The 114,473-nt window shown below is 69.8% G+C and carries 101 protein-coding genes (1 of these 101 only partly in view); 43 read left to right on the top strand and 58 right to left on the bottom strand.

What is annotated here, in order from left to right; all coding sequences use genetic code 11:
* The 10 genes from ACIBX3_RS30305 to ACIBX3_RS30260 all read right to left on the bottom strand — a co-directional run.
* A protein-coding gene (locus tag ACIBX3_RS30305) for a serine/threonine-protein kinase (RefSeq protein WP_397122853.1) crosses the window boundary here: on the bottom strand, window positions 1-169 show its 5' portion. Its footprint begins 1,043 nt before the window's first position; the window shows 169 of its 1,212 coding nt (coding positions 1-169); it begins with the start codon at window positions 167-169; its stop codon lies off the left edge, out of view.
* Between the two features lie 35 nt (window positions 170-204).
* The gene (locus ACIBX3_RS30300) at window positions 205-1,998 is read right to left on the bottom strand and encodes a serine/threonine-protein kinase (protein ID WP_397122851.1); all 1,794 of its coding nucleotides are present in this window, start codon (window positions 1,996-1,998) and stop codon (window positions 205-207) included.
* A gap of 16 nt (window positions 1,999-2,014) precedes the next feature.
* Entirely contained in the window at window positions 2,015-4,057 is a 2,043-nt protein-coding gene (locus ACIBX3_RS30295; RefSeq protein ID WP_397122849.1) for a protein kinase, read from the bottom strand.
* A 121-nt stretch (window positions 4,058-4,178) separates the two neighbouring features.
* On the bottom strand, window positions 4,179-4,691 hold the full coding sequence (locus ACIBX3_RS30290) for a YbaK/EbsC family protein (RefSeq protein WP_397122847.1): 513 nt from the start codon (window positions 4,689-4,691) through the stop codon (window positions 4,179-4,181).
* 61 nt (window positions 4,692-4,752) lie between these two features.
* On the bottom strand, window positions 4,753-6,303 hold the full coding sequence (locus ACIBX3_RS30285) for a flavin monoamine oxidase family protein (RefSeq protein WP_397122845.1): 1,551 nt from the start codon (window positions 6,301-6,303) through the stop codon (window positions 4,753-4,755).
* Between the two features lie 113 nt (window positions 6,304-6,416).
* Window positions 6,417-7,259 carry a M55 family metallopeptidase gene (locus ACIBX3_RS30280; protein ID WP_397122843.1) on the bottom strand — a complete coding sequence of 281 codons (843 nt, stop codon included), beginning with the start codon at window positions 7,257-7,259 and terminating at the stop codon, window positions 6,417-6,419.
* A gap of 34 nt (window positions 7,260-7,293) precedes the next feature.
* A complete protein-coding gene (locus tag ACIBX3_RS30275) occupies window positions 7,294-8,499 on the bottom strand; it encodes a DUF6395 domain-containing protein (protein ID WP_397122841.1) in 1,206 nt (401 codons plus the stop codon).
* Entirely contained in the window at window positions 8,490-8,864 is a 375-nt protein-coding gene (locus tag ACIBX3_RS30270) for a hypothetical protein (protein ID WP_397122839.1), read from the bottom strand. Before ACIBX3_RS30270 ends, ACIBX3_RS30275 begins: the two co-directional genes overlap by 10 nt.
* A 226-nt stretch (window positions 8,865-9,090) precedes the next feature.
* Window positions 9,091-9,864, bottom strand: a complete 774-nt coding sequence (locus ACIBX3_RS30265; protein WP_397122837.1) for an enoyl-CoA hydratase/isomerase family protein — start codon at window positions 9,862-9,864, stop codon at window positions 9,091-9,093.
* A 20-nt stretch (window positions 9,865-9,884) separates the two neighbouring features.
* Window positions 9,885-10,538 (bottom strand): endonuclease, encoded by a 654-nt coding sequence (locus ACIBX3_RS30260; RefSeq protein WP_397122835.1) that lies wholly within the window; start codon window positions 10,536-10,538, stop codon window positions 9,885-9,887.
* 97 nt (window positions 10,539-10,635) lie between these two features.
* On the opposite strand from ACIBX3_RS30260, the gene ACIBX3_RS30255 reads away from it, so the two are divergent.
* A complete protein-coding gene (locus tag ACIBX3_RS30255; protein WP_397122833.1) occupies window positions 10,636-10,920 on the top strand; it encodes a HesB/IscA family protein in 285 nt (94 codons plus the stop codon).
* Here the strand turns inward: ACIBX3_RS30255 and ACIBX3_RS30250 are convergent.
* Window positions 10,917-11,603: a CBS domain-containing protein gene (locus ACIBX3_RS30250; RefSeq protein ID WP_397122831.1), complete on the bottom strand. Its 687-nt coding sequence runs from the start codon at window positions 11,601-11,603 to the stop codon at window positions 10,917-10,919. The two genes, ACIBX3_RS30255 and ACIBX3_RS30250, sit on opposite strands and share 4 nt — an antisense overlap.
* Window positions 11,604-11,687: 84 nt before the next feature.
* Between ACIBX3_RS30250 and ACIBX3_RS30245 the strand changes: the two genes are divergently transcribed.
* Window positions 11,688-13,706 (top strand): CehA/McbA family metallohydrolase, encoded by a 2,019-nt coding sequence (locus ACIBX3_RS30245; RefSeq protein WP_397122829.1) that lies wholly within the window; start codon window positions 11,688-11,690, stop codon window positions 13,704-13,706.
* Here ACIBX3_RS30245 and ACIBX3_RS30240 read toward each other — a convergent pair.
* Window positions 13,703-14,401 (bottom strand): helix-turn-helix transcriptional regulator, encoded by a 699-nt coding sequence (locus tag ACIBX3_RS30240; RefSeq protein WP_397122827.1) that lies wholly within the window; start codon window positions 14,399-14,401, stop codon window positions 13,703-13,705. The two genes, ACIBX3_RS30245 and ACIBX3_RS30240, sit on opposite strands and share 4 nt — an antisense overlap.
* Window positions 14,402-14,488: 87 nt before the next feature.
* Here ACIBX3_RS30240 and ACIBX3_RS30235 point away from each other — a divergent pair, with 87 nt between their 5' ends.
* On the top strand, window positions 14,489-14,896 hold the full coding sequence (locus ACIBX3_RS30235) for a hypothetical protein (protein ID WP_397122825.1): 408 nt from the start codon (window positions 14,489-14,491) through the stop codon (window positions 14,894-14,896).
* Between the two features lie 77 nt (window positions 14,897-14,973).
* On the opposite strand, the gene ACIBX3_RS30230 is transcribed toward ACIBX3_RS30235, so the two are convergent.
* A complete protein-coding gene (locus ACIBX3_RS30230; RefSeq protein ID WP_397122823.1) occupies window positions 14,974-16,116 on the bottom strand; it encodes an ImmA/IrrE family metallo-endopeptidase in 1,143 nt (380 codons plus the stop codon).
* Entirely contained in the window at window positions 16,109-16,837 is a 729-nt protein-coding gene (locus ACIBX3_RS30225; protein ID WP_397122821.1) for a hypothetical protein, read from the bottom strand. Before ACIBX3_RS30225 ends, ACIBX3_RS30230 begins: the two co-directional genes overlap by 8 nt.
* Before the next feature lie 271 nt (window positions 16,838-17,108).
* Between ACIBX3_RS30225 and ACIBX3_RS30220 the strand changes: the two genes are divergently transcribed.
* A complete protein-coding gene (locus ACIBX3_RS30220) occupies window positions 17,109-17,903 on the top strand; it encodes a hydroxypyruvate isomerase family protein (protein ID WP_397122819.1) in 795 nt (264 codons plus the stop codon).
* Window positions 17,894-18,778 (top strand): 2-hydroxy-3-oxopropionate reductase, encoded by an 885-nt coding sequence (locus ACIBX3_RS30215; protein ID WP_397123144.1) that lies wholly within the window; start codon window positions 17,894-17,896, stop codon window positions 18,776-18,778. Before ACIBX3_RS30220 ends, ACIBX3_RS30215 begins: the two co-directional genes overlap by 10 nt.
* 40 nt (window positions 18,779-18,818) lie before the next feature.
* Here ACIBX3_RS30215 and ACIBX3_RS30210 read toward each other — a convergent pair whose 3' ends face one another.
* Window positions 18,819-19,457, bottom strand: coding sequence for a TetR/AcrR family transcriptional regulator (locus ACIBX3_RS30210; protein WP_397122817.1), 639 nt, complete (start codon window positions 19,455-19,457; stop codon window positions 18,819-18,821).
* A 305-nt stretch (window positions 19,458-19,762) separates the two neighbouring features.
* Between ACIBX3_RS30210 and ACIBX3_RS30205 the strand changes: the two genes are divergently transcribed.
* Complete coding sequence (locus ACIBX3_RS30205) at window positions 19,763-21,676, top strand: N-acetylmuramoyl-L-alanine amidase (RefSeq protein ID WP_397122815.1); 1,914 nt, start codon at window positions 19,763-19,765, stop codon at window positions 21,674-21,676.
* Here ACIBX3_RS30205 and ACIBX3_RS30200 read toward each other — a convergent pair.
* Together ACIBX3_RS30200 and glgP are read right to left on the bottom strand one after the other, a co-directional pair.
* The gene (locus tag ACIBX3_RS30200; protein WP_397122813.1) at window positions 21,639-22,535 is read right to left on the bottom strand and encodes a MurR/RpiR family transcriptional regulator; all 897 of its coding nucleotides are present in this window, start codon (window positions 22,533-22,535) and stop codon (window positions 21,639-21,641) included. The genes ACIBX3_RS30205 and ACIBX3_RS30200 overlap by 38 nt on opposite strands.
* 86 nt (window positions 22,536-22,621) lie before the next feature.
* Window positions 22,622-25,204 (bottom strand): alpha-glucan family phosphorylase, encoded by a 2,583-nt coding sequence (glgP, locus tag ACIBX3_RS30195; protein ID WP_397122811.1) that lies wholly within the window; start codon window positions 25,202-25,204, stop codon window positions 22,622-22,624.
* Window positions 25,205-25,447: 243 nt separating this feature from the next.
* Here glgP and ACIBX3_RS30190 point away from each other — a divergent pair, with 243 nt between their 5' ends.
* From ACIBX3_RS30190 to ACIBX3_RS30180, 3 genes are all read left to right on the top strand, one after another.
* A complete protein-coding gene (locus ACIBX3_RS30190; protein ID WP_397122809.1) occupies window positions 25,448-27,535 on the top strand; it encodes an alpha-1,4-glucan--maltose-1-phosphate maltosyltransferase in 2,088 nt (695 codons plus the stop codon).
* A gap of 71 nt (window positions 27,536-27,606) precedes the next feature.
* Complete coding sequence (treS, locus tag ACIBX3_RS30185) at window positions 27,607-29,307, top strand: maltose alpha-D-glucosyltransferase (protein ID WP_397122807.1); 1,701 nt, start codon at window positions 27,607-27,609, stop codon at window positions 29,305-29,307.
* A 3-nt stretch (window positions 29,308-29,310) separates the two neighbouring features.
* A complete protein-coding gene (locus tag ACIBX3_RS30180) occupies window positions 29,311-30,642 on the top strand; it encodes an aminoglycoside phosphotransferase (RefSeq protein ID WP_397122805.1) in 1,332 nt (443 codons plus the stop codon).
* Window positions 30,643-30,676: 34 nt separating this feature from the next.
* On the opposite strand, the gene glgB is transcribed toward ACIBX3_RS30180, so the two are convergent.
* Window positions 30,677-32,845, bottom strand: a complete 2,169-nt coding sequence (glgB, locus tag ACIBX3_RS30175) for a 1,4-alpha-glucan branching protein GlgB (protein WP_397123142.1) — start codon at window positions 32,843-32,845, stop codon at window positions 30,677-30,679.
* Between the two features lie 308 nt (window positions 32,846-33,153).
* Between glgB and ACIBX3_RS30170 the strand changes: the two genes are divergently transcribed.
* The 4 genes from ACIBX3_RS30170 to sppA all read left to right on the top strand — a co-directional run bounded on the left by ACIBX3_RS30170 (window position 33,154) and on the right by sppA (window position 40,080).
* Window positions 33,154-35,043, top strand: a complete 1,890-nt coding sequence (locus ACIBX3_RS30170; RefSeq protein WP_397122803.1) for a S8 family peptidase — start codon at window positions 33,154-33,156, stop codon at window positions 35,041-35,043.
* 214 nt (window positions 35,044-35,257) lie between these two features.
* Window positions 35,258-36,709, top strand: coding sequence for a S8 family peptidase (locus tag ACIBX3_RS30165; RefSeq protein WP_397122801.1), 1,452 nt, complete (start codon window positions 35,258-35,260; stop codon window positions 36,707-36,709).
* A gap of 180 nt (window positions 36,710-36,889) precedes the next feature.
* Window positions 36,890-38,248 (top strand): S8 family peptidase, encoded by a 1,359-nt coding sequence (locus ACIBX3_RS30160; RefSeq protein ID WP_397122799.1) that lies wholly within the window; start codon window positions 36,890-36,892, stop codon window positions 38,246-38,248.
* Between the two features lie 134 nt (window positions 38,249-38,382).
* Window positions 38,383-40,080: a signal peptide peptidase SppA gene (sppA, locus tag ACIBX3_RS30155; RefSeq protein ID WP_397122797.1), complete on the top strand. Its 1,698-nt coding sequence runs from the start codon at window positions 38,383-38,385 to the stop codon at window positions 40,078-40,080.
* A 99-nt stretch (window positions 40,081-40,179) separates the two neighbouring features.
* Here sppA and ACIBX3_RS30150 read toward each other — a convergent pair whose 3' ends face one another.
* Window positions 40,180-41,403, bottom strand: a complete 1,224-nt coding sequence (locus tag ACIBX3_RS30150) for a 5'-nucleotidase C-terminal domain-containing protein (RefSeq protein WP_397122795.1) — start codon at window positions 41,401-41,403, stop codon at window positions 40,180-40,182.
* Between ACIBX3_RS30150 and ACIBX3_RS30145 the strand changes: the two genes are divergently transcribed.
* Window positions 41,396-41,686, top strand: a complete 291-nt coding sequence (locus ACIBX3_RS30145; RefSeq protein WP_397122793.1) for a hypothetical protein — start codon at window positions 41,396-41,398, stop codon at window positions 41,684-41,686. The genes ACIBX3_RS30150 and ACIBX3_RS30145 overlap by 8 nt on opposite strands.
* Before the next feature lie 109 nt (window positions 41,687-41,795).
* Here the strand turns inward: ACIBX3_RS30145 and ACIBX3_RS30140 are convergent, their stop codons facing one another.
* The 5 genes from ACIBX3_RS30140 to ACIBX3_RS30120 all read right to left on the bottom strand — a co-directional run bounded on the left by ACIBX3_RS30140 (window position 41,796) and on the right by ACIBX3_RS30120 (window position 45,769).
* A complete protein-coding gene (locus tag ACIBX3_RS30140; protein WP_397122791.1) occupies window positions 41,796-42,278 on the bottom strand; it encodes a flavin reductase family protein in 483 nt (160 codons plus the stop codon).
* 70 nt (window positions 42,279-42,348) lie between these two features.
* Complete coding sequence (locus tag ACIBX3_RS30135; protein WP_397122789.1) at window positions 42,349-43,278, bottom strand: ABC transporter substrate-binding protein; 930 nt, start codon at window positions 43,276-43,278, stop codon at window positions 42,349-42,351.
* A gap of 38 nt (window positions 43,279-43,316) precedes the next feature.
* Complete coding sequence (locus tag ACIBX3_RS30130) at window positions 43,317-44,009, bottom strand: ABC transporter permease (RefSeq protein WP_397122787.1); 693 nt, start codon at window positions 44,007-44,009, stop codon at window positions 43,317-43,319.
* Window positions 44,010-44,037: 28 nt separating this feature from the next.
* The gene (locus tag ACIBX3_RS30125) at window positions 44,038-44,718 is read right to left on the bottom strand and encodes an ABC transporter permease (protein WP_397122785.1); all 681 of its coding nucleotides are present in this window, start codon (window positions 44,716-44,718) and stop codon (window positions 44,038-44,040) included.
* Window positions 44,711-45,769, bottom strand: a complete 1,059-nt coding sequence (locus ACIBX3_RS30120; RefSeq protein ID WP_397122783.1) for an ABC transporter ATP-binding protein — start codon at window positions 45,767-45,769, stop codon at window positions 44,711-44,713. The genes ACIBX3_RS30125 and ACIBX3_RS30120 overlap by 8 nt, the downstream gene beginning before the upstream one ends.
* A gap of 266 nt (window positions 45,770-46,035) precedes the next feature.
* Here ACIBX3_RS30120 and ACIBX3_RS30115 point away from each other — a divergent pair, with 266 nt between their 5' ends.
* On the top strand, window positions 46,036-47,913 hold the full coding sequence (locus tag ACIBX3_RS30115) for a hypothetical protein (RefSeq protein WP_397122781.1): 1,878 nt from the start codon (window positions 46,036-46,038) through the stop codon (window positions 47,911-47,913).
* Window positions 47,914-48,032: 119 nt separating this feature from the next.
* On the opposite strand, the gene ACIBX3_RS30110 is transcribed toward ACIBX3_RS30115, so the two are convergent.
* From ACIBX3_RS30110 to ACIBX3_RS30085, 6 genes are read right to left on the bottom strand one after another with little or no spacing between them, the layout of a single operon-like run.
* A complete protein-coding gene (locus ACIBX3_RS30110; protein WP_397123140.1) occupies window positions 48,033-49,196 on the bottom strand; it encodes a lipid-transfer protein in 1,164 nt (387 codons plus the stop codon).
* Window positions 49,193-49,606: a MaoC family dehydratase gene (locus ACIBX3_RS30105; RefSeq protein ID WP_397122779.1), complete on the bottom strand. Its 414-nt coding sequence runs from the start codon at window positions 49,604-49,606 to the stop codon at window positions 49,193-49,195. The genes ACIBX3_RS30110 and ACIBX3_RS30105 overlap by 4 nt, the downstream gene beginning before the upstream one ends.
* Window positions 49,603-50,523 (bottom strand): bifunctional MaoC family dehydratase N-terminal/OB-fold nucleic acid binding domain-containing protein, encoded by a 921-nt coding sequence (locus ACIBX3_RS30100; protein ID WP_397122777.1) that lies wholly within the window; start codon window positions 50,521-50,523, stop codon window positions 49,603-49,605. The genes ACIBX3_RS30105 and ACIBX3_RS30100 overlap by 4 nt, the downstream gene beginning before the upstream one ends.
* Window positions 50,520-51,674: an acyl-CoA dehydrogenase family protein gene (locus ACIBX3_RS30095; RefSeq protein ID WP_397122775.1), complete on the bottom strand. Its 1,155-nt coding sequence runs from the start codon at window positions 51,672-51,674 to the stop codon at window positions 50,520-50,522. Before ACIBX3_RS30095 ends, ACIBX3_RS30100 begins: the two co-directional genes overlap by 4 nt.
* The gene (locus ACIBX3_RS30090; protein ID WP_397122773.1) at window positions 51,674-52,642 is read right to left on the bottom strand and encodes an acyl-CoA dehydrogenase family protein; all 969 of its coding nucleotides are present in this window, start codon (window positions 52,640-52,642) and stop codon (window positions 51,674-51,676) included. Before ACIBX3_RS30090 ends, ACIBX3_RS30095 begins: the two co-directional genes overlap by 1 nt.
* 10 nt (window positions 52,643-52,652) lie before the next feature.
* Complete coding sequence (locus tag ACIBX3_RS30085; protein WP_397122771.1) at window positions 52,653-54,254, bottom strand: AMP-binding protein; 1,602 nt, start codon at window positions 54,252-54,254, stop codon at window positions 52,653-52,655.
* 188 nt (window positions 54,255-54,442) lie between these two features.
* On the opposite strand from ACIBX3_RS30085, the gene ACIBX3_RS30080 reads away from it, so the two are divergent.
* The 6 genes from ACIBX3_RS30080 (at window position 54,443) to ACIBX3_RS30055 (ending at window position 60,262) form a co-directional block, all read left to right on the top strand.
* A complete protein-coding gene (locus ACIBX3_RS30080) occupies window positions 54,443-55,096 on the top strand; it encodes a TetR family transcriptional regulator (RefSeq protein WP_397122769.1) in 654 nt (217 codons plus the stop codon).
* Window positions 55,097-55,278: 182 nt separating this feature from the next.
* Window positions 55,279-56,214 (top strand): NADP-dependent oxidoreductase, encoded by a 936-nt coding sequence (locus ACIBX3_RS30075; RefSeq protein WP_397123138.1) that lies wholly within the window; start codon window positions 55,279-55,281, stop codon window positions 56,212-56,214.
* Between the two features lie 154 nt (window positions 56,215-56,368).
* Window positions 56,369-57,364: a sigma-70 family RNA polymerase sigma factor gene (locus tag ACIBX3_RS30070; RefSeq protein WP_397122767.1), complete on the top strand. Its 996-nt coding sequence runs from the start codon at window positions 56,369-56,371 to the stop codon at window positions 57,362-57,364.
* A gap of 42 nt (window positions 57,365-57,406) precedes the next feature.
* Window positions 57,407-58,522 carry a steroid 3-ketoacyl-CoA thiolase gene (locus ACIBX3_RS30065; protein ID WP_397122765.1) on the top strand — a complete coding sequence of 372 codons (1,116 nt, stop codon included), beginning with the start codon at window positions 57,407-57,409 and terminating at the stop codon, window positions 58,520-58,522.
* 14 nt (window positions 58,523-58,536) lie between these two features.
* Window positions 58,537-59,556 (top strand): MBL fold metallo-hydrolase, encoded by a 1,020-nt coding sequence (locus tag ACIBX3_RS30060; RefSeq protein ID WP_397122763.1) that lies wholly within the window; start codon window positions 58,537-58,539, stop codon window positions 59,554-59,556.
* A gap of 25 nt (window positions 59,557-59,581) precedes the next feature.
* Complete coding sequence (locus ACIBX3_RS30055; RefSeq protein WP_397122761.1) at window positions 59,582-60,262, top strand: FadR/GntR family transcriptional regulator; 681 nt, start codon at window positions 59,582-59,584, stop codon at window positions 60,260-60,262.
* Between the two features lie 23 nt (window positions 60,263-60,285).
* Here the strand turns inward: ACIBX3_RS30055 and ACIBX3_RS30050 are convergent, their stop codons facing one another.
* Window positions 60,286-61,821, bottom strand: a complete 1,536-nt coding sequence (locus tag ACIBX3_RS30050) for an alpha-N-arabinofuranosidase (protein WP_397122759.1) — start codon at window positions 61,819-61,821, stop codon at window positions 60,286-60,288.
* A gap of 88 nt (window positions 61,822-61,909) precedes the next feature.
* Between ACIBX3_RS30050 and ACIBX3_RS30045 the strand changes: the two genes are divergently transcribed.
* The 3 genes from ACIBX3_RS30045 to ACIBX3_RS30035 all read left to right on the top strand — a co-directional run bounded on the left by ACIBX3_RS30045 (window position 61,910) and on the right by ACIBX3_RS30035 (window position 64,469).
* A complete protein-coding gene (locus ACIBX3_RS30045) occupies window positions 61,910-62,926 on the top strand; it encodes a LacI family DNA-binding transcriptional regulator (protein WP_397122757.1) in 1,017 nt (338 codons plus the stop codon).
* Between the two features lie 10 nt (window positions 62,927-62,936).
* The gene (locus ACIBX3_RS30040) at window positions 62,937-63,884 is read left to right on the top strand and encodes a DNA polymerase ligase N-terminal domain-containing protein (RefSeq protein ID WP_397122755.1); all 948 of its coding nucleotides are present in this window, start codon (window positions 62,937-62,939) and stop codon (window positions 63,882-63,884) included.
* A 129-nt stretch (window positions 63,885-64,013) separates the two neighbouring features.
* Window positions 64,014-64,469, top strand: coding sequence for a GNAT family N-acetyltransferase (locus tag ACIBX3_RS30035; protein ID WP_397122753.1), 456 nt, complete (start codon window positions 64,014-64,016; stop codon window positions 64,467-64,469).
* Between the two features lie 99 nt (window positions 64,470-64,568).
* Here ACIBX3_RS30035 and ACIBX3_RS30030 read toward each other — a convergent pair whose 3' ends face one another.
* The 7 genes from ACIBX3_RS30030 to ACIBX3_RS30000 form a co-directional block, all read right to left on the bottom strand.
* Complete coding sequence (locus ACIBX3_RS30030) at window positions 64,569-65,501, bottom strand: aldo/keto reductase (protein WP_397122751.1); 933 nt, start codon at window positions 65,499-65,501, stop codon at window positions 64,569-64,571.
* Window positions 65,502-65,523: 22 nt separating this feature from the next.
* Window positions 65,524-66,444, bottom strand: a complete 921-nt coding sequence (locus ACIBX3_RS30025) for an ABC transporter permease (protein WP_397122749.1) — start codon at window positions 66,442-66,444, stop codon at window positions 65,524-65,526.
* Window positions 66,445-66,509: 65 nt separating this feature from the next.
* Complete coding sequence (locus tag ACIBX3_RS30020; RefSeq protein WP_397122747.1) at window positions 66,510-67,991, bottom strand: sugar ABC transporter ATP-binding protein; 1,482 nt, start codon at window positions 67,989-67,991, stop codon at window positions 66,510-66,512.
* Window positions 67,991-69,013 carry a sugar ABC transporter substrate-binding protein gene (locus ACIBX3_RS30015; RefSeq protein ID WP_397122745.1) on the bottom strand — a complete coding sequence of 341 codons (1,023 nt, stop codon included), beginning with the start codon at window positions 69,011-69,013 and terminating at the stop codon, window positions 67,991-67,993. Before ACIBX3_RS30015 ends, ACIBX3_RS30020 begins: the two co-directional genes overlap by 1 nt.
* A gap of 15 nt (window positions 69,014-69,028) precedes the next feature.
* On the bottom strand, window positions 69,029-69,763 hold the full coding sequence (locus ACIBX3_RS30010; protein ID WP_397122743.1) for an SDR family NAD(P)-dependent oxidoreductase: 735 nt from the start codon (window positions 69,761-69,763) through the stop codon (window positions 69,029-69,031).
* Window positions 69,760-71,061 carry an enolase C-terminal domain-like protein gene (locus ACIBX3_RS30005; RefSeq protein ID WP_397122741.1) on the bottom strand — a complete coding sequence of 434 codons (1,302 nt, stop codon included), beginning with the start codon at window positions 71,059-71,061 and terminating at the stop codon, window positions 69,760-69,762. The genes ACIBX3_RS30010 and ACIBX3_RS30005 overlap by 4 nt, the downstream gene beginning before the upstream one ends.
* Window positions 71,058-71,903 carry a fumarylacetoacetate hydrolase family protein gene (locus ACIBX3_RS30000; protein WP_397122739.1) on the bottom strand — a complete coding sequence of 282 codons (846 nt, stop codon included), beginning with the start codon at window positions 71,901-71,903 and terminating at the stop codon, window positions 71,058-71,060. The genes ACIBX3_RS30005 and ACIBX3_RS30000 overlap by 4 nt, the downstream gene beginning before the upstream one ends.
* Before the next feature lie 311 nt (window positions 71,904-72,214).
* Here ACIBX3_RS30000 and ACIBX3_RS29995 point away from each other — a divergent pair, with 311 nt between their 5' ends.
* A complete protein-coding gene (locus ACIBX3_RS29995) occupies window positions 72,215-73,399 on the top strand; it encodes a cytochrome P450 (RefSeq protein WP_397122737.1) in 1,185 nt (394 codons plus the stop codon).
* Between the two features lie 288 nt (window positions 73,400-73,687).
* On the opposite strand, the gene ACIBX3_RS29990 is transcribed toward ACIBX3_RS29995, so the two are convergent.
* The 3 genes from ACIBX3_RS29990 to ACIBX3_RS29980 form a co-directional block, all read right to left on the bottom strand.
* Window positions 73,688-74,563, bottom strand: a complete 876-nt coding sequence (locus ACIBX3_RS29990; RefSeq protein ID WP_397122735.1) for a DUF559 domain-containing protein — start codon at window positions 74,561-74,563, stop codon at window positions 73,688-73,690.
* Between the two features lie 137 nt (window positions 74,564-74,700).
* The gene (locus tag ACIBX3_RS29985; RefSeq protein WP_397122733.1) at window positions 74,701-75,276 is read right to left on the bottom strand and encodes a helix-turn-helix domain-containing protein; all 576 of its coding nucleotides are present in this window, start codon (window positions 75,274-75,276) and stop codon (window positions 74,701-74,703) included.
* Between the two features lie 238 nt (window positions 75,277-75,514).
* Entirely contained in the window at window positions 75,515-76,546 is a 1,032-nt protein-coding gene (locus tag ACIBX3_RS29980) for a GDP-mannose 4,6-dehydratase (protein ID WP_397122731.1), read from the bottom strand.
* Between the two features lie 231 nt (window positions 76,547-76,777).
* On the opposite strand from ACIBX3_RS29980, the gene ACIBX3_RS29975 reads away from it, so the two are divergent.
* The 4 genes from ACIBX3_RS29975 to ACIBX3_RS29960 all read left to right on the top strand — a co-directional run bounded on the left by ACIBX3_RS29975 (window position 76,778) and on the right by ACIBX3_RS29960 (window position 80,935).
* Window positions 76,778-78,031: a glycosyltransferase family 4 protein gene (locus tag ACIBX3_RS29975; protein WP_397122729.1), complete on the top strand. Its 1,254-nt coding sequence runs from the start codon at window positions 76,778-76,780 to the stop codon at window positions 78,029-78,031.
* Complete coding sequence (locus tag ACIBX3_RS29970; RefSeq protein ID WP_397122727.1) at window positions 78,031-78,741, top strand: class I SAM-dependent methyltransferase; 711 nt, start codon at window positions 78,031-78,033, stop codon at window positions 78,739-78,741. The genes ACIBX3_RS29975 and ACIBX3_RS29970 overlap by 1 nt, the downstream gene beginning before the upstream one ends.
* Window positions 78,738-79,814 carry a prenyltransferase gene (locus ACIBX3_RS29965; protein ID WP_397122725.1) on the top strand — a complete coding sequence of 359 codons (1,077 nt, stop codon included), beginning with the start codon at window positions 78,738-78,740 and terminating at the stop codon, window positions 79,812-79,814. Before ACIBX3_RS29970 ends, ACIBX3_RS29965 begins: the two co-directional genes overlap by 4 nt.
* A 125-nt stretch (window positions 79,815-79,939) precedes the next feature.
* Window positions 79,940-80,935 carry a DUF1702 family protein gene (locus tag ACIBX3_RS29960; protein ID WP_397122723.1) on the top strand — a complete coding sequence of 332 codons (996 nt, stop codon included), beginning with the start codon at window positions 79,940-79,942 and terminating at the stop codon, window positions 80,933-80,935.
* A gap of 14 nt (window positions 80,936-80,949) precedes the next feature.
* Here the strand turns inward: ACIBX3_RS29960 and ACIBX3_RS29955 are convergent, their stop codons facing one another.
* On the bottom strand, window positions 80,950-81,579 hold the full coding sequence (locus ACIBX3_RS29955) for a class I SAM-dependent methyltransferase (RefSeq protein ID WP_397123136.1): 630 nt from the start codon (window positions 81,577-81,579) through the stop codon (window positions 80,950-80,952).
* 85 nt (window positions 81,580-81,664) lie between these two features.
* On the opposite strand from ACIBX3_RS29955, the gene ACIBX3_RS29950 reads away from it, so the two are divergent.
* The 4 genes from ACIBX3_RS29950 to ACIBX3_RS29935 all read left to right on the top strand — a co-directional run bounded on the left by ACIBX3_RS29950 (window position 81,665) and on the right by ACIBX3_RS29935 (window position 84,987).
* Entirely contained in the window at window positions 81,665-82,117 is a 453-nt protein-coding gene (locus ACIBX3_RS29950) for a pyridoxamine 5'-phosphate oxidase family protein (protein WP_397122721.1), read from the top strand.
* Entirely contained in the window at window positions 82,114-82,305 is a 192-nt protein-coding gene (locus ACIBX3_RS29945) for a ferredoxin (RefSeq protein ID WP_397122719.1), read from the top strand. Before ACIBX3_RS29950 ends, ACIBX3_RS29945 begins: the two co-directional genes overlap by 4 nt.
* Window positions 82,306-82,344: 39 nt before the next feature.
* Window positions 82,345-83,433 (top strand): Zn-dependent alcohol dehydrogenase, encoded by a 1,089-nt coding sequence (locus ACIBX3_RS29940; protein ID WP_397122717.1) that lies wholly within the window; start codon window positions 82,345-82,347, stop codon window positions 83,431-83,433.
* 171 nt (window positions 83,434-83,604) lie between these two features.
* The gene (locus ACIBX3_RS29935; RefSeq protein ID WP_397122715.1) at window positions 83,605-84,987 is read left to right on the top strand and encodes an alpha/beta hydrolase; all 1,383 of its coding nucleotides are present in this window, start codon (window positions 83,605-83,607) and stop codon (window positions 84,985-84,987) included.
* Between the two features lie 134 nt (window positions 84,988-85,121).
* Here the strand turns inward: ACIBX3_RS29935 and ACIBX3_RS29930 are convergent, their stop codons facing one another.
* The 7 genes from ACIBX3_RS29930 to ACIBX3_RS29900 all read right to left on the bottom strand — a co-directional run bounded on the left by ACIBX3_RS29930 (window position 85,122) and on the right by ACIBX3_RS29900 (window position 93,190).
* Window positions 85,122-86,126, bottom strand: a complete 1,005-nt coding sequence (locus tag ACIBX3_RS29930) for a sugar phosphate isomerase/epimerase family protein (RefSeq protein WP_397122713.1) — start codon at window positions 86,124-86,126, stop codon at window positions 85,122-85,124.
* A gap of 3 nt (window positions 86,127-86,129) precedes the next feature.
* Window positions 86,130-87,281, bottom strand: a complete 1,152-nt coding sequence (locus tag ACIBX3_RS29925) for a Gfo/Idh/MocA family protein (protein WP_397122711.1) — start codon at window positions 87,279-87,281, stop codon at window positions 86,130-86,132.
* An 11-nt stretch (window positions 87,282-87,292) separates the two neighbouring features.
* A complete protein-coding gene (locus tag ACIBX3_RS29920) occupies window positions 87,293-88,342 on the bottom strand; it encodes an ABC transporter substrate-binding protein (RefSeq protein ID WP_397122709.1) in 1,050 nt (349 codons plus the stop codon).
* Complete coding sequence (locus ACIBX3_RS29915) at window positions 88,339-89,346, bottom strand: ABC transporter permease (protein ID WP_397122707.1); 1,008 nt, start codon at window positions 89,344-89,346, stop codon at window positions 88,339-88,341. The genes ACIBX3_RS29920 and ACIBX3_RS29915 overlap by 4 nt, the downstream gene beginning before the upstream one ends.
* A complete protein-coding gene (locus tag ACIBX3_RS29910; RefSeq protein ID WP_397122705.1) occupies window positions 89,346-90,830 on the bottom strand; it encodes a sugar ABC transporter ATP-binding protein in 1,485 nt (494 codons plus the stop codon). Before ACIBX3_RS29910 ends, ACIBX3_RS29915 begins: the two co-directional genes overlap by 1 nt.
* 41 nt (window positions 90,831-90,871) lie before the next feature.
* A complete protein-coding gene (locus ACIBX3_RS29905) occupies window positions 90,872-92,029 on the bottom strand; it encodes an ROK family protein (protein WP_397122703.1) in 1,158 nt (385 codons plus the stop codon).
* 288 nt (window positions 92,030-92,317) lie between these two features.
* Window positions 92,318-93,190, bottom strand: coding sequence for an SDR family oxidoreductase (locus ACIBX3_RS29900; protein ID WP_397122701.1), 873 nt, complete (start codon window positions 93,188-93,190; stop codon window positions 92,318-92,320).
* A gap of 158 nt (window positions 93,191-93,348) precedes the next feature.
* Between ACIBX3_RS29900 and ACIBX3_RS29895 the strand changes: the two genes are divergently transcribed.
* On the top strand, window positions 93,349-94,395 hold the full coding sequence (locus ACIBX3_RS29895; RefSeq protein ID WP_397122699.1) for a dihydrodipicolinate reductase: 1,047 nt from the start codon (window positions 93,349-93,351) through the stop codon (window positions 94,393-94,395).
* Here ACIBX3_RS29895 and ACIBX3_RS29890 read toward each other — a convergent pair.
* The gene (locus tag ACIBX3_RS29890; RefSeq protein ID WP_397122697.1) at window positions 94,388-95,449 is read right to left on the bottom strand and encodes an MBL fold metallo-hydrolase; all 1,062 of its coding nucleotides are present in this window, start codon (window positions 95,447-95,449) and stop codon (window positions 94,388-94,390) included. The genes ACIBX3_RS29895 and ACIBX3_RS29890 overlap by 8 nt on opposite strands.
* 55 nt (window positions 95,450-95,504) lie before the next feature.
* Between ACIBX3_RS29890 and ACIBX3_RS29885 the strand changes: the two genes are divergently transcribed.
* Window positions 95,505-96,350 carry a glutathione S-transferase family protein gene (locus ACIBX3_RS29885; RefSeq protein WP_397122695.1) on the top strand — a complete coding sequence of 282 codons (846 nt, stop codon included), beginning with the start codon at window positions 95,505-95,507 and terminating at the stop codon, window positions 96,348-96,350.
* On the opposite strand, the gene ACIBX3_RS29880 is transcribed toward ACIBX3_RS29885, so the two are convergent.
* The gene (locus tag ACIBX3_RS29880; RefSeq protein WP_397123134.1) at window positions 96,298-97,476 is read right to left on the bottom strand and encodes an MFS transporter; all 1,179 of its coding nucleotides are present in this window, start codon (window positions 97,474-97,476) and stop codon (window positions 96,298-96,300) included. The genes ACIBX3_RS29885 and ACIBX3_RS29880 overlap by 53 nt on opposite strands.
* A 183-nt stretch (window positions 97,477-97,659) precedes the next feature.
* Window positions 97,660-98,223 (bottom strand): helix-turn-helix domain-containing protein, encoded by a 564-nt coding sequence (locus ACIBX3_RS29875; RefSeq protein ID WP_397122693.1) that lies wholly within the window; start codon window positions 98,221-98,223, stop codon window positions 97,660-97,662.
* Between the two features lie 74 nt (window positions 98,224-98,297).
* Here ACIBX3_RS29875 and ACIBX3_RS29870 point away from each other — a divergent pair, with 74 nt between their 5' ends.
* The 5 genes from ACIBX3_RS29870 (at window position 98,298) to ACIBX3_RS29850 (ending at window position 104,868) form a co-directional block, all read left to right on the top strand.
* A complete protein-coding gene (locus ACIBX3_RS29870; RefSeq protein ID WP_397122691.1) occupies window positions 98,298-98,942 on the top strand; it encodes a B3/4 domain-containing protein in 645 nt (214 codons plus the stop codon).
* A 205-nt stretch (window positions 98,943-99,147) separates the two neighbouring features.
* Window positions 99,148-102,786, top strand: coding sequence for a multifunctional oxoglutarate decarboxylase/oxoglutarate dehydrogenase thiamine pyrophosphate-binding subunit/dihydrolipoyllysine-residue succinyltransferase subunit (locus ACIBX3_RS29865; RefSeq protein WP_397122689.1), 3,639 nt, complete (start codon window positions 99,148-99,150; stop codon window positions 102,784-102,786).
* Window positions 102,787-103,041: 255 nt separating this feature from the next.
* A complete protein-coding gene (locus tag ACIBX3_RS29860; RefSeq protein ID WP_357848834.1) occupies window positions 103,042-103,221 on the top strand; it encodes a DUF6104 family protein in 180 nt (59 codons plus the stop codon).
* A 106-nt stretch (window positions 103,222-103,327) separates the two neighbouring features.
* Window positions 103,328-104,131, top strand: coding sequence for a DUF4097 family beta strand repeat-containing protein (locus ACIBX3_RS29855; RefSeq protein ID WP_397122687.1), 804 nt, complete (start codon window positions 103,328-103,330; stop codon window positions 104,129-104,131).
* Window positions 104,128-104,868 carry a helix-turn-helix transcriptional regulator gene (locus tag ACIBX3_RS29850; RefSeq protein ID WP_397122685.1) on the top strand — a complete coding sequence of 247 codons (741 nt, stop codon included), beginning with the start codon at window positions 104,128-104,130 and terminating at the stop codon, window positions 104,866-104,868. The genes ACIBX3_RS29855 and ACIBX3_RS29850 overlap by 4 nt, the downstream gene beginning before the upstream one ends.
* A gap of 111 nt (window positions 104,869-104,979) precedes the next feature.
* Here ACIBX3_RS29850 and ACIBX3_RS29845 read toward each other — a convergent pair whose 3' ends face one another.
* The 6 genes from ACIBX3_RS29845 to ACIBX3_RS29820 form a co-directional block, all read right to left on the bottom strand.
* Window positions 104,980-105,831, bottom strand: a complete 852-nt coding sequence (locus ACIBX3_RS29845; protein ID WP_397122683.1) for an oxygenase MpaB family protein — start codon at window positions 105,829-105,831, stop codon at window positions 104,980-104,982.
* A 76-nt stretch (window positions 105,832-105,907) separates the two neighbouring features.
* The gene (locus tag ACIBX3_RS29840; RefSeq protein ID WP_397122682.1) at window positions 105,908-106,864 is read right to left on the bottom strand and encodes a zinc-binding dehydrogenase; all 957 of its coding nucleotides are present in this window, start codon (window positions 106,862-106,864) and stop codon (window positions 105,908-105,910) included.
* A gap of 111 nt (window positions 106,865-106,975) precedes the next feature.
* Window positions 106,976-107,854 carry a hypothetical protein gene (locus tag ACIBX3_RS29835; protein WP_397122680.1) on the bottom strand — a complete coding sequence of 293 codons (879 nt, stop codon included), beginning with the start codon at window positions 107,852-107,854 and terminating at the stop codon, window positions 106,976-106,978.
* A gap of 46 nt (window positions 107,855-107,900) precedes the next feature.
* Window positions 107,901-108,326 carry a type II toxin-antitoxin system VapC family toxin gene (locus ACIBX3_RS29830; protein ID WP_397122678.1) on the bottom strand — a complete coding sequence of 142 codons (426 nt, stop codon included), beginning with the start codon at window positions 108,324-108,326 and terminating at the stop codon, window positions 107,901-107,903.
* Window positions 108,313-108,567, bottom strand: coding sequence for a hypothetical protein (locus tag ACIBX3_RS29825; RefSeq protein WP_397122676.1), 255 nt, complete (start codon window positions 108,565-108,567; stop codon window positions 108,313-108,315). The genes ACIBX3_RS29830 and ACIBX3_RS29825 overlap by 14 nt, the downstream gene beginning before the upstream one ends.
* Before the next feature lie 96 nt (window positions 108,568-108,663).
* On the bottom strand, window positions 108,664-110,103 hold the full coding sequence (locus ACIBX3_RS29820; RefSeq protein WP_397122674.1) for an acetyl-CoA synthetase: 1,440 nt from the start codon (window positions 110,101-110,103) through the stop codon (window positions 108,664-108,666).
* Window positions 110,104-110,387: 284 nt separating this feature from the next.
* On the opposite strand from ACIBX3_RS29820, the gene ACIBX3_RS29815 reads away from it, so the two are divergent.
* The 3 genes from ACIBX3_RS29815 to ACIBX3_RS29805 all read left to right on the top strand — a co-directional run bounded on the left by ACIBX3_RS29815 (window position 110,388) and on the right by ACIBX3_RS29805 (window position 114,267).
* Window positions 110,388-111,509: a trypsin-like serine peptidase gene (locus ACIBX3_RS29815; RefSeq protein WP_397122672.1), complete on the top strand. Its 1,122-nt coding sequence runs from the start codon at window positions 110,388-110,390 to the stop codon at window positions 111,507-111,509.
* 292 nt (window positions 111,510-111,801) lie between these two features.
* Window positions 111,802-112,905, top strand: a complete 1,104-nt coding sequence (locus tag ACIBX3_RS29810) for a trypsin-like serine peptidase (protein WP_397122670.1) — start codon at window positions 111,802-111,804, stop codon at window positions 112,903-112,905.
* Window positions 112,906-113,103: 198 nt separating this feature from the next.
* Window positions 113,104-114,267, top strand: coding sequence for a trypsin-like serine peptidase (locus ACIBX3_RS29805; RefSeq protein WP_397122668.1), 1,164 nt, complete (start codon window positions 113,104-113,106; stop codon window positions 114,265-114,267).
* Window positions 114,268-114,473 lie beyond the last annotated feature (206 nt).

Genomic DNA, 114,473 nt, shown 5'->3' with positions numbered 1-114,473 from the left:
CCACCTCGCGCGCCAGCCGGACGAGGGCGCCCCCGTCGGCCGCGACGTGCGGGTGCAGCACCTTGACCGCCACCGTGCGTCCCTCGGGGTCGAGCGCGAGGTGCACCTCCCCGAACCCGCCCGCCCCGAGCCGGGAGAGGAGCTCATAGGAGCCGAGGTGCTCGCTCATATCTGTACTGTCCCCCTGGGAGCCGACGGGGACACTCAGAACCAGTTGGTCAGGAATCCCAGCCCGAGGTCCTCCAGCAGGCTGCCGATCAGCCCGCTGATCAGCCCGATCGTGCTCTGCCTGGCGTCGCTGGCCAGGTCGTTGATCACCGACTCCGGCGCCTGCCACGGTGACCACACCGTCTCCTGTCCCAGCGCGAACATCACCGCGAACAGCGCGGCCGTGCCCACCAGCACGACCGCGACCAGGGCCGCGCCCGGGCTGCGCAGCACGCCGGTGAGCGAACGGGTGACGGCCTTGCGCGGCGCGCCGCCGCCGGGCAGCACGAACAGGCCGGCCACGAACGCCCCGGCCCCGTAGGCGGCCGCATCGTTGACGCTGTAGCCCCCCCAGTAGAGGACGCCCCACACGCACACGCCGAACAGCAGCGCCAGCGGCACGTGCACCGCCGTGACGAGCGCGGACTTCACCAGCGCCCACGGCGTGCCGACCAGCGCGAGCAGCGGGTCGGCCGCGCTGCTCCCGCGCACCTGACGCCTCTTGACCAGGTCACCGAACAGGTATTCGCCCAGCCGGAGCACCAGCGCCAGCGCGACGGCCACCGCGCCCGCCATGACGGGCATCATGACGGTCAGCGCCACCAGCGTGACCAGCAGCAGCAACCCGGTGAACTGGGCGCCGAACAGGTATCTCTTGCGCTCGGCCGGCGGAGTGTACTGGCGCGGCGCGGGCGGCGGGGTGTACGGCCTGACCTGCGACGGCGCCGTGGACGGCGGCGCGGGGTAGCCGGCCACCCGCTGGTCGGGACGCGGCGGCCGGGCCGAGATCGGCGCGGGAACGTAAGGCGGCGGCTTCTCCGGGGGCTGCTTCTCCCGGGGCCGCTTCTCCCGCGGTCGCGGAGGCGGCGCCGCCGGCTTGGCGTACTCGACCGGCGGCAGCAGGTCGTTGTAGGAGTCCATGACCCGCGTGCCGCCACCCATGCGCTTGGTGCCGGTCGGGCCGTCGAACGACGTCTCGTTGAACGTGGTCACCGACGGGTCGAGCGCCCTGGCCATCCGCAGCAGCTCCTGCGCGCTGGGCCGGGCCGCCGGGTCCACCTGCAGCGCCCGGCCGAGCCAGCCGCGCAGCCATGCGGGCGCCTTGTCGAGCTGCGCCCGCCCTTCCATGATGTTGAAGCAGACCGCCTCGAACGTTCCCGTGCCGAACGGCGGCGCTCCCGTCGCGGCGAAGAACACCGTCGAGGCCAGCGCGTGCACGTCGGCCGCCTGGGTGATGTCAGAGTCGCGGATGATCTCCGGCGCCAGGTAGCCCGGCGTGCCGACGAACATGCCCGTCTGCGTCAGCCGGGTCGCGTTCACCAGGTGGGCGATGCCGAAGTCGATGACCAGCGGCTCGCCGTTCACCAGCATGACGTTGGACGGCTTGAAGTCGCGGTGGATCACGTCGGCCGCGTGGATCGCCACCAGCGCCTGGCACAGCCCCTGAGCCAGCTTGATGACCTCACGCGCCGGCAGAGCGCCGTCGGACAGGACGGTGTCCTCCAGCGTGCGGCCGGGCGCGAAGCGCGTCACGACGTACGGCTGGCCGCCGACGAGCTCCGCGTCGATCACCTCTGCCACGCGCTGGCTGCGTACCCGGCGCATGGTCTCGACCTCGCGGGTCAGCCGGTCGCGGGCCTTGAGGTCGGCTGCCACGTGCGGGTGGAGCACCTTGATGGCGACCTCTCGACCCTCCGTGTCCAGACCGAGGTGGACCACCCCCATGCCGCCTTCGCCGATCTTCCTGACCAGCCGGTACGGGCCGAGGCGTTCTGGTGCTTGGGTGCTCATCGCCGCCTTCCCCGCGTCATCCGCCGGTGTTCCCCCTCAGACCTTTGAGCTGCTTGACCACTGGATCGACGTTCAGCGGAGTCCATACGGCCTCCCCCTTCGGCTCGTCCACGAACGTGTTGTACGCGGGGATGAGCGAGAGCGCGGCCCCCGCCGCGAGGACTCCCGCCAAAACCATCGCCGCTGTTCTCGAGGGTACGAGCGATGAGAGCGTTCTGCGCATCTGTTTGCCAGGACCCTCCACTCCGGGACCTGCGCATACGGTCCACAGCGCGACCGCGGCACCCCAGGCCAGCGCGTAATACGCGTCCGTTCCTGCCACCACGGTGAGCAGCAACGTCACCGGGAGCCCCAGGATGAGCGCGTAGAGCGCCAGGGCCAGCGTGATGCCCACGGACTTGGCCAGAGCCGCCGGATAGGCGAACACCCTGATCACGTCGAGCGCCGCGGCCCCCACGGCCCGGCGGCCCGACAGCTGGGGCTGCGCCAGGTCGGCCGCGCGCAGCAGCACCGCGAACGGGATCGCCACGACCGCCACGATCACCGGCGCCAGCACGGTCGCCACGGTGATGATGACGAGCAGCATCGTGCTCGCCACTCCGTACGCCCTGGAACGCTGCAGCACCTTGCCAGGAGCCGAGGCCGGGATGTACGGCTCCCGCTTGGTCATCGGGTCCGGCTGGTATTGGGGCTGCGCCGGGATGTACGGCGGCGGCTGGACCGGGGTCGGGCTCGGCCTGCCGTAGTCGGGCATGTCGGGGCCGCGGCCCACCCTGCCGTAGTCCGAGCCGTGGACGGGACCGGGAGCGTGGCCGGGCCCGGGGCCGGGGCCGGGCATGCTCGGGACCGGTCGTCCCACGTCGGGGCTCGAGAGCCTGCCGTAGTCCGGCGAGTCGGGGCGTACGCGCCTGGTCGGCACGTCGGTCTCACCCGGCGGGGCCGGGCGGGCGTTGGCCTGCTGGTGCGGCCACGGCTGGCTGGGCGGGACCGCCGCGCCCTCGCGCTGGATCTGCCGCATCTCCTCGGGCGTCACCCTGCGGGTCGGCCACGGGTCGCCCTGGTTGGGCAGCAGCGAGACGTACGGCTGCTCCTGCTGCGGCGGCACGGCGGGCTGGGGCTCCTGGCCTTCGAGGAACCGCCTGGGCGTCACCGGAGGCGTCGAGATGTCGTACGACGGCTTGTCCGTCACGAGCGGCGGCGGCCGGCTCGGTGCCTGGGCGTCCGATCGCGGCATGGTGGAGATCTCGTCGGGCACGCTGCCCGGCGCCGGCTTGGGCAGCAGCCTGGCGGTCTGCTCAGCCAGCTCGGGCGCCTTGGGACGCTTGGCCGGGTTGCGCTGGAAGGCCGCCTTGAGCAGCGGCTGCAACGTCGCCGGAGCGGCGCTGACGTCGGCCTTGCCCGCGGTGATGTTGTAGAAGACCATCTCCAGCGTGCCCTTGCCGAAGGGCGGCTGGCCGGTCGCCGCGAACAGCAGCGTGCCCGCCCAGGCGTGGATGTCGACCTCCGGCCCCGCTTCCTGCCCCTCGATGATCTCGGGCGCCAGGTAGCCGGGGGTGCCGATGAACATGCCGGTCTGCGTCAGCCGCGTCGCGTCGACCGCCTGCGCGATGCCGAAGTCGATCAGAACGGGCTCGCCGTCCAGGATCATGACGTTGCCCGGCTTGAGATCGCGGTGGATGACCCCCACCGAGTGCACGGCGGCCAGCGCCGCCGCCACCCCGTGCGCGAGCCTGACCAGCGCGGGCAGGTCGAGGGGGCCGTCGTCCTTGACGATCTCGTCGAGCGGACGACCCGGTACGAAACGAGTGACGATGTACGGACGATGACCGGTTACGTCGGCGTCGACGACCTCGGCGATGTATTTGCTCCGGACCCGGCGCATGGTCTCGACCTCGCGCGAAAGCCGCCGCCTGGCGACCTCGTCGCCGGCGACCTCTCCGCGCAGGACCTTGACCGCCACCTGCCGCCCCTGCGGGTCGACAGCGAGGTGGACAACGCCCATCCCGCCTTCACCGAGCCGCCTGAGCAGCCGGTAAGGGCCTAGTCGGTCATCGTTCATGGCATGAAGCACCATACCGGCTTAATCCCCGCCCACGAGATGAACCATGAGGCCACATTCCCACTCGTACAACGTCCAAGATGGCCCCATCGGTTTCCCAATCAACGGTCTCGAATCGGCCTCAGTTTGCTAGAGCCAGGACTTCGGCGCGCTTCAGTCCGGCCAGCGCGGCACCGGAGACGGCGAGTTTCGACCTGCGTACGCCGCTTCCGATCACCACCCTCGGGTGCTCGGCGACGTGCGTGTCGACCAGGATCGGCCACTCGTCCGGCAGGCCGAGCGGCGTGATGCCGCCGTATTCCATCCCGGTCAGCTCCACCGCCTCGGCCATCGGCGCGAAGCTCGCCTTCCGGGCGTCGAGATGCCTGCGTACCACGCCGTTCACGTCGACTCGCATCGTCGCGAGCACCATGCAGGCGGCGTAACGCGTCTCGCCGCCCCGTTTGGCCGCCACGACCACGCAGTTGGCCGACTCGTCGAGCCGTACGCCGTACCGCTCGCAGAACGCCGCGGTGTCGGCGAGATCGGGGTCGATCTCGGCCACCTCGACGCCCTCCGCGCTCGCCAGGGCGAGCGCCACAGGATCGGCCAGCAGGTCGGTGCGTTCGGTCGCGGGGACCCAGTGCAACGTCATCCCATCTCCTCGATCGCCTTTCCCCCAAACCCTATGGTGGTCCCGGGAGCGGCGAGCGACGTCACGGAGACTGCAACACGCGCTGATGCAGCCGGGTGACGGCGCCGCGGGCGGACTCCATGGCCCCGGCCTGCCAAGCGATCAGGTGGGTGAGCCAGTCGCCCGCGAAGTACACCCTTCCGGCGGGGCGTTGCAGAAGAGTGAAGGACGAATCAAAGGCGGGCCAGCGTACCCACCCTCCTTGGATGTGCGGCTGGCGCTCCCAGGCGATGGAGACGCTGGACAGGAGGCTCTGGCGGTACTTCTCGCCGTGGATCTTCTTGCCCTGGGTGAGGGCGCGGCTTCTCCTGTCCTCGGGGGTGAGGGCGCCGTACAGCTCGGCGTCGCGCTCGGTGTTGTAGTAGCCGACGATGACGCCGCGTTCGGCGTGGTAGTCGTGGGACGGATACCAGATGTGGGTGATGTCCAGGTCCGTCTCGGTCACGCCGCCGTAGATGCGGTCGTCCAGCTCCCACCAGCGCTTGCCGTACTCCAGGCCGATCTTGCCGGCGGCGATCGGGACCGGGGTCTGGAGGGCGGCGGTGACCTCGGCGCCGAGGTTGTGCGGGATCTTGGCGAGGAGGTGGGGCGGAAGGGTGGCGACGCAGTAGTCGGCCTTGACGCCGCCACCGTCCCAGGCGACCTCGACGCCGTCGTCCAGCGTGGTGATCTTGGTGACCTTGGTGCCCGTCCTGATGCGGTCCCGGCCGACGGCCTCGGTGAGTTTGGCGACGATCGTGTCCATGCCGCCGACCGGCTGGAACATGGGGGTGGCCATGTCGTAGCCGAAGTCGTTGACGATCGCTCGGCCGGTGCCGGCGGCGAGGACCTGGCGGAGGGAGGCCGGGGGGTCGATGGGGGTGCCGGTATCTATTGCCGGATATTTCACGAAACCGCGGCGGAAGGAGCCTTCGTACTCCAGTTTGGGGCCCAGGTCGCCGAACCTCCTGAGGAACTCGAGGAGGCGGTCCTGGTCGTCCTTGGTGATGCTCTTGTCGAGGGCGCCGATGTTCGTGGCCTTGGCCAGGAGTTCGGCTACGTAGCCGTACATGTCGGCTCTCGCCGTCCGGGCCCGTACCGTCCGGCCGTTGGTGTGGATGTAGGCGGAGGCGTTGTGGTTGACGAACGTCTCGATGGGGACGCCCAGCTCGCGGCAGTAGTCCAGGGTCACCATCCACGGGGCGATCCGGCCCGGGCCCGCGTTGAAGTAGGCGCCCTCGCCGAACTTCGCCTCCTGGGTGGGGCCGTTCAGCTCGGGGAGCCGGTCGCCGCCGCGCAACGTCAGGTTCCTGCCGCCCGCCTTCTCCCTGGCCTCCAGGAGGGTGCAGTCGTAGCCCGCCTTGCCCAGTTCGTACGCGGCGGTCAGGCCCGCGACGCCCGCGCCCAGGATCACCACCTTGGCGGCCGCCTTCCCGCGCAGGCTGAAGTCGCCGGGCCTGGGGGCCGCGAACTGCTTGTCCTGCTCGGACGGCGCCAGGCCCAGGGCGCCCATGGCGGCGTACATGGCGCCCGCGCCACCCACCGCCCCGATCCCGACGAGCAACCCCCGCCGGGTCAGCACCGCCCTTTCCACGTCACCCGCTCCCTACACCCGATCCCACAGATCCACACCGATCCACCGCCCGACCGCCTGATATCGGGCGCATGCGCGCTCGCCCGCGACGTGACACGAACCGGCTCACGCCGTCAGCCATAAGGGCCGCTGCCGCAGGCGACCTGGCCGCCGATCGTGGCGAAGATGCCGAACAGCGCCATGATCTGGGTGAAGTCGTCGGTGGTGAACTCGATGTGGCGGGCGCCGACCGACTTCACGCCGGGGACCAGCGCCACGGCGGCGGCGATGGCGGTGGAGTTCCACTCCACCCCAAGCGTGTACGGCGCCGCCAGCCGGTACGGCGTGAAGTCGCTCAACCTGCTGAGGGCCCGAGCCGTGGCCTCACGGATGCGAGCCTGGGCGACGCTCGGCGGCAGCAACTCGGCCGAGAATTTGTCGATCCCCCTCTTCACCGCGACCGTCTCGACATCGCCGAGCACTTCACGCGCCTCTTCCCCCACGGCCTCGTCCCCGGTGACCAGCACCACCGGCACGCCGTGGAACCCGGCGCACGCCGCGACGAGCCGGGTCTCGCCGCACAGCTCGCCGTTGAGGTAGACGTTCTGGATCTCCTTGCCCATCCAGGTGTGGTTGAGGACGCCGTCCTGCACGCCGGCCCGGGCGTGATAGCCGACGAAACAGGCGGCCTGGAACGACCCGTCGAGCCCCTGCGCCATCCGCTGCGCCTTGCCGGGGCCCCGGATGAGGCTGGCCCGCGGGTCCAGCAGGTCGATCCTGAGGTTCTTGGTGGAGCCGTGGGCGTCGTTGACCAGCACGCCGGTCGCCCCAGCGGCGAACGCCCCTTCGACGGCGGCGTTGGCGTCGGCGGTCATCAGCTCGCACCCACGCTCGTAACCGCGCTTGCCCGCGTGCATCTCCTCGGGGTCGGTGAGCCCCGTCACGCCCTCCATGTCCACCGACAGATAAACCTTCACGCACCCAACTCCTCAGCTGGCTCGCACCCCGGGGTCAGGACCCCCATGTCTCCACCCGGCGGGCCTCGGCCTCGGTCATGAACCCGACCTCGGCCGTCATGAACGCGGCCGCCTGGTCCCGCCACGGCGCCGGGATCTCGTCGATCGCCGGCGGGTAACAATGATCGAGCCAGCTCGTGGACTCCTCGGTGGCCTCGAAGTAGTCCAGTGCCGGAGCGAAGAGCGTCTTCTCGATGCCCGGTACGCGCGCCAGCCCGTACTCGATCATCTCCTGTCCCCCGTACGGCGGCTTCCTGAGCCACTTGCGGGCGATCGGGCGGTCGGCGGTGATGGGGGTGTCGAGGGGGCGGCGCTCGACGGCGGCCTGGATGAGCTCCTTGTACAGGCACTTCCCGCACGTCCGGCAGGGCCCGTCCGTCCCGCGCAGGCACCAGCGGACGTGGCCTCTGAGCTCGGAGTCCAGGGCCACGCGCATGGTGATCGCCTCGCTGACGCCGCCGACGGGCAGCACGAGGTGCACGCCCACCGCGGCGAACAGCCTCCCCCACTTGCCGTGCGGCGCCCACATGGGGTTGTCCGCGGTGTACCGGTGCAGGTAGCGGCCGCCGCCCAGCCAGCGCGAGCCGAGCTCGTAGCCGAAGCCCAGCCCTCCGAGGTCCAGCCGGTCGGCCAGGAGCAGCGCACCTGCGGCCACCGCGTGGTGCTCCGGGTAGCCGGGGCGGGGCTCGGCGAGCGTGTACTCGAGATCGGACGTGACGGTGGTCACCTGCCGCCCGGTCGTCGCGGCCAGCTTGGCCAGCACGTCGGACCGATAGTGCGGCCACCGGTTGGGGATGCGGCGGTGCGGCACCCGCTGGAAGTGCAGGAAGGGCGCTTCGGGGTAGATCGTGGCCGCGGCCACGGAGTCGGCGCCGCCGCTGTACGAGATCGCGAGCGTACGCCCGGCCTGCCGCGCCTCCGCTCCCACGGGACCGGCCTCGACGCCCCAGCCGTCGTGGAGCGCCGCGGCGACCTCGGCGGAGACGGCCCGGTCGAAGGAGACGCGGCCGCGGGTCCACGGCGCGACGACCGTCCAGGCGGCGACGGCGAACAGGTCCGGGTGGGCGTCGTCCGGGACCCCGCCGATCGAGCAGGAGTTGGTGGCCAGCTTGACGGGGTGCTCGTCCGACGCCTTTCCGGTGATCTCGTCCTCGGGGTCGAGCCGGAAGGTCAGCTCCCCGCCGGTCCACGTCACGCGCACGGCCGCTCCCCCTGTTCGGGATCCGCGGCGGTGACGTGGCGCGCCCGCAGGTCGTCGATGGCCTGCCAGACGAGGACCTCGTTCTGCAGCACGCCGTCCAGGGCCTTCGCCGTCTCCTGGGCCAGCCGGTACGTGTCCTCGATCTTCGCCTTGTCGACCGTGACCGGGTCGGCCGTGACCGGCGGGCGGGTTTTCCTGAGGCGTTCCACCTCGGCCTGGAGCGTGGTGACCTCCCGCCGCAACGTCTGGACCTCCCAGAGCGCGTCCCTGATGTCCTGACGATGATCGGCGATGGAGATGTAACGGGAGTCGAACCAGGTACGCACGGCCTTTCGTAGCCGAGCAGGGATGGGGACGCGCATCATGAACTGTCACGATACTGGCAAAGTCATGACCAAATAGACGGGCTGTCGGAATGGGTCGGGCTTTGTATGAGCCCGTTCCTGACCACCGTGTTCCGTAACCAGCCGTGTTCCGTAACCAGCCGTGTTCCGTAACCAGCCGTGTTCCGTAACCAGCCGTGTTCCGTAACCACCAGGCGCGGGACGGCGACTCGGCGGGACCGCCGGCGAGCCGTTCGTGTGGCCGGGCCTATTGGCCGGTGAACTTGGGCTTGGCCTTCTCGGTGAACGCGCGCATGCCGATCTTCGCGTCGTCCGTGGCGAAGAGCCCGGAGAACTGCAGGCGCTCGATCTCCAGCCCCGTGTCCAGATCCACCTCCAGGCCCTGGTCGACGGCCTGCTTGGCGGCGCGCAGCGCGACCGTGGGACCGCCGGCGAACGTGGCGGCCCATTCGAGGGCGGCCGTGTAGACCTGCTCGTCCGGCACCACCCGGTCCACCAGCCCCATCTGCAGCGCCTCGGCGGCGGGGACGTGGCGGCCGGTGAAGATGAGGTCCTTGGCGCGGGCCGGGCCGATCAGGCGGGGCAGACGCTGGGTGCCTCCGGCGCCCGGGATGATGCCCAGCAGGATCTCCGGCTGTCCCAGCTTGGCCGACTCGCCGGCGACCCGGAAGTCGGCGCACAGGGCGAGCTCGCAGCCGCCCCCCAGGGCGTAGCCGGTGATGGCGGCGATGACCGGCTTGCCGATCCGGGCGACCGCCGTGAAGCACGCCTGGAGTGTGCGGGAATGAGTGGACATGTCCGCGTAGGACATGTCGGCCATCTCCTTGATGTCCGCGCCCGCGGCGAACACCTTCTCGCCGCCGTAGACGATGACCGCCTGCACCTGCGGATCCGCGTCCACGATGGTGGCCGCCTCGGCGATCTCCAGCTGGACCTGGCCGTTGAGCGCGTTCATCTTCGGACGGTCAAGACGGATCGTGGCGATCTGGTCGGCCACCTCGACGCTCACAAACTCACCCATGGTCCGAACTTAACAGGCCCCTAGTGGGCGGCGGACTTCACCTCGTCCACGGTCTTCTTGCTGCGCGACACCCGTACGAGGGCCGCCGACAGACGGGCCAGTTCGTCGTTGGAGTGGGCCAGCGCGGCGAGCGGGCGGGCCTGGCGCGGCAGGCCGAGCTTGCCCGCGCCGTCCAGCACCCGCTGGTCCAGGTGCGGCGCGACCTGGGGCCACACGGCCTGGACCTCGCGCAGGAAGATGTCCGCGCCGGTCGGCCCGATGCCCGGGAACTCCATCAGCAACGAGGCGATCCTGCGGTCCTCGCCCTTCGCCTCGTCGCGCAGCCGCCGCAGGTCGCCCTTCCAGCGGTCGGTGAGCAGCTCGGCGCCGTTGCCGAGCATGGTGGCGGTACGTTCGTCGTAGCGGCGGTAGTGGCCGCGGCCCAGCGCGTCCACCCGGTCCTGCCAGCTCGCCTCCAGCATGCCCTTGGGCGTCCCGTACCCGGCCTTGAACAGCTCCTTGGCGGCCGACACCGCGACGTCGGCGGAGATCCGCGCGCTGAGCAGGGTGGCCAGGACGAGCAGCTGGTACAGCGGCTTCGGCTGGTCGGACAGCTTGATGCCGGCCTCGCCCGCGAACGTGCGGCCGTAGCGGTCGAGCAGCACGTCAAGGATGGCTTTGTCGGTCTTGCCCATGCCGGTCCGCCTACCCGGCGGAGCTGTCCGCATGCCCGCGTTTGGGCACAGGGCTCGTGGGGAGGCGGAGGTTGCTTGAGGGGGAAGGAGCTCGCCTGTGCTGACATTGACCGACAAAGCCGTCGCCGCGATCCGCGACGTGATGGCCGGCGTGGACGTGCCCGCGGACGCCGGCCTGCGCATCTCCGCGAAGGCCGGCGAGGCCGGTGCGCTCGAACTCGCCCTGGCCAGCCAGCCGCAGGCCGGCGACCAGGTCATCGAGAAGGGGGACGTACGCGTTTTCGTCGCCGAGGACACGGTGGCGATCCTGGACGACAAGGCGCTCGACGCCCAGCCGGGCACGCCGGGGCAGCCGGCCTTCCGCCTGGACCGGCAGTCCTAGCCCAGGTCCGACTCCGACGCCTGCGGGCGGACGTCGCCGAGCCCGAACAGTCCCACCAGCGTGCCGTCCGCGTGCGTGACGACGACGTGGTCCACCTTGGCACGGTCCATGCGCTGGATCAGCGGTTCGAGCTGCTCGCTCGGGCGTACGGTGGTCACCCCGACGCGCATGGCCTGCTCGGCGGTGCCGCTCATGTCGGCGCCCTTGAGCTCGCGCGACCCGACGACGCCCTGCACCACGTCGTCCTCGTCGACCACCACGGCGAGTCCCGCCGGGTCGCCGAGGATGCGCTCGGTCAGCTCGTCCAGCGGGTCGTCAAGACCGGCGGTCACGGGATCGCGGCGGACGTTCTGCGACACCAGGTGGGCCTCTCCCTCGTACGGGAGGTCCGCCGCCAGCCAGTCCATCTTGCCCGCCCCGTAGTCGTGCACGTCGCCGAAGCCGAGGCGTTCGAGCCGGTGGGCGGCGCGCGGGCTCAGGTCGCACAGCCAGTCGTGGCAGTAGACGACGACCGGCCGCGCCGGGTCCAGCGCCGAGGGGTCGCCGAGGGCGGCGAGGGGCAGGTTCACGGCCCTGGGCAGGTGCGCCCACGCGTACTCCTCCTCCGGCAGCACCTCGACCAGTTGGGCCTGCCGGGCGGCGACCAGGTCCTGTACGGCTTCGCGATCGATGATGTGCGTCATGCGATCCCCGTACCCGCAGAAGGCGCTCGCATGGCCGCGGCCCGCGTGTCACGATGACGGCGCGTCCATCTCAGGGGGTGTCCGATGTGTGACGATCCGCTGCTTCCCGGCCCGGTCGCCCGCGCGCTGGCCGACTACCGTTCCCTGCGCGACGCCCACGGGGTCCGCTGGGGCGAGCCGCCCCTGACGTACGTCGTCCAGGCCTGGGCCACGGTCTTCCTCGACCGCCGGTACGACTTCTGGACGACCGGCCTGCGCCAGGTCGCCGAGCGCTACCCGGACCTGCCCGCAGAAGAGCTGGAGGACCACCTGGGCGAGGTGGACGTCGACCGGGTGGTGCGCGACGCGCTCGCCGGCGACGTCGTGGACAACCTGCCCGCGCTGCGCCTCACCCCGGAGGGCTGCGCGGTGGCGGCCGACCCGCGGGTGCTGCTGGGCGACGGCCCCTTCCGCACGTCCCTGCTGCTGGACTCCAGCAGGGACGAGCCGGTGACGGTGGTCGTGGACGGCACGGCGTACGAGGTGCCGCCGCGCGGCGCCAAGATCGTCGAGGCGGCGGGAGAGGTCACCGTCGACGGCCGGCCGGTTGACCTGTCGCCGCTGGCCAGGCGGGCGGCCGCGGCGGCGATCAGGGTGCGGGCCGGGTTCCCCTGCCGGTGGAGCGTGACGGGCGCGAACGGCCAGGGCTGGTACCCCGAGGGCGCGCCGCCCAAGGTGGACTCCCTCCGCAGGCCGTACTTCCACGGCGACGACCTCGTGGTGCCCGTGCCCGCCGAGCCGGTCACGGTGACGGTGGCCAGGGGCATGGAGTACACATCGTCCGAGATCGTCGTCACTCCCGAGGCGGGCGCGGAGACGCTGGTCGAGCTGGCGCCCGAGCGGCTGTACGACGCCGCCGCCCGCGGCTGGTACGGCGGCGACCTGCACGTCCACCTCAACTGGATGGGCGAGGAGCCCGCCGCCCCCGCGCTGGCCGCGGCCGCGCAGCACGGCGAGGACCTGCACGTGCTCAACCTGGTGGCGGGCAACGTGGCGAGCGAGCGGGTCTACGACGTGGAGGCGCTGGCGCACTGGGCGGGCGAGGACCTGCCGTGGTCGGACGAGCGGCACCTGGCCAGGCTCGGCGTCGAATACCGCAGCGACCTCGTCGGGCACGTGACCGCGTTCGGCCTGCGCGGGCTGCCCGAGCGCTACCACACGGGGTTCCTCGGCTCTGTGGACTGGCCGCCCAACACGGCCGCCCTGGAGGAGCTGCGCGCGCTCGGCGGGCTCACCGGGTACGGGCATCCGTTCCACACGGCGTTCGGCGACGACGATCCGCCCGACGTGGTGCTCGACCGGGCGCGCGACTGCTCCGCCAGGGAGATCGTCGCCGACGCGGCGCTGGGCCTGATCGACACCCTGGACGTGCTCAACCACTCCTCGATCGCCGCCACCGCCGCCGTCTACCGGCGCTTGATCGGCGCGGGCAACCGGCTCGCGGTCACCGCGGGCACCGACGCCGTGCTGTCCTTCTGCCGCCGCGGCACCGCGTCGAGCCCGCCGGGCTGGGAACGGGTGTACGCGCACGTCGGCGGCCCGCTCACCGCCGAGTCCTACGCCGAGGCGATCATGCTCGGCCGCACGTTCGCCACCACGGGGCCGTGGCTGGAGTTCACCGTGAACGGGCACGGGCCCGGCGACACGCTGGAGCTGGCCCCCGGGCAGCGGGTGGAGATCGCGGTGTCCTCGATCGGGCCCGAGGTCGAGCGCCTGGAGATCCGCACCGCGGCGGGCGTGCTGGCGCAGGGGCCGCCCGGGCGGCTGGTCACGTCGCTGGTGGTGAGCGAGCCGACGTACGTGGTGGCCGTGGCCTCGGGCGGGCCGCACCCGCGCGCCTTCCACCGCAGCGGCGCCTACGCGCACACCAGCCCGGTGTACCTGGACGTCGCGGGTTCGCAGGTGGCCAGGGAGGCCGACGTGCGGTGGTGCCTGGCCTGGCTGGACCGGCTGGAGGTACTGCTGCGCGAGTTCGGCACGTTCGAGATCGAGGAGCAGCTGGGCGACCACCTGGAGTTGTACGAGCGGGCCAGGGCCGTCTACCGGGGGCGGCTGGCCACCTAGCCCTCCAGGGCGAGGCTCACGCAGCAGCGGTTGTCGCCGGGTTCGAGCCTGGCGGCCACCTTGGGCGGCGCGAGACGCTCCACCAGGCCCGTGATCAGGGCGTGGTTCATGTGGCAGACCAGCTCCCGCTGCGCCTCGGCGAGGGCGTGGAAGGGGCAGTTGGCCATGATGGTGCGCGCGCCCTCGTGCCGCGGCTCGTACCCGTGCTCGGCCAGCGCCGCGGCCGCGAGGTCCAGGGCCGCCTGCGGGGTGGCCGGGCGGCCCTCGGCGGCCAGCGCCGCGCCGCCCATCGAGGCGCCGTGCGCGGCGGCCACCCGGTGCAGCACCTCCATGACGGGCGCGCCGGTCCTGGCCGACTCGGCGATGGCGTCGGCCATGAGCCGCCCGGCGAGCAGGTATTCGCGGGTGGGCAGGGACACGGCGAACTCGCGGGCCGCGCGGCGGTACAGCTTCGAGCTGCGGCCCGCGCCCGGCCCGGTGCGACCGGTGAGCCGGGCGTAGACGGCCTCGAGCAGCCCCTCTGACTCCAGCCGGTCGAGGTGGAACTTGGCCTTGTGGTGGGCGATCCCGACCGCGGCGGCGGCCTGGTCGCGGCTCACGGGGCCGGGCTGCGCGCACACGAACAGGTACAGCTCCCGGCGTACGGGATCGGCGAGGGCGCCGATGCCCGTGATGTTCTGCTCGACTCCGCGCACCAGTCAGCCTTTCTAACGGAGAAAGCCATTGACGTTACAAGGATTGACTCTCTAACGTACAAAATAACATCCGTTAGGAGTAGACCCATGAGAACCGATCTATCCACTCGCCTGAAGAATCCCTCCTATCAGGCGTTCGCCCTGCTTCGCACTGGGTTCACGGTCGCGCCGATCCTGTTCGGGCTCGACAAGTTCACCAACATCCTGACCGAGTGGACGGCCTATCTGGCGCCGTGGATCGACAACCTCGTCCCCGGCGACGCCGCGATGGCCATGCGGATCGTCGGGGTGATCGAGATCCTGGCGGGCCTGCTGGTCGCGTTCGCGCCCCGGATCGGGGCGTACGTCGTCGCCCTCTGGCTCGCCGGCATCATCGTCAACCTGCTGACGCTGTCCGGGTTCTACGACATCGCGCTGCGCGACTTCGGCCTCATGATCGGGGCACTCGCGCTGGGCAGGCTCGCCCAGGCGTACACCCCTCACCGGGATGGCTAGACCTGGCACGGTCGCGCGGCTCGCGCGGGGGGAGCCCGTGCCGGGTGCGCGGGCACGCCCCATCGGACAGGTGTGCCCTACGGGACGAGCTTGAGCGAGGGGCGTTGGTCGGGCAGGCCGATGAGCTCGCGTACCCGGTCGATGGGCCAGGCCAGCTCCCTGGCCAGGGTGGCGGCGGTCAGATCGGCCTCCCGGGTGGCCAGGTCGAAGGCGTGGGCCAGCAGGACGGGCTGCTCACCCGGATAGCCGGAGACGGGCTCGTTGGTGAAGCCCGGCTGGTCGCGCAGCGCGGCCAGGCGCTGGTAGGCGCGGCTCGCCGCCGAGTCGGAGATCAGCCCCGTCTCGCGGCACCGGTAGAGCAGGGAGTCGACCGACACGCCCCAGGTCCGCCGCAGCTCGGCGAGCCTGCGCAGGTCGGCGCGGAGCGGCAGCTGGGGCAGGATGCTGTCGCGCGGCGTCAGGAACTCGGCGGCGAACGCGTCGGCCTCGCGCTCCTGATGGGTGTCGCCCGCGGCGGTGTCGCCATGGAGGACGAGGTGGCCCAGCTCGTGCGCGGCGGTGAAGCGGTGGCGGTAGATGTCGTCGAATCTGTTGGGGGTCAGCACGACGATGGGCCGCGGCAGGCTGGAGGTGGAGAAGGCGTCGACGGTGACCGCGTCGGGGTCGTGCCTCGGGAAGGCCACGACGATGCCGTGCGCCTCCATGCGGCGTACGAGGTGACTGATCGGGCCGGTGCCCAGTCCCCAGTGGGCGCGCAGCGCCCGGGCGGCGCCGGCCGGGTCGCGGGGCAGCGCGGAGTGCATCTCGCCGCCCGCGAACCCCGGCAGGTCCACGGCGGGCAGCTGGACCCGCCGCTCCAGGGCGTAGGTCAGCTCCCACACCTGCTCGACGAACGCCACGGCCTTGGCGCGCTGGTAGGCGCGGGTGGAGCGCAGACTGCGGAAATGCGCCATGGAGCCGTCGAGCTTGCCATGAGGCCGCCCCGGCAGGAAGAACGCCATGGGCACCTCGAGCACGTCGGCCAGCCGCGGCACCAGATCCGGGCGCGGCCGGGTGACCCCCGCCTCGTACTGGCCGACCGCGGCGGGGGAGACGCCGAGGTGCTCGGCCACCTCCTTCTTCGTCAGCGCGGCCAGGTGGCGGGCCTGGGTGAGACGGGTGGCGTCGAACGCGTCGGCGACCGCCTGCGGAGTCGGCGGACCTGCTCGGAACTTACTCACCGCTCGCGGCTTCTGCCCTGATATCGTGCATGGCCCGCGTGCGCGGATTGAGCGCCGGCGTGGGCATGGCGCCCTGGTCGAACGCGGCCGCGGGCAGCGACGTCTGCTCGGAGCCGGCCGGCGCGGCCAGCGGGATCTCCTCGCAGTGGTGCCAGCGCAGGCTGCCGGTGCGGTCCAGCAGCTCGGCCTCGCCCCACCAGGCGTCGAGCAGCCCGGCGTGGGCGTTGCAGGCGTACGCGATCAGCACCAGGCTGGTGTCGCCGGGCAGATCGCTCAGCGCCTCGGCCACCGGCACCGCGTGCGGCGCCACGTCGTGCAGCGCGAGCTGCCGCATGACGGGCTCGGGCCCGAACCGGTTGAACAGGGCCTGCACCAGCGCCGACGGGCGGCCCTCGCCGATGCGCGCGCTCATCACGCTCACGGAGCGGTCCCTGGCGTAGCGGAACGGGAACAGCAGCTTGCCGTCCAGCACCACCAGCTCGTGCGGCGACCCGGCCGGCTTGACGATCCGCACGTCCCCCATGTCCTCGAACGTCTCGGCCAGCGCCTCGAACTTGCGCGACATGAGCGTGAACCCGAACGGGTGCGTGTGGTCGGTCTGCGCCGCCGTCTGGGCGTCGCGGGCGTTGTCCAGGGCGACCGACAGCGCCTCGGCGATCCCCTGTCTGATCACCGGCGCACGCTGTCCGAACGTCTCCTGGGCCCACCGCGACACCAGCATGCGCACACCTCCGCAACGCTTTGCCCAGCAGCATCCGCGCACCGGAGCCGCTTTATTTTCCAGCATCATAGTGTCGTTCCCGCTTCACGAAGCCGCTTCCCTGGACGGCGTGTCGCCTCCGTCCCGTCGCTCGACTCGCCGGGGCGGCATAGTGCCCTGTCCCGTCCTTCGGCAGGACGGCCTCGATAGGATGTTTGGCGATCTGGGAGGAGCCCTCACGGCTCTCCCAGCCGCTGCGCCGGGAGCGGCCGGAGTCGGGGGGAATCCGCGCGTGATCAGGTGGACCGTCAACTGCTCGATCCTCTACACGGACCTGCCCCTGCTGGAACGCCCGGCCGCGGCGGCGGCCGACGGGTTCGCGGCGGTGGAGTTCTGGTGGCCGTGGCCGGTCGCGATCCCCGCCGACCGGGACGTGGACGCGTTCGTACGCGCCGTCGAGTCCGCCGGGGTCCGGCTGACCGGGCTCAATTTCTTCGCCGGCGACATGCCGGGCGGCGACCGCGGTCTGGTGTCGTGGCCGGGGCGCTCGCGTGAGCTGCTGGACAACATCCCCGTGGTGGCGGCCATCGGGCAGCGGCTCGGCTGCCGGGCGTTCAACGCCCTGTACGGCAACCGCGTCGACGGCGTCGAGGCGACGGAGCAGGACGAGCTGGCCCTGGAGATGCTGGCCGCCTGCGCGCGCGGCGTCGACGGCACCGTGCTGCTGGAGCCGGTCAGCGGCGCGCCACGTTACCCGCTGCTGACCGCCGCCGACGCCGTGGCCGTGCTCGACCGGCTCGGCGACGTGCCGAACGTGGGGCTGCTGGCCGACCTCTACCACCTGGCGACCAACGGCGACGACGTACCCGCGGCCATCGACCGGCACGCCGCGCGCGTCGCCCACGTGCAGATCGCCGACGCCCCGGGCAGGGGTGCGCCCGGGACGGGCGAGCTGCCGATCCGGCCGTGGATCGACCGGCTGTACGCCGCCGGATATGACGGATATATCGGGCTTGAATACCGCTCCGAGGGCCCCGGCGCCTTCGACTGGCTACCACGCGAGGAACGCGCGGGAGGATCACTGTGACCACGATCGCCTTCATCGGCCTCGGCATCATGGGCAGCCCCATGGCCGTGCACCTGGTCAAGGCCGGGCACAGCGTGGCCGGCTTCAACCGTTCGCCCGAGAAGACCAAGGCCCTGGCCGAGGCCGGCGGCCGGGTGGCCGCCTCGATCGCCGACGCCGTGACCGGCGCCGAGGTCGTGGCCCTCATGGTCCCCGACTCTCCCGACGTGCGGCACGTGCTGTCCGGCGACGGCGGCGTCTTCGCCCACGCCGGCCCCGGCACGCTGATCATCGACTTCTCCACGATCCGCCCCGACGTCACCCGCGAACTGGCGGAGGAGGCCGGCCGCCGCGGCCTGCGCTACCTCGACGCGCCTGTATCCGGTGGTGAGGCCGGCGCCCGCAACGCCGCCCTGTCGATCATGGTGGGCGGCGACGGCGACGCCTTCGAGGCCGCCAAGCCGATCTTCGACGTGGTGGGCAAGACGGTCGTGCACGTGGGACCGAGCGGCGCGGGCCAGACGGTCAAGGCCGCCAACCAGCTCGTCGTGGCGGCCAACCTGGAGGCGCTCGCCGAGGCTGTGGTGTTCCTGCGGGCGTACGGCGTGGACCTGGAGGCGGCGCTGGAGGTGCTGGGCGGCGGGCTGGCCGGCTCCGCCGTGCTGACGCAGAAGCGCGCGAACATGCTCGGCCGCTCCTTCGAGCCCGGCTTCCGCATCGCCCTGCACCACAAGGACATGGGCATCGTGACGTCCGCGGCCCGCGAGGCCGGCGTCGTGCTGCCTATGGGGGCGCTGGTGGCCCAGCTCGTGGCGGCGGCGAACGCGAACGGCGACGGCGGCCTCGACCACTCGGCCCTGCTCCGAGGCGTCGAACGCCTCTCGGGCACCTCGTAGGCGGGCTCGCCCTTCAGGAGAGGTGTCCGGCAGGAGACCCTCAGCGGGAGATGCGACGGCGCAGCTCCTCGGTGGTCATCGGCCCGCGGGGCGGTGAAGGGGCAGGGTGGGCGCGCATGCCCGACAGCGCCAGGTGCACCGCGCGTTCGCGCAGGTCGTCCGCCAGATCCTCAGGCAGCGTGGGCAGGCCCCTGACCATCAGGCCCACGACGCCCATGACGTCGCCGGTTCCCACGTCGTCGCGCAGCGCGCCTTCGTGGTGGGCGGCGTCCACGATGCGTTCGAGCGCGTCGAGAAGCCGGGCGCGCTCGTCGCCGGGCTCCGGCGCGCCGGCCACGCTTCCGAGGCGGGTGCCGGGGACCGCGACGAGCAGGTCGAGCCGCCGCTCGGCACACTCGTGCACGAAGCGGCTGAGCGCGTCGAACGCCCAGGTCTCCTCCTTCCACGCCGACTCCGCCAGGCCGGTCATCCGCTCCAGCTCGTCCGCCAGTACGGCCTTGACCAGGTCGTCGCGGTCGGGGAAGTGCCGGTGCAGGATGTCCATGCTCAACCCGGAGAGCCGCGCGACCTCGTCCATGCTCGCTTCCGGCCCCTGCTCGGCGAGGACGGTCCTGGCCGTGTTGACGATCAGCTCGTGATTGCGCCGGGCGTCCGCCCTGAGATGGCTCGTCGCGCTCATAGTCACTGGCCTCCACTTTGACGTCACCTGTTCATCGATCGCATACCCCATGACAGGGCTGTCCTATCGACGCAGCGAAACTGTCGGTGGCGTGGCGTTCGATCGCCGGCGTGGAGACGCAGGCACGCCAAGGGATCATCCGAAGCCCGATCTGATCTCGCGCCCGGCCCTCCTTCGGGAGGAAGGTCCGGCGGGCGGCCTGCGCCAAAGTCAAGGGCTGAAAAATATCTTCGCAAAGATCTCGCCTGCGAAGGAAAATGTTGAGACGCTGAACTGCACTACGCCCCCAGCCCGAGGAGTGGTTCATGCGCAGACTGCTGGCGATCAGCGTCGTCGCTTTAGTGCCCTTGACGAACGTAGCAGCCGCCCAGGCACAGGAGCCCGCCGACCGGCAGCAGGCCTTCGCCGCGGCTGCCGAGGAGTTCCAGGTGCCCGAGAGCGTGCTTCTCGGCGTCTCCTACCTCGAGTCCCGATGGGACGCCCACGCCGGCCAGCCCTCCAGCGACGCCGGGTTCGGGCCCATGCACCTGACCGACGCGGCCGCGTACACCGGGTCCAACCATCACGACGAGGGCGAGGAGGACGCCCGCGGCGACGACTCACGGCCCCTGCCCCCCGCCGATCACGAGCCGGAGCCCGCCGACATCCCCGCGTCGCTGCGCACCATGGAGCGGGCCGCCGAGCTGACCGGTGAGAGCCGCGAGCGGCTCCGCGCGGACGACGCCGCCAACATCCGGGGTGGCGCGGCGCTGCTGGCGGACTACCAGAAGTCGCTCGGCGCGCCGCTGAGCGACGACCCGGCGCAGTGGTACGGCGCCGTCGCGAAGTACTCCGGCGCCCAGGAGGCCGGGGCCGCCAAGTTCTTCGCCGACGAGGTGTTCTCAGTGATCAAGGAGGGCGCCGAGCGGACGACCGACGACGGGGAGCGGGTCCGGCTGCCGGCCGTACCGAACCTCCAGAAGATCGTGGAATGGCTGGAGAAGCTCGGCCTGCGCCCGCCACGTCCCGACGGCGTGGAATGCCCGGCCTCGATCTCCTGCGAGTGGATCCCGGCGGCGTACCAGGAGCTGCCCCCGGACGACTACGGCCACTATGACCTGGCGAACCGGCCGTTCAGCCAGAAGGTCGACTACATCATCATTCATGACATGGAGGGATATTTCCTGCCCTCCATCCGCCTCAACCAGGACCCGAAGTACCCCGCGAGCTGGCACTACTCCATCCGCTCGACCGACGGCCACATCGCCCAGCACATCAAGACCAAGGACGTCGGCTGGCAGGCCGGCAACTGGTACGTCAACGCCAAGTCCATCGGCCTCGAGCACGAGGGCTTCCTGGCCGAGGGCGGCACCTGGTACACCGAGGCGATGTACCGCTCGTCCGCCCGCCTGGTCCGTTACCTGGCGCTCAGGCACGGCGTGCCGCTGGACCGCGCCCACATCCTGGGCCACGACAACGTCCCCGGCACCCTGCCGACCACGGTCAGGAACATGCACGAGGACCCGGGGCCGTTCTGGGACTGGGCGCACTACTTCCAGCTGATGGGCGCGCCGCTGCACGCGTTCGGCGGGCCGCGCTCCGGCTCGGTCATGATCAAGCCCGACTTCGCCACGAACAAGCCCTACTTCTACGGCTGCGACCGCAAGAACCCGTCGGCCGCCTGCCCGCCGCTGCCCGCCGGCACGGTCTGGCTGCGCACCGAGCCGCGCCCGGACGCGCCGCTGGTCAAGGACATCGGCAAGCACCCCACCGGCGAGTCCCTCTACAGCGTGTACGACCACAGCGCCCGCGCCAGCACCGGCCAGCGCTACGCGGTGGCCGGCCGCCAGGGCGACTGGACGGCCATCTGGTACCTCGGCCAGAAGGCCTGGTTCCACAACCCGGCGAGCGCGCCGACCGCCGTCCCGTCCATGGGCCTGGTCGTCACCCCGAAGCCGGGCAAAGCCACCGTGCCGGTCTACGGCAGGGCGTACCCGGAGCAGGAGGCGTACCCGGAGGGCATCCCCTACCAGGCGGTGACCCCGCTGCAGTACACGTTCTCGGCAGGCGAGAAGTACACCCTCGCGGGGCCGGCGGCCACCGAGTACTACCGGGCGGTCACCTTCAACCTGGCGGACCACAAGGTCGTGCGTGGCAAGACCAAGTACCTGGAGATCCAGTTCGGCCACCGCGTGATGTTCGTCAAGACTGACGACGTGCAGGTGACGTTCTCCGGGTGAACTCCTTGACGGCGCGCCTGGTGCTCGCGAGCGCCTCCTGAGAGGAGTCGTACGTGCGCTGGGCGACGCCGACGAACACGCAGTCGACGACGAGGAGCTGGCTGATCCGGCTGGCCAGGGCGCCGGGACGGAACTCCGTCTCGCGCCCGGCCGAGATCAGCACGTGCTCGGCCAGCTCCGCGATCGACGAGCGCGGGTTGTTGGTGATCGCGACCGTGGTCGCGCCCGCCTCCTTCGCCCGCGACAGCGGCTCGATCACGTCGGGGGTCTCCCCCGAGGTGCTGATGCCGATCGCCACGTCGCCTTCCCTGAGCAGGACCGCGCTGGTCAGGGCGAGGTGCGCGTCCTGGAAGGCGTGGCTGGACAGGCCGATGCGCAGCAGCTTCTGCGCGACGTCCTCGGCCACGAGCCCGGAGGCGCCGACCCCGTACGCGTCGATACGCCGGGCCGCGACGATGGCGTCCACGACCAGGCCGAGCCGCTCGGAGGTCAGCTGGGCCACGGTGTCGTTGATCGCCTCGGACTCGGCCCGCGCCACCTTCTGGATGACCTCCGACAGCGGGTCGTCGGGCGCCAGGTCACCGGGCACGAGCCGGTCCGGCTGCGCGGCGGCCGCCGCAAGGGCCAGGCGCAGCTGCGGGTAGCCGGCGAAGCCGAGCAACCGCGCGGTGCGCACGATCGTGGCCTCGCTGGTGCCCGAGGCGGCGGAGAGCTCCGTGATGGTGCTCCTGGCCACCGTCGCCGGGTCCTCCAGGATGAGCCGGGCCACGGTCTGGGCGGCAGGCGTCAAGGACGGCAGCACACCCCGAACCGTGGCCACCAGAGTGTCGGCCCGCAGGCCGTTGCCGCTGTCGTCCACGTGACGATTATGCCGCCCCAATTGATCCGCAGCGCAGGGGGGACGTCAATCGAAGCCCGCGAGCATGGCTCGCCGATCAAACGCGGCTAGCGCAACGTGCCGTTCGTCATCCCCGCCGGTTCCTCCGGCACCGCGATCAACCCCAATTCGGCGGTGGTCGCGACAAGCGGGTGGTAAGGAACAACACGCACGGTGTACCCGAAGGCGCCCGTGCGGTCCAGCGGGACCATGCCCGTGAAGTGCGCGCGCCCGTCATCGTCCACCGACCCCACGGTCAACTTCGTGTACGACGGATGCCGCAGCTCGTCGTGCGGCCCGACCTTGCCATACGCCGCCTCCACCAGCACGTCGCCCGGCTCCAAGTCCCCGAGCGCGATCGTGGCGCGTAGCTCGATGGAGGCCCCGACCTCGGGCGTGTCCCCCACGCCGGACGCCTCGACGTGCTCCACCCGGACCCCGGGCCACGCCCTGGCGACCCGGACCCGCCAGGCGGCGAACCCCTTCGCGGGCGTGTACGAGTCCGCCGACAGCGCGCGGGCGGCCTTCGCGGCCGGGGTGTAGAGGTCCACGACGTAGTCCCGCAGCATCCGCCCGGCCAGCACCTTCGGCCCGAGCGAGGCCAGGGTGTGCTTGACCATCTCCATCCACCGCCGCGGCAGCCCGTCGGCGGGCCGGTCGTAGAACCGGTCGGACACCTCGTGCTCGATCAGGTCGTAGAGCGCGGCGGCCTCCAGCTCGTCACGCCGGTCGGGGTCGGTCACCCCATCGGCGGTGGGGATGGCCCAGCCGTTGGTGCCGTCGTACCACTCGTCCCACCAGCCGTCGCGGATCGACAGGTTGAGCCCGCCGTTGAGCGCGGACTTCATGCCTGACGTGCCGGACGCCTCCAGCGGGCGCAGCGGGTTGTTCAGCCAGACGTCGCAGCCCTGGGTCATGAGCTGACCGAGGGCCATGTCGTAGTCGGGCAGGAACACGATCCGGTGCCGGACGTGCTGCTGGTCGGCGAACTTGACGATCTGCTGGATGAGCTTCTTGCCGCCCTCGTCGGCGGGGTGCGCCTTGCCGGCGATCACGATCTGGACCGGCTTGTCCGGGTCGAGCAGCAGCTCGGTGAGCCGGTCGGGGTCGCGCAGCATGAGCGTGAGCCGCTTGTACGACGGCACGCGCCGGGCGAAGCCGATCGTCAGCACCTCGGGATCGAGCGCGTCGTCGATCCACCCCAGCTCGGCGTCGGAGGCGCCGCGCTCGCGCCAGGACCGGCGCAGGCGCACCCGGGCGCCCTCGACCAGGCGGCGGCGCAGCGTGCCCCTGATCTTCCAGATGTCGGCGTCGGAGATCTTCTGGATGCCCTCCCAGCCGCGGGCCCGCTCCAGCAGCGAGGGCAGCTCGCGCCCGGCCAGCTCCATGAGTTCCCGGCCGACCCAGGTGGGGGCGTGCACGCCGTTGGTGATGGACCCGATCGGCACCTCGTCCAGATCGAATCCCGGCCAAAGATCCTTGAACATGTCCCGGCTGACGTGGCCGTGCAACCGGGACACGCCGTTGACGCGCTGGGCCAGGCGCATGCCCATGGCGGCCATGTTGAACCGGCCGGGCTCGGTCTCGGCGCCCAGCGCCAGGATGCGTTCGACGGGCACGGTCGGCCAGGCGGCCGAGCCGCTGAAGTGGCGCTCGATCATGTCCCTGGGGAACCTGTCGATCCCGGCGGGCACGGGCGTGTGCGTGGTGAACACCGTGCCCGCGCGTACGGCCTCCAGCGCCTCGTCGAAGGAGAGCCGGGCCTCGGTCAGCTCGCGGATGCGCTCCAGGCCGAGGAAGCCGGCGTGGCCCTCGTTGGTGTGGAAGACCTCGGGCTCGGAGTGCCCGGTGACGCGGCAGAACGCCCGGATCGCGCGTACGCCGCCCACGCCCAGCAGGAGCTCCTGCATGAGCCGGTGGTCGGTGCCGCCGCCGTACAGGCGGTCGGTGATGTCACGGGCGGCGGTGTCGTTGTCGGCCACGTCGGAGTCGAGCAGCAGCAGCGGCACCCGGCCGACCTGCGCCACCCACACCTGCGCGTGCAGCACGCGCTCGTCCGGCAGGGCGAGCCGGATCTTGACGGCCTCGCCGTCGGCCTCCTTGAGCAGGCTCAGCGGCAGGCCGCCGGCGTCCAGGGAGGGGTAGTGCTCCAGCTGCCAGCCCTCGGGCGACAGCGACTGCGTGAAGTAGCCGTGCCGGTAGAGCAGGCCGACCGCGAGGATCGGCACGCCCAGGTCGCTGGCGGCCTTGAGGTGGTCGCCGGCCAGGATGCCGAGCCCGCCGGAGTATTGAGGCAGCGCGGCGGCGATGCCGAACTCGGGCGAGAAGTACGCGATGGCGCGCGCCCCGTCGGGGAGCGTCTGGTACCAGCGCGGCGAGGTCATGTATTCGCGCAGGTCGTCGGCGGCGTCGGCGAGGCGGCGCAGGAATCGGCGGTCGCCGGCCAGCTCGGTCAGCCGGGCCGGTGTGACGGCGCCGAGCAGGGCCACGGGATCGTGTCCGACCTGCTCCCACAGCTCCGCGTCGACCTCGGCGAAGAGGTCCATCGTCTCCGGGTGCCACGACCAACGGAGGTTGTGCACGAGCTCGCCGAGGGCGGCCAGCTCCGCGGGCAGAACAGTGCGGACGGTAAACCGGCGGATAGCTCTCACGTTGTGCACCCTACGGGCTAGGAGGGACCTCTCAGTCCTTCACCCCCAGGAACGGCCTTCAAACCCCTTCCGGGAACAAGCATGAAGAGGGAGCATTGGGGCAACTTTCCCTATTGTTGGGCTCTCCCGCAGACACTCTCGGGAGGTCTATCCACTGCTGTCCACAATTCACGTGCAAGGATCGATCCTGCAAGGAAAGCCTCCGGCGGCACCGGGTGCGCCGCCGCAAACCCTTGAAATGCGATGATCGGACGAATTCCCATCACGGACATCTCCCCCCTCGTCGACTGCGGGCAGTGGCCCGCCAAGGCCGTCGCCGGCGAGACCTTCCAGGTCTCGGCGACCGTCTTCAGAGAGGGCCACGACGCCGTGGCCGCGGGCGTGGTGCTGACCTCGCCCGACGGGCAGCGTGGTCGCCTGAGACCGATGCGCGAGCTCGCGCCTGGCACCGACCGCTGGAGCGTGGACGTCTGCCTGCCCGCCGAGGGCGACTGGCTGTTCCGTGTGGAGGCGTGGAGTGATCCGATCCACACGTGGCTGCACGACGCCGAGATCAAGATCCCGCGCGGCATGGACGTCGATCTCATGTGCGAAGAGGGCGCCCGGCTCTTCGAGCGTGCAGCCAAGGCCGTTCGCCCGGCGGACTGTCCCAACGGCACCGCGAAGAACGGGAAGAACGGCAAGAACGGGCAGCGAGGGCCGAACGGCGACGGCGAGAACGCCTGCGGGCATCGGGCCGCCCTGCTGTCGATCTCCGCCACGCTGCGTGACGAGGATCTGGACCCGAGGGCCCGGCTGTCGATCGCGCAACTGCCGGAGACCGTCGCGCTGCTGGAGGCGCACCCGTTCCGGGAGCTGGTGACCAGGTCGAAGTCTTACAAGATCAGGGTGGATCGGCGCAGGGCGCTCTACGGCTCGTGGTATGAGTTCTTCCCCCGCTCGGAGGGGGCGATCATCAACGAGATCGGCGTCTCCAAGTCCGGCACCTTCCAGACGGCCGCGAAACGGCTCCCGGCCATCGCCAAGATGGGCTTCGACGTCGTCTACCTGCCGCCCATCCACCCCATCGGCACGACGTTCCGCAAGGGCCGCAACAACACGCTGAGCCCGGAGCCGGATGATCCGGGGTCGCCGTGGGCGATCGGGTCGGAGGACGGCGGCCACGACGCGGTGCACCCCGACCTGGGCACGATCGCGGACTTCGACGAGTTCGTGGTGCGCACGCGTGAGCTGGGCATGGAGGTGGCACTGGACCTCGCGCTGCAGTGCTCGCCCGACCACCCGTGGGTCAAGGAGCATCCGGAGTGGTTCACGATCAGGGCCGACGGCTCGATCGCGTACGCCGAGAACCCGCCGAAGAAATATCAGGACATTTACCCGATCAACTTCGACAAGGATCCCGAGGGCATCTACGCCGAGGTCCGGCGGGTGGTGCGGCACTGGATGAAACACGGGGTCCGGATCTTCCGGGTGGACAACCCGCACACCAAGCCGGTGGCCTTCTGGGAGCGGCTGCTGGCCGACATCCACAAGACCGACCCCGATGTGATCTTCCTGTCGGAGGCGTTCACCCGGCCGGCGATGTTGCGGATGCTGGCCAAGACCGGCTTCCACCAGTCGTACACGTACTACACCTGGAAGAACTCCAAGAACGACGTGGAGACGTACCTCGCGGAGCTCGCCCACGAGACCTCCGCCTACCTGCGGCCGAACCTGTTCGTGAACACGCCGGACATCCTGCACGAGTTCCTGCAGCACAGCGGGGCCCCGGGGTTCAAGATCAGGGCGGTGCTGGCCGCGCTCGCGTCGCCGACGTGGGGCGTTTATTCCGGGTACGAACTCGGAGAAAACGTGCCGGTGCGGCCAGGAAGTGAGGAATATCTCGATAGCGAGAAATATCAGTACAAGCCCCGCGACTGGATTGCCGCCGAACGCGAAGGGCGAAGCCTGGCGCCCTTCATCACCCACCTGAATTTGTTCCGAAGAGCGCATCCAGCGCTGCAGGAATTGCGTAATCTACGGTTCCACAGGGTCGACCAACCGGACATCGTCTGCTTCTCGAAGCGGCTTCCGGGCGCCTATGACACGGCCACACGTCGGCACGGGTTGGGCGACGTCGTTCTGGCGGTCATCAACCTGGATCCGCACCACACCCACGAGGCAACTGTTGAACTTGACCTGCCCGCGCTCGGTCTCGACTGGAACGCCGAGTTCGTCGTCGACGACGAACTGTCCGGCGAGTCGTACCGGTGGAGGCAGAGCAACTATGTACGCCTCGACCCCCACATCCAGCCTGCCCACATTCTCACCGTACGAGCCGCACCACGGTAGAACTGAATTCAGCGGGGAGTCTTCAACGTGTGTGAAAGCGCCTCCCTCACGAGCACCCGGCGAGGGCGCTCATGAGCTCCACACCCATTCCCAACACCTTCGACGAGGAAAAGCCGCGCGATCCCTACTGGTACAAACATGCCGTCTTCTACGAAGTCCTGATCAGGGGCTTCGCCGACTCCAACGGCGACGGCACCGGGGACATCCGTGGTCTCATCAGCAAGCTCGACTACCTGCAGTGGCTCGGCGTCGACTGCCTCTGGCTGCTGCCGTTGTACGAGTCCCCGCTGCGGGACGGCGGCTACGACATCGCCGACTTCATGAAGATCCTCCCCGAGTTCGGGGATCTGGGTGACTTCGTGAAACTGGTCGACGAGGCACACAAACGCGGCATGCGTGTCATCGCCGACCTGGTCATGAACCACACCAGCGACGCACACCCGTGGTTCCAGGCTTCCCGGCACGATCCCGAAGGGCCCTTCGGCGACTTCTACGTGTGGTCCGACACCGACGAGAAGTACCAGGACGCCCGGATCATCTTCATCGACACCGAGACGTCGAACTGGACCTACGACCCGGTACGCGGCCAGTACTACTGGCACCGGTTCTTCCACCACCAGCCGGACCTCAACTACGAGAACCCGGATGTGCAGGACGCGATGCTGGAGGTCCTGCGGTTCTGGCTCGACCTGGGCATCGACGGGTTCCGGCTGGACGCGGTGCCGTACCTCTTCGAGGAGGAGGGCACCAACTGCGAGAACCTGCCGCGCACCCATGAATACCTCAAGCGCATCCGCAGCGAGGTGGACCGGATCTTCCCCGACCGGGTGCTGCTCGCCGAGGCCAACCAGTGGCCGTCGGACGTGGTGGAGTACTTCGGCGACCCGGTGGGCGGCGGGGACGAGTGCCACATGGCCTTCCACTTCCCGCTGATGCCGCGCATCTTCATGGCCGTACGCCGGGAGTCCCGCTACCCCATTTCCGAGATCATGGCCCAGACGCCGAAGATCCCGGAGCACTGCCAGTGGGGGATCTTCCTCCGCAACCACGACGAGCTGACGCTCGAGATGGTCACGGACGAGGAACGCGACTACATGTACACCGAGTACGCCAAGGACCCCCGCATGCGCGCCAACGTCGGCATCCGCCGCCGCCTGGCGCCCCTGCTGGAGAACGACCGCAACCAGATCGAGTTGTTCACCGCGCTGCTCCTGTCGCTGCCCGGCTCCCCCGTGCTCTACTACGGCGACGAGATCGGCATGGGCGACAACATCTGGCTCGGCGACCGCGACGGCGTGCGCACGCCCATGCAGTGGGATCCCGACCGCAACGCCGGCTTCTCCGACTGCGACCCCGGGCGGCTCTACCTACCGGTGATCATGGACCCGATCTACGGCTACCAGGCCATCAACGTCGAGGCCCAGCAGAAGAACGCCGGCTCGCTGCTGCACTGGACCAGGCGCATGATCGAGATCCGCAAGCGGCACCCCGTGTTCGGGCTGGGCGAGTACGCCGAGCTCAACTCCTCCAACCCCAGCGTGCTCGCCTTCGTCAGGGAACTGGGCGACGATCGGATGCTCTGCGTGAACAACCTGTCACGCTTCCCGCAGCCGGTCGAGCTTGACCTGCGCAGGTTCGTCGGCGTCTCCCCCGTGGAAACCATGGGAGGCGTGCCATTTCCGGCAATTGGCGAACTTCCGTATCTTTTGACGCTTCCTGGGCATGGGTTCTATTGGTTCACACTCCCGCCGGTAGTTCCCCAGGAGGAGTAGGACGTGCTTGCTGAGCTCCTTGCCGCATGGATCGGCCGCCAGCGTTGGTTCGGCGGCAAGGGGCGCCCGATCGACGAGCTGTCGATCGACTCCGACGTCGAACTGACACCCGGGCTGAGACACCTGATCGTCGCGGTCTGGCAGGACGGTTCGCGCGACCGGTACCAGATCCTGCTGGGCGAGCGTTCGCATCAGCTCCCCGACCGGCTGACCCACGCCCTGATCGCCACGATCGACGACACCTACCTCTACGACGCCGTCCACGACCCCGAGCGCGCCGCCTGGCTCCTCGACGGCATGGCCCACGACGAGACCCGCAGCGGCCTGCGCATGCGCCACGTCTCCGGCGCCGAGATCGACACCTCCCAGCGCAGCCTGGTGCTCGGGGCCGAGCAGTCCAACACCTCACTCGTGTACGGCGACGCCTACATCTGCAAGCTCTTCCGCCGCCTCATCCCCGGGGTCAACCCCGAGCTGGAGATCATCACCGCCCTGGCCGCCAGGAACGCCCCGCACATCGCGCAACCGTACGGGTGGATCGAGGCCGACCTCGACGGGACCGACACCACGCTGGCGATCATGCAGGAGTACCTGTCCACCGCCAACGACGGCTGGGACCTGGCGCTGACCAGCGTGCGCGACCTGTACGCCAGCCCGCCCGAGATCACGGCCGCCGAGGCGGGCGGCGACTTCGCGGGCGAGTCCCAGCGGCTGGGCATCGCCACCGCCCAGGTGCACCGGGAGCTGGCCGCGGCGTTCCCCATCGAGATCGTCGAACCCCACGAGATCAAGCGCATGGCCGAGACCTTCAGACGGCGGCTGGGACGGGCCGTGTCCGAGGTGCCCGAGCTGCGCGAGCACGCGAGGGTGATCGATGACGTCTACCACCAGATGGAGCTGCTCACCGGCGAGGTGCCCGTGCAACGGGTTCACGGCGACTACCACCTGGGGCAGGTCATGCGCACGCCGACCGACTGGGTGGTGCTGGACTTCGAGGGCGAGCCGGGGCAGCCGCTGGCCGAGCGCAGGGCGCTGTCGTCGCCGCTGCGGGACGTGGCGGGGATGCTGCGTTCGTTCGACTACGCGGCCAGGCACCTGCTGGCCGGCCGTCCGGAGGCCGGGGAACTGGAGCCCAGGGCCCAGGAGTGGGCGGACCACAACCGGGCCGCCTTCCTCGACGGGTATGTGGAAGGCGGCGGTGTGATCAACCAGGCGGACGCGGCGCTGCTGCGGGCGTTCGAGCTGTCGAAGGCGGTGTACGAGGTGGTCTACGAGGCCAGGAACCGGCCCACGTGGGTGTCCATCCCGCTGGCCGCCTTCCGCCCTCGGTCTTAGCGGCCTTCGCGGACGGCCCTCGTCTCAGCTCTGGTCAGCTCTGGTCCGTCGGGTGTGAGCCCTCGTGCGTGAGCCACACCGCGCCGAGCGGCGGGACCCTCAGCGTGGTCGAGTACGGCAGCCCGTGGCATCCCTCGACGACCGCCTCGACGGCCCCCATGTTGCCCACGCCGCTGCCCCAATAGTCGTAGGCGTCGGTGTTGACGATTTCCGTCCACTGCCCGGCGTACGGCAGCCCGAGCCGGTAGTTCTCGTGCGGCGCGCCGCTGTAGTTGACCACGCACGCCACCGCGGACCCGTCGTTCGCGTACCGCACGAACGAGAACGTGTTGCCCGCCGAGTCGTCGGCGTCGATCCACCGGAACCCGTCGGGCTTGGTGTCCTGCTCCCACAGCGCCGGGGTCTCCTTGTAGACCCTGTTCAGGTCCCGGACCAGCCGCTGCACGCCCTGGTGCCCGTCGAACTCCAGCACCCACCAGTCCAGCCCGCGCTCCTCCGACCACTCCGAGCCCTGGCCGAACTCGCCGCCCATGAACAACAGCTGCTTGCCGGGATGCGCCCACATGAACGCCAGCAGCGCCCGCAACTGCGCGAACCGCTGCCATTCGTCCCCTGGCATCTTGCCGAGCAGCGACCCCTTGCCGTGCACGACCTCGTCGTGCGACAGCGGCAGCACGTAGTTCTCGGAGTACGCGTACAGCAGCGAGAACGTCATCTGGTGATGGTGGTACTGGCGGAAGACCGGCTCATGGCGCAGGTATTCGAGCGTGTCGTGCATCCACCCCATGTTCCACTTGAACCCGAAGCCGAGCCCGCCCAGGTGCACCGGCCGTGACACCCCCGGCCACGCCGTCGACTCCTCCGCCACGGTGGTGATGCCGGGCGCCTCGCGGTAGACGACGGCGTTCATCTCCTTGAGGAACTCGACCGCGTCGAGGTTCTCCCGGCCGCCGTAGACGTTCGGAGTCCACTCCCCCTCACGCCGCGAGTAGTCCAGGTAGAGCATCGACGCCACCGCGTCCACCCGCAGCCCGTCGATGTGGAACTCCTTCAGCCAGTAGAGCGCGTTGGCGACCAGGAAGTTGCGCACCTCCCTGCGGCCGAAGTCGAAGACGTACGTGCCCCAGTCCGGGTGCTCGCCCCTGGCCGGGTCGGCGTGCTCGTACAGCGGCGTGCCGTCGAAGCGGGCCAGCGCCCAGTCGTCCATCGGGAAGTGCGCCGGCACCCAGTCCAGCAGCACGCCGATGCCGTGATGGTGCATCCGGTCCACGAAGTGGCGGAACTCGTCGGGAGTGCCGAACCTGGCCGTCGGCGCGTAGTACGACGTCACCTGGTAGCCCCACGACCCGCCGAACGGGTGCTCGGCCACCGGCAGCAGCTCCACGTGCGTGAACCCCATGTCGGCGACGTACTCGGAGAGCTGGTCGGCCAGCTCCACGTACGTCAGCCCCGGCCGCCACGAGCCCAGGTGAACCTCGTAGACGCTCATCGGCTCGGCCAGCGGGCGCTGGTCCCGCCGGGTCTCCATCCAGGCGTCGTCCTCCCACGAGTACGCGGACTTGTCGATCACGGACGCGGTCAACGGCGGCACCTCGGTGCGCCTGGCCATCGGGTCGGCCTTGTCCCGCCACACGCCGTCGGCGCCGAGGATCTGGTACTTGTACCGCTCACCCGGCCCCAGCCCGGGGACGAACAGCTCCCACACTCCCGAGCGGCCCAGCGACCGCATCGGGTAGGCGGTGCCGTCCCAGTGGTTGAAGTCGCCGACGACCCTGATGCCGCGCGCGTTCGGCGCCCAGACGGCGAACGCGGTGCCCTGGACGTCCTCGTGCTCCATCACGCGCGCGCCGAGCGCCTCCCACAGCCGCTCGTGCCGCCCCTCCCCGATGAGATGCAGGTCCACCTCCCCCAGCGTGGGCCAGTGCCGGTAGGGGTCGCGGACGGTGTAGGGATCGGCGCCGGCGTACTTGACGCTGAACGTGTAGGAGGGCACCTTGTCCAGGCCGGGGACCGTGGCCTCGAACACCCCGTGGGACTGGTGTTTCATGTCATGGGCCGTACCGTCGTCCAGCACCACGCTGACCCGCTCGGCGAGCGGGCGCAGCGTGCGGAAGACCATCCCGCCCGCGGCGGGGTGGGCTCCCAGCACAGAGTGCGGATCGTGGTGTGCCCCGCCCGCGAGTCGGTCGAGCTCTGTCCTCATCGGCATGCTCCCAACCTTGCCCTACGATGACCGTCCATCCCAGGCACTGCCCGCTTTCACCGAGACAATCACAGAAAGTGCAAAATCCCGGCTTCATCACAAGAGGAAGCCGGGATGGATGACTGATCCTTTCCATGTTCTTGGCTCGGCATGCTGGTGGGCCGCTCGTCGCGATCTTCGTTGTCCGGCGGACAGGCTGAACGATCGGGGTGCGCCCGCTGAAAGTTCGGTGAGAAACCGGACCCAGGTCTGTGCGTGTCCGGCAAATCGCCCTAAACTCCTAGATCATCCCCCTCGGAGGAAGACGCGTGCGACTTCGCCACCTGATCGTGTGCTCTATCACGCTGGCCCTGATGCCGTTATCGGGCCCGGCCTACGCAGAGGACCCGGCCCCGACGCCCACCCCCGGCGTTTCGCAGAAGGTCGAGGAGGGCTTAGGCGCCGACGGGGGCACAGAGCGGGCCATCGTCGAGCTGACGGACCCCGCGCAGCACGAGCCCGTCGCGAGTCAGGCCGCGGCCGAGAGCGTGGACGTGCTGCTGCGGCCGCAGAACCAGTCGTTCATGGTCGTGGAGGGCACCGCGGAGGAGCTGGCCAAGCTGGCCGCGGACCCGCGGGTCACCTCGATCCACCGGGACCGTACGTACACGCCCGCGGACGTCTCGCCCAACCTCAAACTGATCGGCGCCGACCAGGCGCACGGCAAGGGCTTCACCGGGACCGGGCAGGCGATCGCCGTGCTGGACACCGGCATCGACCGTGACCACCCGTGGTTCGGCGGCGGCCGGATCGTGGCGGAGGCGTGCTTCTCGGCCGTGGAGAGCGGCGTCGAGTCGCTGTGCCCGAACGGGCAGCCCGAGCAGATCGGCGCGGGCGCGGCCGACGCCATGACCGCGAAGTGCCTGGCCGGCAGCGTGAACATGTGCGACCACGGCACCCACGTCGCGGGCATCGCGGCCGGCACCGGAGGCGTGGCGCCGGGCGCGGGCATCGTGGCGGTGCAGGTGTTCAGCCGGGTCAACGACGAGGGCATCTGCGGCGAGGCGTCCTGCCTGCTGGCGTTCGAGTCGTCGCTGCGGCTGGCCATGGACTACGTGGCCGGGCTGGACCAGCCGGTCGCGGCGGTGAACCTGAGCCTGGGCGGCGCGCTGTCCGAGACCGCGTGCGACACCGGCGAGGAGGGCGCGATCTTCAAGCCGAAGATCGACGCGCTGCTGGCCAAGGGCGTGGCGACCGTGGTGGCAGCGGGGAACGAGTCCTTCGAAGGGGCCTCGTATCCGGCCTGCATCTCCTCGGCGGTCGCCGTCGGGGCGAACGACGGCACCGACGCGATCGCGGACTTCTCCAACCGGAGCGCGCTGCTGGACCTGTTCGCGCCGGGCGTGGACATCGAGTCGTCGGTGCCGGATAACCAGACGGCCGTGTACAGCGGCACGTCGATGGCCACGCCGCACGTGGCCGGGGCGCTGGCGCTGATGAAGCAGGCCGCAGGGGCCGCGGCGGCGATGCCCGATCTGATCGACACACTGAAGAAGACCGGCCGGCCGTACGTGTACCAGGCCAACGGCACTCAGGTCACCACGCCGCGCCTGGACCTGGCGGCGGCCCTGGCCGGGGCGACGCCGCAGCCGTCCATCTCGCAGACCCCGATCGTCCCCGTCCCGGACCCCACGGAGAGCGGCCCGAGCCCCGAGCCCGACGACCCCTCGGACGACCCTGATCCGGAGCCGTCGGACGATCCCGAGCCGTCGCCGTCCACCTCGCCGGTCCCGCTGCCGACCGTCACGGTCACGGTGACCGTCACGCCGACGCCGGCCACCGCGGCCGCGGTCTGCACGCGTGGCACGGCCGCCAAGAAGATGACGGCCAAGCAGTGGGCCGTGGAGATCCACCGCAGCCGCGGCACGATCCCCGACGCCACGCTCACCTGCTACCTGAAGCTGATCGGCAAGTCGAGCAAGGTGTTCCCCGAGCTGACGAAGGCGTCGTCGCTCGGGAAGGCGTACCGGGTGCTGAAGGGCACCAAGACCGGCAAGGGCAAGCTCGACAGCGCACTGCTGACGGGCTGGCTGAACTGGGCGCACGGCACGAACGGCACCACGACGCTGACCGCCGCCGAGAAGGTGCGGCTGGTCAGCAAGCCGTCCGCTGCGGCGCTGAAGAAGGCGGCGAAGAAGGTCCTCAAAACCGTCAAGTAACTAAATATCGGAAAAAGGCCGGTCGTTTCGCGACCGGCCTTTTCTCTTAGGCTTCATCCAAGCAAAAAAGCCTCCATCGTTCCTCTGGATCACATAGGTCACCGACATCACTGTCGTCGCAGGTGGGGATGCATGCGGCTGTACGCAAGCCGGGAGCCGGAAGAGCTTCACGGCTCCAGCCTCAGCACGTCACAGCTCATCCTCGGAGGAATCAGTGAGGCTACGGTCCTTGCCGGCCTGCGCCACTGCGCTGGCCGCCATGTCCGCCGTGTTCTGCGCGGTTCCGGCGCTCCACGCCGACACCGTCGACAACCCGGCGCCGCCCGTCCACGCTCCGGCCCCGCCCATCGGCAGCCCCGGGCCGTCGCCCGGCAATGCCCCGATGCAGGCCGACACCAGCGACCCGATCGTCAGTCCCGCGCTCGACGCGGAGATCCGGCAGAAGAAGACGGTCCGCTCCATCATCCAGATCAAGCCGGGCCAGAGCGTCGAGGCAGTCGCCGGCAACATCGAACAAGGCTCCAGCGGAAGCCGGGTCCTGGACACGGCGAAGTCGCCGCACTTCTTCGTGGCCGAACTGGACGGCACGACGCTGGCCAAGCTCAAGCAGGACCGGCGCGTCCAGTCCGTGTACAAGGACGAGCTGAGCAGGCCCCTTCTCGACAGCAGCACGCGGGTGATCCGCTCGGACCGGGCCAACAACGCGGGCTGGACCGGCACCGGCACGACGGTCGCCGTTCTCGACACGGGGATCGACCGCGACCATCCGTTCTGGGCCGGCCGTCTGGTCGACGAGGCGTGCTTCTCCTCCACGTACGCCGCGTACCGCGCGGTCTCGCTCTGCCCGAACAACCAGCCCAGCCAGATCGGGCCCGGAGCGGCGAACGCCGAGATCGCGCAGTGCTCGGTCAACGGCCGCAACGGGTGCGGCCACGGCTCGCACGTGGCCGGCATCGCGGCGGGCAGGCGTGTCACGGGCGCGCCGGCCAACGGCGTGGCCCCTTCGGCCGGCATCCTGGCGATCCAGGTCTTCAGCCGGGTGGACGACCCCGCGATCTGCGGCGGCACTGCGCCGTGCTTCCTCAGCTTCACCTCCGACCAGAAGCTCGCGCTGGAGTACGTGGCGCGGGTGGCCGTCACCCGGAACATCGCGGCCGTGAACATGAGCCTCGGGGGCGGCGGCCCGTATCGTACGACCTGCGACGCGAACCCGAGCGCCGCCGCGGTCAAGCCGGAGTTCGACGCCCTGCTGGCCCTGAGGGTCGCGCCTGTGGTGGCGGCGGGCAACAACGGCTTCACGGACGGGGTCTCCGCGCCCGCCTGCATCTCCACCGCCATCACGGTCGGCGCCACCCGGGACAGCGACACGCCGGCCGGCTTCACGAACCGCGGCGGGTTGCTGGACCTGTTCGCGCCCGGGGAGTACGTCAACTCCGCGGTGCCCAACAACACCTATGTCGTGTACAGCGGGACGTCGATGGCCGCGCCGCACGTGGCGGGGACGTTCGCGCTGATGCGGCAGGCGTACCCGGCCTTCTCGGTCGCGCAAAGCCTGCAGCGGCTGCGGGAGACCGGCGTGGGAATCCTGTACTGGGCCGGGACGTACATGACCACGCCGCGGATCAACGCCGAGCGGGCCACCGCCGGCGCGCGCACCAGCGTCTGAGCAGGTCGACCGCGACCGAGACCGCCACTGAGACCGACAAGGGCCGGATCCCGGGTCCGGCCCCTTCGCGTGTCTGGGATCAGAACAAGAAGCGGTAACGGAACACATCCGCCTCTCTGACACCATCTGTTCAATTACTACACTTCCATCGCAAAGTCCCTTGAACCCCCGGAGGAACAGTTGAGACTCTCGTCTCTGCTGGCCGGCGCCATCGCGTTAGCCGCCACCTCGGCGACGCTGGTCGCCACACCCGCGTTCGCCGACCCCGACTCCAAGATCGACCCTGCGATCTCCGCCACCGGCGAGCACCGCGCCATCGTCCGCGTACAGCAGCCTGCCCAGGTCGCTTCCACGCAGGCCAGCGCGGAAGAGGTCAAGCAGGGCAGAAGGAACGTCTCCGCGGAGCAGCCCTCTGAGGTCGCCGGCAAGCTGGACTTCTTCGTCTACCGCGGCACCCGCGCCGAGTTGGAGAAGGTCGCCGAGCAGTCCGCCGTCGTCTCCATCCGCAAGGACAAGCTCAACGAGCCCACCCTGACGCAGAGCATTCCGCTGATCGGGGCCGACCGGGCGCACCGGCGGGGGTTCACCGGCAAGGGCACAGCCGTCGCGATCCTCGACACGGGCATCGACAAGGACCACCCCGCCTTCGGCGGCCGCATCGTCGCCCAGGCCTGCTTCTCGGCCGCCGACCCCGCCGACGGCTCCACGCCGCTGTGCCCGAACGGCAGCCAGTTCCAGATCGGCGACGGCGCCGCGGACGCCGAGACGGGCGCGTGCATGACGAACGCGCCACAGCCGCAGTACGGCCTGTGCTACCACGGCACCCACGTCGCCGGCATCGCGGCCGGCCAGGCCACGGCCGAGTTCCCGGCCAACGGCGTCGCCCCGAAGGCCAAGATCGTCCCGGTCCAGGTCTTCAGCCGCTTCGACAACTCGCCGTACTGTGCGGGACGTCCCGTCTGCGTCCTGGCGTACGACTCGTCGATCCTGACCGGCATGGCGTACGCGGACGTGGTCGCCGCCCAGTACAACCTAGCCTCGGTGAACCTGAGCCTGGGCGGCGGCGAGTACGACACGGCCTGCGACGAGGGCGACGGGGCCGACTTCAAGGCCGAGGTGGACAAGCTCCAGGCCAAGGGCGTCGCCACCGTGGTCGCCTCGGGCAACAACGGCTACGACGCATCGGTGTCCTGGCCGGCCTGCGTCTCCAACACGGTCACGGTGGGCGCCACGGACAAGCAGGACGCCGTGGCTTCGTTCTCGAACCGGGGGGCGATGCTGGACGTGTTCGCACCGGGCGTGGCGATCAAGGCCGCCATCGTCGACGACACGTACGCGTCGTTGAGCGGCACGTCGATGGCCACCCCGCACGTGGCGGGCGCCTTCGCCCTCCTGCGTCAGAACCACCGCAGGGCGAGCGTCGACCACCTTCTGGACGCGCTGAAGCGCACTGGCAAGCCGATCACGTATGACAGCGCGGGCGCGGAGGTCACGACCCCAAGGATCAACGTGCAGGCCGCCGTCAGAGACGTACGCTGACGATCGCAAGGGGCGAGTGCCCTCGGGCGCCCGCCCCTTGCCCCATCCCTTCAGCAGACCTTCTTGGCCGTGCCTGCCGTATGCGCAATGTGCACCTTGCCGCGATTCGAAATGTGTCGCTTAGGGTGGCTTCTATGGACGCAGGCAAGGCGATCTTCGAAACCGTCGACAGGCTTCGCCAGCGGCGCACGGCCCCGCTGGTCCTGGAACTTGATCTCACCGAGGGCGTCACGGAGGGTCCGCCGGCGGATCCGCTCACCGCGGTGCTGTCCATGCGCAAGACCCGTCTGGCCGACGTCCTGTCCGGGCTCCGGCGGGCCAGGCAGGACTCCAGGGTCAAGGCACTGATCGTGAAGATCGGCGCCAACCCGATGGGCCTGGCCATGGTGCAGGAGATCCGCCAGGCCGTGAGCCAGTTCCGGGCCTCCGGGAAGCTGACGGTCGCGTTCGCCGAGACGTTCGGCGAGTTCGGCGGGGGCACCGTCCCCTACTACCTGGCCACCGCGTTCGAGCGCCTCTACCTGCAGCCGAGCGGCGACGTCGGCCTCACCGGGGTGGCGCTGGAGCAGCGCTTCCTCAAGGGGGCGCTGACGAAGCTGGGCGTGGGATACGAGGTCGGCCAGCGGCACGAGTACAAAACCGCCGCCAACACCTTCACCCAGGACCACATGACCGAGCCGCACCGCGAGTCCATGGGCCGCATCGTGGAGTCGGTCACCGAGACGATGATCGTCGGCATCGCCGACGGCCGCCGGCTGGACCCGGGCAAGGTGCGCGAGCTGATCGACCGGGGCCCGTTCACGGCCGCGGAGGCGAAGGAGGCCGGGCTGGTCGACGGGCTGGCGTACCGGGACGAGGTGTACGACGAGGTCAAGCAGGCCGCGGGCGGCGACGCGCACCTGCAGTACGTCTCCAGGTACGCCCGGGCGTCGGCCATGCGGAAGCTGCCGCATCCGATGGCCGACGGGGTCGCGCTCGTCCACGGCACCGGCATGATCAAGACCGGCCGCAGCGGCCGGAGCCCGCTCGGCGGCGGCGGGGCGATGGGCTCCGACACGATCAGCGCCGCGCTGCGAGCGGCCCGGCGCGACGAGCACATCAAGGCCGTGGTCTTCCGGGTCGACAGCCCCGGCGGCTCGTACGTGGCCTCCGACACGGTGTGGCGCGAGGTGTGGCTGACGCGCAAGGTGAAGCCGGTGATCGTCTCCATGGGCGACCTGGCGGCGTCCGGCGGCTACTTCGTGTCGATGGCCGCGGACGTGATCGTGGCCCAGCCGGGCACCCTGACGGGCTCGATCGGCGTGTACGGCGGCAAGCCCGTCCTTTCCGAATTGCTCGGAAAAATGGGGATAAATTCGGAAATGGTGGCCGAGGGGGCGAACGCTGGGATGTTCTCCACGTCCCGCGGCTTCTCCGCCGAGCAGTGGGAGCGGATCAACGCCTGGCTCGACCGCATCTACGACGACTTCGTGGGCAAGGTCGCCAAGAGCCGCAACCTGACCCGGGAGCGTACCCACGAGCTGGCCCGCGGCCGGGTCTGGACCGGGGCGGACGCGCACGCGCACGGACTGGTGGACGAACTCGGCGGGCTGGAGGACGCGCTGGCGCTGGGAAGGAAACGCGCCGGCCTCGCCGACGACGCTCCCGTCCGCATGTACCCGCGGCTCAACCCGTTGGAGCGGCTGCGCGGGCCGGAGTCCAGCGAGGACAAGTCGGCCGCCCTGGCCAGGATCCGGCTGGACGCCTGGGGACCGCTCGCCCGCCTGTCCGCCGAACTGGGCCTGCCCGCCACCGGCCCGCTGATCCTGCCGGAGTGGTACGTGATCCGCTGATCCGGCACAGGGGACGGCCCTGCTCACCGGCGATCGCCGTGCGGAAGATGTCCCGTCCGGCGATCGCCTTGACGACCAGGCACTCTGGCGTCGTGTGACCTACTTCATCGTGACGCGGTCGCCCTTCGGCGCGTGCACCGGTGAGTGGTTGGCGATGTACGAAGCCAGCGCTCCCGTGTTGTCCGGTCCGCTGTGGGACACGCTGGTCGCGAAGTTCCATTGCGGGAAGCCTTCAAAGCCGCCCGCCAGGATGTAATTGGTCGCGATCTTGATCTTCTGGGTGTCGGACACCGGCGCGCCGTTGAGCGTGATCTCGGTGACCACTCCCTTGGTCAGGGTGTAGCGAAGTGACGACGAGGGCGTCAGCACCCCGTTCTGCGGGCTCGCGTGCCCCAGCACCCACTTGAGCTGCGCACCGGTCATCTGCCATACGTCGACGGCCAGCCCGGAGGGCTGGACCTCCCACACCTTCGCGTACTTGATCGGGCCCGCCTTGAAATACGCAGGGGGGATCTGACGCTTGCTGACGAGGGCGACCTCGGCGCCTGTGACGGCCTGGACGGACTCCAGCTGGGAGTCGGCGATCAGTTCGGCCAGCGGGCCGCCCATGTCGGTCTTTTTGATGTCGTCGGTGGCGACGCCGATCGTCGTGTCACCGTCCGGCCCGCCGCACTTGGTGTAGTAGATGATGTTGGAGGTGAGCCTGTCCGGCTGATTGATCTCGATCCGGACCGAAAACTTGCCCGTCTCCCGATCCCAGTCAAACGTCTCCAGCACCGCGTGGAAGACATCGCCGTGGTCGGCCGGCACGTTGACGGTCTTCCAGTCCTCGGCGCCGACGACGCGGTACTGGATCTCCTGCGCGCCGGCGGGGACCTCGAAGTAACCGTGGATCTTGAAGTTCACCGGGCACTTCGACGGATTGGTCCGCTCGAAGGCGATGGACGCCTTGCGCACCAGGTTCTGAGCCGGCTTGTCGCCGTCCTCCCCGGTGGGAGGCGGCGGCGTGGCCTGGTCGGCCGGCGCGTCCGCGCCGATGGCGGAGGTGGCCACGCTGTCCCACACGTCGCCCGTGCTCTCCTCGCCGCCGGTACAGGTGACGGTGAACGAGGCTTTCCTGGACGTTTTCTTGACCGGGCTGACCAGGCGAACCGCGCCCCAGCCACGCGCGTCACCGGTGACCTTTATCGACGTGGACAGCTTGACGGTTTTGATGCCCTTGCCGCCGACCTTGTAGGTCTTGATCCTGCTCTTGTCCCCGTCACTGAAAGCCCATACGTACTTCAGCACCACCGGCGCTTTCACCTTCACCGTGGTGGACAACGTCACGTTCGTGGGGCAGGCGCCCGTATGGGCTTTGGGTAAAGCGGAAGACGTGCCGAAAACAACTGATTTCGGGGCGGCCTGCGCCCCGAAGGCAAAGGCGCCGGATGCCAGGGCGATAACCGCCACCAGCCCCCCGATCCGGCGTCCGGCCTTGGCCGATAAGCTCACAGGATTCCTTCCGTTGATCTTGGACGGAGGAATCCTGACAGATCTTGATCAAGGAGAAATAACAATCCCGCACGATCCCCGCATTACTTCCCGTGATCAATCGGACGCGTAGATGCCTGATTCAGGAAAGGGCCGAAGCGGCCGGTCATCATTCGAGCCGGATTGCCGGCCGAGAAACCGGCCGTACTCGGACTTCGGGAATACAGCGGCCGGCTCGCCGGTCAGGCGCCCATCGCCCGGTAGCGGCCCCGAAGGCGGACCAGAGGCTGGAGGGTGGGGTTGATGTAGGGGATGGACAGGACCGTGGCGAGGAAGAGGGTGTGGTCGCCGCCCGAGATCACCTTGGTGGTCTCCGCCTCCAGCGCCGCCACGCCGCCCTCCACCACCAGCGCCTCCGTCTGCGGCCCCCGATGGTGGGGCACCCCGGCCACCAGGAGGCGGGCACTCGGTCGCCCGGGGGTGGCGAAGCGGCTGGCGATGGCCGCCTGGCCGGAGGACAGCAGAGAGGCCGCCCAGCGGTCCTGACGCAACAGGACCTCGTTGAGGTAGCCGCGGCTGGCCAGGCTGACCAGCACGAGCGGGGGCTCCAGCGACACGGACATCAGCGCCGACACCGTGGTACCGAGGTCGTCGCGCCCGTCGCGTACGGTCACCACCGCCACCCCGGCCGCGAGCTGCGCCATCGCCTCCGTGAACTCGCTCACCGCGACCACCCCGGGACGACGCGCGAAAGCCCGGAGGGCCCCCGCACCGCGGAGGCCCTCAAGGAGCGGGTCAGGCGAGGCCGTTGGAAGTCAGCCATTCCTTGGCCACCGTGGCGGGCTCGTCCTTGTTGACGGAGATCTTCTGCATCATCTCGAGCAGGGACTCTGTAGTGAGCTTCGCCGAGATGGAGTTCAGCGTGGTCCTGATCGTGTCGGTCGCGCCCGCCTTGTTGAGCAGCGGCGTCACATTCTGGGCGGGGAAGATGTTCTTGGGGTCCTGCAGCGGCACCAGGTTGTTGGCCGTCATCTTGGGGTCGGTGGTGAACACGTTGCCGACCTGGATCGAGCCGTCCTTGATCGCGTCCGCGGTGGTCGGCCCCGTGGGCTTCCACTCCTTGAACTCGATCCCGTAGACCTCCTTGAACCGCGCCTCCCACCGCTTCTTGAACTCGGGCGGGCCGCCGACGGTCATGGTCTTGGAGACCTTGGCCAGGTCCTCCATGGTGTTGAGCGACTGCTTGGTCTGAGTGTCCTTGGCGATGGACAGGCTGTCCTTGTCCTCGGCCGGCGAGGAGTCCAGGACCTCCAGCTCGGCAGGCAGCTTCTCCTTCAGCGCGGCGTTGACCTCGTCGGTGGTCGCCGCGGTGTTCTGCTGGTCGACGAAGGCGAGCAGGTTGCCGTTGTACTCGGGCACGATGGTCAGCCCGCCGCTCTTGACCTGGTCGTACACCGCCTCGCGGCTGCCGATGCGCGGCTTCTCCTCGACCTGCACGCCCTTGGCCTCCAGCGCCTGGGCGTAGATCGACCCGAGCAGCACGCTCTCGTCGAAGTCGAAGGAGCCGACGACGGCCTTGCCACCCCCGCCAGAGGCCGAGCCGCTGGGAGCCGCGCTCGTGGTGTCGAGCGGGTTGCCCGCGTTACCGGTGCCGCCACCGCCGCAGGCGGCCAGCGCGAGCATCGCCGAGATCAGCACCCCCGCGATGCCGTACTTGCGTCTCATCTTGCTTTTCCCTTCTAAGCGGGAGGTAATACAGGAGACTATCGAACCTTGAGCCGCTGGCTCACCCCCGGCGAGACCGTCACTCTCTGGGCGAGCGTGAACAAGATCTGCACCACCAGCGCGAAGAGCACAATCAGTACTGAACCGCCGACGACGCTCGCGTAATCCTTCGTCGCGAAACCGTCGATCACATACCGCCCGAGTCCGCCGAGACCGGTGTAGGCGGCGACCGTGGTGGTGGCCACGACCTGGATCGCCGAGAGCCGGCAGCCCAGCAGGATCAGCGGCAGCGCGACCGGCACCAGCACCCGCAGGAGTACCTGCGGGCCGCGCAGCCCCATCCCGTACGCCGCGTCGCGCAGCTCGGGATCGACCCCCTTGATCCCCTCGTACGTGTTCACCAGGATCGGCGGCACCGACAGCAGCACCAGCGGGATGATCACCGGCCAGATCGAGGCCGCGCCAAGCAACAGCACGAACATCACCAGCAGGCCCAGCGTGGGCAGCGCCCTGGCCAGGTTCGCCGAGACGACGACCAGCACCTCGCCCCGTCCGGTGTGGCCGATCAGCAGGCCGACCGGCACCGCGATCAGCACGGCCAGCGCCAGCGCCAGCGCGGAGAACTCCAGGTGCTCCAGCAGCCGCATGGGGATGCCGTCGGACCCCGACCAGTTCTCCGGGTCGCCGAAGAACTCCCCCAGCCAGGAGAAGAAGGCGGTCAACCAGCCCATGACGCGACCTCCCCGCCGAAGCCCACGCTCATGACGCCTGCCCCTTCCGTGCCCGCACCCACGGGGTGAGCAGCCTCTGCGCCAGCACGATCAGCCCGTCGGCGATGAGCGCCAGCGCCACGATCAGCACGATGCCGACGATGACCGGCGGCATGAACGGGTTCTGGTACGCCCGCGTGAACAGCCCGCCGAGCCCGCCCTGCCCGATCAGCGCGCCCACGCTGACCAGGCTGATGCTGGACACCGCGACCACCCGCAGCCCGGCCAGCACCACCGGCACCGCGATCGGCAGCTCGACCTGCAACAGGCGGCGCAGCGGCGTGAAGCCCATCGCGACCGCCGACTGGCGTACGTGGTCGGGCACCGAGCCCAGTCCGTCGACCACGGCCGGGATCAGCACGGCCACGCCGTAGAAGGTCAGCGGGATGATCACCGTGGTCTGCGACAGCCCGGTCACCGAGATCAGCAACATGAAGACCGGCAGTGACGGCAGCGCGTAGACCACGTTGAAGAGCCCGGCGGTCGGCTGGTAGAGCCAGCGCCAGCGCACGCAGGCGAGCCCGAGCGGGAGCGCCACGACGAGAGCCAGGAGGATCGGCACGAGGGACATGGTCAGGTGGTCGGCGAGCAGGTTGCGGATGCTGTCGACCCGCCCGGTGTCCCAGTTGCGGCCGATCCACTCCCAGATCGAAGGGGGACCGTCACCCATCTGCGGCCTCCGCGAGCGCCTGGTCGAGCGCCTCCCTGGTGGCCACGCCGACGACCTTGCCCTGCTCGTCCACGGCCACCGAGCAGCCGGACGGCGACAGCAGCGCCGCATCGAGCGCGGAGCGCATGGAGTCGCGGGCGTACACGAACGTCCCGTACGCCTCCAGTTCCCCGGGGCGCTCCCCCGAGGCCCAGCCGGTCGGCCGGCCGTCGGCGTCCACCACCAGCAGCCAGGGCTCGGAGGTGCCGCGCTCGGCGCCCTCCTCGACGGTGAGGTCCGTACGCAGCCGCAACCCCTTGGTGGAGACGAACTGCAGCCGCCTGATCCCCCTGTCGTGCCCGAGGAACTCGCGGACGAAGTCGTCGGCCGGCTCAGAAAGCAGCGTCTTGGGGGCGGCGAGCTGCGCCAGCGTGCCGCCCACCCGCAGCACGGCCACGCGGTCGCCGAGCTTGATGGCCTCGTCGATGTCGTGGGTGACGAAGACGATGGTCTTGTTCAGCTCGGCCTGGAGCCTCAGCAGCTCGTCCTGGAGGCTCGTCCGCACGATGGGGTCGACCGCGCTGAACGGCTCGTCCATGAGCAGAACGGGCGGGTCGGCGGCCAGCGCCCTGGCCACGCCCACGCGCTGCTGCTGCCCGCCGGACAGCTGGAACGGGTAGCGCCCGGCCAGCGCGGGGTCGAGGCCGACGCGCTCCAGCAACTCCATGGCCCGGCCGCGGGCCTTCTTCTTGTCCCAGCCGAGGAGGTAGGGGACGGTGGCGATGTTGTCGACGATCTTGCGGTGCGGGAACAGGCCGGCCTGCTGGATGACGTACCCGATGCCGCGCCGGAGAGTCGGCGGGTCGATGCCCTGCACCGGCACGCCGTCGAGCAGAATCTGCCCCTCCGAGGCGTCGATCATGCGATTGATCATCCGCAGGGAGGTCGTCTTGCCGCAGCCGGAAGGGCCGACGAGCACGGTGATCTCGCCGGTGGGCGCCTCGAGGGTGAGGCGGTCAACGGCGACCGTTCCGTCTGGGTAGCGTTTGGTGACAGCGTCGAAGGTGATCACGCGTGACCTCTCGCTCGTGGCAGGGCCGCGGCCCCCCTGCCACGACCGCCGCATGATCTCTTGGAGAGACAGACTACGGCGAAGGTGGCCCATTGTGTCCCCCTGGGCCCCGCTTAAGCGGTTCACTGACCAGGCATATTTGCTTAAATCTGGATCTGGTAGTGCGCCAGGCCTGTCCGTGTTGGCATGATTACCTCCACAATCTTCAGACGCGTATCCCTCACCTACCACCTCAGCGTCCGCACACAGCAAGAGGATCCGGCCCTGTGTCCCAGCCGCTCACCGATCAGCGCCCACGCGCTCAACTGATCGCAGAGCTCTACGACCGTTATGCCGCCGGGCTGTTCGCGTACTGCGCTGACCAGCTCGGCGACCTAGGCTCCGCGTCCGACGTCCTGGCGTCGGTGCTGTCCGGCGTGCCGGACACAGAGCCGCCCCGTGCCGCTCTCTACGCGTACGCCCGCCGTGAGATCCACCGGCGGGACATCGTCTATTCGCCTCCTGCCGTGGACCCGCTCATCGACCCGGCCACGGCCCTCGTCGAACGCACCCTGCGGGAGCTGCGCCCGCACCAGCGGGAGGTGCTGGTGCTGTGCGCGGTCTGCGGGCTGAGCAAGTCCGAGCTCGCCTGGGTGCTCGACGTCGCGCCCGACACCGCGGAGGAGCTGGCCGTGGGGGCGGGGCATCGGTTCAGGCATGCCCTGGGGGCGGCGCTGGCCTCCACCGGGGTACGCGTGCCCAAGCCGATCGCCGACGTCTACGGCGCCCTGGGCGTCGCGCCGCTGCGCGACGTGCTCGGCCGCCTGCCGTGGCCGCAGCCGCCGGGGGCACTGCGCATTCACTTCGCGGGTTCCCGTGCGGCGGCTCCCGCGCCGCTGTTCGTCAAGCCGCGCTGGCCCAGCCCGCCGGTGTGGCCGCAGCCGCTGGCCGACGCCGACCCGGCGAGCAGCACGATGATCTTCCCCAAGGAGCTGCTGACGCCGCCGTCGCCGTCACGGGTCTCCCAGTACGAGGCCACCACGGCCCCGTTGCCGCAGCTCAGTGACTCACTCGGCATGTCCTCGGACCTTGCCCGCCCGCTCAGAGAGCCGCTGAGCACGCCCGCGAACGTGGCCCGCCCGCTCAGGGACCCGCTGAGCGCCCTGGACGCGGCCCGGCCTTTCGTCGGCGACTCTCCACGCGAAAGGGGTCCCCGCCCATTGGACCAACGCGACGGGAAGCCCCGCGGATCGGACTCGCGCGAATGGCCCCCCCGAGGAAGGGACCCTCGCGAAAGGAACCCTCGCGAAAGGAACCCCGGCGAAACGGACCCTCACGGATGGGACCCTCGCGAAAAGGACCCCGGCGAAAGGGACCCTCGCGGATGGGATCCGTACGGCGGGGATCCGCAGTCCCCCACCCCACTCGCGGAGCGGTCGTTCTTCATGGCGCCGGAGGAGGAGGGCGGGGCGCAGCCGTTCGCCACGGGCGACGTGTTCCTGCCCAAGGACTCGCCGGAGCCGTTCGCGACGGGGGATGTGCTGCTGCCCAGCGACGGCTCGCCACCGCCGCTGTCCCTGGCGGGCGACGTCCTGTCAGCTGAGGCCCCGGATCGTCCCTCCCGAGGAGGCCTGCGCCGGCCCCGTCCCCGGCGGCCGCAGCCGTCCCCGGCGGACGACGTGCTGGTGCACAAGGGCCCGGCCCGCCCGCTCCATTTGGTGCCGCAGCAGGAGGAGGCCGACCCGGTCCGTGACACGGCGCCCCAGCAGCGGGTGAACCCGATCCGCGACACGGCGCCCCAACAGCGGGTGAACCCGATCCGCGACACGGCGCCCCAACAGCAGGCGGACCCCATCCGCGACCGGGCGCCGTTGTTCAAGCCGCGCCCCAAGCAGCCGGAGCCGGTCTACCGGTTGCCCTGGGAGGACGAGCCTGAGGAGAAGGAGCAGGAGCCTCTGGCGCCCAAGGAGTCCTTGCTGGCGCCACGCGCGGTCCGCGCCAGGCCCGTGCCCAAGCGCCGCCCGGAGCCGGAGAGTTTCGGGATGGAGCAGAGCCACCGTCGCAAGGACCGCCACTACGACTGGGCCTGGGAAGTGATCGGCTTCCTGATCTGCGTGGCGATCGCGATGATCGTCTTCTTCTCCGTGCCGATGTTCGTCGGCTAGGCTCCGTCGGGGCGCCGCCGGGTCGAGCGTGTTCAGGCGGTCCAGGTCGGCGATGATGTCGATGGCCACGATCTTGCCGTCCGCGATCGTGAACGCCCCGACGGCCAGTACCTCACCTACTAGCCGGAGGAGAGGATCAGCCCGCTCGTCGGGACGCCGGTGCCGGCCGTGACCAGGACGTTGGCGACGCCGCTGAGCTGGTTGGCGGCGGTGCCCCGGATCTGGCGCACTGCCTCGGCGATGCCGTTCATGCCGTGGATGTACGCCTCCCCGAGCTGCCCGCCGTGCGGGTTGACCGGGAGGTGGCCGTCCAGCTCGATCCCTCCGTCCTGGATCAGGCCGGGCGCCTCACCGCGGCCACAGAAGCCCAGTTCCTCCAGCTGCGCCAGGACGAACGGGGTGAAGTGGTCGTACAGGATGGCGGTTTGGATGTCCCGGGGCGACAATCCGGACATCTCCCAGAGCTGCCGTCCGACGAGGGACATCTCGGGTAGGCCGCTCATGTCGTCGCGGTAGTAGCTGGTCATCATCATCTGGCCGGCTCCGGAGCCCTGGGCGGCCGCCGTGATCACCGCGGGCGATCTGCGCAGGTCGCGGGCGCGTTCGGCGGAGGTCACGACCAGGGCCACCGCGCCGTCGCTCTCCTGGCAGCAGTCGAGCAGGTGCAGCGGCTCCACGATCCACCGGGACGCCTGGTGCTCCTCCAGCGTGATGGGCCGCCCGTGGAACCAGGCGGCCGGGTTGGTGGCGGCGTGCCTGCGCATGGCCACCGCCACCCTGCCGAAGTCCTCCGACGTCGCGGAGAACTCATGCATGTAGCGCCGCGCGAACATGGCCACCCAGGCCGCCGGGGTCATCAGCCCGTACGGCACGTGCCAGCTCATCTCCAGGCCCTGGGAGGTGGGCTCGCCCGTCAGGCGGGAGTTCGGCTGGCCGAAGCGGCGCCCGGAGCGCTCGTTGAACGCCCGGTAGCAGACGACCGTCCGCGCCATCCCCGTGGCCACGGCCATGGCCGCGTGAGCGACGGTACCGCAGGCCGCGCCGCCGCCGTACTCGACGCGGGAGAAGAACGTCAGGTCGCCGATCCCGGTCTCCCTGGCGACGGCGATCTCCTGGTTGGAGTCCTGGCTGTAGGTGACCATGCCGTCCACGTCGCCCGGCGACAGCCCGGCGTCGTCCAGCGCCGACAGCACGGCCTCGGCGGCCAGCCGCAGCTCCGAACGCCCTGACTTCTTGCTGAACTCGGTGGCGCCGATGCCGGCGATGGCGGCGCGTCCGCTCAACAACGTCCGCCCTCCTCGGGGAGTATGAGGGTGACGGTGCCGGTGGCGTGGTCGCCCAGGCTGACCTTGCCGCGCACCTGGACCGTGACCTGGCCGTCCGCGCGCGACACCACGGTCCCGTCGAAGCTCAGGCGGTCCCCCGCGTACGCCGGAACGCCCAGTTTGACGTCGATGCGCTTGATGACGGCCTCGGGGCCCGCCCAGTCGGTGACGTAGCGCTCGACCAGGCCCATCGTGGTGAGGATGTTGAGGAAGATGTCCTTCGAGCCCTGGGCGCGGGCGAGTTGCACGTCGTGGTGCACGGGCGTGAAGTCCATGGTGGCCAGGGCCGTGGAGACGACCATGGTCGGCGTGAGGTCGATGGACAGCTCCGGCAGCACGGCGCCGAGTTCGGCGAGGTCCCCGGTCATGGCTCCCCCGGCGCCCACATCGGCAGGACGAGCTTGTCGTCCATCGGGCGGTACGTCACGCGCAGCGGCATGCCGATGGCCACCTCCTCGATCGGGCAGTCCACGACGTTGCCCACGATCCGTACTCCTTCCGGCAGCTCCACCACGCCCACCACGAACGGCGTCTCACGGCCCGGCACCGGTGGGTGGTGGTGCACGACGTAGCTGTAGAGGGTGCCCGCGCCGCTCGCGACCACGTACGAGCGGCCGGTCGAGCGGCAGTGCGGGCACAGCGGCCCCGGCGGGTGACGCAGCAGGCCGCAGTCGGCGCAGCTCTGGATGCGCAGCTCGCGGCTCCGCACGCCCTCCCAGAAGAACGCGGTGTCCTGGTTGACCGCGGGCTGGAGCGGATAGGGCTCCTGGGATTTCTTGGCGGGCGGGCGAAATTTCAGGACACGGAACATCATCTCGGCCACCGGCTCGTCGTCCTCGGCGTACCAGATGACGTTCCAGGTGGCGAAGTAGCCCACGCCCAGAGCGGTCCGCTTGGGCCCCGCCAAGCCCGAGAACCTCGTCGCCGGCGTGAGCCGCTCGCCCAGTCGGGCGTAGCGGTGGTAGGTCTGCTCGCAGTTGGTCGCCACCACACCCGTGTAGCCGGCGGCGTTGAGCGCGGCCAGCACGTCGTCCACCGGAGACCTGTCCTTGGCCGTGGCCGGCAGCCCCTGCATGGTCCATACCTGGGCCATGGCGGGCGGGGCGACGCCCCTGTCCAGGTAGACGGGGTTCTCGTCGCCCATGGCGGCCAGCCAGTGCCGGATCATGGGGACGTTCACCGGGTCGGGCGCCGGGGTGCCGCGTACCTCTCCCAGCGCCGCCTGCTTGTCCGCGAGGTCGTGGAGCTCCTCGTCCGTCATCGGGCCGGTGATCGGGCCCGTCATCGCGGCGGCCTCGGCAGACTCAGTCCGAGCATCGCGATCAGCTCGCGCTGCACCTCGTTCACGCCGCCGCCGAACGTCAGCACCACGGCGCCCTTCACCCCGTGGTCGGTGCGTTCCAGCAGCTCGGCCGTCTCCGGGTCGGAGGGGTCGCCGTACCGCGCCAGGACCTCGCCGACGATCCTGCCGACCTCCTGCATGCGCTCGGAGCCGTAGATCTTGGTGGCCGACGCGTCGGGGGCGCCCAGCCAGCCGAGGTCCATGTTGGCGGCCACCTGCCAGTTCAGCAGCTCGTTCGTCCGCAGCGCCACCCACACCCGCGCCAGCGCGCGCCGCACGTCCGGGTTCTCCACCAGGCCGGTGCGCCTGGCCCAGGCCAGGAAGCGGTCGTACGCCTGGCCGATGTTGCCGGCGGGGCCGAGCGTGACGCGTTCGTGGTTGAGCTGGTTGACGATCAGGTCCCAGCCCCGGTCCACCTCGCCGACCACCATGGTCACGGGGACGCGGACGTCGGAGTAGTAGGTGGCGTTCGTGTGATGGCGGCCGTCCATCGTCGTGATCGGGGTCCACGAGAAGCCGGGGTCGTCCGTGGAGGCGATCATCATGGTGATGCCCTTGTGCTTCTTGGCCTCGGGATTCGTCCGGGCGGCCAGCCAGATGTACTGGGCGTAGTGGGCGCCGCTGGTGAAGATCTTCTGGCCGTTGACGACGTAGTGGTCGCCGTCGAGCACCGCCGTGGTCCGCAGGGACGCCAGGTCGGTGCCGGCTTCGGGCTCGCTGTAGCCGATGGCGAAGTGGCATTCGCCGGCGAGGATGCGCGGCAGGAACAGGTCCTTCTGCTCCTGGGTGCCGTACTGCATGAGCGTGGGGCCGACGGTCTGCACCGTGATGATCGGGTACGGGACCGCGGCGCGGGCGATCTCGTTGGCGAAGATCTGCTGCTCCAGTGGGCCGTAGCCGCCTCCGCCGTACTGCTTGGGCCAGCCGAGGCCGAGCTTGCCGTCACGGCCGAGGCGGCGGCAGTGCTCCATGTACGCCTCGCCGAACGGATCCTGGGAGATCTTCCTGCGGTCCTCGTCGGTGAGGCAGTTCTGGAAATACTCGCGGAGTTCGTCGCGGAGCCTGCGTTGGTCCGGGGTCAGGTCGATCAGCATCAGACGAGCGCTCCGATCAGGTCCAGCTGGGCGTCGGCGCCGCCGAGCAGGTGGGACAGGTGCTTGGCCTGGGCGAAGTAGCGGTGCAGCGGGTAGGTCACGTCGAGCCCGAGGCCGCCGTGCAGGTGCTGACAGGTGTAGAGGGCCTTGAGGGCCTCGCCCACGTGGTAGGCGGCCAGCGCCAGGTCCTGCTCGGCCGGCAGTCCCTCGCCCAGCCGCCAGACCGCCGACCACATGGCCACGTCCAGTGCCCGCCCGGCGACGTAGACGTCGGCGATCTGCATGGTCACGGCCTGGAACTCGGCCAGCGCCCGGCCGAACTGCTTCCTCGTCCTGATGTAGGACGTGGTCAGCTCCAGCGCCCCGGCGAGCACGCCACTGGCCTGGGCGGCGACGGCGGCCGTGAAGAGCCGCCGGGCCCCGGTGACCGCCTCGGGCCCCGCCACCCGCTCCCCAGGCGTGTTGTCGAGCACGATCGTGGCGGCGGGCTCACCCGTGGAGGTGAACTCCGCCGTCGTGGCCGGCTCCCGCACCAGGAACAGGCCCTCGTCGGCGGTGACCAGCGCGGCACCGCCCGGATACAGCACGGAGATCTTGCGGCCGGTCAGGGTCCAGCCGCCGCCGGACTGCCGCGCGGCGGTCGCCGGCGGATCGGCCAGGGCGCGTCCGGGCTCACGCAGCGCGAGCGTGACCCGGTCGGCCCGCTGCTGCTCAGGCGTGCCGTAGCGGGCCAGGGCAAGGGTGCTCGCCAGCGTCGGCAGCGCGGGGACCATCGCCGCCCGCGCGCCCACCTCCCGCAGCACCACGGCCATCTCCACCGGCCCGAGCCCGGCGCCGCCCGCCTCCTCCGGCACGCACACGCTCATCAGCCCGGCCTGCCACAGCCGCTCCTCGTCCCCTTCCCTCGCGAGGACCTCGGCGGCCAGCTTCCGCAAATCCTGCTGGGTTTCGTCCAGGTTGAAATCCACAGTGAAATCCCTACGTCTCCAAGAGGTGTTGCCTGCCGTGCCGTACGAACTCCTCCTCGATCCCCTTGGCGTCCGCGTCGGTCAGCCGCCGCAGCCCGGCGGGCGTGCGCCACCAGACCGGGTCGGCCGTACGCCAGCCCTCCCGGGCGAGGTGCCGCTTGATGACCTTGTGCGAGGGCGTCTGGGGCAGGTGATCGGAAAGGCGGATATAGCGGGGTAAGGACTTGGCGCCCAGATCGCGGCGCGCGGCCAGGAAGGCGGTGAACGCGTCCGGGTCGAAGGCCCCGTCCAGCACGAGCGCCGCCATGGGCTGATCGCCGGCCGCCGCGTCGGGCACCGGGTAGACGGCCGCCTCGATCACCCCGGCGAATTCCCGCAGCGCGGCCTCGATCGGGGCGACGGCCAGGTTCTCGCCGTCCACGCGCAGCCGCTCGGTGCCGCGCCCGGCGAAGAACACGTACCCGTCCGCGTCCTGGTAGGCCAGGTCACCCGACCAGAACGCGCCGTCCCTGATCCGCTCGGCGTCGCCCTCGGGATCGTTGTAGTAACCCTCGAACAGGCCCAGCCCGGACGTGTTGACCAGCTCGCCGACGGCCTCGTCCGGGTTGAGCAGGCGGCCGTCCTCGACGCGGCCGGGCGGGCACGGCCGCCCGGTGAAGGGGTCGAGGATCGCGACGCCCTCGGGCAGCCTGCCGAGGCAGCCCTGAGGCCCCGTGGGGTCGGGGATGAGCGAGATGGCCGTCTCCGTCGAGCCGAAGGCGTCGATCACGTGGCATCCGAACCGCTCCCCGAACCTCCTGGTCGCGACCGCGCTCCCCTCGTTGCCGAACGCGATCTTGAGCGGGTTGTCGGCGTCGTCCGGGCGCTCGGGGGTGGCCAGGACGTAGGAGAGCGCCTTGCCGACGTAGTGCAGGTACGTGCAGCCGTACCGCCTGACGTCCGGAAGCAGCCCTGAGGCCGAGAACCGGCGCCGCAGTACCAGGGCCGCCCCCGACGCCACGGCGGGGGCGTAGGCGGCCATCAGGGCGCCGGAGTGGAACAGCGGCATCGAGCAGTAGACGACGTCGTCGGGCGTGAGCAGCGCGCCCAGGCTCGCCCCCGGCATGGCGATCTTCCGCTGGGTGATCCGGACGGCGCGCGGGCGGCCGGAGGTGCCGGAAGTGAAGATCAGCATCACCAGGTCGCCGGGATCTGCCTCGGACGGGCCCCGTGGTGCCGCCTCCGCGCCCACGCCGGACAGAGGCGCGGACTCCACGCCGAGCGCCTCGGACACCGGCCCGGCCAGACCCTCGTGGGGAACGTCCCAGAGGAGCAGGCCGACGTCGGTGGCGCGGGCGTCGCGGATCAGCTCCTCGGCCGACCGCGTGGGATTCAGCGCCACGACCACGTGCCCGTCCAGCGCCGCCCCGCCGAGCAGGAAGACCAGATCGGGGACGTTCTCGCTCAGCACCCCGACATGCATCCCTGTGCCGCGCCCGGAGAGCCACGCCGCGGCCGCCCGGCAGGCGGCGACGTGCGCGCGCCACGACCACGTCGCGTCTTCGAACATCAGCCCAGGTCGATCGTCCTCGGCCCGTGCCAGCAGCAGGGCCGCGAGGGTGTTCGCGGTCATGCCGCCTCCACCAAGCGCTCGGTCAGCCGAATAGCAAACTAGAACAGATTCTAATAAGTGTCCAGAGGGCATCCATGCCGATAAGTAGTGACATATGCGTGTAACGCCGAAGACATGGGCCGATACAGGCTTCTTTGTGACTCGTGAGTAACAAGCCGCGCCTTCAGAAAATCAGATAACGTGTTCTTATGCGCACCCCGCACGCGCCCACCGCCGCGCCCTCCTCCACCGACACCGAGGGGACCATGGAGAGCCACCCCACGACGGGCGGGCACAGCGTCCGTACGCGCAGCCAGCACCAGCGCCGCAAGCGCATCGTCCAGGCCGCGGCCGCCCTGGCCTCGCGCGGCGGGGTCGAGGCCATGCAGATGCGGACGGTGGCCGAGCGCGCGGGCGTCGCCCTTGGCACGCTCTACCGCTACTTCCCCTCGAAGATGGACCTGGTCGTGGCGGTGGTCGGCGAAGAGATCGACCTTCTTGAAAACAGCATCGAGCGCCGGCCGCCTGGCGCGTCGACGCCGTCGAGCCGCGCGGTGGACGTGCTGATGCGCGCCACCCGCGGGCTGATGCGCGAGCCCGAGCTGGCCGACGCCCTCATCCGCTCCCTGATCATGGCCGAGGTGCAGACGCCCTTCGGCGACCGGATGACGGGGCTGCTGCTACGCGTCTCCGCCGACGGCCTGACGCTCGACCAGGCGAGCGAGGAGCAGCGCGATCTGGCGGGGTCGCTGGCCAGCGTGTGGGTGCAGGAACTACTGGAGATGCTGCGCGGCCGCCGCACCTACGACCAGATCCAGCGCCGCATCGAGACCGCCGCATCCCGGCTTCTCACCGACATCTGAACCCGACATCATCAGTGGCGCACCGCCGTTGCGGCGCGCACAGCCGGCCGCCCGCGTGGCCGCCCCTGGACCGATCCCGCGTCGCCGTGCACCGTGGGCCGGCATGGCCCGATCTTTACACATCATGACCTTTGGGCCCCTCGCGGGTCGTGCCGCCGCCGAGCACGCTGGATCGCATGAAGATGAAGGCGATCAGTCAGGACGCCCTGGGCGGCCCTGAGGTGCTGAAGATGGTCGAGGTGGACCGGCCGGAGCCCGGTCCGACCGAGGTGCTCGTACGAGTGGAGGCGGCCGGGGTCAACCCCACCGACTGGAAGTTCCGCGCGAGCGGCGGGACGCTCCGCCTGCCGTTCATCCTCGGGTGGGATGTCTCCGGCGTGGTCGAGGACGCCGGCCTCGGGCAGGCGCTCTACAAGCCGGGCGACGAGGTGTTCGGCATGCTCCGATATCCACAGGGGCACGGCGCCTACGCCCAGTACGTGACCGCGCCGTCCCGGCATTTCGTCCGCAAGCCCGCGAACATCGACCATGTGCAGGCCGCCGCGATCCCGCTCGCCGCGCTGACCGCGTACCAGGCGCTCGTGGACGTGGCCGGGCTGAAGGGCGGCCAGCGGGTGCTCATCCACGCCGCGGCCGGTGGAGTCGGCCACCTGGCGGTGCAGATCGCCAAGGCCCGCGGGGCGCATGTGATCGGCACGGCCAGCGCCGCCAAGCACGACTTCCTGAGCGACCTGGGCGCCGACGAGCTCGTGGACTACCGCACCGAGGACTTCTCCGAGATCGTGCGGGACGTGGACGTGGTGCTCGACACGATCGGCGGCGACTACGGGCCGCGATCGCTGCGCACCATGCGCAGAGGCGGCACGATCGTCTCGCTCACCCTCAGCCTGTTCGATCCGAGCGTGCACACGGTGGCGGCGGAGCTGGGGATCCGCTCCGAGACCATGCTGGTGGAGCCGGACCAGGCCGCGATGCGGGCGATCGCGGCGCTGGTCGAGGCCGGACGGGTGCGGGTCGAGGTCGCGGCGGTGCTGCCGCTGGAGGAGGCGGCGAAGGCGCACGAACTGGGCGAGACCGGCCGCACCGCCGGCAAGATCGTTCTGACCGTCCCCCACTAGGGACGGCGCCCTCCGCCGGGACGCCCCCGCGGCTCCCGGCGGAGGGCGCCCTGTTCATGGTCATTGCTTTGTTTCGCCGTAGGGATCGCTCTAATTGACCGGGCGAAGGTAAAAAACTCATCGGTCTGTCGGTGCCGGCGTCTATACAAGGGGTATGAGCGACAAGCCGACGAGCGAGGACTTCCTCCGACTGGCTGATCCGATGCGGCGCGAGCTGCTGGCGCACTGCTACCGCATGATGGGGTCGGTGCACGACGCCGAGGATCTCGTCCAGGAGACCTACCTGCGGGCGTGGCGGGCCTACGACGGCTTCGAGGGGCGTTCCTCGCTGCGTACGTGGCTCTACCGCATCGCCACCACCACCTGCCTGACCGCGCTCGAGAGCCGGGGCAGGAGGCCGTTGCCGACCGGGCTCGGCGCGCCCAGCACCGAGGCCACGGCTCCTCTGGTGCAGGACACCGAGATGCCGTGGCTGGAGCCGGTGCCCGACGCGCTGGCCGGCGCGGGCGCGGGCGCCGACGACCCGGCCGCTATCGTGACCTCGCGCGAGAGCATCAGGCTCGCGCTGATCGCCGCGCTGCAGCACCTGCCTCCCCGGCAGCGCGCGGTGCTGATCCTGCGTGACGTGCTCAGGTGGAAGGCCGTCGAGGTCGCCGAGGCCGTCGGCGTGTCCACCGCGGCCGTCAACAGCATCCTGCAGCGGGCCCGGGCCCAGCTCAACGAGGTGTCGCCGAGCATGGACGACCCGGTGGAGCCGCTGAGCGAGGAGCAGCGGGCCCAGCTCGACCGCTATGTCGCCGCGTTCGAGAGCTACGACATCGACAGCCTGGTGGACATGTTCACCAAGGACGCGATCTGGGAGATGCCGCCGTTCGTCGGCTGGTATCAGGGGCCGGAGACGATCGTCGAGCTCATCAAGGTGCAGTGTCCCGCCAAGCGCGCGGGCGACCTCAAGCTGGTTCCGATCGCCGCCAACGGGCAGCCGGCCTTCGCCATGTACCACCTGGAGGACGACGTCTACAAGCAGTTCTCGATCATGGTGCCGACGTTCTCCGAGGGCCGGATCCGCCACGTCGGCATGTTCTTCGAGGAGAAGCTGTTCGAGACCTTCGAGCTGCCGTCGACGCTGGAGGCTTCCCCGACAAAGTAGAACGCGTTACAGTCGCGCCAGAGCATCGTTCTGGAGGCGACTGTGGGCACACCTGTGATCGTCGAAGCCGTTCGCACCCCCATCGGCAAGCGGGCGGGCCTGCTCGCCGAGCTCAAGCCGCAACAGGTTCTCGCCACCGCGCTCAACGGGCTCGTCCAGCGGTCGGGGATCGATCCGGCGGCGGTCGACCAGGTGTTCGCCGGGTGCGTGACCCAGGCCGGCGAGCAGGGCGGTCACGTCGGGCGGCATTCGTGGCTCTATGCCGGGCTGCCGTACCAGACCGGGGTCACCACAGTGGACGCGCAGTGCGGGTCGTCGCAGCAGGCCGTGCACCTGGCGGCGGCGCTGATCGGCGCGGGCGTCATCGAGGTCGGCATCGGGTGCGGCGTCGAGGTGATGAGCCGGGCGCCGCTCGGTAGCAACGTGCTGCCCGCCAAACCCAGGCCCGACGACTGGAACATCGACCTGCCCGACCAGTTCACCGCGGCCGAGCGGATCGCGAAGCGGCGCGGACTGACGCGCGAGCGGCTCGACTGGTTCGGGGCGCGCTCGCAGCGGCTGGCCGCCAAGGCGTGGGCCGACGGCCGGTTCGAGCGGGAGATCGTGCCGGTCGGCGACGTCCGCAGGGATCAGGGGCTGCGCGAGACCACCGTGGAGGTGCTGGGCACGCTCAAGCCGGTGAGAGAGGGCGCGCTGCACACCGCCGGCACGTCGTCGCAGATCTCCGACGGCGCCGCGGCCGTACTGGTGATGAGCGAGCAGGCGGCGCGGCGGCACGGGCTGCGGCCCCGGGCGCGGATTTTGGCGCAGACGCTGGTCGGGGCGGAGCCGTACTATCACTTGGACGGCCCGGTCGAGGCGACGGCCAAGGTGCTGACGGCGGCCGGGATGACCATCGGTGACATCGACAGGTTCGAGGTGAACGAGGCGTTCGCGTCGGTCGTGCTGTCGTGGGCGAGCGTGCACGAGCCCGACCTGGACCGCGTAAACGTCAGCGGCGGCGCGATCGCGCTCGGCCACCCCGTGGGCGCCACGGGCGCGCGGCTGATCACCACGGCCCTGCACGAGCTGGAGCGCTCGGACGCGGCGACCGCGCTGGTCACGATGTGTGCGGGCGGGGCGCTGGCCACGGCCACGATCCTGGAGCGAATCAACTGATCGGGGAGAGTCGTTTGAAGAGCAGACGCAGGCCGTACGCGCAGCAGCGCCCGCAGGACCTCGGCGGCGGGGTGTGGAGCGTGCCGGTGCCGATCCCCGGCAACCCGCTCGGCTACACGCTCGTCTACGCCGTGGAGTCGCCTAAGGGCCCCGTGCTGGTCGACGCCGGGTGGAACCATCCGGAGGCATGGGAGGCGCTCAGCGGCGGCCTCGCGGCGCTCGGGATCGACGTGAGCACGGTGAGCGGGGTGGTCGTCACCCATTTCCATCCCGACCACGCCGGGCTCGCCGGTCAGGTCAAGGAGGTCTCCGGCGCCTGGATCGCCATGCACGAGAGCGACGCGGCACTGGTCAGGCTGATGCACGAGTACGCCGCCAGCGAGCACGCGAGCTTCCAGACCGACATGCTCAGGCGGGCGGGGGCCGACCCCGGCGAGGCCCGGGAGGCGGTGAGCCGGCCGACGCCGCCCGCCAGGCCCGACCGCGAGCTGCGCGACGGCGACCTGGTGGACCTGCCGGGACGCAAGCTGCGGGCCGTGCACACGCCCGGCCACACCCCCGGGCACATCTGCCTGCACCTGGAGGACGCCGACCGGCTGTTCACCGGCGACCACGTGCTGCCGGACATCACCCCACACATCGGCATCTATCCGTACGACCGCGACGACGTCGACCCGCTGGGCGACTTCCTGGACTCACTGGACCGTGTCGGCGAACTCGGCCCCCTCGACGCCCTGCCCGCTCATGAATGGATATTTCCGGATGTGGCAGCACGCGCCGCCGAGATCCGCCACCATCACGAGGAGAAGCTCGACCGGCTGCGCGTCCTCCTTGCTCAGCGGCCGGAACCGCTGACCATCTGGGAGGTCGCCGCGATGATGACGTGGAACAGGCCGTGGGACGATCTGTCCCCCACGTTGCGGGCCATGGCGGCCGGGGAAGCCGCGGCCCACCTGCGCGCTCTGGAGGCCAGGAGCGGGGTCCGCCGCATATCGGGGGTCGATCCGGTGCGCTTCCAGGCCCTAGACTCCTAGACATCCGATGTCTAGGGAGAAGAGCGTGGCGGTCACCGACGCAGCCATCGACAAGATCAAGCAAATGATCGTCTCGGGCGAGCTGGCCCCGGGCGATCGGCTGCCCAAGGAGGCCGACCTGGCCGAACGGCTCGGCCTCTCGCGCAACTCGCTACGCGAGGCCGTGCGTGCGCTGTCCCTGATCAACGTGCTGGACGTGCGTCAGGGCGACGGCACGTACGTCACCAGCCTGGAGCCGCGCCTGCTGCTCGACACCATGTCGTTCGTGCTCGACCTGCACCGCGACGACACGGTGCTGCAGTTCTTCGAGGTGCGCCGCATCCTGGAGCCGGCCGCGACGGCGATGGCCACCAAGCTGATGAGCGACGAGGAGATCGACGAGCTACGCGTGATCCTGGAGTCGCTGCCCGCCGAGCCCACGGTGGAGGAGCTGGTGGCCAACGATCTGCGCTTCCACCAGCGGATCGCGCAGGGCTCCGGCAACACGGTGCTGTGCTCGTTCATCGAGAGCCTGTCAGGTCCGACCACTCGCGCCAGGATCTGGCGAGGGCTCACCCAGGAAGGCGCGATGGACAAGACCCGCGAGCAGCACACCGCGATCTACGAGGCCATCGCCGCCCGCCAGGCCGACGTCGCCCGCTCCTGGGCGACCGTGCACGTGGCGGGCGTGGAGTCGTGGCTGCGCAAGGCCCTGGAGCTGGACTGATCACCAGAGGTAGGCGCCGCCGGTCATCGGGACGCAGGACCTCCGGCATGCGGACCGCGATCCTCCGTGAACGCGCCCTTCACCAGGTTGAACGAGATCGGCGGGAGCACGGTCGTGAGCCGGTCGCCGTCGATCGCCGCCCCGGCGAGGGCGCGCGGCTCCACGCGCCGCGGCTCGCGCTCGGTGTTGCGCGCGCTCGTGTCGTCGTCGGCGACCGTGACGTGCGAGATCCCGGTCGCCCGCGGCAGGCCGCGCAGGTCGATCTCGATCGGGAGCGGCCGGTCGCCGCGGTTCACCGCGAAGACGGACAGCTCACCGTCGTCGAGCGTGGCGGCGGCGGCCAGCACGGGCACCTCGCCGTAGCGCTCGGTCGCCATGGCCGGGGCCGTGGCCTGCACGCGCAGCACCCGGCCGCGGGCGTGGGCGGCGGTCAGCGCGAACGGGTGGAAGATCGTCTGCCGCCAGGCGGGTCCGCCGGGCTCGGTGCGGATCGGGGCGATCACGTTGGCGAGCTGCGCCTGGCACGCGATGCCGACGCGGTCGGCGTGGTTGAGCAAGGTGATGAGCAGGCTGCCGACGACGGCGGCGGCGGCCGCGTCGTACTCCTCCTCGATGATGCGCGGCGCGTGCGCCCAGTCGAGGCTGTTCTCGCCGCCGAACAGGCTGTGCGACCAGACGTTCCACTCGTCGAAGGAGACCTTGAGCCGCTTGCGGCTGCCGAGCTTGGCGGCCACGTGGTCGGCCGTGGCGATCACGCCCTCGATCTGCTGCTCCATCTCCACGGCTGAGGCCAGATAGCTCGCCCGGTCTCCGGACACCGCGTCGTAGTAGGCGTGGGCGGAGATGTAGTCGACCTGGTCGTAGCAGTGCTCCAGCACCGTCGCCTCCCACGACCCGTACGTCGGCATGCGCACGCTGGAGCTGCCGCAGGCCACGAGCTCGATGCCCGGGTCCACCCGGCGCATGGCCTTGGCGGTCTCGAACGCGAGCCGGCCGTACTCCTCCGCGGTCTTCCCGCCGATCTGCCAGGGCCCGTCCATCTCGTTGCCGAGGCACCAGACCTTGATCCCGTACGGCTCCCGCACACCGTGCTTGATCCGCAGGTCCGACCAGCGGGTGCCACCCGGGTAGTTGGTGTATTCGATCAGGTCACGAGCCTCGCGCACGCCCCTGGTGCCCAGGTTGACCGCCATCACCGGCTCCGCGCCGACCGCGCCCAGCCAGGTCATGAACTCGCCGAGGCCGAACGCGTTCGTCTCGATCTGCCGCCACGCCAGATCGAGCCGGGTGGGCCGCTCGGCGGCCGGGCCGACGCCGTCCTCCCATTCGTAGTTGGACACGAAGTTGCCGCCCGGGTAACGCACGGCTGTCACGCCCATCTCCCGCGCCAGCTCGACGACGTCGCGGCGCAGGCCGTCCGCGTCGGCCTCCGGATGGCCGGGCTCGTACACGCCGGTGTAGACGCACCGCCCCATGTGCTCGACGAACGAGCCGAACAGCCGCCGTTCCACCGGTCCGACCTCGAACGCCGGATCGAGCGTGAGCTTGGCGGAATCCATGGGCAGTCCTCCTTGGCGCGGCAGGCTTCTGGCCCATACATACATCGTTGTATTCAACGTTGTAAAGAAGTGCGTACACTTTCTCGTCATGGACAGACCTCGCGTCGGCCTCAAGGACGTGGCCCGGCTGGCCGGCGTCTCGGTGAAGACCGTCTCCAACGTGGTCAACGGCTACGTACACGTCACCCCGGGCACCAAGGCCCGGGTGGAGGCGGCGATCAAGGAGCTCAACTACCGGCCCAACCTGTCGGCCAGGAACCTGCGGCAGGGCCGTACCGGGATCATCGCGCTGGCGGTGCCCGAGCTGGACATCCCGTACTTCGCGGAGCTGGCCAGGCTCGTCGTGGCGGCCGCCGAGGAACACGGGCTGACGGTGCTCATCGACCAGACCGGCGCGTCACGGGAGCGCGAGCAGCTCGTCGCCGAGGGCTTCCGCGCCCACCTCATCGACGGCGTGATCTTCAGCCCGCTCGCCCTGACGCCCGAGGACCTGGCCGCCCGCATGGACGACACGCCGATGGTGCTGCTGGGCGAGCGTGTGTACGAGGGTCCGGCCGACCACATCGTCGTGGACAACGTGGCGGCCGCGAAGGAGGCCACCCTGCACCTGGCCGCGCTCGGCCGCCGCCGCATCGCCGCCATCGGCGCCCAGGACGACGTCGCGGCCGAGACGTCCCGGCTGCGGCTGGCGGGCTACCTGGAGGCGCTCGCCGAGGCGGGGCTTCCGGCCGACGACCGGCTGGTGGTGCCCGTGGAGGCGTACCACCGGGCGGACGGGGCCCGCGCCATGGCCGAGCTGCTCGACTCCGGCGCCGCGCCCGACGCGGCCTTCTGCTTCAACGACCTGCTGGCCCTGGGTGCGCTGCGGACGCTGCTGGAGCGGGGCCGCTCCGTCCCGGGGGACGTGGCGCTGGCGGGCTTCGACGACATCGAGGACGGCAGGTACGCCACCCCCACCCTGACCACGATCTCGCCCGACAAGCAGGCGATCGCCCGCCAGGCGGTGGACCTGCTGGCGGACCGCATGGTCAAGGGCTCGCAGGTGGAGGCCAGGGAGATCCGGGTGCCGTACCGGCTCGTGGTGAGGGAGAGCACCGGCGGGTAGTACCCGGGGCGTGTCCGACAAACTCGAGCGCTATCGGAGCAAACGCGACCCCACCCGCACCCCTGAGCCCGTCCCCGAGGAGACCCCGTCCGCCGGGGACGGCAACGCGTTCGTCATCCAGGAGCACCACGCCCGCTCCCTGCACTGGGACCTGCGCCTGGAACGCGACGGCGTCCTGGTCTCCTGGGCCGTCCCCAAGGGCCTGCCCGCCGACCCGAAGACCAACCACCTGGCCGTGCACACCGAGGACCACCCGATGGAGTACCTCACCTTCCACGGCGAGATCCCCAAGGGCGAGTACGGCGGCGGCACCATGACGGTCTGGGACACCGGCACGTACGAGACGGAGAAGTGGTCGGACCGTGAGGTCAAGGTCGTCCTGCACGGCGGGCGCGCCTCCGGCCGGTTCGTGCTGTTCCAGACGCGCGGCAAGAACTGGATGATCCACCGCATGGACGCCCCCGTCCACGAGCCCTTCCCCGCCATCGACCCCATGCTCCCGACGGAACGAGCCAAGCCCCCGAAGGACGCCTCCGCGTACGCCTTCGAGTTCGCGTGGGGCGGCCGCCGCCTCCTGGTCCCCATCGCGGGCGGCCGCACGGACGCGGCCCGCGAGCATCCGTGGCTGCGGGGGCTGGCGCAGTCGTTCGGCAGCCGTACGGCGGTGCTGGACGGGGAGGTCGCCACGCTCGGCGGGGCGGAGATCCTGGTGTTCTACGACCTCCTGTACGACGACGGGCACTCGCTGGTCGAGGAGCCTTTCGCGGCACGCCGGACAGCCCTGGAGTCGCTCGGCCTGTCGGGCGCCCGCTGGCAGACCGCCCCGTCCTGGCCCGGGGAGGCGGGGCCGGTGCGGCAGGCGGCCAGGGAACAGGGGTTGCCGGGGGTGGTGGCCAAACGCCTCGACTCGCCGTACGAGCCGGGTCCGTCCAAGTCCTGGCTGTTCATCCCCTCTTGATCCGATCGATCGGCGATGACTTCATCGCAGGGTCGTTCTCCATGCGGGCACGCGAGCGCTCCCTTCGGCGACCGGATGGGAGCCAGGCCTGTGAGCGTTGCAGGAGGTCGGGTAGGGGATACTCGTCTGATGTTCATGACGGAAATCACCCCCGCAGAGGATTCGCTGGGGGCCGAGTTGCTCGCCCTGCAGAAGGCCGCGTACGCCGTCGAAGCCGAGATCATCGGGGATGATCGCATCCCGCCCCTGCACGAGAGCCTGGCCGACCTGCGAGCGCAGCCGCTGCGCTGGCTCGGTGCCGTGGACGAGGACGGGCGGTTGGCGGGGGCCGTGGCGTGGGAGGAGACGGCCGGCGAGGTGGACGTCAACCGGCTCGTCGTGCATCCTGGCGCGCTGCGGCGCGGAATCGGGCGGGCACTGGTCAAGGAGGTCCTGGCCCGGGCGGGCGCGCGCAGGGTCGTGGTCTCCACCGGGCGGGACAACACTCCCGCGCGGACGCTGTACGAGCGGCTCGGGTTCGCGCTGGTCGGTGAGGCCGAGGTGATTCCCGGCCTGTGGATCGCCCATTACGCCCTTCCGGCCTGACTCGGCCCACCCCCCGGATTGCCGCGACAGGCCCCGGTCACACGTCCGCCGTCCCACGCCCCAGCCGTGCGACGGCCTGCGCCGCACGGCGTCGTGGTCTCAGCCCGCCTGGGACAGCAGCCCTTCGGCCGACAGTTCCTCCCAGAGCGCCTCAGGGACGGGGCTGGACCACAGGGTGGCGTTCGCGGTGACCTCCTCCGGCGTACGCGCGCCCAGGACGACGGTGGCGACGGCCGGGTGACGCAACGGGAACGCCATGGCGGCCTGGGGCAGCGAGACACCGTGGCGTTCGCAGACGTCGGCGATCCGCGTGGCCCGCTCCACCAGCGGCGCCGGCGCCGGCTGGTAGTCGTACGTGCCCGACGGCTTGGGCGTGGCCAGGATGCCGCTGTTGAAGACGCCGGCCGCCAGGACCTTGACGCCACGCTCCACGCACGCGTCCAGAAGCGGCAGGCCGGACTGGTCGAGCAGGGTGTAGCGGCCCGCGAGCATGACGACGTCGATGTCGGTCTCCTCGACGAAGCGCAGCGGCACCTGCCACTGGTTCATACCGAGGCCGATCGCCCGCACCACGCCCTCGGCCCGCAGCTCGGCCAGCGCCGGGTACGCCTCCGCGAGCGCCTGCTCCACGTGGTCGTCGGGGTCGTGGATGAGCGCGATGTGGACGGCCGGCAGGCCCAGCCGGTCCAGGGACTCCTCCAGGGACCTGCGTACGCCCTCGCGTGAGAAGTCCCACACCCGCCGCAGCTCGGCGGGCACGTCGAAGCCCTCCTGGTCGCGGCCGGACGGGGACGGCGAGGGCACGAGCAGGCGGCCGACCTTCGTCGACAGGACGTAGCCGGAGCGGTCTGCGAGAGCCGCGCCGAGGCGGCGCTCCGACAGGCCCAGACCGTAGTGCGGCGCCGTGTCGAACAGGCGCACGCCGCTCTCCCACGCCGCGTCGACGGTGGCGCGGGCCTGCTCGTCGGTCACCTTCTGGAACAGGTTGCCGATCGGGGCGGCGCCGAACCCGTGCCGGGGCAGCTCGATCACACCACACCTCGCGAACACCGCATCAATCTTGTGCCTTTCCGCCCGCGATCCGGCTGATCATCAGTGCCACGAGGATGATGCCGCCGTAGATCACCGGCTGCCAGAAGCCGGAGACGCCGATGAGCGTCAGGATGTTCTGCACCAGGCCGATCACCAGCACGCCGGTGAGCGCGCCGAGGATCGTGCCCTTGCCGCCGTCCATGCTGACGCCGCCGATGACGGCCGCGGCGAACACCATGAAGATCCAGCCGACGCCCATGTTGTTGCCGATGGCGCCCAGGCGCCCGGTCTCCAGGAGGCCGGCGAGCGCGGCCAGCGTCCCGCCCACGATGAACACGCCGTACAGCACCCGGTCCACGCGGATGCCGGCGGCGCGGGCGGCGTCGATGTTGCCGCCGATCGCGTACAGCGAGCGGCCGATCCGGAAGTATCCGAGTCCGAAGATCCCGACCGCGAACAGCACCCCGGCGATCCAGATGGCCGCAGGCAGTCCGAGCCACGTGGCGCTGCCCAGGTAGTTGATCGAGTCGGGCAGTTGGAACAGCGTCTTGCCCTCGGTCGGGCCCAGCAGGAGCCCGTGCACGATGATCAGCATGGCCAGCGTGACGATGAACGCCGACAGCTGGAACCTGATGATCAGGAAGCCGTTGAAGGCGCCGATCGCCGCGCCGATCAGCAGCGCGAGCGGGATCACCAGCGCCCCGGGCAGCCCGATCCCGAACCCGCCGGCCGACACCGGGATCACCAGCATCACCGCGATGGCGGGAGCGGTGCCGACCGTCGACTCCAGCGACAGGTCGAACTTCCCGGCGATCAGGATCATGGCCTCGGCCAGCACGAGCAGCGAAATCGCCGCCTGCTGCTGGAGCACGTTCGTCAGGTTGCCCGGGGTCAGGAAGGTCGGGTCCAGGAACGAGCCCACGATGAGGAGGATCACGATCACCGGAACGAGCGTCAGGTCACGAAACCTGGCCAGGCGTACCCGAGGAACCGGTGCGGTCAAAGTGGTCAATCTTCTATGCCTTCCATCACGGCCACGAGCTCGTGGTCCCTCCAGCCACGCGGCACGTCCTTGACGACCCTGCCGTGGAACATCACCAGCACCCGATCGCAGATCCGCAGATCGTCGAGCTCGTCGGAGACCACCACGGCCCCGGCTCCCCGCTCGACCGCGTCCTCGACGGCGCCGAGCAGGGCCTGTTTGGCCTTGACGTCGACGCCGGCGGTCGGGTTGATCACGACCAGCACCGTCGGGTCGTCCACGAGCGCCCGCGCGAACACCACCTTCTGGGCGTTACCGCCGGACAGGTCGCCGACGGGCTGATCGGGCCCTTCGGTCTTGATATCCAGTCCTTCGATCATCTCTTCGGCCTTGGCCCGGCGGCGTGAGGGCGACACGATGCCGTAGCGGCCCAGCTTGCGGGCGATCGGGAACGTGGCGTTCTCGCCCACGGAGAGCAACGGGACGAAGCCCTCGTGGTGCCGGTCTTCGGGCACGAACCCGAGCCCAGCCTTCATGGCGGACGGCACGTCGCCCGGCCTGACCCGCGTGCCGTTGACCGTGACCGTGCCGGAGTCCGCCCTGCGCAGCCCGACCAGGGTCTCGGCCAGCCCGACCTTGCCGCTGCTCGCGGAGCCGGCCAGGCCCACGATCTCGCCGGATTTAACCGAAATATCAACATCTGCGTATCGGCTGCCGAGTGACAGGCTCTCGCCGCTCAGCACCACCCGGTCGCCGGGCGTCCGCGAGCGCGACTCGTACGCGGCCGTCGCCTCGCCGGTCATCGCGGCCACCAGCTCGTCGTGCGGCAGGTCGGCCACCGGCTTGGTCATGATGTGGCGGGCGTCGCGGAAGACCGTGACGCTCTGGCAGATCTCGTAGACCTCGTCGAGATGGTGCGAGATGTACATCATCGTGACGCCCTGCTCGCGCAGCGAGCGCATGCGGGCGAACAACCGCTCGATGGCCGGCCCGTCGAGCCGCGCGGTGGGCTCGTCGAGGATGATGAACCTGGCCCCGAACGACAGCGCGCGGGCGATCTCCACGAGCTGGCGCTGCTCGACGCTCAGGTCCCCGGCCAGCGCCTGCGCGTCGACGTCCACCTCGTACGTGTCCAGCAGCTCGCGTGCCCTGACCCGCAGCGCGCGCCAGTTGATCGGCCCGCCCTTCTCCGTCTGACGGTTGAGGAAGAGGTTCTCCGCGACCGTCAGCGCCGGGATGATCGTGGACTTCTGGTAGACGCACGCGACGCGCTGCCGCCAGGCGTCGCGGTCGGCGAGGGCGGGCGCCGCCTCCCCGGAGAACAGCACCTCGCCCTCGTCAGGCCGCTGGAGCCCGGTGAGGATCGACACCAGGGTGGACTTCCCGGCGCCGTTCCGGCCGACGAGCGCGTGGGTCTCGCCCTCGGCGATCGCGATCTTCGCGCCGTTGAGCGCGACGGTCGGGCCGAAGCGCTTGACGACGTTTCGGGCTTCAACGTGAATGTTCATTACTTGACCTGGTTACCCCAGAGGCTCTTGTCGTCCACGTTCTCCTTTGTCACGAGCGGCGCGGGGAGCTGGTCCTCCAGGCCGTTCGGGAGCTGGATGATGGTGCTTTCGTGGTCCGTCGGGCCCGGCTTGAACGTCTTGCCCTCCAGCGCGGCCTTGGCGTAGTAGAGCGCGTACTTGGCGTAGAGGTCGGCCGGCTGCGACACCGTGGCGTCGATCTCGCCCTTGCGGATGGCTTCGTACTCCTGCGGGATGCCGTCGTTGGACACCACGAAGATGTGCTTGGAGTCGGTCGGCGGGACGAGCAGGTTCTTCTGCTTCAGCGTCTGCAGCGTCGGGGCCAGGTGGACGCCGCCCGCGTGCATGTAGATGCCCTTGATGTCAGGGTTCTGCTCCAGACGGGTCTGCAGCATGGACGCGGCCTTGCTGCCCTCCCACTCGGTCGGCTCGCTGAACACCGTGATCCCGGGGAACTTGCTCTTCATGCACTCCAGGAACGCCTCCGACCTGTCACGGCCGTTGATCGAGCTGAGCGAGCCCTGGAGCTGCACGACCTTGCCCTTGCCGCCGAGCTTCTCGCCGAGGAACTCGCACGCCTTGGTGCCGTACGCGCGGTTGTCGGCGCGTACGACCATGTAGACCTTGCCCTTGTCCGGCCGGGTGTCGACGGTCACGACGGGGATCTTCTTGTTCTCGAGCTGCTGCAGGGTGTTGGCGATGGCGCCGGTGTCCTGCGGGGCCATGACGATCGCCTTGGCGCCCTGGCCGGTCAGCGCCTGCACGTTGTTGACCAGCTTGGACACGTCGTTCTGCGAGTTCGTGGCGGGCATGAGCTCCACCTTGAGCTCGCCGGCCATCTGGGGGACGTACTTGATGTAGGAGTTCCAGAAGTCTGAGTCGGCCCTGGGATGGTCGATGCCGACCTTCCCGCCGCCTTCAGCCGCCGTCGTCGTCGTCCCTGAGCCACATGCGGTGACGATCGCCATGAGGGCCGCGCCCGCGACCACCCGTCCGAACTTCATGGGGGGTTACCTTCCTTAGTTGACTGGCCGGAGCCGAAGCCCCTGCATTCCACCGTCGACCGCGAGTGCGGTCCCGGTGGTCGCACCGGCCTCGGGGCTGGCGAGGTAGACGATCGCCGCGGCGACCTCATCCGCGCTGACCAGGCGGCCCATCGGCTGCCTGGCGTTGAGCGCCGCCCGCTCCGCCTCCGGATCCGGGGCGGAGTCGAGCAACCTGGTGACCCACGGGGTGTCCGCGGTGCCCGGGTTGACGCAGTTGACGCGGATGCCCTCGTGAATGTGGTCCGCGGCCATCGCCAGCGTCAACGACAACACCGCACCCTTGGTCGCGCTGTAGAGCGCCCGGCTGGGCAGGCCCGCCGTGGCCGCGATCGAGCAGGTGTTGACGATGGCGGCGTGCTCGGACCTCCGCAGGTACGGCAGCGCCGCCCGGGCCACCCGGACCATGCCGAACACGTTGACGTCGAACACCTTCTGCCACTCAGCGTCAGAGTTTTCCTCGATCGTCCCCTGCGCCCCGATGCCCGCATTGTTGACCAGCACGTCGATGCCGCCCAGCCGCTCGGCGGCCTCGGCCACCGCGGCGCGCACCCCGGCGTCGTCGGTGACGTCCACCTTGATCCCGATGAACGGCTCGTCCGGGGGATGGAGGTCGAGGCAGGCCACCTGCATGCCGCGCTCGGCGAGGAGGGTGGCCGCGGCCAGGCCGATGCCGGAGCCACCTCCGGTCACGACCGCTTTCAGCCTCATGCGTCCCTCCAGACCTCTCCGCCGGGGTAGGCGTGGGCGGCGATCGACGACGGGTGCATCTCCGAGCTGAAACCTGGCGCGGTCGGGGCGGTGTAGCGGCCGTCGCGGATGACGACCGGGTCGGTGAAGTGCTCGTGCAGGTGGTCGACGTATTCGATCACGCGGCCGTCCATCGTCCCGGTGATCGCCACATAGTCGAACATCGACAGGTGCTGCACCAGCTCGCACAGTCCGACACCGCCCGCGTGCGGGCACACGGGGATCCCGAACTTGGCCGCGAGCAGCAGGATCGCCAGGTTCTCGTTGACCCCGCCGACGCGGGCGGCGTCGATCTGCAGGTAGGAGATGGCGTTCGCCTGCAGCAGCTGCTTGAACACGATGCGGTTCTGCACGTGCTCACCGGTGGCCACCGGGATCGGGTCGATGCCCCTGGCGATGGCGGCGTGACCGAGCACGTCGTCCGGGCTGGTCGGCTCCTCGACCCAGTGCGGGTTGAACTCGCGCAACGCGTTGATCCACTCGATGCCCGAGCCGACGTCCCAACGCTGATTGGCGTCGATGGCGATCGGGTAGTCGGGCCCGCAGACCTCCCTGGCGACCCGGAAGCGCCGCCGGTCGTCGTCGAGGTCGGCCCCGACCTTGAGCTTGATCTGCCCGAACCCCTGGTCGAGGGCCTCCTTGCAGAGCCGCCGCAGCTTCTCGTCGTCGTAGCCGAGCCAGCCCGGAGAGGTCGTGTACGCCGGATAGCCGGTGTCGAGCAGCCGTGCGATCCGCTCCGCCTTCCCCGGCTCCGCGTTCCACAGGATCTCCAGTGCCTCGTCCCGGGTCAGCGCGTCGCTCAGGTAGCGGAAGTCGATGAGGTCGACGATCTCCTCGGCGGACATCTCGGACAACAGCCGCCACAACGGCTTGCCCGCCCGCTTCGCCTTGAGATCCCACAGGGCGTTGACCACGGCGGAGATCGCCATGTGCATGACGCCCTTCTCCGGCCCCAGCCACCGCAGCTGCGAGTCGTTGACCAGGTCCTTGTACAGGGTGCCGAGGTCCTCGACGTCCTTGCCCAGCACGTACGGTTCGAGCGCGCTGATGGCGGTCGTCTGGATGTCGTTGCCGCGCCCGATCGTGAACGCGAACCCGTGCCCTTCGAACCCGTCGTCGGTCTTGAGCACGACATAGGCCGCGGAGTAGTCGGGATCCGGGTTCATCGCGTCGGAGCCGTCGAGCTCGCGCGAGGTCGGAAACCGCACGTCGTGCGTCTCCATCCTGACGATCGTGTATGTGCCCGCTTCTCCGGTCATGCCTGCCCCACCGTCTGCCGCTGCCGCCCCAGTCCCTCGATCTCCAGCTCCATCACGTCACCGGCCCGGAGGTACGGCTGCCCCGGCATCCCCAACGCCACACCGGCCGGCGTGCCTGTGTTGATCACGTCACCCGGCTCCAGCACCATGAACTGGCTGAGATACCGAACGATCTCCGCGACCTCGAAGATCATGTTCTTGGTGTCGCCGTCCTGGCGGGTCTCACCGTTCACCCAGAGGCGCAGCGGCAGGTTCTGCGGGTCGCCCACCTCGTCCGCGGTCACCAGCCAAGGGCCGAGCGGGTTGAACGTCTCGCACGACTTACCCTTGTCCCACTGCCCGCCGCGCTCAAGCTGGAACTCACGCTCGGAGACGTCGTTGGAGATCGCGTAACCGGCGATCACCGCCAGCGCCTCCTCCTTGCCGTCCAGGTAGCGGGCCTCCTTGCCGATGACGATGGCCAGCTCCACCTCCCAGTCGGTCTTCACGCTGCCCCGGGGGACGAGCACCTCGTCGTACGGGCCAATCACGGTGTTGGGGGCCTTCATGAAGACGACGGGCTCGGCCGGCGGCTCCAAGCCGGACTCGGCGGCGTGGTCGCTGTAGTTCAGGCCGATGCAGACGATCTTGCCCGGCCGCGCGATGGGCGCGCCGATGCGCAGCCCCTCGGCGTCGACGACCGGCAGGTCGCCGCGCTCGAGCGCCTCACGGACGCGCGCCACTCCCCCGGAAGCGAGGAAAGCCCCGTCGATCTCGGGCTCTCCGATGTCGCGCAAGTTACCGGCGTCGTCCAATACTACCGGCCGCTCCTGTCCGACAGGTCCTACTCGCAGCAGCTTCACACCGCATCCTTCACTTATACATCGGATGTCTCGTCTCCCGATGCTCGTGCGATCGAACGGTACGTGTCAAGGGTGAGCAGGATGAAACATCCGATCCGTGACCTGGACATACCTCCCCAAAGAGGGAGGTGCAGGCCCTGTGAACCGATTTAACGACGTCGGTGACCGCAGGCACGCTGGAGAAATTCCTGGATGGAAAGACATCGGAGGTCGATCAGGCCACCATGGAGGCTCCTTGACGGTCGTACAGGGACGTAATAGAACACGTTTCAGTACGCTTTACCAAGCGCTTGATCAAGAGGGTGAATCGGGTGCACATCGACCTCGTCGACCGAGACCGCTACGCCACCGCCGGCCCACCACACGACCAGTTCGCCTGGCTGCGCGAGAACTCCCCCGTGCACTGGCACGAGGGGGAACCCGGCTTCTGGGCCGTCACCCGCTACGAGGACGTCGTCCACGTCTCACGCCACTCCGACCTCTTCTCCTCGCACCGTAAGCTCGCCCTGTTCGAGGAGCTGTCCGAGGAGCAGATCGCGCTCCAGCGGCTCATGATGCTCAACCAGGACCCGCCGGAGCACACGCGCCGCCGCTCCCTGGTCAACCGGGGCTTCACTCCGCGCACGATCGGCGCCCTGGAGCAACACATCCGCGACATCTGCGACGACCTCCTCGACAAGTGCTCGGGCGAGATCGACTTCGTCACCGAGGTCGCCGCGCCCCTGCCCCTCTACGTGATCTGCGAGCTGCTCGGCGCGCCCGTGTCCGACCGCGACAAGCTGTTCGCCTGGTCCAACCGCATGATCGGCTCCCAGGACCCCGACTACGCCTCCAGCCCCGAGGAGGGCTCCGGGGCCGCGATGGAGGTCTACGCGTACGCCAACCAGCTGGCGGCGCAGCGCAAGGCCAACCCGCAGAAGGACATCGTCACCAAGCTCCTGCAGCCCGACGAGAACGGCGAGACGCTCGACGAGAACGAATTCGACCTCTTCATCCTCCTCCTGGTGGTCGCCGGCAACGAGACCACCCGCAACGCGGCCTCCGGCGGCATGCTCACCCTCTTCGAACACCCCGACCAGTGGGACCGCCTCGTCGCCGAGCCCACGCTGGCCACGACCGCCGCCGACGAGATCGTCCGCTGGGTCTCCCCGGTCAACCTGTTCCGCCGCACCTCCACGAAGGACCAGGTGCTGGGCGGACAGCCGATCAAGGCCGGCGACAAGGTCGTGGTCTTCTACGGCTCCGCCAACCGCGACACCTCCGTCTTCCCGAACGCCGAGGTCTTCGACGTCGGACGCAACCCGAACCCGCACATCGGCTTCGGAGGCGGCGGTGCCCACTTCTGCCTGGGCAACCACCTCGCCAAGCTGGAACTCCGCATCCTGTTCGAACAACTGGCCCGCCGCCACCCCCACCTCCGGCAGTCCGGCCCGGCCCGGCGGCTGCGCTCGAACTTCATCAGCGGCATCAAGGAGCTGCCCGTCACCCTCGGCTGAGTCCTCCCCTAGGTGGTTGGCATTCTCCGCCTCCTCTAGGTGGGTGGCTAAGTGGGTGGCGCTCTCCGTCCGCGATCAGTCGACCAACGCGCTCAGGACATACGCCCGCGTGGTGGATCTCCGTCGCGGACGGGCCCGGCTCGCCTGGAGCGCAGCACCGATGCGTGGGGCTTGTCCCGGCTCACGCCGACGAACACGACCACACGACTCGTACACCGAGCCATCGCGACATGCGCGGCAATCGGCACGGCGAAAGACAGTGGGCGGACCACGACGCATGCGGATCGCCTACCACTGGTGGGGATGGCGTGGCCGGCCTCGAACGGCGGGTTCGAAGGGGGATCTGCGGCGGGCGGCGCGGATCTGGCGGAGGATGCGGGTCATGCCCTCGGGGCCGGGTTGCCAGCCCCGCTCCATCAACGCATTGGCCACGTGATGGAGGAGGTCGGCGATCTGGCCGGGGATGACGTCTCTCCGGACGGCGATCACTCGCCAGCCACGCCGCCGCAGCTCCTCCCGGCGGTCCACGTCGCGTTGCTGGTCGGTGAGCGAGGTGTGGTGCTCCTGGCCGTCGTACTCGACCGCGACCTTGAAGTCCGCCCAGCCCAGGTCGAGCCGGGCGTACCGGTCCCCGCCCAGCTCGACCCTGATCTGGGTGGCGGGTCTGGGGAGGCCGCCCTCCACGAGGATCACCCGGAGCCAGCTCTCACGGGGAGAGGCGGCTCCGGGGTCGGCCGAACTGAGGGTGTCGCGCATGCGCCAGGTGTTGAGCGGGCGGTGCCACAACGCCTCCAGATCGACTCCCCGGCGGGCGAACTGGTCGAGGATGGCCACACCCTCCAGGCGCGGCAACCAGCGGGCGCAGTCGAGGGCCGTGCGTTCCATGGTGGTGATGCGGACGCCCTCATGCTTCGTGACGTCCTCGCCCGGCAGCGGCGCCACGTAGGTGACGCAGCCGGTGACCGCCAGGTGGCTGGGAGCGGTCAGCTCGATGGGCCAATCGTCCTGCGGGGACGGCAGGACGTCGAGGCCCCAGATGTACGCGGCCGTCTGACGGCAGGCGACGGCCTTGGGCACCGCCCGGGTTATTCGCCTGGCGCGATCGGTGAAGGCGGGGAGCTGGGGGTCGTGGTGGTCGATGAAGGATCGGGGCTGGTCGTTCATGGCCCCCAGGGTGCCGCCGGACGGGCAGCTCCGCCTCGGCGTGCTCGGCGAGCCAGATCCGCAGCGCGGCCGGATCGGTGAGCGCCTGCCGCACCTCCTCGAGCGGAGCCTGGATGTGGGCGCGAAGGATCATGGGCTCAGTCATGGTGTTCTCCTCCTGACGTTTCGATCTTGGGGTAGCAGGCGACGGCGAGCTTGAAGGCGTCGCCCTCGGCCCCGCCGTACCGCGTGAACAGGTCCTGCAGCATCGTCTGCAGCTCGGCCAGGAACTCCTGACGGCGCTCAGGAGGCACGTGGATCTCCCCTGACAGGCCGATGGAGGGCAGCTCGGGCGCGGTCCTGTCGAGGCCCGCGATGTCAGCCTGGACCTCCTCCATGAGGTCCAGCAGGTAGCCCAGGCTGAGCTCGTCACGGACCTTGCGCAGCCCGCCGATCCGGCCGACCAGGCGCGGCGACAGCCAGTACGAGCGGGCGCCGGCCTGGTAGATCCCCTCGGAGATCCCCCGCACTTTCCGCTCGGACACCTGATCCACCAGCCCGGCCTCCACCAGCCGTTTGACGTGGTAGTAGACCCGCTGCGGCGTCTGCCCGAGCCGCTCTGCGACCTCCGAGCAGGTACGCGGCTCGGCCAGCTGCCGCAACACCTCCACGCGCTGCGGCTTGAGCAGCGCCTCGGCCTGCCCGATCTCTTCCAGATACAGGACATCTCTCATTGCAAAAACAGTCTTTTACGTAAAAATCATTTTTGTCAATAGGGCATACGAGGACATGGCCTTGGACCGCATGGGAACAACGCCCAGTTGAGCGGCCAAGCCAGAACCACGGAGCCCGGTGCCCGTGCGCGCCGTAACGGCGGCGCGCCACTGACCGGTCAGCGGGCGTTCCCCTGGACAGACGCGAGCCCGCGGCGGCGGGTGGCGGACCACGGCAACGCGTAAAGGAAGAAGACCTTTACGGCCAGGAACTGTCCTGATCCGGGTCGCCGCCGTTGGTGAGGAGGCGGAGGTCGGACTCGACCATCATCGCGACGAGCTCGTCGAACGACACGTCCGGCTCCCACCCCAGCTGCACCCGCGCCTTCTTGGGATCCGCGCACAGCAGGTCCACCTCGGCGGGCCGGTGCAACGCCTGGTCGGTCACCACATGGCGTTCCCAGTCCAGCCCGGCGGCGCTGAAGGCGGCCTCCACCAGCTCCCGCACGGACTTCATCCGCCCGGTGCCGATCACGTAGTCCTCGGGGTTGCCGGCCTGGAGCATGAGGTGCATGGCCTTCACGTAGTCGCCCGCGAACCCCCAGTCCCGCCTGGCCTCCAGGTTGCCCAGCCGCAGCTCCGTGGCCAGCCCGAGCTTGATCCTGGCCACCCCGAGCGACACCTTCCTGGTGACGAACTCGGCGCCGCGGCGCGGCGACTCGTGGTTGAACAGGATCCCGGACACGGCGAACATGCCGTACGACTCGCGGTAGTTCTGGGTGAGGAAGTGCCCGTAGGCCTTGGCGACCCCGTACGGGGAGCGTGGATGGAACGCGGTGCGCTCGGTCTGCGGCGTCTCGCTGACCTGGCCGAACATCTCGGACGACGAAGCCTGATAGAAGCGGATCTGCCCGGACGGGGCACCGGTGCCCCCGCCCCGCGACACGCCCGAGCACACCCGGATCGCCTCCAGCATGCGCAGCACGCCCATCCCGGTCACCTCGGCCGTGAGCTCGGCCTGCTCCCAGGACATGGGGACGAACGAGATCGCACCCAGGTTGTACACCTCGTCAGGCTGAACCCGTTCCACGGCCGAGATCAGCGACCCCTGGTCCAGCAGGTCGCCCCGCACGACCTGAACGTCGGAGAGCAGCTTGCGCATCCGGGACACACGCGGGTTCGCCTGCCCCCGCGCCAGCCCCCAGACTTCGTAGCCCTGGTCGAGCAGGTGCTCCGCCAAGTAGGAACCGTCCTGGCCGGTGATGCCGGTGATCAGAGCGCGCCTGGCCAAGGGGTCCTCCAACGATCGCGAACACGTCCCTTTGGGACGGGAATGTACAGCTATGCGCCCAGAAAGAGCACCAAGCGACCTAGAACCTGTTCCACCGAACCACGCTCGGTTACAGTAACATCGCAGTTCGCACGGCCTTCTGTGACGAATGTGAACAATTCCAGGTGACCTACCGAATGGTAGCCTTCTCGGGCTAAGGTCAGCATTTACGATCTCACTCGGTGGAGAGGGGTGTCCGTGGGGGAGCGAACGCTGCGGATCGCGCTGCTGTCCTACCGCAGCAAGCCCACCTGTGGCGGCCAGGGTGTGTACCTCCGCCACCTGAGCCGCGAACTGGTCGCGCTCGGACACCACGTCGAGGTGTTCTCCGGCCAGCCCTACCCCGAACTGGACGAGGGCGTCATCCTGCGCGAGGTGCCCAGCCTGGACCTCTACCGCGACGAGGACCCGTTCAGGACGCCGAAGCTGGACGAATACCGCGACTGGATCGACTGGCTCGAGGTCGGCACGATGTGGACGGCGGGCTTCCCCGAGCCGCTGACGTTCACCCTGCGCGCCTACCGCGAGCTGAAGAAGCGGCTCGGCGACTTCGACGTCGTGCAGGACAACCAGACCCTCGGGTACGGCCTGCTCGGGATCAAGAAGCTGTTCCCCGTGGTCGGCACCATCCACCACCCGATCAGCGTGGACCGCCGCATCGAGCTGGAGGCCGCCACCGGCGCGAAGAGGCTGACCATGCGCCGCTGGTACGGGTTCGTGAAGATGCAGGCGCGCGTCGCGCCCCGGCTCAGCCCCATCCTGACCGTCAGCGAGTCGTCGCTGGCCGACATCCACCGCGACTTCAACGTCCCGCAGGCCAACATGCGGCTGATCCCGCTCGGCGTGGACACCCGCTACTTCCATCCGCGCCCCGGCATGCCCAGGCGCAAGGGCTCGATCGTGGCGGTGGCCAGCGCCGACTCGCCCATGAAGGGCGTCGCGACGCTGCTGCGCGCCGTGGCCAAGCTGGCCACCGAGCGCGACGTGCACCTCACCGTCGTCAGCAAGCCCACTCCCGGCGGCCCAACCGAGCAGCTCGTGCAGGAGCTGTCGCTGCAGGAACGGGTGCGGTTCGTGCACGGCATCTCCGACGAGGAGCTGGGCGAGCTGATCGCCACCTCGGAGATCTCGGTGGTGCCCTCGCTGTACGAGGGGTTCTCGCTGCCCGCCGTCGAGCACATGGCCTGCGCCACGCCTCTGGTGGCCAGCCGTACGGGCGCCCTGCCCGAGGTGGTCGGCGACGCGGCCGTCCAGGTCCCGCCGGGCGACGCCGAGGAGCTGGCCATGGTGCTGCGCCGGCTGCACGACTCGCCCGAGGAGCGCGAGCGGGTCGGCAAGGCGGGATACGACCGCGTCATGGAGCGCTACACCTGGCACGTCGTGGCCAAGAAGACCGTCGAGGCGTACCGCGAGGCCATCGAGAACCACAAGAGGAGAAGCGACTAGTGCTGACCGTGGACTTCGCCCGTCTTCCCGTCGGCCCCGGCGTGCGCGTGCTCGACCTCGGCTGCGGCGGCGGCCGGCACGCCTTCGAGGTGCTGCGCCGCGGGGCGGACGTGATTGCGTTCGACATGGACCAGGCAGAGCTGGACAGCGTGGCGGCCATGTTCGTGGCGATGGACAAGGCGGGCGAGGTGCCGCCCGGCGCCACCGGCGAGACCGTCCAGGGCACGGCGCTCGACATGCCGTTCGAGGACGGCGGCTTCGACCGGGTCATCGCGGCCGAGGTGCTCGAGCACATCCCCGACGACATGGCCGCCATGCGCGAGATCTTCCGCGTGCTCAAGCCCGGCGGCACGGCCGCGATCACCGTGCCGAGCTTCCTGCCGGAGCGGATCTGCTGGGCGCTGGACGAGGACTACCACACCGCTCCCGGCGGGCACGTGCGGATCTACACGCTGGCCGAGCTGTCGGCCAAGCTGAAGTCCACCGGCTTCGAGATCGGCCCGCACCACCACGCCCACGGGCTGCACGCGCCGTACTGGTGGATCAAATGCGCGGTCGGCGTCAACAATGACGACCATCCGCTCGCGAAGGCGTACCACGAGCTGCTGGTCTGGGACATCATGAAGCGCCCGGCGGCCACCAGGATCGCCGAGGCCGTGCTCAACCCGATCATCGGCAAGAGCGTGGTCCTCTACGTCAGGAAGCCATGATCTCCCACGCGGAGGTCGTGCGGACGGCCGAGAGCATCGCCGCGATCCAGCAGGAGGACGGCGGCGTCCCGTGGCCCGAGGGACACGTCGACGCGTGGAACCACGTCGAATGCCTGATGGCGATGTCCGTGGCGGGCCTGGCGGAGCCGGTGCGGCGCGGGTACGCGTGGCTGGCCCGCCACCAGCGCGCCGACGGCTCCTGGCCGATGAAGCTGGTCGGCGGCGTGCCGGCGGAGCTGGGCGGTGAGAGCAACCACGCCGCCTACATCGCCGTCGGCGTCTGGCACCACCACCTCGTCACCGGCGACCAGTCCTTCACCGAGGAGAGCTGGCCCATGGTCAAGGCCGCTCTCGACTTCGTGGCGGGGCTCCAGACCGAGCGGGGCGAGATCGTGTGGGAGCGCGACGCGCGGGGCAGGTCCTCGGCGGACGCGCTGCTCACCGGCTGCTCCTCCATCCACCAGGGGCTGCGCTGCGGCGTCCTGCTCGCGGAGCATCTGCGTGACCCGCAGCCGCACTGGGAGCTGGCCGCCGACCGGCTGGCGCACGTCCTGAGGGCGCATCCCGAGGCGTTCGCCGACAAGAGCCGGTTCTCGATGGACTGGTACTACCCGGTGCTCGGCGGCGCGGTGCGCGGGCGGCAGGCGTTCAAGCTGCTGGAACGGGAGTGGGCGACGTTCGTGGTGCCCGGACTCGGCATCCGGTGCGTGTCCGACCAGCCGTGGGTGACCGGGGCGGAAACGTGCGAGCTGGTGCTGGCGCTGGACGCGCTGGGGGATCGGGAACGGGCGGTCGCGCTGTTCGCCGACGTGCAGCACCTGCGCCACGAGGACGGCTCGTACTGGACGGGGTGGCAGTTCGCCAACCGCAAGCACTTCCCGCACGAGCGCTCGGGCTACACGGCCGCGGCCGCGGTGCTGGCGGCGGATGCGTTGCTGGAGTTGTCCCCCGGGGCGGGGTTGTTCCGCGACATCGCGGGGACGTCGGTGTTCGACCCGGACGTGTGCGGGTGCGTGGCCGGCACGGGCCTGCGACAGGTGGCCGAGGAGCTCCAGGGCGAGGGCCACCAATAGGGCCGGCAGCAGGGCCGCAAGGGCTTTTGCGAGTTCTTTGCCGGGGAAATCCGGTGTGCCGCCGATGAAAGCCGCAATGGTCTTACTAGCTTCTCAGTGACGTACGAGGCGTCTTCGGGGGAAGCGTGGGCGACACGGGCACAACATCGTTCTTGGAACGGGCCGGGATCCGGCCGGCACTGACCCCGGCGAAGGGGCTGCGGAGGTTCCTGGCCAAGGATCCGCTGGAGTCCGATCTGGGCCGGCGAAGGTTCCGGCTCAGAAATGGAGCTTCTCGGACTGTCTTCGCGAAAGCTGAAAAATCCTATGTTTTCGGCTTTAACGCGGTGATTTCCAGAGAAGTGGAGAAGGTCGAGGAGATCCCGGCTGAGCAGCAGCCCTTCGGCTACGAGGGGGCCGCCGCCGCCTGCACCATGCTCGACCTGCTCACGCTGACACGGGGCCGGCGCCTTCACGAGCTACTGACCGGCCCCGCCCAGCACCACCGGCACGCCGCCTACCTCGGCGCCGGCCGCGGGTACGCCCTGCTGCGCCTGCGACCCGTACGCGGGGCTCGGCAGGCCCACCCGCTGCTGCGGTGGCTGGCGGTGGACGGGTTCGGGTTCCAGTGGAGCCTGGCGAGGGCCGATCGGATGATCGGCGAGCGGACCATGCCCGACCTGTTCACCAGGGCCCACTGCTCCGTGTTCGACCAGGGGCTGGGGCGGCTGCTCTGGTACCACGACTGCGCGTCGCCCGACGACGTGGCCGCCAGGATCGCCGGCTTTCCCGCCGGGCGGAGGGCCGATCTGTGGAGCGGGGTGGGATTCGCCGCGGCCTACACCGGCGGAGCCGAGGCCGACGAGCTGTGGTGGCTGACCGAGCACGCGGGGGCGGACGGGTTCCGCGCGCATCTGGCCCAGGGGTGCGCGTTCGCCGTGGCCGCACGGCTGCGGTCCGGGATGCTGCCGGATCACACGGCCCAGGCCGTGCCGACCCTGGCCGGAGCCGATCCCGAGGAGGTGGCCGCCTGGACGGACCGGGCGCTCATCGAGCTCGGGCACGAGGCGCGTACCCATGAGGACTTCCGCAGCTGGCAGTCCCAGATCCGGCACTCCTGGACCCGCCGCCACCGCGTTTAGGCCGCTCAGAGCGATCAGATGCCCGGGCCGACGCGTTCCAGCACGCGGAGCGAGCCCTCTGCCGACACCTCGGTGAAGGCCCCGGACTCCAGCGCCCGCCGGTAGATCTGGTACGGCGCCTGCCCGCCGTGCGCGGGGTCCGGGTAGACGTCGTGGAAGACCAGTCCCCCGCCCGCCATGACGTGCGGCGCCCAGCCCTCGTAGTCGCGGGTGACCGGGTCCTCGGAGTGACCACCGTCGATGAACAGCATGCCCAGCGGCGTGTTCCAGAGCCTGGCCACCCGTTCGGACCTGCCGACGACGGCGATCACCTCGTCCTCCAGCCCCGCCGCGGCGATCGTGGCCCGGAAGGTCGGCAGCGAGTCCATCTTCCCGAACCGGACGTCTATCAGCGTCGGGTCGTGGTGCGCCCACCCGGGCTGGATCTCCTCCGACCCGCGATGGTGGTCCACGGTGACGACCACGGACCCGGCCTGCCTGGCGGCCGCCCCGAGGTAGATCGCGGACTTGCCGCAGTAGGTGCCGATCTCGCAGATGGGCCCGAGCTTGCCGTACTGGCAGGCCGACTCGAACAGGGCCAGCCCTTCGTCGGGCGGCATGAATCCCTTGGCGTGCTTCGCTGCGTAGAGCAGCTCTGACGGCATCGTCATAGCAGTGCACCCTAGCCGAACCGAATAACATTCCGGGGAACTCTTGCAGCCCTCTTCTGGAACCTGTTCTACTTGGCACGTGAATCAGCGCGCTCGCATCGCGATGTCCGACGACGACGTGGCGGCCTTCCTGGAGAGCTCACGCAAGCTGCAGCTGGCCACCATCAACCCGGACGGCACGCCGCACCTGGTGACGATGTTCTACGGGCTCGACGACGGGCGGATCGCCTTCTGGACCTACGGCAAGGCGCAGAAGACCCGCAACCTGACCCGCGACCCCCGGGTGAGCTGCCTGATCGAGACCGGCGACGACTACGACGAGCTGCGCGGCGTCCTGGTGTACGGCAAGGCCGAGCAGATCATCGACCGGGACCGCGTCATGGCCATCGGCATGGCGGTAGCCCGCAGGATGACCCCCGGCGTTCCGGACGAGCTGCTGCGGCCGTACGTCGAACACACCGGACGCAAGAGGGTCGCGTACGTCGTCGAGCGCACCAAAGTGGTCTCATGGGACCACAGGAGGCTGACATGAAGGTCAAGGTGGACGAGCTGGTCTGCGAGGCCAACGCAGTCTGCATGGGGCTCGCACCCGAGGTGTTCGAGGTGGACGACGACGACCAGCTGCACATCCTTCTTCCAGAACCACCCCCCGAGCTACGGGACCGCGTCCGTCATGCAGTGCGGTCCTGCCCCAAAGCCGCTCTATCCATCGAGGAATAACCCTCGAGGACAAGCCTTCGAGCCGGAGGAGGAACCCCCATGCGCGCCGCGATCCTGCACGCCGCAGGCAACGACAAGCTCGACATTCGCGACGACGTCACCCTGGCGCCGGTCGGTCCGTCGGACGTACGGGTCCGAATCAAAGCCACGGGCGTCTGCCACTCGGACCTGTCGGCCATGTCCGGCATGCTGCCGCAGCCCGTCCCGCTCGTCCTGGGCCATGAGGGCTCCGGCGAGGTGGTCGAGGTGGGTGAGCACGTCACGTCCCTCCAGCCGGGCGACCACGTGGTGATCAACTGGCGGCCGGCCTGCCAGGAGTGCGACCTGTGCCTGGGCGGGCAGCCGTACCTGTGCCTCAAGTACGTCGTCGAGGCCTTCAGCAAGGGCAACTTCCGGTTCGGGGGCGACGGGGCGACGGCGTTCGGGATGGCCGGCTGCGGCACCTGGGCCGAGGAGATCATCGTGCCCTGGCAGGGCGCGATCAAGATCGACCCGGAGGTCTCGTGGGAGGCGGCGGCCCTGATCGGCTGCGGCATCACGACCGGCGTGGGCGCCGCGCTCAACACCGCGAAGGTACGCCCGGGCTCCACGGTCGCGGTGATCGGCTGCGGCGGCGTGGGCCTGTCGGTCATCCAGGGCGCCCGCATCGCCGGCGCCCGGATGATCCTCGCGGTGGACCCGCTGGAGTCCAAGCACGAGCTGGCCAAGAAGGTAGGGGCGACGCACGCGGTCACACCCGAGGGGGTTCCGGACGCGCTCAACGAGCTCACCGGCGGCTCCGGCTTCGACTACGGCTTCGAGGTGGTCGGCAAGTCGGCCACCATCCAGAGCGCGTGGCAGGTCACGCGGCAGGGCGGCGACGTCATCGTGGTCGGCGCGGGCGCGATGGACGACATGGTCTCGATCTCGGCGTTCAGCCTGCTGTTCGAGGGCAAGAACCTGCTGTCCAGCCTGTACGGCGAGGCCGACGTGCGGCACGACTTCCCGTACTTCGCCAAGCTCTACAAGGCCGGGCAGCTGGACCTGGAGTCGATGATCAGCGCCCGCATCCGTCTCGGCGACCTGAACGACGCGGTCGAGGCCCTGCGGAGCGGCGAGGTCCTCCGCCAGATCGTCCTCATGGACTGATCAAGCACCGGCGAGGGAACCGGGCGGCGCCGTCGCCATAGGGGCCTCGGCGCCTGCCTCACCCTCCCTTTCCGATAGGAGCCTGCTCCTACATCGAGATCCTCCTTCCGCATCACGGATTCGGCACATTCCGCAGGAATGCTGAAACGAGATGCGAAGGGAGGACCCAGCATGAAACGCACAACAGTCACCTTGGTGACGGTCGGGCTGCTGGCGACCGCCACACCCGCCGCCTCCACCAGCCCGCTCGACTGGCGGCCGTGCGGCCCGCACGGCATGGACTGCAGCACCCTCGACGTCCCGGCCGGCCTCGAGCTCAACCTGGCCCGGCTCCCGGCTACGGGCGCCCGCAAGGGCACGGTGCTCTACGCCCCCGGCGGCCCCGGCAAGGACGGCATCCGGCAGCTCCGCGACGCCGCGCAGACCGTCGCCGCCCTGCGACGGCACTTCGACGTGGTCGCCTTCGACACGCGCCAGACGCGCGTCATACGGGACCTGACCGGATCCTGCGAGACGGCTCTCCCGCTGCCGGCCGAGCCGCGCGACCGCGAGGAGTTCAACCGGCAGGCGGCCCGTCAGCGGGCGGCTTTCGATGAATGCGCCGCCGAGGACGCCACCGGTCTGTTCCGCCACGCGGACGCGGCCGCGGTGGCCGGGGACATGGACGCGATTCGCGCCGCCCTGGGCGAACGCCGGATCTCCATCATGGGCGAGTCGTACGGCGGCATCACCGCGGCCGCCTACGCCCGCCGGTTCCCGCGGCGGATCCGCGCCATGCATCTCGACGGCACGCCCGACCACACCACCACGAAGCTCGATTCCGCAGGTGCTTCCAGCGCGCGGATGCTCGGCAGGTTCGCCGCCTGGTGCGCGGGCGACCCATCATGCGCCCTGCACGGCCAGGACGTCCGCAAGGTGTGGCGGGACCTGATCCGCCGCGCCGACCGCCGTCCCGTCCCCGTCTCCTCGCCCCAGTTCGGCAGCGGCCGCCTGACCGGCATGCACCTGCAGGTCATCGGCAGCGGCATGGTCGTCAACACGCGGGGCGACCAGTGGAAGCCGTTCGCCGAGGCGGTCGCCAAGGCCGTACGGGGCGACTTCGCCCTCTTCGGCGAGCAGGCGTTGGGGCTGTCGTACCACGGCACGCAGCCGCGCGCCGTGGCACCCTGGTGCGGCGACGGCTTCGGCATCACTTCCTACGACGACTACGCCAAGGCCCGGCGTGATCTGGACAGGAAACTGCCGGACTTCGGCCGGGGCGCCCTGTGGCCGGGCCTGGCGTGCTCCGGCTGGCCGTACCGCCCGGCGAACCCGCCCCGCCCGCTGCCGGTCGCGCAACTGCCGCCGCTGATCGGCTCGGGCTCGTGGAGTGACCACGCCATGACCGACCAGCTCGTACGGCAGGTGCCCGGCTCGGTCACGATCCGGTACGAAGGCTTCGGCCACGCCCTCTACATCAGCGGGGCGAGCCGGTGCGTTGCCGATCACGTGGTGTCTTACTTCGAGGACCTCAGGCTCCCGCCCTCGGGCACGGTGTGCCGCCCCGGCGAATGACCACGCTGCCCATCACGAGCCACCAGGGAGGCGGACGAAGCAGGACTGGACGGCCGGATGAATCACCGCGACCGGGATGCGCGAGGAACGGGAGCTTCTCGCGCACCCCGGCGTGGAAGGCCTTGCGGGCTCGGTTACGTGGTGGAGAAGGCCGCGTCGAAGGCGGTGGTGGGCGGGGTGATGGAGTTGAGCGTGCGGATGTAGCCCAGCGCCTCCTTGGCCCCGTCCAGCCGGTCCATCCCGGCGTCCTCCCACTCGATCGAGATCGGGCCCGCGTACCCGATGGAGTTGAGCGCCCGGAAGCAGTCCTCCCACGGCACGTCGCCGCGTCCGGTGGAGACGAAGTCCCAGCCGCGCCGCATGTCCGCCCATGGCATGTGCGACGACAGGCGGCCCTTCCGGCCGTCGCCGACGCGCATGCGCGTGTCCTTGCAGTCCACGTGGTAGATCCGGTCCTTGAAGTCCAGGATGAAGCCCACCGGGTCCAGGTCCTGCCAGACCATGTGCGACGGGTCCCAGTTGAGGCCGAAGGCCAGCCGGTGGTCGATGGCCTCCAGCGTCCGGACCGTCGTGTAGTAGTCGTAGGCGATCTCGCTCGGATGGACCTCGTGCGCGAAGCGCACGCCCACCTCGTCGAAGACGTCGAGGATGGGGTTCCAGCGGTCGGCGAAGTCCTGGTAGCCGGCGTCGATCGCGGAGGCGGGCACCGGCGGGAACATGGCGACCGTGTGCCAGATCGACGACCCGGTGAAGCCCACCACGGTGTCCACGCCCAGCAGCGACGCGGCCCGCGCGGTGTTCTTCATCTCCTCGGCGGCACGCTGCCGCACGCCCTCGGGCTCGCCGTCGCCCCAGATGCGGGCGGGCAGGATGCCCTTGTGGCGCTCGTCGATGGGGTGGTCGCAGACGGCCTGGCCGACCAGGTGGTTGGAGATCGTCCACACCTTGAGGCCGTGCTTGTCGAGCTGGGCGTGCTTCTGCTCCACGTACGAGGGGTCCGCCATCGCCTGGCCCACGTCGAAGTGGTCGCCGGAGCAGGCGATCTCGAGCCCGTCGTAGCCCCATTCGGCCGCCAGCCGGCACACCTCCTCGAACGGCAGGTCGGCCCACTGCCCGGTGAACAACGTGACTGGTCGCATCGGTCAATCCTCCACGTTCGTGTAGCGGCTGCCTTCAGCCGCGCTTCGCTCGACCGCCTCCAGCACCCGCTGCACCCGCAGCCCGTCGGCGAACGACGGCGTGGGATCGGCTCCGGTGGCGATCGCCTCCAGGAAGTCCTTGATCTCGTGGGTGAAGGTGTGCTCGTAGCCGAGCCCGTGCCCGGGCGGCCACCAGGCGCCCACGTACGGATGATCGGGCTCGGTGACCAGGATCCGCTCGAACCCGCCGCCGCCCGAGCTGAACCACAGCTCGTTCATGGACTCGAAGTCGAAGGCCAGACTGCCGAGCTGACCGTTGATCTCGATGCGCATGGCGTTCTTGCGACCCGTTGCGAAGCGCGTGGCCTCGAACGAGGCCAGCGCCCCGCCCGACATCCGGCCGATGAACAGCGCGGCGTCGTCGACCGTGACCTCGCCCGTCGAGTCCGCACGTGAGGCGCCCAGCCCGGCCGACTCGCCCGCCAGCGGGCGCTGCTTGATGAAGGTCTCCGTCAGCCCCGACACACCGACGACGTGCTGCCCGGTGATGAACTCGGCCGCGTCCACGATGTGGGAGCCGATGTCGCCGAGCGCCCCGGCCCCTGCCTTGTCCTTCTGCAGCCGCCACACCAGCGGGAACTCCGGATCGACGATCCAGTCCTGCAGGTATTGGGCCCGGACGTGCCTGATCTCGCCGAGCCTGCCCTCCTCGACGTACCGGCGGGCGAGGGCGACCGCGGGCACCCGCCGGTAGTTGAAGGCCACCATGCTCTTGCCCGATGCCGCGGCCGCCGCGCGCACCATGGCCTCGGCTTCGGCGACGGTGTTGGCCAGCGGTTTCTCACAGATCACGTGTTTGCCGGCCTCGAGCGCGGCGATGGCGATCTCGGCGTGAGAGTCGCCGGGCGTGCAGATGTCGACGATCTGCACGTCGTCGCGTTCGACCAGCTCTCTCCAGTCCGTCTCGGCCGCCTCCCAGCCGAGCTGCGTGGCGGCCGCCTCGGTGCGTTCCTTCGACCGGCCCGCGATCACCGCCATGCGCGGCACCAGCGGCAGGTCGAAGAAGGCCCCCACGCTCCGCCAGGCCTGGGAATGGACGCGGCCCATGAAGGCGTAGCCGATCATGCCCACGCCGACGGTGGTCTTGTTTGACATGCAACCCCCGATCAGGATTCGAAGCCGAGTGCCAGGTACTTCTCGACGTTATCCTTCGTGATGGTCTCGGATGCGAGCGTGATGGACTGGGGCACCTGGTTTTCCACCAGATCACTCATGCCCTTCCCCTGCGCGATCAAGCGGGCCAGTTTGATCGCGGAGGAGGCCATCGTGGGGCTGTAGGTGACGGTGGCCTTCAGCACCGACGTGCCCGACTGGATCTCCTTCATCGCGTTGAGCGAGCCCGCCCCGCCGACCATGATGAACTCGTCGCGGCTGGCCTCCCGGATCGCGGCGAGCACGCCGACGCCCTGGTCGTCGTCGTGGTTCCACAGCGCGTCGATCTTCTTGTGCGCCTGGAGCAGCGACGTGGCCACCTGGTTGCCGGTCTCGACCGTGAACTTGGCGTCCTGCTTGGCCGTGACGCTGAACCCGTACGTCTTCAGCGCGTCGGCGAACCCCTTGCTGCGGTCCTGCGTCAGCGGCAGCGTGGCGATGCCCTGGATCTCGACGATCACCGGGTTCGACACGTTCTTGTCCTTGAGCTGCTTGCCGATGTAGTGCCCGGCCGCGACGCCCATGCCGTAGTTGTCGCCGCCGACCCAGGTCCGGTACGCCAGCTTGTCCGGGAAGATCCGGTCGAGGTTGATGACCGGGATCCCGGCCTCCGTGGCCTGGAGCGCGATCTGGTTGAGCTGCTGACCGTCGTTCGGCAGGATCACCAGTGCGTTCACCTTGGCCGAGATCAAGGACTCGACGGCCGAGATCTGCTGGTTGATGTCGTTCGTGGGCTCGACGGGTTTGAAATCGATGTCGGTGTATTGCTTGGCGGTGGCCTCGGCGTTCTTGGCGATGGCCGCGATCCACCCGTGGTCGGCCGCCGGCGCGGAGAAGCCGATGGTGACCTTCGTGCCTGGCTGGTCGTTGCCGCTGGCGGCGGGGGCGGGAGCGGGGGCCGCGCTGGAGGGCGCCGCCGCGGGCTCGTTGCTGGTGCAGCCGGCCGCTAAGAGTGCGACTCCGCCGACGAGGAGTCCCCTGCGCCCGACGTTCTTCTCGCTCATGGTGATCTCTCCTTCAAGTTCCGCCGCTGGAGAAGGACGGCGATGACGATGATCAGGCCCTTGGCGATCAGCTGGTCGCTGGTGTTGAGGCCGTTGAGGATGAACAGGTTGGTGATGAGGGTGAAGATCAGCAGGCCCAGGATCGAGCCCATGATCGTGCCCCGTCCCCCGGTGAGCAGCGTGCCGCCGATGATCACGGCGGCGATGGCGTCGAGCTCGTACAGGTCGCCGTGGGTGGACGAGCCCGTCGTGGTCCGCGCCATGATCAGGATGGCGGCGATGCCGCAGCACAGCCCGGACAGGGCGTAGAGCAGCATCGTGTGCCTGCGCACGTCGATGCCGGCCAGCCGGGCCGCCTCGGGGTTACCCCCGACCGCGTACGTCCGCCGCCCGAACGTCGTGCGGTTGAGCAGGATCCACCCCAGCACCACGACCAGGGCGAAGATGTAGACGAGCAGCGGGATGCCGAGCACCCGCGTGGTCGACAGGTCGACGAGAGCGGAGTTCTCGGACTGGATGAGCTGCGTCTTGCGGTCGGACATGCGCTGCGCCAGCCCGCGGGCGGCCACGAGCATGGCCAGTGTGGCGATGAACGGCACCAGCCGCCCGTACGCGATCAGCAGCCCGTTGACCAGCCCCGCCCCCGTGCCGACGAGGATCGCGCACATCACCATGATCCACGGCCCGTACGACTGCGTGGCCAGCGTCGTCGCCCAGACCGAGGCCAGCGCCATGACCGCGCCCACCGACAGGTCGATGCCGCCACCGATGATCACGAACGTTGCCCCGACCGTGATCACGCCGATCGTGGCGGCCAGCGACAGGATGCTGACCAGGTTGGAGGTGGTGGCGAAGTTCTCCGGCCGGGTGACCAGTCCCACGATCACCAGGAGCGCGAGCGCCCCGAGCAGGCCGAGATGGCGCATCTCGCCGAGCCCTAAGCGGCGTGCCGACGAGGGCAGGGCCACGCCCGCGCGAGGCCGATCCGTTGTGGGCTCGCTCATCACGCCGCCCTCCCATTCATGATCATGTCGAGTACGTTGTGCTCGTCCAGCTCCGTCGCGTCGCCCTGGTGGATGACCGTCCCCTCACGCAGTACCAGCACCCGGTCGGCGAGGCCGAGCACCTCGGGCACCTCGCTGGAGACCAGCAGCACGCCGATGCCGCGCTCGGCCAGGTCGTGGATGACCGCGTAAAGCTCGGCCCTGGCGCCCACGTCGACGCCTCTGGTGGGCTCGTCGAGCAGGAGCAGCTTGCGGCCGCCGAGCAGCCAGCGGGCGAGCACGGCCTTCTGCTGGTTGCCGCCTGACAGGTTCCTGATCGGGCGATCGGGGTCGGGTGGGCGGATGTCCAGCATTTCCGACAGCCGCCTGGCCTCGTCCCGCTCCCGTTTGCGGTCGATCCAGCCGAACTTCGCGAATTCCGGCAGGCTGCCCAGCGTGATGTTCGCGGTGACGCTCTGGTCGAGGAGGAGCGCCTGAGCCTTGCGTTCCTCGGGGGCCAGGCCCATGCCGCGCCTGACGGTTCCGACGACGCCGCGGCGCACCGGCTTCCCGCCGAGCAGGACGCGGCCGGTGGCGGGGCGGGCGCCGTACACCGCTTCCAGGATCTCCGAGCGGCCGGAGCCGACGAGCCCGGCCAGCCCGACGATCTCGCCGGCCCGCACGGAGAACGACACGTCGGCGAAGACCCCCGGCGAGGTCAGGTGCTCGACGAGGAGCACCTCCTCGCCCGGCTCGCGGCCCCCGCGCGGCGGGAAGACGTACTCGACGTTCCTGCCGGTCATGAGGGAGACGATCTGGGCGGTGGGGGTGTCGCGGGCGGACAGGCCCACGGCGACCGTGCGGCCGTCCTTGAGCACGGTGACCCGGTCGCCGATCTCGCGGATCTCCTCCAGGCGGTGGGAGATGTAGACCACGGCCACGCCCTGGGCGGTGAGCTCGCGGATGATCCGGAAGAGGTTCGCGACCTCGTCGTGGGCCAGGGCGGCGGACGGCTCGTCCATGATGATCAGGCGGGCGTCGTGGGAGAGAGCCCTGGCCATCGAAACGACCTGCTTGGCCGCCGGTGACAACCGGCCCACTTCCGCCGACGGGCGGATCTCCGGGTGCCCGAGCCGCTCCAGCACCTCGCGGGCGGCCTTCCTGGCGGCCGGCCGGTTGACGAAGCCGAAGTGGGCGTGCTCGTGGCCGAGGAAGATGTTCTCCGCCACGCTGAGCCCGTCGACCAGGTCCAGCTCCTGGTAGATGGTGGCGAAGCCGAGCTTGATGGCGTCGATCGGACTGCCCGGCCGCACCTGCTCGTCGTTGAAGACGATCGTGCCCTCGTCCGGCTGGTGCACGCCGGCCAGCACCTTGATCAGGGTGGACTTGCCTGCGCCGTTCTGGCCGAGCAGGCAGTGCACCTCGCCCGCGCGCACGTCCAGGTCGACCCCGTCCAGCGCGCGCACGCCGGGGAACTGCTTGACGATGCCCTTCATGACCAGCATCGGTGGTCCCTATCTGTATCTGTCAGGCTCGGATGTTCGTTTTAAGCGCTGATGATGCGGTTGATGTTGTCCGGTGACAGGTAGTGCTCGATGGCGAGCAGGCCCGCCCCGAGTGCGGCCGCGTTGATGCCCGTACGGCTCGGCGTGATCGACAGGTGGTGCGTGGCCAGCGGCAGCGACCTGCGGTAGACCGTCTCCCTGATGCCGGCCAGGAGGTGCTCGTGCACCCGCGACAACGCGCCGCCGATGACGATGACCTCCGGGTTGAAGAAGTTGACCAGGCTGGCCAGCACCTCGCCGATCAGCCGGCCCGCCTCCCTGACCAGGCGCAGCGCCTGGGTGTTGCCTGACTGCACGAGCGCGACGACGTCGGCCCCGGTCTCGGCCGGCAGGCCCAGCTCGGACAGCCGCCGCGCGATCGCCGCCCCGCCGGCCACCGCCTCCAGGCACGCGCTGTTGCCGCACCGGCAGCCGGCGTCGTCGTGCCCGCTGACCCTGATGTGGCCGATGTCGCCGGCCGAGCCCTGGGCGCCCCTGTGCAGCGTGCCGTCGGCCACGATGCCGCAGCCGATGCCGGTGCCGACCTTGACGAACAGCAGGTGGTTGATGCCGGCGAAGGCGTTGCGGTGCTCGCCCAGCGCCATCACGTTGACGTCGTTGTCGACGAGCACATTGACGCCGTCGAAGAACTCCGGGATGGGGTAGTCGTTCCAGCCCGGCATGATCGGCGGATTGTTCGGCCGCCCCGTGGCGAACTCGACCGGTCCCGGCACCCCGATCCCGACCGCGCGGAGCATCGTCCGCAGCCGCCCGGCCTCGCCGAGCAGCCGGTCGAGCCGCTGGTCCACGTGGGTGAGCACCTTCTCGGGGCCCTCGTCGATCAGCAGCGGGTCCTCGCACGCGGCGAGCACGTTGCCCGAGATGTCCATCAACGCGACGCGGCAGTGCGTGGCGCCCAGATCGACGCCCGCGAACGCGTGGTCCTCGGTGTGCAGGCGCAGCTGGCGCGGCGGCCGGCCGCCGGTGGACTCGCCGCTCTCGGTCTCCTCGACCAGGCCGCGCTCGATCAGCGCGTCAACGCGCTGGGAGATCGTGGACCTGGCCAGGCCGGTGAGCCTCGCGAGATCGGAACGGGTCGTCGCCGAGCCGGCACTGATCAGCGTCAGCACGTCGCCGGCGGTGCCCGGCTGGGGGGTCATGTCGCGACAATAAGATCACCGATGCGGCAAATCAAGAGTGAGAATCGACCAAACTCCGCCAACTTCCGCCGAAGATCGAACAAAGACCGATCTATGGCATATTTCGGGATACGGGCCCAGCCGCGACATCCGCCGGCAGCGGTCCGCCGGATTCACGCGCGCCGCACACGAAGAGCCGGCCCCCGTCGCAGGTGGGGACCGGCTCATCCGGTTCGGCATGTCCGCGCCGGCGCGCTCGTGCCGGCGCGAGCGAAACCACGACGCACGAGAGGGCTGCGGCGGAGGGCCTTAGATCATCGCCTTCATCGAGTCGCCGGCCGTGAGCACGTAAGGCTGCTCGGCCATGATCGATTCCCAGTTGTCGACGATCGCCTCGGGCGTGATGTCGTCGTCCTTCCAGCCCGGCCCCTCGGCCACGAAGACCCGCGCCACCCGGCCCCCGCCCACCGTGAAGACCTCGCCGCTGACCTCACATGACTCGTGCACCAGGTACGCCACCAGCGCGCTCACCCGCTCCGGCGTGAACTTGGCCTCGAACTCGGCCGGCAGCAGCGACTCGGTCATCCGCGTCCAGGCCACGGGCGCGATGGCGTTGGCCTTGATGCCGTTGCGCGCGCCCTCGATCCCGAGCGTCTTGGTGAGCCCGACCAGGCCCATCTTGGCGGTGGAGTAGTTGGCCTGACCGAAGTTGCCGAACAGCCCGGCCGGGCTGGAGGTGTTGACCACCCGCCCGTACCCGGCCGCCTTCATGACCGGGTAAGCGGCCTGGCTCACCAGGTACGAGCCGCGCACGTGCACGGCCATGACCGCGTCGAACTCCTCGACCGCCATCTTCCCGAACGACTTGTCACGCAGGATGCCCGCGTTGTTGACGACGATGTCGACCGTGCCGAACGCGTCCACCGCGGCCTGCACGATGGCCCTGGCGCCCTCGGGCGTGGCGACGTTGTCGGCGTTGGCGATGGCCTGCCCGCCGTTCTTCGTGATGAGCTCGGCCACGTCGGCGGCGGGCCCGGTGGAGGCCCCCGTGCCGTCGAGCGCGCCTCCGAGGTCGTTGACCACGACCTTGGCGCCCCGCTCGGCCAGCAGGAGCGCGTGCGACCGGCCGAGGCCGTGCCCGGCCCCCGTGATGATCGCAACCCTGTCATCGAACCGAAGCATCGAACCTCCAGCGCAGGAGAACAACGTTCTAGTACGAGTACCATAACCTGAGCGCAGGCTACTGTTACTGATCGTCGCGGATAGTGATCGGGCGGTTCTTTTTCTGCTAGGTTCGGCGATCAGCCGCCGTCTCACCAGGGCCCCGGGGAGGCCTCGACATGCCCTTCCGCGTGATCCAGTGGGCCACCGGCGCCATGGGCCGCTCCGCGCTCCACAGCGTGCTCACCAGGCCGGAGCTGGAGCTGGCGGGCGTGCTGGTCCGCGACCCGGCCAAGGTCGGCAAGGACGCCGGCGAGCTGGCCGGGCTCTGCCCCGTGGGCGTGGCCTGCACCGGCGACCCGGGCGAGGTGCTGGCCATGGACGCCGACTGCGTCCTGCACATGCCGCTGCCCGCCGCGTTCTTCGGCCCCAACCGCGCCGCCGACCTCGAGACGATCTGCGCCCTGCTCGCCTCCGGCAAGAACGTCATCACGACCACCGGCCTGGTCTATCCCCAGAGCTACGGCCAGGGCGTGGTGGACCGCATCGAGACGGCCTGCGCCGCGGGCGGCGCCACACTGCACGGCACCGGCATCAACCCGGGCTTCATGAGCGATTTCCTGCCGCTGGCCCTGACCGGGCTGTCCGATCGCATCGACCACGTCTACGTGCGCGAGTCCTCCGACTTCCGCGGGCATCGGTCGCGGGAGGTCGTGGTGGACCTGATGGGGTTCACGCGGACGGTCGAGGAGTACACCGAGGCGGTGCGGCCGTACCGGGCGTTCCAGCGTTCGCTCTTCGGGGAGAGCGTGCAGCTCGTGGCCGACGCGCTCGGCGTGCGGCTGGACGACGTGGAGGAGCGCGACGAGTACGAGGTGGCGGCGGGTGAGTTCGAGATCGCGGCGGGGACGGTGCGCAAGGGCACGGTGTGCGGCTCCCGCTGGATCTTCTCGGGGCTGGTGCGCGGGCGGCCGTTCATGACCATCGAGGTGATCTTCGAGGCCGACGCCGCCCGCGTGACCCGCTGGCCCGACCCCGGGTTCAGCGTGCACATCCAGGGCGTGCCGCAGATGACGCTGACGGTGGAGGAGATCTCGCACGGGCTGGCGGCGGCCGCGGTCCACGCCGTCAACGCCGTCCCGGCCGTGTGCGCGGCGCCGCCGGGCATCCGCACGCTGCTCGATCTGCCGCTGATCATCCCGCGCGGGGCCGTACGCGTCATGTAGCGGGGCGCCACAGCTCCGTCTCGCCCGGCACCCTGACCACGCGACCCCTGGCCGCCAGCCAGACGAGGTGCGCCAGCGTCTCGTTGTTGGCCGCGCGCCGCATGAACGGCGGAATCGTCTCCCACGGCCGCGACCAGCTCAGCCGGGTGGCCACGGCCCAGCAGGTCACCCCGTCGCCCGCGGCGACGACCCGCTCGATCTCGGCCAGCCGCTCGTCGTGGTGCGCCAGCACGGCGTCGACCCGCTCGGCCAGCTCCAGGAACCGGTACTCGTGCGCGGGCAGCACCTCCTCCACGTCCAGCTTCCGCACGGCGGCCAGCGCGTCGAGGTAGTCGGCGAGGGGGTTCGGCGCGGACTGGGGGTGCACGGCCACGATCGGCGTGATCTTGGCCAGCACGTGGTCGCCGGAGAACAGCAGCCTGCGCTCCGGCGAGACGAAGCAGAGGTGGCCGGGCGAGTGGCCGGGCGTCCAGACGGCCCGCAGGTCCCAGCCGGGCAGGCCGAGCTCGTCGCCGTCCTCGACCAGCCGGTCGGGCCTGGCCATCGAGACCATGTGCCTGATCATCATCGACGCGCCGGCCAGCTCGTCCAGCGTCAGCGGCGGCACGCCGCAGCGGGCCAGCAGCGCGCGCTCCCGCTCGACCAGGGAGTCGATGGCCTCGTCGTCGTAACGCTCGCGGACCAGGCGCGCGTCGGCCGGGTGCAGGGCGATCCAGGCGCCCGACACCTCGCGGACGCGCCCGGCCAGACCGTAGTGGTCGGGGTGGATGTGGGTGACGAGCACGCCCTTGACGTCGGTGATGGCGTATCCGGCCACGCCGAGGCCGGCGACGAGCGCGTCGTACGCCTCGTCGGTGTTCCACCCGGCGTCGACGATCGCCACGCCGTCGGGCAGTTCGAGGACGTAGACCAGGACGTACCGCAGGGGGTTGACCGGGATCGGCACCGGGACCGACCACAGTCCCGGGCGTACCCGCTCCACTTCTGGGATCGCCCCGCCCACCCATGCCTCCCGCTGCGCCGCGCTGGCAGGGGTCACCACGAACTTCGCCATGGCCTAGATTGTGCCCGAATAAAGTTCGGGATCCGAATCATGTTCTACTAGGACCATGAAGCTGAGCCGCGAGATCTCAGACGATGGCCGCTTCGTCCGGCAGCCGAACCGTTTCACGGAGCGGCTCGGACCTCCCGAATCCGGCCGGTACCGGGTCTACGCCTCCTACGCCTGCCCGTGGGCGCAGCGCGTACTGATCGTCAGGAAGCTCCTGGGCCTGGAGGACCTGCTGGACGTCACGATCGTCGACCCCATCAGGGACGAGAAGGGCTGGCGCATCCCCGGCGGCGATCCGGAGTACCTGTCGGAGCTCTACCACGCGACCGATCCGGGCTACACGGGCCGCTACACCGTTCCGACCGTCTGGGACACCAAGGACAAGCGCATCGTCACCAACGACTTCAAGCAGATCACCCTCGATCTGGAGATGTCATGGGGCACTTCGCCCGATCTCTATCCGGAACGCCTGCGCCCCGACATCGACATCATGAACGACCGCCTCTATCACGGCCTCAACAACGCGGTGTACGAGGCGGGCTTCGCCGGTGACCAGCAGGCGTACGAGGAGGCGGTGGCGCGGGTCTTCACCACGCTCGACCTCCTCGAGGTACGCCTGGCCGAGTCGGAGTATCTCTTCGACACCCTCACCGACAGCGACGTGCGCCTTTACACCACCCTGGCCAGGTTCGACACCGTCTACTACGCGCACTTCAAGTGCATGGTGCGGCGGTTGACCGACTATCCGGCGCTGTGGGCGTACGCGCGAAGGCTCTACGCGATCCCAGCTTTCCGCGAAACCACCGACTTCGACCAGATCAAGCGCCATTACTACATCACCCAGACCAACATCAACCCGAGCCGGATCGTGCCCGTAGGGCCCGAGCTGGACTGGAGCCTGTAGCGACGGGCATCCGGACGAACAGCAGGGCCGAGGCCAGCATGACCGTGGCGGCCACGCCCCAGGCGGCGGCCACGCCCGCCTGGGTGGCCAGCGCGCCGAGCGTCAGGTTGGCCACGATCCCGCCGGACTGCAGGGACAGCGAGGTCGCCGAGGTCACGGTGGTGCGCTGGGCGGCCGTGACCGCCTTGTGCGTCATCTCCAGCCCCAGCAGGCTGGTCACCGAGCTGCCGGCGAACAGCACGACATAGGCCACTCCGGCGGTCAGCAGCCCGGCGGCGCCGCCGAGCCCGGCCGTCGCGGCCAGCGCGCCGACCGAGAGCGCCGTCAGCACCGAGCCCGCGATCGCGCCCCTGGCGGAGCCGCCGGTCAGCCGCGCCACGCGGGGCGCGAGCGCGCTTCCCGTGGCGCTGCCCGCGAACCCGAGCGCCGCCACGGCGGCGTAGGCCATGCCGCCCTGCTCGGCGGTGCCGGCCAGCTCGGCCAGGCGGCCGGGGGTGAGCAGCTCGATGGAGATCAGCACCACGCCGGAGCTCGCGGCGGCGAGCATCAAACGGCGCAGCACGGGACCGCCGACCGCCAATCCCACACCGGCGGTCACCGTGGCGGGCACCTCACGCAGCACACCTGCGAGCGACCGGCGACCGCCTGCTGCGACGGGCGGCTCCGGCAGGGCGAACAGCACCACGACCAGCAGGACCGCCGCCGCGACCGCGCCGACCCGGCTCGGCGCCGCCAGCGGGAACATCAGCTCAGGCGGCACGACGAGCGGCAGGCCGCCGCCGGCCAGCACGCCGGCGCACAGCGCCACCGACCCCATGGCGCCACCGCGGGCCAGCCCCGGCTTGAGATCGGCGTCCGGCCCCTCGAGCCGGTGCAGCGTGTCGACGTACCAGGAGGCGGCGGGGCCGCTGGACAGTGCCCTGGCCACGCCCTTGAGCACGCCGCCCACCAGGAACATCCAGAACGTCGTCGACATGCTGATCAGCGCGAGTGCCGCCATGAGGAACGCCGCGGAGGCGGCCAGCACCACGCGTCGCCCCACGACGTCGGCCAGGCCGCCGGTGGGCAGCTCCAGCCCCACGGTGACGATCGCGAACACGGTCACCACCAGGCCGATCTGCGCCAGACTGAGACCTCTCGGTCATCAGCAGCACCTGGGAAGCCATCATGAGCCCGACCGGCAGCCAGGTCAGGAAGCTGACGAGCATGTAGCGGCGTAACGCGGAGCGGCGAACGTTCAGGCCCGAGAGCGGTAGCTCGCGTAACCAGCGAGGGCCGAGTGAGCGCGACCGTTCAGCGCGGCGGGCGGTCATGACTCCTCCTGGGGGCGAGGGACGGCGCCCAGCCAGACTCGGACCTGCCTGGCGTCGGGGTCGCCGGCGTAGCGGGCGGCGAGGTCGCGCAGCAACTCGTCGGTCTTGTCCTTGAACTCGCGCAGCGCGGCCGCGGGCAGCGTGAGGACGTGGTCGCTCATCCCGGAGACGTCCACCCAGTCGCCGGTCCAGTCGGCGGGGTCGAACCCCTCCATCAGCCGCCCGACCATCTCGGCCTGCCGCAGGTGCATGATCTTGATGGCCTCGCGGCCCTCGGCGGTGGTGGACATCGTGACGGAGTCCCACGAGGTGTAGCGGTGGCGGGGCCGCCAGCGGCGCTCGCGGCCGTCGCGCCGGTCGGGGTCCTCCTCGATGAAGCCGTACTTGAACAGCTCCCGCAGGTGGTAGCTGGTCGAGCCCGAGCTCTCGCCGACCTTGCGGCCGAGCTCGCTGGCGGTGGCCGGGCCGTCGGTGCGCAGCAGGCCGAGCAGGCGCACCCGCAGCGGGTGGGCGACCACCTTGAGCACCTGAGGGTCGCTGATCTTGTATTGCTCCTCCACAAGGCCAACCGTAAACCGCAAAGGCAATTTTGCAAAGGGAATTTGGTGGTATCCCCTGCTCGTAAACTGGGCGGGTGCTTGATGACATCTGGGTGGACGACACCGTCCTCGAACTACGTCCGGACTTCGCGGTGCTGGTCATGACCGCGCACGGCCTGCGCAACGGGCCCAGCGACGACCGGTCCCGGGCCTGGCTGGCGGCGGCCTCCGAAGTCGAGGTGGAGACCGCGAAGATCGACGCGTGGAAGGACGCCTATCGGGCGTTCGGGGCCAAGCCGCAGCGCACCAGGCCCTCGGTCGACGCCCTCACCCGCAGGATGCCCCTGCCGGAGATCAACCAGGCCGTGGACGCGTACAACTCCATCAGCGTGAAGCACGCCCTGCCGATCGGCGGCGAGGACCTCGACCACTACGTCGGCCCGGCCCGGCTGATCAGGGCGGCCGGCGACGAGGCGTCGGAGGAGCCGCTCGGGCGGCCGGAGCCCGGCGAGGTGATCTGGCGCGACGACGCCGGCGTCACCTGCCGCCGGTGGAACTGGCGCCAGGGGGTGCGCACCCGGCTCACCGAGGAGACCACCAACGCGATCTTCCTGCTGGAACGACTGGAGCCGATGTCGCTGGAGGAGCTCAAGGAGGCCGGCGAGGAGCTTGCCGACCTTCTCTCCGAGATGTCCCCCGACGTGCGGATCATGAGCAGATTGCTGTCAGGAGGGAAATAAACCTCTCGTCCTGGTGTTGATACCAAACAGTAATAAAAGCTGCACCATCCGGATTGGGGAGGGCGGTCGTGACCTCTTTGCGCGCTCCTGAGAGGATCGGGCGAGGCGGCACGAGCTCTTCGGCACGCGCTGCCAGTCCGGGCGAGTAGCCTTGGACAGGTTCTCTAACATCAACGCCGATCTGCGGAAGAGGGCGATTTCCGCCGTGTCGTCTGAGTCGTCGCGGACAAACCCGCTGGCAAGCTTTGGACAGAACGAGTGGCTTGTCGACGAGCTGTACCAGAAGTACCTCCAGGACCCCGAGTCGGTCGACAAGGCCTGGTGGAACTTTTTCGCTGACTACAACCCTGATTACGGACCGGGCCGAACCCCGGTCAGGGAGGCGGCGAACGGCACTGTGACCGCGCCCGCCCCCTCCCCGGCGCCACCCAAGGCGCCTCCTGCGGCCGAGAAGCCGAAGCAGCCCGCCACCCCGGTGCCCAAGGGCGCCGAGGAGGTCAAGCTGCGCGGCGCCGCGGCCCGCACGGCGGCCAACATGGACCTCTCGCTGTCGGTTCCGACGGCGACGAGCGTGCGCGCCATTCCAGCCAAGCTGCTGATCGACAACCGCATTGTGATCAACAATCACCTCAAGCGGGGTCGCGGCGGCAAGGTCTCCTTCACGCACCTGATCGGCTTCGCGATCGTCAAGGCGTTGAAGGCCATGCCGGAGATGAACTACTCCTACGCGGAGGTCGACGGCAAGCCGACGCTGATCAAGCCTGAGCACGTCGGCTTCGGCCTGGCGATCGACGTACAGAAGAGCAACGGCGAGCGCCAGCTCCTCGTGCCCTCCATCAAGGGCGCGGAGGAGATGGACTTCCGGCAGTTCTGGATGGCGTACGAGGACATCGTCCGAAAGGCCCGCGCGGGCAAGCTGGGCGTCGACGACTTCGCCGGCACCACGATCTCCCTGACCAACCCGGGCACCATTGGCACGGTGCATTCCGTGCCGCGCCTGATGCCCGGTCAGGGCACGATCATCGGCGTCGGCGCGATGGAATACCCGGCCGAATACCAGGGCGCCTCCCCCGACACCCTGTCGCGGCTGGCCGTCTCGAAGGTCATGACGCTGACCAGCACCTACGACCACCGGATCATCCAGGGCGCCCAGTCGGGCGACTTCCTGCGCACGATCCACCGGCTGCTGCTCGGCGAGGACGGCTTCTACGACGAGATCTTCGAGGCGCTGCGGATCCCGTACGAGCCGGTCCGCTGGGTCCAGGACATCTCGGCGACCCACGACGACGACGTGGCCAAGTCCGCCCGCGTGATCGAGCTGATCCACGCCTACCGCGTGCGCGGCCACCTGATGGCGGAGAACGACCCGCTTGAGTACAAACAGCGCAAGCATCCCGACCTCGACATCCAGTCGCACGGGCTGACGCTGTGGGACCTGGAGCGCGAGTTCGCCACCGGCGGCTTCGGCGGCAAGCCGCTGATGAAGCTGCGCGACATCCTGGGAGTGCTGCGTGACTCCTACTGCCGCACGATCGGCATCGAGTACATGCACATCCAGAACCCCGAGGAGCGGGCCTGGATCCAGGCGCGGGTGGAGAAGGGCTACAAGTCGCCCGAACGCGATGACCAGCTCAACATCCTGTCGCGGCTCAACACCGCCGAGGCGTTCGAGACGTTCCTGCAGACGAAGTTCGTCGGCCAGAAGCGCTTCTCGCTGGAGGGCGGCGAGTCCCTGATCCCGCTGCTCGACTCGGTGCTCAGTGACGCCGCCGACGAGGGCCTCGACGAGGTCGTCATCGGCATGGCCCACCGCGGCCGCCTCAACGTGCTGGCCAACATCGTGGGCAAGTCCTACGCCCAGATCTTCGGCGAGTTCGAGGGCAACATCGACCCGCGCACCGCGCACGGCTCCGGTGACGTGAAATACCACCTCGGCGCGACCGGCGAGTTCACCTCGCCGAGCGGCAACACGATCACCGCGTCCGTGGTCGCCAACCCCTCCCACCTGGAGGCGGTCGACCCGGTGCTGGAGGGCGTGGTCCGCGCCAAGCAGGACCTCCTGGAGCGCGGCGAGGAGGGCTTCACGGTCCTGCCCGTCCTCGTCCACGGCGACGCGGCCTTCGCCGGCCAGGGCGTGGTGGCCGAGACGCTCAACCTGTCGCAGCTGCGCGGCTACCGCACCGGCGGCACCGTGCACGTGGTGGTCAACAACCAGGTCGGCTTCACGACCTCGCCCGCCTCGTCCAGGTCGTCGGTGTACGCCACCGACGTGGCCCGGATGATCCAGGCCCCGATCTTCCACGTCAACGGCGACGACCCCGAGGCCGTGGTGCGTGTGGGCCAGCTGGCCTACGAGTACCGCCAGGCGTTCCGCAAGGACGTCGTCATCGACCTCATCTGCTACCGCCGCCGCGGCCACAACGAGGGCGACAACCCGGCCTTCACCCAGCCGCTGATGTACGACCTGATCGACGCCAAGCGCTCGACCCGCAAGCTCTACACCGAGGCGCTGATCGGCCGGGGCGACATCACGGTCGAGGAGGCCGAGTCCGCGCTGCGCGACTACCAGGCCAAGCTGGAGCAGGCGTTCACCGAGGTCCGCGAGGCGGCGAAGAAGCCTCAGGAGGCGGCCGCGATGCGGGTGCCGCCGACCGAGGTCGTCAAGTGGTCGCACGACGACACGCCGACCGCGATCAGCGACGAGACGCTCAAGCGCATCGTCGACACCCAGCTCAACCTGCCCGAGGGCTTCACGCCGCACCCGCGCCTGGCGCCGGTGCTGCAGCGTCGCGGGCAGATGGTCGAGACCGACGCGATCGACTGGGCGATGGGCGAGACGCTGGCGTTCGGTTCTCTGCTGATCGACGGTCACCCGGTGCGCCTGGTCGGCCAGGACTCGCGGCGCGGCACGTTCACCCAGCGCCATGCCGTCCTGGTGGACCGGATGACCGGTGCCGACCACACGCCGCTCAAGGCGTTCAACCAGGGCACCACGAAGTTCTACGTCTACGACTCGCTGCTCAGCGAGTTCGCGGCGCTCGGCTTCGAGTACGGCTACAGCGTGGTCCGCCCGGACGCCCTGGTCGCCTGGGAGGCGCAGTTCGGCGACTTCGTCAACGGCGCCCAGACGATCATCGACGAGTTCATCTCGTCGGGCGAGCAGAAGTGGGGTCAGAAGTCCTCGGTCGTGCTGCTGCTGCCGCACGGCTACGAGGGCCAGGGCCCGGACCACTCCTCGGCTCGCATCGAGCGGTTCCTGCAGGTCTGCGCGCTCGACAACATGACGGTCGCGCAGCCCACCACGCCTGCCAACTACTTCCACCTGCTGCGCTGGCAGGTGGAGTCGCAGCGGCACCGGCCGCTGGTGGTCTTCACGCCGAAGTGGCTGCTGCGCCACAAGGCGGCGACCTCCAAGGCGTCCGACTTCACCTCGGGCACCTTCCAGCCTGTCCTCAGCGACACGACCGTCGACCCGGCCAAGGTGACCAAGGTCGTCCTCTGCTCCGGCAAGCTCTACTACGAGCTGGCCGCGCAGCGGGACAAGCTGGGCCGCGGCGACGTCGCCCTGGTCCGCCTGGAGCGGCTCTACCCGTTCCCGGCCGAGGAGCTGGCGGCCGAGCTGGGCCGCTACTCCGGGCAGGCGGAGCTGGTGTGGGCTCAGGACGAGCCGGTCAACATGGGGCCGTGGCCTTACCTGACGCTGAAGCTGGCCGAGGACCCGCAGACGCTGGGCGGCCGGCCGCTGCGCCGGGTGTCGCGCACGCCCAACAGCTCACCGGCGACGGGCTCCCACCACGGCCACGACACCGAACTGGAGGAGATCTTCCACCAGGTGTACGGCTAAAGATTCGGGCGTAACTGCTCAATTGGCAGTTGTCAGCCGCTGGTCAGCGGCTGACAACTGCCAATTTTGGTAGTGGGGTGGTGCGTCAGCCTCAGAAGCCGCGACCCCGGCGGCGAGGTGCTGCGCACATGCGGACCGGCCTCCGTGAGCTGGAGCATCGCGGTCTGCTCGCTAAAGTCAGACGAGGGCGCGCCGATGTCTGGGTTCCGGTCGGCGACCTCGCATCACGGCTGCGTAGTGACTGAATGGAGAACGATGTACTTCACCGATCGGGGGATCGAGGAGCTGGTCGAACGGCGGGGCGAGGAGGAGGTCAGCCTGCTGTGGCTGGGTGAGCGGCTGCGCGAGTTCGTGGACCTCAACCCCGAGTTCGAGACCCCGATCGAGCGGCTGGCCACGTGGCTGGCGCGCCTCGACGACGAGGACGACGACTGACCTGGCCGGAGCCCGCCGCTCACCAACGCGATACATCTTGAGTTTTCACCAAACGCGACATATCGTGTCTGGTGTAGAGAGGTGTCACACCGGGAGGGCGGGGATCATGCAGCAGTGGACGATCGAGGCGCCGGAACAGCTGACGTTCGGTCCAGTGGAGGCACTCGACGTGCGGATCGTCGCCGGGCGGCTGGCCGTGCTCGCCAGCGAGGGTCCGCCCACACTGGAGGTGGCCGAGATCGAGTCGGTCTCGCCGCTGATGGTCGCCTATGACGAGGACGCCAGAGAGCTCTCGATCACGTACAAGGACCTTACCTGGGACGGCCTGCTCGGCTGGCTGCGGCGCGACCGGCGCAGGACGGTCCTGACCATCACCGTGCCCAAGGGCTGCACCGTCAACGCCGGAGTGGTGTCCGCGCCCGCCGTGGTGGCCGGGTTCGAGAAGATGACCCAGGTGCGGAGCGTGTCGGCGGAGATCGTGCTGGACGGGGTCAGCGGCGACGTCAGCGCCACGACCGTCTCGGGCGCCGTCGAGAGCCGGGCGATGGACGGCGACCTGGCGTTCAAGAGCGTCTCGGGAGACCTGACCGTGGCCGACGGCACGCCGCGCCGGCTGAAGGCGAACACGGTCTCCGGCCGGATCACCGCCGACCTCGCGCTGCGCCCCACCGGTCGCGTGACGCTCAACAGCGTTTCCGGTGACATCCTGGTCAGACTGCCGGAGAACGTGGAGGCGGACGTCAGCGCGAGGTCCACCTCAGGCAGGCTGATGAGCACGTTCGACGAACTGTCCAACACGAGTGGCCCGGGCACGAAGTCAATGTCGGGGCGGCTGGGCGGCGGCATGGCCTCCCTGTCGGCGATCACGGTCTCCGGCGAGGTCGCGCTGCTCAAGGGGGAGAAGGAATGAGCCCTGTATTCGGTCACGGCCGGCTCCGGCTGTACCTGCTCAAGTTGCTGGAAGAGAGCCCGCGCCACGGCTACGAGGTCATCCGGCTGCTCCAGGACCGCTTCCTGGGTGTCTACTCGCCCTCGCCCGGCACGATCTATCCGCGTCTGGCCCGCCTGGAGGAGGAGGGCCTGGTGACGCACGAGGTGGTCGAGGGCAAGAAGGTGTTCTCGATCACCGACAAGGGGCGCGACGAGCTCAATGCCCGCCTCGACGAGCTCGACGACCTGGAGCAGGAGATCTCCGCCTCCGTACGCGACATCGCCCGCGAGGTCAAGGAGGACGTCCGCGACACGGTCAAGTCCCTGCGCGACGAGCTCACGCGGATGGCCAAGGACGTGCGCACCGACGCCCGCGAAGACCCCAGGCGGCTCAAGCAGCGCCAGAAGGAGGACTTGAGGCGGCTGCGCGAGCAGCAGAAGCGGCAGTGGATGGAGCACGCCAACCAGTGGCAGGACCAAGGTGAGCGGCTGGCCGGCGAGTGGCGCAGGATCTGGACGGAGATCTGGGCCACGCTGGGCGGTGCGCCGCCCAGCCGCGCCGAGCTCGACGCCGAGCTGGGCGAGCTGCTGGCCGACTTCGTCGCCCAGGCCCGGCAGGAGGCGTCGGAGGCCCGGCTGACGCCGGAGAAACTGGCGGAGCTGCGTACGACCCTGACCGACGCGAGCCGCCGTATCCGCGACATCCTCGAGCCCTGACCCGCCCCGCCGCCGTCCGACCGCAGTGGCGATCGACCCACGAGCCCCGGGCCGATCAACACCGCCGCGCCTCCCAGCCGGAACGACACGTGCGAGGAGAGGCGCGGCGGGCTAGGCCGAACGGAGCTGGCGCTCCAGGCGGCGGGAAGTGCGGGCGGCCTTGCGAGCGTGGTAGGCGACGGGCATGTAACGCAGCCGTTCCGGCAGCCGCGGCGTCAGCACCGCCACCGCATGCCCGAGATGCCGCAACCGCCGCTCCTCCCTGGCCGTCCACCGCAACCCCAGCTTCGCGCGTACGGCAGGCGGCAGGGTGCCGACGGTCACGAAGTGGTTGAACTCCCCCGACCCCACCCCCACCGGCGTCCACAACCGGCGCAGCGGCCTGGGCAGCCCCGGCGGCGCCGGTGTCCCGCGCAGGACGGACAGCACCTCCAGCGCGGTCGGATGGGCCTCCAGCCGGTTGGCCACCATGTCGTCGAAGTACCGCCTGAACCCTTCCAGGTCGTCCGGCATCTCCCGCTCGGGCACCTTGAGGATGGCGCCGAGCTGCCGCGACTCGGCGTACAGCCGCCGCGCCTGCTCGACGGTGAGCGGCGTGCCGAAATAGCGGTTGAGCGCGACGAAACGCTCGAACAGCGTCAGGTGCACCCACGCCCACGCCTCGCCGTTCAGCGCGTGGTAGGCCCTGCCGTGCTCGTCCACGCCGCTGATCGGCTGGTGGACGCGCCGGAGCCGTTCGCCCTCGGCCGCCCCGTCGGCGTACACCCACTTCTGCACGGACGCGAGCGTGCGGTTGAGCCGCCCCCACGGGTCGTCCTTGTACGCCGAGTGCTCGGCGACGGCCGCGCCGACCGCCGGGTGCATGGTCTGCAGGACCAGCGCGCTGCCGGCCACCAGCAGATTGCGATATTCGCCCGCGGTGTCCCAGTGCATCGAACCCGGGCCGAAGGGCTCAACGTCCATGATTGCGGCCTCCCGGTTGATACAACCTCACTCTCCTTGTATCACCCGGGAGTCACAGAAGTAATCCTTCACTTATTCATGCGGTAAACACGATTTTTCCGAAGATCTCGCCTTCCGCCATGGCGGCGAACCCCTCCCGCGCCTCCGCCAGCGGCAGCGACCTGTCGATCTCCGGCCGCACTCCGGTCTGCTCCATGAACATGGCCAGCCGCTGAAGCTGGTCCCGCGTCCCCATCGTGGAGCCGACCACGGACAACTGCAGGAAGAAAACCCTGTTGAGGTCCGCGGGCGGCACCGCGCCGCTGGTGGCCCCGCTGACGACGACGCGGCCGCCGGGCTTGAGCGACTTGAGCGAGTGGTCCCAGGTGGCCTGGCCGACGGTCTCCATGACGGCGTCCACCCGCTCGGGCAGCCGCGCGCCGGACTCGAAGACCTGGTCGGCGCCGAGCCGGAGGGCACGTTCGCGCTTGGCCTCCGAGCGGCTGGTCGCCCAGACCCGATAGCCGCCTGCCCGGCCGAGCGCGATCAGCGCGGTGGCCACGCCCCCACCGGCGCCCTGCACCAGCACGGTCGAGCCGGGCTCGAGCCCGGCCTTGTCGAAGAGCATGCGGTACGCGGTCAGCCACGCCGTCGGCAGGCAGGCGGCGTGCTCGAAGCTGAGCGCGGCCGGCTTGGGCACGAGGTTGCGGCGTGGTACGGCCACCCGCTCGGCGAACGTGCCGTCGTGTATCTCCGACAGCAGCGAGCGCTTGGGATCGAGCGTCTCGTCCGCGCCCGTTCCGATCACGGCGTGCACGATGACCTCGTTGCCGTCCTCGTCCACGCCTGCGGCGTCGCAGCCGAGCACGATCGGCAGCCGGTCCTGCCTGATGCCGACGCCTTTGAGCGTCCATAGGTCGTGGTGGTTGAGCGCGGCCGCCCGCACGGAGACGGTCGTCCATCCGTCCGGCGCCTTCGGCTCGGGGTGCTCCCCGAGCGTCAGCCCGGCGAGCGGGTTGTCGGGGTCGGTCTGTGTGGCGGTTACGGCGAACATGGCCGCACCTTACTACCGATGAGAAATCAGCTAGGTGGACTGCCGCTACGGTCTCGACCAGGCGCGACAGCCGGGCAGCAGTCCGACGAGCAGGTTTCCCATCGGCCGGGGTCAATCCTTCAGCGTGACCCGGACCCCCTCGATCGCCGCCTTCCTGAACGCCGACGGCCCCGTAACGGCAACCTGCACGTCGCCGCGGCACACCGACTCGGCGGGCCGCCCGCGCCCGTCGATCACGAACGGCATCCCGGCCTTGTTCTCACAGCCGGGGGTGGGCACAAGAACCACCATCTCCCGCGCGCTGCCACCGAACCACAGCTGCGGCCCGACCGGATCCCCCTGCGCGGTCTCGCCCGGCTCGGCCAGCCGCACCGTCCCGCCGCCCGACAACACCAGGTAACCGTCCTGGGTCGCCTTCCCCTTGAGCCGCCGCGCGACGGCCAGCCGCTGGTCGAACGTCAGCCCCTGGCCCCGGTCGTACATCGCCAGCCGCCATTTCCCGAACGCGAACAGCAGCACCTGCCCGTAGGACCCGCTGCCCGCCTGACGCGGCCAGAGCGTGACGTGGGGCGCGTAGCTCCTGATCGGCTGCCCACCGCGGGTGACCTCGATCTCGCCGCCGTACGGCGCCACGAGCTGCCGGTGGACCCCATCGATCCACACCCCCTGGAACGGCCGCGACCCCATCCCGGCCAGGTCGAGCTCGGCCGGATAACGCACCTCGGCCCGGACCCCGTGCGGGAACACCACCTCGATGACCTCGTCGCCGCCCTTGGTCCTGGACGGCGCGTGCAGGATGTTCGGCGGGCTCTCGATCCTGGTCAGCGAACTGATCGGCTCGGGAGTCCGCTCCGGCGGCCGCGGCTCGGGCTGCCTGCTGGCGATCAGCCCGACGACGGGGACCAGCACAACCGCCACGACCACCACCAGCCCGACCCACCGGCGGCGACCGCTCTGCCCCACCTCGATGACGTCGAACCGGTCAGCCACCGACGTTCCTTGCCGAGTAGTGCGGCTTGCGCCCTCACCGTCAAGTTCAGTTGAGCGGTGACCGCCAGCGCAAGCCCTCGAACCGAGCGAAATCCCTGTCGCAGGTCACGAAATCACAACCATGCTCGATGGCGAGTGCGGCGAGGTAGGCGTCGGGGACGAGCTTGCCTCGCGCGCCGGCCTTGAGACACAGCTTGACGAAGATCTCCCAGTGCCGCGGCCCGGCGTGCACCACCACCGCATGCGGTTGGTGCCGGACGGTGTCGGAGAACTCCCGCGCGGTGTCGAATGAGGTGGCGCCGGGAATGCGGGGATTGGTGGCCACGCGGATGAAGCCGTTGAGCACGAAGTCGCTGACGGCATAGGCCTCGTCGCCGCGCAGGAGCTCCATGAGCACGGCATGGCACTGCTCGTGATGCTCCATGTCCCGCCGATGGGCGTTGAAGAGGACGTTGGTGTCAAGCATCCGCATGGCCGGCCCCCAAAGCACGCTCGACGTCCTCTTGGTCGATGAGCTCCTTGATCTCCTCCCAGGACAGCTTCGGCCCCTGGGCGGTCCCGGAGATCGGCAGTTTGATCGGGGGTCGCTCCGCCACGTCGGCGGAGCGGTGGATGAGTTGCCGCAAGGCGTCCTCCATCACTGAGTTGAGACTGCGTCCGTTTCGCGCCGCATACGCCTTCGCCTCGTTGAGGAGCGTCTCGTCGATGCGCACCGTTGTCCTCCGCATGACTCCAGCGTCCGCGCGTGACATAAAAATGTCAACACCGGAGCGTAGTCGAACGGTCACGCGAATTGCGGCTACTTTACGTCACCACTCCGCCACATTGACCTTCCCATCCGATCTCAGCCGCACCGACTCCCCCACAAGCTCCCGCGCCTCGGCGTCCGCCAGCAGCCCGCCGTCCTCCACCACCGCATGCGCCCGCCCTCCCCCAGCCGGCTCCACCACGAGAATCCCTCTCTCGGCCTCCCCGTCCCGCCCGTGCGCCACCGTGTATCCCGCGACCACCGCCACCCCCTCGCAGGCGTCCACGATCGGCGCCCCTTTGGCAACGAACACCGGCGCCGCACCCCCCAGCCGCCCGCCCGGCTCACTCGACCACACCGCGTACGCGTGCTTGGTCAGATGCATCCCCACCCCGGTCACCAGCCCGTGCCCCGACTGCGCCCGCAGCAGCCCCGCCATGGTGGCGGTCGAGTGCAGGACGTAGTCGCTGGCCGGCCCGCCCGCGTACGGCAGCCCGCCGGTCACCGTCAACCCGCGCCGGTCCAGCGGATCGAGCCCGATCGCGTCGCACGCCTGCCGCAGCGCGATCGCGAAGCAGCTGTAGAGGTCGATCGCGTCCATGTCGCCGAGCCCCAGCCCGGCCCGCTCGAAGGCGGCCTCCGCGACGCGCGGGATGGCCTGCGAGGCGCCGAGCGCGGGCCGGGCGGCCACCTCCCAGGTGTCCTCCCCGTACGCCCACCCCCGCAGGTACACCCGCCCCTCCGAGGGCACGCCGAGCCGGTCCGCCAGCCGTGAGCTGGCCAGGACGACGGCCGCCGCCTGGTCCACCTCCAGTACGGCCACCGTGTTCCTGGTGTAGGGCCAGCCGACGAATCGACTTCCCGCCACGAGCTCGTCGGGGGTCCGCACGATCCTGCGCCACGCGTGCGGGTTGGCGGCGGCCACCTCGGTCATCGGCGCCATCATCCGCCCCCGGTCGCGCATCTCCTCCTCGACGGAGATCCCGAGCGCCGCCCGCCGCGCGGTCTCCATGATCGCGTACGTGTGCACGGGAAGGAACAGCCCGTGCGCCAACTCGGCGGGGTGGGGCGGGCGCTCCCAGCCGTACGGGGGCTTGGGGTCGGCGGGGTGGCTCCACCGCACATGCTCGCCCGCCAGCCGGTACGCCCGCCGCGTCGCCAGCGCCTCGGCCCCCGCGACGAGCGCGGAATCGAATTCCCCGGCGGCGATCCCGGCCGCCGCCGCGCCGATGAGCAGCTGCGGGGCCGTACCGCCGACCTTGGAGTAGACCCGGTGGCGCGGCGTCGCGCCGAGGCGCTCGGCGAGGCGGCCGACCGGGGAGTCGTACTGCCAGGAGTCGGTGTAGACGATCTGGATCGAGTCGAGCCGCTCGACGGGGAGCCGGGCGTCGGCGGCGGCCTCGCGCGCGACCTCCTCCCACAGATCGAGCGGTTCAGGGCCGGGCTGCTCGCGAATGGTGCGTTGCGCGATACCGATGAGACAGGGGGTGCGCGGATCCATGAGCCCATTCAACCAGAACATCATTCGGTTGGTAAGAAGTGGCTTTTGATAATCACCGTTACCGCTGTTACGAGAAGCAATTTCACATCCGGTCCGACCTGCGGAAATGCTTTCTCGTCATACATGCGATTTTGCTATTTCCATAACGGAACGGAACCGAGCCATGCTTTTTCACGTCGTTTCCTGGCCGCCCCGTTGCGGCGTTCATTAACGTTCCGATCGTTTTCCTGGCCCACCGGGGCGCAGTACCCCGCTCTGGGCCGCCGAGAACTGAGAGGAGCTCCATGTTTTCCCGAGCAAGGCGCATCGCGATCCCGCTCGCCGGCCTGGTGGCCATCGGGCTGGCCGCGGGTACGATCAGCGGCGCCTCGGCGAGCGCGACGGCACCCTCCGACGTCGTCTCCAAGAACGCCACCACCCCCGCGGAGCAGGCGATCCAGTTCTGGACGCCGGACCGCATCAAGCTGGCGACCGACCACAACGACGGCTTGGAGCTGTCCACCAAGGGCGTCAAGGGCAGCAACGACACCCCCGACGGTCCCCCCGGATCCGTGCCGCCGATCGGCGCGGAGAAGACGAAGACCAAGAAGAGCAAGCACGTCAACCTGCCGAACACCGTCGGCCGCGTCTTCTTCACGCTGCCGAAGGCCGACCCGCGCAACCCGAAGAACTGGCGCTACTGCTCGGCCAGCTCCGTGCAGAGCAAGTACCGCAACCTCGTGGCGACCTCCGCCCACTGCGTGTACGACACCAAGAAGAACACCTTCTACGACAACTGGATCTTCATCCCGTCGTACTGGGACGGCGACAAGGTCTGGAACGGCAAGGCTCCCTACGGCATTTACGCCGCCAAGACCTTCAACGCGCACGACGACTTCGTCGTGAAGGAGGACTACGACTTCGACTACGCGTTCGTCAACGTCTACAACGGCATCAAGGTCGGCTGGGAGAAGGTCGACGGCCGGTGGAAGTGGACCGTCAAGAACGTCGGCCGGCTCGGTGACAACGTCGGCGGCCAGGGCTTCACCTGGAACCGGAGCACGAAGCTGAACGTGTTCTCGTTCGGCTACCCGGCGGGCGAGCACCCCGACGGCGACCGGCCGTACACGGGCCGCACGATGAAGTTCTGCTACGGCAAGACCAAGCCGATGCCCGAGGCCAGGAAGTACAACCTGCAGGAGCACATCGGGTTCAAGTGCTCCTTCACCGCCGGCGCCAGCGGCGGGCCGTTCCTCTACAACTACAAGAGCGCGTCGCGCACCGGCTACCTGGTCGGCGTCAACAGCGTCGCGTGGGACACCGACGGCAACGACCGCTACGACCACATCTCGTCGCCGTACTTCAACACCGACACCTACAAGGTCTACAAGGCCGCCGCCAACCGGTGGACCGGCAACATGCCGTGACGAGTTGGCACCCTGGCCCCGGATCCCGCATGGGATCCGGGGCCTTCCCCGATCGCCATGGAACGGTCGAAAGACGCGCACAATTCACCCAAGGCGCACACCCTGCCTGACCTGCGGCGACAGATCTTCACTAATGATCATTTGGGCGTACCGGGAGTGGTCTCCTGACGATGTCCTTATAGTTCCCTGTAGACCCTAGGACCCTAGATCAGGTAACGAATCTCTATCCGAGCTGCAATACCCTGTATGTATCTGGAAAAATCCACCCTTACGACCCCAAGAAAGGCTTTTGATGATCTCCCGGGCAAGGCACGTGGTGGCCGCCGCGCTGAGCGGCGCGCTGCTGATGTTGCCTGCCTTCACGGGGATCGCCGACGCCGCGCCCAGCAAGGTGTTTCCCGTCCCGCTCGCCAAGACGGCGGCGGACGCGAAGAGGGTCGCCGACTACTGGAAGCCCGACAAGCTCCAGAAGGCCGACAGCTACAGCCCCGCCACGCCCGGCGCCGCCGCCGCCCCGGCGAGCTCTTCCGCCGGAGCCTCCGCCGGTCCTCCCGCCCCCGCTGCAGCCGCCGCCGTCGCCAAGCGCACGTCGACCGCGCAGGCCGCCGCGCCCGCGATGCCGCGCAAGGGCCGGGCCGCCAGCACCATGGGCAAGGTCTTCTTCCGGTTCGGGGACAAGGAGTTCTGGTGCTCCGCCAGCGCCGTCGCGGCCGGCAACCACAGCGTGGTCGCCACGGCCGGGCACTGCGTGTACGACCCGCGGCAGGCCAAGGCGGCCGAATTCTGGATCTTCGTTCCCAACTCGGGCGCCAACGGCGAGACGCCCGAGGGCATCTACGTCGGCTCGTCGATCAGCATGCACGAGGACTGGGCGGGCAAGGGCGACTACGACTACGACTACGCGTTCGTGACCGTGCACCGCGGCTTCACCTGGGTGCCCAAGAACGGCGGCTACGACATGAAGGACGTGGGCCGGCTCCAGGACAACGTGGGCGGCCTGGGGCTGGAGCTGAACAAGAAGCCGGGCACGTACACGGTGATCGCGTGGGGCTACCCGGCCGGCGCCCAGCCCGACGGCAGCCGCCCGTACAACGGCACGAAGCTGCGGTGGTGCCGCGAGGGCCCGACGCGCTGGACGGTGGCGCCCAGCCTCGATCTTCAGAGGGGCGTACAGCTCCAGTCGTGCGACTTCAGCCCCGGCGCGAGCGGCGGTCCCTGGGTGATCGGCTACGACAAGGACCGCAGGATCGGCAGCCTCAACGGCGTCAACAGCCTGACCTGGAACAGGGACGCCAAGGGGACGTTCGACGCGGTGTCATCGCCGCACTTCGACGGCGCCACCGGAGCCGTCTACCGACACGCCGCCGCGCAGACCACTCCGAGAAGTGTGATGTAAGTCACTTGCAACCGCCTGGTCACTGGCCGTGATCAGCCCATACCTGTGTCTCGGAAAGGTCACGCAGGGCATTTGGAACGTTGACATGATCTCCCGAAAATTCACAAGACCATGGTCAACGCTGTAGGTTCCGGGCTGTCCGTTTGCTGAGTTTTGGGGTGCACGAGGCGCCCCACATCAGCGCAACCTGGAGTTACCTTGAAGCGAATCCTTCTCCCCGCCGGTGGCGCCGTTCTGGTCACCGGTCTGCTCGCGTCCGGCCTCGCCGGCGCCGCGCAGGCCGAGCCGGACGTCGCCCGCGACCCCATGGCCCGCAACACCGCCGAGGCTGCCTCCGTCGCCTCGTTCTGGCTCGCGTCGAACGGTGCCGCCCTGCGCTCCGCGACGCAGTACACCTGGGACTCGAACGAAGTGCGGAAGGTCGTCTCCAAGGGCGGCGCCTCCCCTGACGGCCGGCCCGGCACCACGGCCCCGACCGGCGAGTCGAAGTCCACCGGCCGGGCCCAGAACATCAACATCCCCAAGACCATCGGCAAGGTCTTCTTCGTCGACGGCAGCGGCAAGTTCCGCTGGTGCTCCGCCACCTCCATCCAGTCGAACTACCGCAACCTGGTGTCCACCGCCGGCCACTGCGTGTACGACACGGACAGCAACAAGGCGCTCTTGGACAACTGGGTCTTCGTGCCCGGTTACTACCAGGGCAAGGCCCCGTGGGGCATCTACGTGGGCAAGCAGGCCTTCACCCACTACGACTTCGACGTCTACGAGGACTACGACCGCGACTACGCGTTCGTCACCGTGTACAACGGCATCCTCTTCAACGGCGTCAAGCAGGTGGACCGCAAGGACTACGAGCGCTTCAGCGGCCCCAAGCGCCGCTGGGGCGGCCACTACTACATCCTGCTGTCGAAGGACGCGGGACGCCTCGGCGACAACGTCGGCGGCCAGGGCTTCGCCTGGAACCAGCCCACCGGCAAGTCGGTCCGCGCCTTCGGGTACCCGGCGGCGCCGCACCCCGACGGCGACAAGCCGTACAGCGGCGTGACCCCGAAGAACTGCTACGGCAAGACCACCGCCAAGGCCGTCGGCGCCCCGTGGCTCAAGATCGAGGAGCACATCGGCCTCAAGTGCGCCGTCACCCCCGGGTACGACGGCGGCCCGTGGCTGCTGAACTACAGCAACGGGAAGCGGCTCGGGTACGTCAACGGCACGACCAGCACGTTCGCGGACCAGGACGGGAACGACCGCGTGGACTACATCACGTCTCCTTACTTCGACGGGGAGACGGCGGCCGTGTACAACGCGGCCAAGAACGTGTGGTCCGGCAAGATCGTCGGCCCGCGCGGCGAACTGTACAAGTAACCCAGGGGTGGGCTAAAAAAGGCGAGGGCCTCACTGCGTGGAGGCCCCCGCCTTTTCCTTTGGCCATTTGGCCAACAGCAAGGCCCTCCGCGATGGGGGCGCTACGCGCCTATGAGCTCCAGACAGCGCCTCCCAAGGGGGCTCCGCTCCCCTTCGAACCCCCAAAGCACCCACCCGTTGCCCTGTTACCAAGTGGGCCGGCGGGA

Origin of the sequence: Nonomuraea sp. NPDC049480 (assembly GCF_044465905.1) — a bacterium.
Classification (GTDB): Bacteria; Actinomycetota; Actinomycetes; order Streptosporangiales; family Streptosporangiaceae; genus Nonomuraea.
Note: the sequence above shows the minus strand (reverse complement) of the source record. Positions and strands in the feature narration are given on the sequence as shown.

What these genes read in the sequence shown, in the direction of transcription:
- ACIBX3_RS30300 (WP_397122851.1), bottom strand. Translation starts at nt 1,998, where the DNA reads ATGAGCACCCAAGCACCAGAACGCCTCGGCCCGTACCGGCTGGTCAGG.
- ACIBX3_RS30295 (WP_397122849.1), bottom strand. Translation starts at nt 4,057, where the DNA reads ATGAACGATGACCGACTAGGCCCTTACCGGCTGCTCAGGCGGCTCGGT.
- ACIBX3_RS30290 (WP_397122847.1), bottom strand. Translation starts at nt 4,691, where the DNA reads ATGACGTTGCACTGGGTCCCCGCGACCGAACGCACCGACCTGCTGGCC.
- ACIBX3_RS30270 (WP_397122839.1), bottom strand. Translation starts at nt 8,864, where the DNA reads ATGATGCGCGTCCCCATCCCTGCTCGGCTACGAAAGGCCGTGCGTACC.
- ACIBX3_RS30265 (WP_397122837.1), bottom strand. Translation starts at nt 9,864, where the DNA reads ATGGGTGAGTTTGTGAGCGTCGAGGTGGCCGACCAGATCGCCACGATC.
- ACIBX3_RS30260 (WP_397122835.1), bottom strand. Translation starts at nt 10,538, where the DNA reads ATGGGCAAGACCGACAAAGCCATCCTTGACGTGCTGCTCGACCGCTAC.
- ACIBX3_RS30250 (WP_397122831.1), bottom strand. Translation starts at nt 11,603, where the DNA reads ATGACGCACATCATCGATCGCGAAGCCGTACAGGACCTGGTCGCCGCC.
- ACIBX3_RS30245 (WP_397122829.1), top strand. Translation starts at nt 11,688, where the DNA reads ATGTGTGACGATCCGCTGCTTCCCGGCCCGGTCGCCCGCGCGCTGGCC.
- ACIBX3_RS30235 (WP_397122825.1), top strand. Translation starts at nt 14,489, where the DNA reads ATGAGAACCGATCTATCCACTCGCCTGAAGAATCCCTCCTATCAGGCG.
- ACIBX3_RS30225 (WP_397122821.1), bottom strand. Translation starts at nt 16,837, where the DNA reads ATGCTGGTGTCGCGGTGGGCCCAGGAGACGTTCGGACAGCGTGCGCCG.
- ACIBX3_RS30210 (WP_397122817.1), bottom strand. Translation starts at nt 19,457, where the DNA reads ATGAGCGCGACGAGCCATCTCAGGGCGGACGCCCGGCGCAATCACGAG.
- ACIBX3_RS30205 (WP_397122815.1), top strand. Translation starts at nt 19,763, where the DNA reads ATGCGCAGACTGCTGGCGATCAGCGTCGTCGCTTTAGTGCCCTTGACG.
- ACIBX3_RS30190 (WP_397122809.1), top strand. Translation starts at nt 25,448, where the DNA reads ATGATCGGACGAATTCCCATCACGGACATCTCCCCCCTCGTCGACTGC.
- treS (WP_397122807.1), top strand. Translation starts at nt 27,607, where the DNA reads ATGAGCTCCACACCCATTCCCAACACCTTCGACGAGGAAAAGCCGCGC.
- glgB (WP_397123142.1), bottom strand. Translation starts at nt 32,845, where the DNA reads ATGAGGACAGAGCTCGACCGACTCGCGGGCGGGGCACACCACGATCCG.
- sppA (WP_397122797.1), top strand. Translation starts at nt 38,383, where the DNA reads ATGGACGCAGGCAAGGCGATCTTCGAAACCGTCGACAGGCTTCGCCAG.
- ACIBX3_RS30135 (WP_397122789.1), bottom strand. Translation starts at nt 43,278, where the DNA reads ATGAGACGCAAGTACGGCATCGCGGGGGTGCTGATCTCGGCGATGCTC.
- ACIBX3_RS30130 (WP_397122787.1), bottom strand. Translation starts at nt 44,009, where the DNA reads ATGGGCTGGTTGACCGCCTTCTTCTCCTGGCTGGGGGAGTTCTTCGGC.
- ACIBX3_RS30125 (WP_397122785.1), bottom strand. Translation starts at nt 44,718, where the DNA reads ATGGGTGACGGTCCCCCTTCGATCTGGGAGTGGATCGGCCGCAACTGG.
- ACIBX3_RS30105 (WP_397122779.1), bottom strand. Translation starts at nt 49,606, where the DNA reads ATGACCGGGGACCTCGCCGAACTCGGCGCCGTGCTGCCGGAGCTGTCC.
- ACIBX3_RS30100 (WP_397122777.1), bottom strand. Translation starts at nt 50,523, where the DNA reads ATGACGGGCCCGATCACCGGCCCGATGACGGACGAGGAGCTCCACGAC.
- ACIBX3_RS30095 (WP_397122775.1), bottom strand. Translation starts at nt 51,674, where the DNA reads ATGCTGATCGACCTGACCCCGGACCAACGCAGGCTCCGCGACGAACTC.
- ACIBX3_RS30085 (WP_397122771.1), bottom strand. Translation starts at nt 54,254, where the DNA reads ATGACCGCGAACACCCTCGCGGCCCTGCTGCTGGCACGGGCCGAGGAC.
- ACIBX3_RS30080 (WP_397122769.1), top strand. Translation starts at nt 54,443, where the DNA reads ATGCGCACCCCGCACGCGCCCACCGCCGCGCCCTCCTCCACCGACACC.
- ACIBX3_RS30075 (WP_397123138.1), top strand. Translation starts at nt 55,279, where the DNA reads ATGAAGGCGATCAGTCAGGACGCCCTGGGCGGCCCTGAGGTGCTGAAG.
- ACIBX3_RS30070 (WP_397122767.1), top strand. Translation starts at nt 56,369, where the DNA reads ATGAGCGACAAGCCGACGAGCGAGGACTTCCTCCGACTGGCTGATCCG.
- ACIBX3_RS30050 (WP_397122759.1), bottom strand. Translation starts at nt 61,821, where the DNA reads ATGGATTCCGCCAAGCTCACGCTCGATCCGGCGTTCGAGGTCGGACCG.
- ACIBX3_RS30045 (WP_397122757.1), top strand. Translation starts at nt 61,910, where the DNA reads ATGGACAGACCTCGCGTCGGCCTCAAGGACGTGGCCCGGCTGGCCGGC.
- ACIBX3_RS30035 (WP_397122753.1), top strand. Translation starts at nt 64,014, where the DNA reads ATGTTCATGACGGAAATCACCCCCGCAGAGGATTCGCTGGGGGCCGAG.
- ACIBX3_RS30020 (WP_397122747.1), bottom strand. Translation starts at nt 67,991, where the DNA reads ATGAACATTCACGTTGAAGCCCGAAACGTCGTCAAGCGCTTCGGCCCG.
- ACIBX3_RS30015 (WP_397122745.1), bottom strand. Translation starts at nt 69,013, where the DNA reads ATGAAGTTCGGACGGGTGGTCGCGGGCGCGGCCCTCATGGCGATCGTC.
- ACIBX3_RS30010 (WP_397122743.1), bottom strand. Translation starts at nt 69,763, where the DNA reads ATGAGGCTGAAAGCGGTCGTGACCGGAGGTGGCTCCGGCATCGGCCTG.
- ACIBX3_RS30005 (WP_397122741.1), bottom strand. Translation starts at nt 71,061, where the DNA reads ATGACCGGAGAAGCGGGCACATACACGATCGTCAGGATGGAGACGCAC.
- ACIBX3_RS29990 (WP_397122735.1), bottom strand. Translation starts at nt 74,563, where the DNA reads ATGAACGACCAGCCCCGATCCTTCATCGACCACCACGACCCCCAGCTC.
- ACIBX3_RS29985 (WP_397122733.1), bottom strand. Translation starts at nt 75,276, where the DNA reads ATGAGAGATGTCCTGTATCTGGAAGAGATCGGGCAGGCCGAGGCGCTG.
- ACIBX3_RS29965 (WP_397122725.1), top strand. Translation starts at nt 78,738, where the DNA reads ATGATCTCCCACGCGGAGGTCGTGCGGACGGCCGAGAGCATCGCCGCG.
- ACIBX3_RS29955 (WP_397123136.1), bottom strand. Translation starts at nt 81,579, where the DNA reads ATGCCGTCAGAGCTGCTCTACGCAGCGAAGCACGCCAAGGGATTCATG.
- ACIBX3_RS29945 (WP_397122719.1), top strand. Translation starts at nt 82,114, where the DNA reads ATGAAGGTCAAGGTGGACGAGCTGGTCTGCGAGGCCAACGCAGTCTGC.
- ACIBX3_RS29940 (WP_397122717.1), top strand. Translation starts at nt 82,345, where the DNA reads ATGCGCGCCGCGATCCTGCACGCCGCAGGCAACGACAAGCTCGACATT.
- ACIBX3_RS29935 (WP_397122715.1), top strand. Translation starts at nt 83,605, where the DNA reads ATGAAACGCACAACAGTCACCTTGGTGACGGTCGGGCTGCTGGCGACC.
- ACIBX3_RS29930 (WP_397122713.1), bottom strand. Translation starts at nt 86,126, where the DNA reads ATGCGACCAGTCACGTTGTTCACCGGGCAGTGGGCCGACCTGCCGTTC.
- ACIBX3_RS29925 (WP_397122711.1), bottom strand. Translation starts at nt 87,281, where the DNA reads ATGTCAAACAAGACCACCGTCGGCGTGGGCATGATCGGCTACGCCTTC.
- ACIBX3_RS29920 (WP_397122709.1), bottom strand. Translation starts at nt 88,342, where the DNA reads ATGAGCGAGAAGAACGTCGGGCGCAGGGGACTCCTCGTCGGCGGAGTC.
- ACIBX3_RS29915 (WP_397122707.1), bottom strand. Translation starts at nt 89,346, where the DNA reads ATGAGCGAGCCCACAACGGATCGGCCTCGCGCGGGCGTGGCCCTGCCC.
- ACIBX3_RS29910 (WP_397122705.1), bottom strand. Translation starts at nt 90,830, where the DNA reads ATGCTGGTCATGAAGGGCATCGTCAAGCAGTTCCCCGGCGTGCGCGCG.
- ACIBX3_RS29905 (WP_397122703.1), bottom strand. Translation starts at nt 92,029, where the DNA reads ATGACCCCCCAGCCGGGCACCGCCGGCGACGTGCTGACGCTGATCAGT.
- ACIBX3_RS29900 (WP_397122701.1), bottom strand. Translation starts at nt 93,190, where the DNA reads ATGCTTCGGTTCGATGACAGGGTTGCGATCATCACGGGGGCCGGGCAC.
- ACIBX3_RS29895 (WP_397122699.1), top strand. Translation starts at nt 93,349, where the DNA reads ATGCCCTTCCGCGTGATCCAGTGGGCCACCGGCGCCATGGGCCGCTCC.
- ACIBX3_RS29890 (WP_397122697.1), bottom strand. Translation starts at nt 95,449, where the DNA reads ATGGCGAAGTTCGTGGTGACCCCTGCCAGCGCGGCGCAGCGGGAGGCA.
- ACIBX3_RS29885 (WP_397122695.1), top strand. Translation starts at nt 95,505, where the DNA reads ATGAAGCTGAGCCGCGAGATCTCAGACGATGGCCGCTTCGTCCGGCAG.
- ACIBX3_RS29860 (WP_357848834.1), top strand. Translation starts at nt 103,042, where the DNA reads ATGTACTTCACCGATCGGGGGATCGAGGAGCTGGTCGAACGGCGGGGC.
- ACIBX3_RS29855 (WP_397122687.1), top strand. Translation starts at nt 103,328, where the DNA reads ATGCAGCAGTGGACGATCGAGGCGCCGGAACAGCTGACGTTCGGTCCA.
- ACIBX3_RS29850 (WP_397122685.1), top strand. Translation starts at nt 104,128, where the DNA reads ATGAGCCCTGTATTCGGTCACGGCCGGCTCCGGCTGTACCTGCTCAAG.
- ACIBX3_RS29845 (WP_397122683.1), bottom strand. Translation starts at nt 105,831, where the DNA reads ATGGACGTTGAGCCCTTCGGCCCGGGTTCGATGCACTGGGACACCGCG.
- ACIBX3_RS29840 (WP_397122682.1), bottom strand. Translation starts at nt 106,864, where the DNA reads ATGTTCGCCGTAACCGCCACACAGACCGACCCCGACAACCCGCTCGCC.
- ACIBX3_RS29830 (WP_397122678.1), bottom strand. Translation starts at nt 108,326, where the DNA reads ATGCGGATGCTTGACACCAACGTCCTCTTCAACGCCCATCGGCGGGAC.
- ACIBX3_RS29820 (WP_397122674.1), bottom strand. Translation starts at nt 110,103, where the DNA reads ATGGATCCGCGCACCCCCTGTCTCATCGGTATCGCGCAACGCACCATT.
- ACIBX3_RS29815 (WP_397122672.1), top strand. Translation starts at nt 110,388, where the DNA reads ATGTTTTCCCGAGCAAGGCGCATCGCGATCCCGCTCGCCGGCCTGGTG.
- ACIBX3_RS29810 (WP_397122670.1), top strand. Translation starts at nt 111,802, where the DNA reads ATGATCTCCCGGGCAAGGCACGTGGTGGCCGCCGCGCTGAGCGGCGCG.